Annotated in this window: 94 protein-coding genes, 1 tRNA gene and 3 pseudogenes; 45 read left to right on the forward strand and 53 right to left on the reverse strand. The window is 58.2% G+C overall.

Features of this window, described 5'->3' with window-relative positions:
• Positions 1-118 precede the first annotated feature (118 nt).
• Positions 119-322, reverse strand: a pseudogene (locus OHL14_RS06110) (DUF1738 domain-containing protein); the annotation flags it as partial.
• Between the two features lie 318 nt (positions 323-640).
• On the opposite strand from OHL14_RS06110, the gene OHL14_RS06115 reads away from it, so the two are divergent.
• A complete protein-coding gene (locus OHL14_RS06115; RefSeq protein WP_396270987.1) occupies positions 641-1,804 on the forward strand; it encodes an IS481 family transposase in 1,164 nt (387 codons plus the stop codon).
• Between the two features lie 80 nt (positions 1,805-1,884).
• Here the strand turns inward: OHL14_RS06115 and OHL14_RS06120 are convergent, their stop codons facing one another.
• On the reverse strand, positions 1,885-2,133 hold the full coding sequence (locus OHL14_RS06120; protein WP_263378448.1) for a helix-turn-helix domain-containing protein: 249 nt from the start codon (positions 2,131-2,133) through the stop codon (positions 1,885-1,887).
• A gap of 176 nt (positions 2,134-2,309) precedes the next feature.
• Between OHL14_RS06120 and OHL14_RS06125 the strand changes: the two genes are divergently transcribed.
• Together OHL14_RS06125 and OHL14_RS06130 are read left to right on the forward strand one after the other, a co-directional pair.
• The gene (locus tag OHL14_RS06125; RefSeq protein ID WP_263378449.1) at positions 2,310-2,606 is read left to right on the forward strand and encodes a hypothetical protein; all 297 of its coding nucleotides are present in this window, start codon (positions 2,310-2,312) and stop codon (positions 2,604-2,606) included.
• Between the two features lie 342 nt (positions 2,607-2,948).
• Complete coding sequence (locus tag OHL14_RS06130; RefSeq protein ID WP_263378450.1) at positions 2,949-3,419, forward strand: DUF1643 domain-containing protein; 471 nt, start codon at positions 2,949-2,951, stop codon at positions 3,417-3,419.
• Positions 3,420-3,427: 8 nt separating this feature from the next.
• Here the strand turns inward: OHL14_RS06130 and OHL14_RS06135 are convergent, their stop codons facing one another.
• Genes OHL14_RS06135 through OHL14_RS06145 form a run of 3 tightly spaced genes read right to left on the reverse strand, consistent with a single transcriptional unit; the run spans position 3,428 to position 4,743 of the window.
• Positions 3,428-3,826, reverse strand: a complete 399-nt coding sequence (locus OHL14_RS06135; protein ID WP_263378451.1) for a hypothetical protein — start codon at positions 3,824-3,826, stop codon at positions 3,428-3,430.
• Positions 3,823-4,245 (reverse strand): hypothetical protein, encoded by a 423-nt coding sequence (locus tag OHL14_RS06140; RefSeq protein ID WP_263378452.1) that lies wholly within the window; start codon positions 4,243-4,245, stop codon positions 3,823-3,825. Before OHL14_RS06140 ends, OHL14_RS06135 begins: the two co-directional genes overlap by 4 nt.
• A gap of 48 nt (positions 4,246-4,293) precedes the next feature.
• Complete coding sequence (locus OHL14_RS06145; protein ID WP_263378453.1) at positions 4,294-4,743, reverse strand: hypothetical protein; 450 nt, start codon at positions 4,741-4,743, stop codon at positions 4,294-4,296.
• Between the two features lie 858 nt (positions 4,744-5,601).
• On the opposite strand from OHL14_RS06145, the gene OHL14_RS06150 reads away from it, so the two are divergent.
• The gene (locus OHL14_RS06150; RefSeq protein ID WP_263378454.1) at positions 5,602-5,793 is read left to right on the forward strand and encodes a hypothetical protein; all 192 of its coding nucleotides are present in this window, start codon (positions 5,602-5,604) and stop codon (positions 5,791-5,793) included.
• Positions 5,794-6,133: 340 nt separating this feature from the next.
• Here the strand turns inward: OHL14_RS06150 and OHL14_RS20200 are convergent, their stop codons facing one another.
• Together OHL14_RS20200 and OHL14_RS20205 are read right to left on the reverse strand one after the other, a co-directional pair.
• Entirely contained in the window at positions 6,134-6,340 is a 207-nt protein-coding gene (locus tag OHL14_RS20200) for a DUF6362 family protein (RefSeq protein WP_396271063.1), read from the reverse strand.
• Positions 6,331-6,561: pseudogene (locus OHL14_RS20205) on the reverse strand (DUF6362 family protein); the annotation flags it as partial. The pseudogene OHL14_RS20205 and the gene OHL14_RS20200, both read right to left, overlap by 10 nt.
• A 110-nt stretch (positions 6,562-6,671) precedes the next feature.
• Here OHL14_RS20205 and OHL14_RS06160 point away from each other — a divergent pair.
• A complete protein-coding gene (locus OHL14_RS06160; RefSeq protein ID WP_263378456.1) occupies positions 6,672-9,086 on the forward strand; it encodes a hypothetical protein in 2,415 nt (804 codons plus the stop codon).
• A 50-nt stretch (positions 9,087-9,136) separates the two neighbouring features.
• A complete protein-coding gene (locus tag OHL14_RS06165) occupies positions 9,137-9,529 on the forward strand; it encodes a hypothetical protein (RefSeq protein WP_263378457.1) in 393 nt (130 codons plus the stop codon).
• Between the two features lie 458 nt (positions 9,530-9,987).
• On the opposite strand, the gene OHL14_RS06170 is transcribed toward OHL14_RS06165, so the two are convergent.
• Positions 9,988-10,341, reverse strand: a complete 354-nt coding sequence (locus tag OHL14_RS06170) for a hypothetical protein (RefSeq protein ID WP_263378458.1) — start codon at positions 10,339-10,341, stop codon at positions 9,988-9,990.
• A 281-nt stretch (positions 10,342-10,622) separates the two neighbouring features.
• Here OHL14_RS06170 and OHL14_RS06175 point away from each other — a divergent pair, with 281 nt between their 5' ends.
• Complete coding sequence (locus tag OHL14_RS06175; RefSeq protein ID WP_263378459.1) at positions 10,623-11,162, forward strand: hypothetical protein; 540 nt, start codon at positions 10,623-10,625, stop codon at positions 11,160-11,162.
• Between the two features lie 196 nt (positions 11,163-11,358).
• Here OHL14_RS06175 and OHL14_RS06180 read toward each other — a convergent pair whose 3' ends face one another.
• Positions 11,359-12,273: a hypothetical protein gene (locus OHL14_RS06180; RefSeq protein ID WP_263378460.1), complete on the reverse strand. Its 915-nt coding sequence runs from the start codon at positions 12,271-12,273 to the stop codon at positions 11,359-11,361.
• A gap of 384 nt (positions 12,274-12,657) precedes the next feature.
• Between OHL14_RS06180 and OHL14_RS20210 the strand changes: the two genes are divergently transcribed.
• A complete protein-coding gene (locus tag OHL14_RS20210) occupies positions 12,658-12,813 on the forward strand; it encodes a hypothetical protein (RefSeq protein WP_396271064.1) in 156 nt (51 codons plus the stop codon).
• 1,667 nt (positions 12,814-14,480) lie between these two features.
• Here the strand turns inward: OHL14_RS20210 and OHL14_RS06185 are convergent.
• The 4 genes from OHL14_RS06185 to OHL14_RS06200 are packed head-to-tail and all read right to left on the reverse strand — an operon-like array spanning position 14,481 to position 24,966.
• Positions 14,481-16,604 (reverse strand): hypothetical protein, encoded by a 2,124-nt coding sequence (locus OHL14_RS06185; RefSeq protein ID WP_263378461.1) that lies wholly within the window; start codon positions 16,602-16,604, stop codon positions 14,481-14,483.
• Positions 16,605-16,610: 6 nt separating this feature from the next.
• Positions 16,611-20,855 carry a helicase-related protein gene (locus tag OHL14_RS06190; RefSeq protein WP_263378462.1) on the reverse strand — a complete coding sequence of 1,415 codons (4,245 nt, stop codon included), beginning with the start codon at positions 20,853-20,855 and terminating at the stop codon, positions 16,611-16,613.
• The gene (locus OHL14_RS06195) at positions 20,852-23,470 is read right to left on the reverse strand and encodes a hypothetical protein (protein WP_263378463.1); all 2,619 of its coding nucleotides are present in this window, start codon (positions 23,468-23,470) and stop codon (positions 20,852-20,854) included. Before OHL14_RS06195 ends, OHL14_RS06190 begins: the two co-directional genes overlap by 4 nt.
• On the reverse strand, positions 23,467-24,966 hold the full coding sequence (locus tag OHL14_RS06200; protein ID WP_263378464.1) for a BREX-1 system adenine-specific DNA-methyltransferase PglX: 1,500 nt from the start codon (positions 24,964-24,966) through the stop codon (positions 23,467-23,469). Before OHL14_RS06200 ends, OHL14_RS06195 begins: the two co-directional genes overlap by 4 nt.
• 545 nt (positions 24,967-25,511) lie before the next feature.
• Between OHL14_RS06200 and OHL14_RS06205 the strand changes: the two genes are divergently transcribed.
• A complete protein-coding gene (locus OHL14_RS06205; protein ID WP_263378465.1) occupies positions 25,512-26,159 on the forward strand; it encodes a Y-family DNA polymerase in 648 nt (215 codons plus the stop codon).
• A gap of 288 nt (positions 26,160-26,447) precedes the next feature.
• Here the strand turns inward: OHL14_RS06205 and mobF are convergent, their stop codons facing one another.
• The 16 genes from mobF to OHL14_RS06285 form a co-directional block, all read right to left on the reverse strand.
• Positions 26,448-29,219 carry a MobF family relaxase gene (gene mobF / locus OHL14_RS06210; protein ID WP_263378466.1) on the reverse strand — a complete coding sequence of 924 codons (2,772 nt, stop codon included), beginning with the start codon at positions 29,217-29,219 and terminating at the stop codon, positions 26,448-26,450.
• Positions 29,220-29,228: 9 nt separating this feature from the next.
• Complete coding sequence (locus tag OHL14_RS06215) at positions 29,229-31,223, reverse strand: type IV secretion system DNA-binding domain-containing protein (RefSeq protein WP_263378467.1); 1,995 nt, start codon at positions 31,221-31,223, stop codon at positions 29,229-29,231.
• A gap of 2 nt (positions 31,224-31,225) precedes the next feature.
• Positions 31,226-31,600, reverse strand: a complete 375-nt coding sequence (locus OHL14_RS06220) for a hypothetical protein (protein WP_263378468.1) — start codon at positions 31,598-31,600, stop codon at positions 31,226-31,228.
• Between the two features lie 189 nt (positions 31,601-31,789).
• The gene (locus OHL14_RS06225) at positions 31,790-32,116 is read right to left on the reverse strand and encodes a hypothetical protein (RefSeq protein ID WP_263378469.1); all 327 of its coding nucleotides are present in this window, start codon (positions 32,114-32,116) and stop codon (positions 31,790-31,792) included.
• A 22-nt stretch (positions 32,117-32,138) separates the two neighbouring features.
• Positions 32,139-33,089 (reverse strand): RepB family DNA primase, encoded by a 951-nt coding sequence (locus OHL14_RS06230; protein WP_263378470.1) that lies wholly within the window; start codon positions 33,087-33,089, stop codon positions 32,139-32,141.
• 67 nt (positions 33,090-33,156) lie between these two features.
• Positions 33,157-33,552, reverse strand: a complete 396-nt coding sequence (locus OHL14_RS06235) for a single-stranded DNA-binding protein (protein WP_263378471.1) — start codon at positions 33,550-33,552, stop codon at positions 33,157-33,159.
• Between the two features lie 488 nt (positions 33,553-34,040).
• Positions 34,041-35,009, reverse strand: a complete 969-nt coding sequence (locus tag OHL14_RS06240) for a CpaF family protein (protein ID WP_263378472.1) — start codon at positions 35,007-35,009, stop codon at positions 34,041-34,043.
• Positions 35,006-35,803 (reverse strand): type IV secretion system protein, encoded by a 798-nt coding sequence (locus tag OHL14_RS06245; protein WP_263378473.1) that lies wholly within the window; start codon positions 35,801-35,803, stop codon positions 35,006-35,008. Before OHL14_RS06245 ends, OHL14_RS06240 begins: the two co-directional genes overlap by 4 nt.
• Positions 35,804-35,966: 163 nt before the next feature.
• Positions 35,967-36,887, reverse strand: a complete 921-nt coding sequence (locus OHL14_RS06250; RefSeq protein WP_263378474.1) for a hypothetical protein — start codon at positions 36,885-36,887, stop codon at positions 35,967-35,969.
• A 29-nt stretch (positions 36,888-36,916) separates the two neighbouring features.
• A complete protein-coding gene (locus OHL14_RS06255) occupies positions 36,917-37,705 on the reverse strand; it encodes a hypothetical protein (RefSeq protein WP_263378475.1) in 789 nt (262 codons plus the stop codon).
• 27 nt (positions 37,706-37,732) lie between these two features.
• A complete protein-coding gene (locus OHL14_RS06260; RefSeq protein ID WP_263378476.1) occupies positions 37,733-39,064 on the reverse strand; it encodes a TrbI/VirB10 family protein in 1,332 nt (443 codons plus the stop codon).
• A gap of 2 nt (positions 39,065-39,066) precedes the next feature.
• Positions 39,067-39,906, reverse strand: coding sequence for a TrbG/VirB9 family P-type conjugative transfer protein (locus OHL14_RS06265; RefSeq protein WP_396270998.1), 840 nt, complete (start codon positions 39,904-39,906; stop codon positions 39,067-39,069).
• A 34-nt stretch (positions 39,907-39,940) separates the two neighbouring features.
• The gene (locus OHL14_RS06270; protein WP_263378477.1) at positions 39,941-42,310 is read right to left on the reverse strand and encodes a VirB4 family type IV secretion system protein; all 2,370 of its coding nucleotides are present in this window, start codon (positions 42,308-42,310) and stop codon (positions 39,941-39,943) included.
• Positions 42,291-42,554, reverse strand: coding sequence for a VirB3 family type IV secretion system protein (locus OHL14_RS06275; RefSeq protein ID WP_263378478.1), 264 nt, complete (start codon positions 42,552-42,554; stop codon positions 42,291-42,293). The genes OHL14_RS06270 and OHL14_RS06275 overlap by 20 nt, the downstream gene beginning before the upstream one ends.
• Before the next feature lie 12 nt (positions 42,555-42,566).
• Positions 42,567-42,845, reverse strand: coding sequence for a hypothetical protein (locus tag OHL14_RS06280; protein WP_396271002.1), 279 nt, complete (start codon positions 42,843-42,845; stop codon positions 42,567-42,569).
• 214 nt (positions 42,846-43,059) lie between these two features.
• Complete coding sequence (locus tag OHL14_RS06285) at positions 43,060-44,028, reverse strand: LysR family transcriptional regulator (protein ID WP_396271004.1); 969 nt, start codon at positions 44,026-44,028, stop codon at positions 43,060-43,062.
• 779 nt (positions 44,029-44,807) lie between these two features.
• Between OHL14_RS06285 and OHL14_RS06290 the strand changes: the two genes are divergently transcribed.
• Entirely contained in the window at positions 44,808-46,073 is a 1,266-nt protein-coding gene (locus tag OHL14_RS06290) for a site-specific integrase (RefSeq protein WP_263378480.1), read from the forward strand.
• A gap of 29 nt (positions 46,074-46,102) precedes the next feature.
• Here the strand turns inward: OHL14_RS06290 and OHL14_RS06295 are convergent.
• The 4 genes from OHL14_RS06295 to OHL14_RS06310 all read right to left on the reverse strand — a co-directional run bounded on the left by OHL14_RS06295 (position 46,103) and on the right by OHL14_RS06310 (position 52,339).
• A tRNA-Thr gene (locus OHL14_RS06295) sits at positions 46,103-46,178 on the reverse strand.
• Positions 46,179-46,288: 110 nt separating this feature from the next.
• Positions 46,289-47,767 (reverse strand): glycoside hydrolase family 28 protein, encoded by a 1,479-nt coding sequence (locus OHL14_RS06300; RefSeq protein ID WP_263378481.1) that lies wholly within the window; start codon positions 47,765-47,767, stop codon positions 46,289-46,291.
• Positions 47,768-48,364: 597 nt separating this feature from the next.
• Positions 48,365-49,486, reverse strand: coding sequence for a DUF6599 family protein (locus tag OHL14_RS06305; protein ID WP_263378482.1), 1,122 nt, complete (start codon positions 49,484-49,486; stop codon positions 48,365-48,367).
• Between the two features lie 516 nt (positions 49,487-50,002).
• Positions 50,003-52,339, reverse strand: coding sequence for an N-acetylmuramoyl-L-alanine amidase (locus OHL14_RS06310; RefSeq protein WP_263378483.1), 2,337 nt, complete (start codon positions 52,337-52,339; stop codon positions 50,003-50,005).
• A 182-nt stretch (positions 52,340-52,521) separates the two neighbouring features.
• Between OHL14_RS06310 and OHL14_RS06315 the strand changes: the two genes are divergently transcribed.
• The 3 genes from OHL14_RS06315 (at position 52,522) to OHL14_RS06325 (ending at position 54,956) form a co-directional block, all read left to right on the forward strand.
• The gene (locus OHL14_RS06315; RefSeq protein ID WP_263378484.1) at positions 52,522-53,103 is read left to right on the forward strand and encodes a DUF4254 domain-containing protein; all 582 of its coding nucleotides are present in this window, start codon (positions 52,522-52,524) and stop codon (positions 53,101-53,103) included.
• Positions 53,104-53,246: 143 nt separating this feature from the next.
• Positions 53,247-53,855 carry a tetratricopeptide repeat protein gene (locus OHL14_RS06320; RefSeq protein ID WP_263378485.1) on the forward strand — a complete coding sequence of 203 codons (609 nt, stop codon included), beginning with the start codon at positions 53,247-53,249 and terminating at the stop codon, positions 53,853-53,855.
• Between the two features lie 81 nt (positions 53,856-53,936).
• Positions 53,937-54,956 (forward strand): gluconeogenesis factor YvcK family protein, encoded by a 1,020-nt coding sequence (locus OHL14_RS06325; protein ID WP_263378486.1) that lies wholly within the window; start codon positions 53,937-53,939, stop codon positions 54,954-54,956.
• Here the strand turns inward: OHL14_RS06325 and OHL14_RS06330 are convergent.
• Positions 54,946-56,319 (reverse strand): cytochrome P450, encoded by a 1,374-nt coding sequence (locus OHL14_RS06330; protein ID WP_263378487.1) that lies wholly within the window; start codon positions 56,317-56,319, stop codon positions 54,946-54,948. The two genes, OHL14_RS06325 and OHL14_RS06330, sit on opposite strands and share 11 nt — an antisense overlap.
• Before the next feature lie 92 nt (positions 56,320-56,411).
• Positions 56,412-57,704, reverse strand: coding sequence for a 23S rRNA (adenine(2503)-C(2))-methyltransferase RlmN (rlmN, locus tag OHL14_RS06335; RefSeq protein WP_263378488.1), 1,293 nt, complete (start codon positions 57,702-57,704; stop codon positions 56,412-56,414).
• A gap of 129 nt (positions 57,705-57,833) precedes the next feature.
• Here rlmN and OHL14_RS06340 point away from each other — a divergent pair, with 129 nt between their 5' ends.
• The 5 genes from OHL14_RS06340 (at position 57,834) to OHL14_RS06360 (ending at position 61,492) form a co-directional block, all read left to right on the forward strand.
• Complete coding sequence (locus OHL14_RS06340; protein WP_263378489.1) at positions 57,834-58,307, forward strand: ester cyclase; 474 nt, start codon at positions 57,834-57,836, stop codon at positions 58,305-58,307.
• A gap of 87 nt (positions 58,308-58,394) precedes the next feature.
• Complete coding sequence (locus tag OHL14_RS06345; RefSeq protein WP_263378490.1) at positions 58,395-58,826, forward strand: nuclear transport factor 2 family protein; 432 nt, start codon at positions 58,395-58,397, stop codon at positions 58,824-58,826.
• 12 nt (positions 58,827-58,838) lie between these two features.
• A complete protein-coding gene (locus tag OHL14_RS06350; RefSeq protein ID WP_263378491.1) occupies positions 58,839-60,158 on the forward strand; it encodes a M16 family metallopeptidase in 1,320 nt (439 codons plus the stop codon).
• Between the two features lie 54 nt (positions 60,159-60,212).
• Complete coding sequence (locus tag OHL14_RS06355) at positions 60,213-60,719, forward strand: type IV pilin protein (RefSeq protein ID WP_263378492.1); 507 nt, start codon at positions 60,213-60,215, stop codon at positions 60,717-60,719.
• A 113-nt stretch (positions 60,720-60,832) separates the two neighbouring features.
• A complete protein-coding gene (locus OHL14_RS06360) occupies positions 60,833-61,492 on the forward strand; it encodes a LolA family protein (RefSeq protein WP_263378493.1) in 660 nt (219 codons plus the stop codon).
• On the opposite strand, the gene OHL14_RS06365 is transcribed toward OHL14_RS06360, so the two are convergent.
• Positions 61,489-62,016, reverse strand: coding sequence for a pyridoxamine 5'-phosphate oxidase family protein (locus tag OHL14_RS06365; RefSeq protein ID WP_263378494.1), 528 nt, complete (start codon positions 62,014-62,016; stop codon positions 61,489-61,491). The two genes, OHL14_RS06360 and OHL14_RS06365, sit on opposite strands and share 4 nt — an antisense overlap.
• Positions 62,017-62,280: 264 nt before the next feature.
• Here OHL14_RS06365 and OHL14_RS06370 point away from each other — a divergent pair, with 264 nt between their 5' ends.
• The 4 genes from OHL14_RS06370 (at position 62,281) to OHL14_RS06385 (ending at position 70,691) form a co-directional block, all read left to right on the forward strand.
• Complete coding sequence (locus OHL14_RS06370) at positions 62,281-64,419, forward strand: beta-N-acetylhexosaminidase (RefSeq protein ID WP_263378495.1); 2,139 nt, start codon at positions 62,281-62,283, stop codon at positions 64,417-64,419.
• Positions 64,420-64,424: 5 nt separating this feature from the next.
• Complete coding sequence (gene nagA / locus OHL14_RS06375; RefSeq protein ID WP_263378496.1) at positions 64,425-65,594, forward strand: N-acetylglucosamine-6-phosphate deacetylase; 1,170 nt, start codon at positions 64,425-64,427, stop codon at positions 65,592-65,594.
• 101 nt (positions 65,595-65,695) lie between these two features.
• On the forward strand, positions 65,696-70,060 hold the full coding sequence (locus tag OHL14_RS06380) for a sodium:solute symporter family transporter (RefSeq protein ID WP_263378497.1): 4,365 nt from the start codon (positions 65,696-65,698) through the stop codon (positions 70,058-70,060).
• Positions 70,061-70,340: 280 nt separating this feature from the next.
• A complete protein-coding gene (locus OHL14_RS06385; RefSeq protein WP_263378498.1) occupies positions 70,341-70,691 on the forward strand; it encodes a hypothetical protein in 351 nt (116 codons plus the stop codon).
• 170 nt (positions 70,692-70,861) lie between these two features.
• Here the strand turns inward: OHL14_RS06385 and atpC are convergent, their stop codons facing one another.
• From atpC to hfq, 10 genes are all read right to left on the reverse strand, one after another.
• A complete protein-coding gene (atpC, locus tag OHL14_RS06390) occupies positions 70,862-71,296 on the reverse strand; it encodes an ATP synthase F1 subunit epsilon (protein WP_263378499.1) in 435 nt (144 codons plus the stop codon).
• Positions 71,297-71,363: 67 nt separating this feature from the next.
• A complete protein-coding gene (gene atpD, locus OHL14_RS06395) occupies positions 71,364-72,806 on the reverse strand; it encodes a F0F1 ATP synthase subunit beta (RefSeq protein ID WP_263378500.1) in 1,443 nt (480 codons plus the stop codon).
• 10 nt (positions 72,807-72,816) lie between these two features.
• A complete protein-coding gene (locus OHL14_RS06400; protein ID WP_263378501.1) occupies positions 72,817-73,170 on the reverse strand; it encodes a hypothetical protein in 354 nt (117 codons plus the stop codon).
• Positions 73,171-73,356: 186 nt separating this feature from the next.
• Positions 73,357-74,448 (reverse strand): F0F1 ATP synthase subunit gamma, encoded by a 1,092-nt coding sequence (locus tag OHL14_RS06405; protein ID WP_263378502.1) that lies wholly within the window; start codon positions 74,446-74,448, stop codon positions 73,357-73,359.
• Between the two features lie 6 nt (positions 74,449-74,454).
• Complete coding sequence (gene atpA / locus OHL14_RS06410; RefSeq protein ID WP_263378503.1) at positions 74,455-75,996, reverse strand: F0F1 ATP synthase subunit alpha; 1,542 nt, start codon at positions 75,994-75,996, stop codon at positions 74,455-74,457.
• A gap of 60 nt (positions 75,997-76,056) precedes the next feature.
• Positions 76,057-76,605 carry an ATP synthase F1 subunit delta gene (gene atpH, locus OHL14_RS06415; protein ID WP_263378504.1) on the reverse strand — a complete coding sequence of 183 codons (549 nt, stop codon included), beginning with the start codon at positions 76,603-76,605 and terminating at the stop codon, positions 76,057-76,059.
• Complete coding sequence (locus tag OHL14_RS06420) at positions 76,605-77,315, reverse strand: ATP synthase F0 subunit B (RefSeq protein ID WP_263378505.1); 711 nt, start codon at positions 77,313-77,315, stop codon at positions 76,605-76,607. Before OHL14_RS06420 ends, atpH begins: the two co-directional genes overlap by 1 nt.
• Positions 77,315-77,779 carry an ATP synthase F0 subunit B gene (locus OHL14_RS06425; protein WP_263378506.1) on the reverse strand — a complete coding sequence of 155 codons (465 nt, stop codon included), beginning with the start codon at positions 77,777-77,779 and terminating at the stop codon, positions 77,315-77,317. The genes OHL14_RS06420 and OHL14_RS06425 overlap by 1 nt, the downstream gene beginning before the upstream one ends.
• Positions 77,780-78,180: 401 nt before the next feature.
• A complete protein-coding gene (gene hflX / locus OHL14_RS06430) occupies positions 78,181-79,506 on the reverse strand; it encodes a GTPase HflX (RefSeq protein WP_263378686.1) in 1,326 nt (441 codons plus the stop codon).
• A 198-nt stretch (positions 79,507-79,704) separates the two neighbouring features.
• A complete protein-coding gene (gene hfq, locus OHL14_RS06435) occupies positions 79,705-80,013 on the reverse strand; it encodes an RNA chaperone Hfq (RefSeq protein WP_263378507.1) in 309 nt (102 codons plus the stop codon).
• Positions 80,014-80,226: 213 nt separating this feature from the next.
• Here hfq and OHL14_RS06440 point away from each other — a divergent pair, with 213 nt between their 5' ends.
• Positions 80,227-81,396, forward strand: a complete 1,170-nt coding sequence (locus tag OHL14_RS06440) for a DegT/DnrJ/EryC1/StrS family aminotransferase (protein ID WP_263378508.1) — start codon at positions 80,227-80,229, stop codon at positions 81,394-81,396.
• Positions 81,397-81,651: 255 nt separating this feature from the next.
• On the opposite strand, the gene OHL14_RS06445 is transcribed toward OHL14_RS06440, so the two are convergent.
• Positions 81,652-82,914: an SH3 domain-containing protein gene (locus OHL14_RS06445; protein ID WP_263378509.1), complete on the reverse strand. Its 1,263-nt coding sequence runs from the start codon at positions 82,912-82,914 to the stop codon at positions 81,652-81,654.
• A 170-nt stretch (positions 82,915-83,084) separates the two neighbouring features.
• Positions 83,085-83,813, reverse strand: a complete 729-nt coding sequence (gene rph / locus OHL14_RS06450; RefSeq protein ID WP_263378510.1) for a ribonuclease PH — start codon at positions 83,811-83,813, stop codon at positions 83,085-83,087.
• 424 nt (positions 83,814-84,237) lie between these two features.
• On the opposite strand from rph, the gene OHL14_RS06455 reads away from it, so the two are divergent.
• The 14 genes and pseudogenes from OHL14_RS06455 (at position 84,238) to OHL14_RS06520 (ending at position 100,213) form a co-directional block, all read left to right on the forward strand.
• Complete coding sequence (locus OHL14_RS06455) at positions 84,238-85,179, forward strand: sensor histidine kinase (protein ID WP_263378511.1); 942 nt, start codon at positions 84,238-84,240, stop codon at positions 85,177-85,179.
• 167 nt (positions 85,180-85,346) lie between these two features.
• Positions 85,347-86,762, forward strand: coding sequence for a sigma-54-dependent transcriptional regulator (locus OHL14_RS06460; RefSeq protein WP_263378512.1), 1,416 nt, complete (start codon positions 85,347-85,349; stop codon positions 86,760-86,762).
• A 185-nt stretch (positions 86,763-86,947) separates the two neighbouring features.
• Positions 86,948-87,430, forward strand: coding sequence for a hypothetical protein (locus tag OHL14_RS06465; RefSeq protein WP_263378513.1), 483 nt, complete (start codon positions 86,948-86,950; stop codon positions 87,428-87,430).
• A gap of 376 nt (positions 87,431-87,806) precedes the next feature.
• On the forward strand, positions 87,807-88,796 hold the full coding sequence (locus tag OHL14_RS06470) for a tagatose 1,6-diphosphate aldolase (protein ID WP_263378514.1): 990 nt from the start codon (positions 87,807-87,809) through the stop codon (positions 88,794-88,796).
• 137 nt (positions 88,797-88,933) lie between these two features.
• Entirely contained in the window at positions 88,934-90,241 is a 1,308-nt protein-coding gene (locus tag OHL14_RS06475; RefSeq protein ID WP_263378515.1) for a BamA/TamA family outer membrane protein, read from the forward strand.
• 44 nt (positions 90,242-90,285) lie between these two features.
• Positions 90,286-93,066 carry a POTRA domain-containing protein gene (locus OHL14_RS06480; protein ID WP_263378516.1) on the forward strand — a complete coding sequence of 927 codons (2,781 nt, stop codon included), beginning with the start codon at positions 90,286-90,288 and terminating at the stop codon, positions 93,064-93,066.
• Positions 93,067-93,211: 145 nt separating this feature from the next.
• A pseudogene (locus tag OHL14_RS06485) lies at positions 93,212-94,368 on the forward strand (acyltransferase family protein).
• A 77-nt stretch (positions 94,369-94,445) separates the two neighbouring features.
• Positions 94,446-94,808 carry a DUF503 domain-containing protein gene (locus OHL14_RS06490; protein ID WP_263378518.1) on the forward strand — a complete coding sequence of 121 codons (363 nt, stop codon included), beginning with the start codon at positions 94,446-94,448 and terminating at the stop codon, positions 94,806-94,808.
• Positions 94,809-94,881: 73 nt separating this feature from the next.
• Positions 94,882-95,361 carry a 30S ribosome-binding factor RbfA gene (rbfA, locus tag OHL14_RS06495; protein ID WP_263378519.1) on the forward strand — a complete coding sequence of 160 codons (480 nt, stop codon included), beginning with the start codon at positions 94,882-94,884 and terminating at the stop codon, positions 95,359-95,361.
• 116 nt (positions 95,362-95,477) lie between these two features.
• Positions 95,478-96,506: a DHH family phosphoesterase gene (locus OHL14_RS06500; protein WP_263378520.1), complete on the forward strand. Its 1,029-nt coding sequence runs from the start codon at positions 95,478-95,480 to the stop codon at positions 96,504-96,506.
• Positions 96,507-96,567: 61 nt separating this feature from the next.
• On the forward strand, positions 96,568-98,439 hold the full coding sequence (locus OHL14_RS06505) for an ArnT family glycosyltransferase (protein WP_317890397.1): 1,872 nt from the start codon (positions 96,568-96,570) through the stop codon (positions 98,437-98,439).
• Positions 98,440-98,525: 86 nt separating this feature from the next.
• Positions 98,526-99,521: a GNAT family N-acetyltransferase gene (locus OHL14_RS06510; RefSeq protein WP_263378521.1), complete on the forward strand. Its 996-nt coding sequence runs from the start codon at positions 98,526-98,528 to the stop codon at positions 99,519-99,521.
• Positions 99,522-99,563: 42 nt separating this feature from the next.
• A complete protein-coding gene (locus OHL14_RS06515; RefSeq protein WP_263378522.1) occupies positions 99,564-99,989 on the forward strand; it encodes an MGMT family protein in 426 nt (141 codons plus the stop codon).
• A complete protein-coding gene (locus tag OHL14_RS06520; protein ID WP_263378523.1) occupies positions 99,986-100,213 on the forward strand; it encodes a GNAT family N-acetyltransferase in 228 nt (75 codons plus the stop codon). Before OHL14_RS06515 ends, OHL14_RS06520 begins: the two co-directional genes overlap by 4 nt.
• Before the next feature lie 52 nt (positions 100,214-100,265).
• On the opposite strand, the gene guaB is transcribed toward OHL14_RS06520, so the two are convergent.
• Complete coding sequence (guaB, locus tag OHL14_RS06525) at positions 100,266-101,786, reverse strand: IMP dehydrogenase (RefSeq protein ID WP_263378688.1); 1,521 nt, start codon at positions 101,784-101,786, stop codon at positions 100,266-100,268.
• Between the two features lie 197 nt (positions 101,787-101,983).
• Here guaB and OHL14_RS06530 point away from each other — a divergent pair, with 197 nt between their 5' ends.
• The 4 genes from OHL14_RS06530 (at position 101,984) to OHL14_RS06545 (ending at position 107,259) form a co-directional block, all read left to right on the forward strand.
• Positions 101,984-104,422, forward strand: a complete 2,439-nt coding sequence (locus tag OHL14_RS06530; RefSeq protein ID WP_263378524.1) for a S9 family peptidase — start codon at positions 101,984-101,986, stop codon at positions 104,420-104,422.
• Positions 104,423-104,514: 92 nt separating this feature from the next.
• On the forward strand, positions 104,515-105,516 hold the full coding sequence (locus OHL14_RS06535; protein ID WP_263378525.1) for a TIGR03435 family protein: 1,002 nt from the start codon (positions 104,515-104,517) through the stop codon (positions 105,514-105,516).
• A 102-nt stretch (positions 105,517-105,618) separates the two neighbouring features.
• A complete protein-coding gene (locus OHL14_RS06540) occupies positions 105,619-106,125 on the forward strand; it encodes a phage tail protein (protein ID WP_263378527.1) in 507 nt (168 codons plus the stop codon).
• Between the two features lie 60 nt (positions 106,126-106,185).
• Positions 106,186-107,259, forward strand: a complete 1,074-nt coding sequence (locus tag OHL14_RS06545) for an SMP-30/gluconolactonase/LRE family protein (RefSeq protein ID WP_263378528.1) — start codon at positions 106,186-106,188, stop codon at positions 107,257-107,259.
• Positions 107,260-107,403: 144 nt separating this feature from the next.
• Here OHL14_RS06545 and OHL14_RS06550 read toward each other — a convergent pair whose 3' ends face one another.
• Positions 107,404-107,778, reverse strand: coding sequence for a hypothetical protein (locus OHL14_RS06550; RefSeq protein WP_263378529.1), 375 nt, complete (start codon positions 107,776-107,778; stop codon positions 107,404-107,406).
• 96 nt (positions 107,779-107,874) lie between these two features.
• On the reverse strand, positions 107,875-109,557 hold the full coding sequence (locus OHL14_RS06555; protein WP_263378530.1) for a S10 family peptidase: 1,683 nt from the start codon (positions 109,555-109,557) through the stop codon (positions 107,875-107,877).
• Positions 109,558-109,609: 52 nt separating this feature from the next.
• Here OHL14_RS06555 and OHL14_RS06560 point away from each other — a divergent pair, with 52 nt between their 5' ends.
• Genes OHL14_RS06560 through OHL14_RS06575 form a run of 4 tightly spaced genes read left to right on the forward strand, consistent with a single transcriptional unit; the run spans position 109,610 to position 113,517 of the window.
• Positions 109,610-110,488 (forward strand): hypothetical protein, encoded by an 879-nt coding sequence (locus tag OHL14_RS06560; protein WP_263378531.1) that lies wholly within the window; start codon positions 109,610-109,612, stop codon positions 110,486-110,488.
• A 36-nt stretch (positions 110,489-110,524) separates the two neighbouring features.
• A complete protein-coding gene (locus OHL14_RS06565; protein ID WP_263378532.1) occupies positions 110,525-111,790 on the forward strand; it encodes a competence/damage-inducible protein A in 1,266 nt (421 codons plus the stop codon).
• Positions 111,791-111,829: 39 nt separating this feature from the next.
• Complete coding sequence (gene plsY / locus OHL14_RS06570; protein WP_263378533.1) at positions 111,830-112,459, forward strand: glycerol-3-phosphate 1-O-acyltransferase PlsY; 630 nt, start codon at positions 111,830-111,832, stop codon at positions 112,457-112,459.
• A gap of 41 nt (positions 112,460-112,500) precedes the next feature.
• Positions 112,501-113,517 carry an NAD(P)H-dependent glycerol-3-phosphate dehydrogenase gene (locus OHL14_RS06575; protein WP_263378534.1) on the forward strand — a complete coding sequence of 339 codons (1,017 nt, stop codon included), beginning with the start codon at positions 112,501-112,503 and terminating at the stop codon, positions 113,515-113,517.
• Positions 113,518-113,578: 61 nt separating this feature from the next.
• On the opposite strand, the gene OHL14_RS06580 is transcribed toward OHL14_RS06575, so the two are convergent.
• Together OHL14_RS06580 and rho are read right to left on the reverse strand one after the other, a co-directional pair.
• Positions 113,579-113,779: a hypothetical protein gene (locus OHL14_RS06580; RefSeq protein ID WP_263378535.1), complete on the reverse strand. Its 201-nt coding sequence runs from the start codon at positions 113,777-113,779 to the stop codon at positions 113,579-113,581.
• 145 nt (positions 113,780-113,924) lie between these two features.
• Complete coding sequence (rho, locus tag OHL14_RS06585) at positions 113,925-115,175, reverse strand: transcription termination factor Rho (RefSeq protein ID WP_263378536.1); 1,251 nt, start codon at positions 115,173-115,175, stop codon at positions 113,925-113,927.
• Between the last annotated feature and the right edge of the window lie 168 nt (positions 115,176-115,343).

Consider the following 115,343-nt stretch of genomic DNA (forward strand, 5'->3'; position numbering starts at 1 on the left):
CCGTCCATAGAGCCGTCCGCCTCATCCATACTGGCCGCCGTTCTCCATCGCGCGTCACCAGCAACGCCCAAACCCCTATGTTTATTGACGCCAGCGAGGTATAGCACTATGTCACTGCTTTCTGCCGGGCGATCTCCAGCACATTCCCAAAGCTGTAGTTGTGGAAACGGCTCATAGCCGTGAGGTAGTTAGTGAAGGCATCCGACTTTCCGGCATCCAACTGCTCAATCAAGAGCTTGATGTTGGCGGTGATGAGTTCCTGTTTGGTGATGGGCTTCTTGCTGTCGATGGCGGTGACGTTGCTATTTGCGTTGCTGCTCATGGCGTCTTCTCCTTGGTGTTTGGCTTTTGCACTTCCGCGTTGAAACGCGGCATGTACATGCCGAACGCCACCTGGCGAAGGCGGGGGTAGCAAGCGTCAAGGGGAGCGGGTATCACCCACCCGCAGCAAAGCGGAGGGCGCGGCTTCATCGCGTGATTTTTGCGCAGCAAAAATTATGGGGAAACCCCTTGACGCGCGCGTGGGGCAGGGCCCTGAGCGTACTTAGCACTTCCGTTACAAATCAGACCGGAGACATGGTTTACAGCGGAGCGCGACGGTTACGAATCCTCAGCATTTGGGCACATACGACGATGTTGTATGCCCTGGAAAGAGCTTCGGATCATGGATCAACGCCTGCAGTTTTTGTCGAGTTATCAGAAGGAAGAGATGTCGGTAGCGGACCTGTGCCGCGCCTATGGGATCTCGCGCCCCACAGCCTACCGCTGGATCAACCGTTACAACGAGGCAGGGCCGGAAGGACTCGTGGATCGAAGCAGTCGGCCGCATAGTTGCTCGCACGCGACGCTCGAGCCCATTGAGAACACGATTCTTGTCCTTCGGGCGAAGCACCCTTCGTGGGGCGCTCGTAAGTTGAAGGCAAGGCTGGAAATGCTACAGCCGGACGTGGTGTGGCCTGCGGCTAGTACTTTCGGCAACATCCTGAGCCGCGCGGGCCTGACCAGTCCTCAAAAGAAGCGGAAGCGCACAACACCATGTTCAGAGCCGTTTTCTCTCGTCACCGGTCCGAATCAACTGTGGTGCATGGATTTCAAAGGGTACTTCGCCACAGGCGACGGCAAGCGTTGCGATCCGTTCACCATCACTGACGCACACAGTCGTTATTTGATTCGTTGCCAGATCGTCTCGCGCATGGATTTGAGCCAAGTCCGGGCGATCTGCGAAGCAGCGATGCGGGAGTACGGGATGCCAGCGCGAATCAGAACAGACAACGGCGCACCGTTTGCGGGTACCGGGCTGCTAGGGCTGTCGAAGCTCTCGCTCGGATGGATGAAACTCGGAATCGTCCATGAGCGTATTCAAGCAGGTCGACCGCAACAAAACGGCCGCCACGAGCGGATGCATCGCACGTTGAAAGAGGACACGACTAAACCACCCGCGGCATCCCTTCGAGCACAGCAGAGCCGCTTCGATAACTTCCGCTATGTGTTTAATCACGAGCGCCCGCATGAGGGCCTAAACAACCAGGTTCCCGCGAGTCTGTACGTCCCGAGCGCAATACGACTGCCGAGCAAGCTGCCGGAGTTCACGTACCCGAAGGGTCTGCAACTGCGACGAGTGAACAATAGCGGCGACATCAGCTGGCACAAGAAGAGAATCTTTATAAGCGAGGTATTTCGCTTCGAAGAGTTGGGAGTCGAGTTGATCACTCCAGGGTTCTATAGAGTCTTCTTTCGAGACATGGAGATAGGAGAACTGGATTCAGAAGAGCTTCGCTTCAGAGCTGCGCGAAGAGTGCTCTGAGCTGTCAGTGAGTGCATTGGCCTGTAGGCGACAACTGAGGCCCTTTGAGGGTGCACTTCTGACAAGCCGACTTCTCCTGCTTATGCTGAAGACCGCAGGATTTGGACATCTCGTCCGGGCGGCTGGCCGAAGAAGCGCTTGTATTCCCGATTGAACTGGCTTGGACTTTCGTTCCCCACTTCAAATGCCGCACTCGCGACGTCCATCTTTTCTGTAAACATCTTCTGACGCGCAGCGTGCAGGCGTAGCTGCTTCTGAAACTGGAGCGGGCTCATGGCCGTGAGGCCTCGAAAGTGATGATGGAGGGTCGATCGACCCATCCCAGTCATGGACGCGAGATCATGCACATTCAATGCTTTCGCAAAGTTGTCACGAAGCCAGGCGACTGCTTTGGCCGTCCTGTAATCCTGATCTGCGAGGGTGGCAACGGAACGCAGCCGAGCGCCCTGGGGTTCCCGCCAAGCAGGAAGCTTTGTGGGACTGGTGCTTCAAACAGAAAGATGCCGTGCTCCTAGATCTTTTGGCATTCTGCGTCTCGCGTTCCGTCGATGCGATCCAGCGCAACCATGAACGTCCTGAGAGCCAGCGCTTCGCGGAAGCCGAAAAACTGGCCAGCGCCATCGGCCTAAACATGAACGATTGGTTCAAGGCCACTGCCGAGAACTACTTCGGACGTGTCAGCAAGCCGCTGATTATGGATGCGTTGAAGCAAGCCGCCATCGAGATCACGCCAGCGATGGAGAAGGCGAAAAAGAGCGAGCTTGCCACGATTGCCGAGCGCGAAGTTGGCAAGACGAAGTGACTACCGGAACTGTCGCGGGGGCCAGCGCCATGAGTCCGATTGCCGAATCTCCAAACAAGGCAAGCCTCTTGCTGAAGAAGCGCGGCTATTGGTATAGGCCCAACGCTCAGGGTTACACGAGTCATCTTTGGGACGCGGGCTGTTCACGAAGAAAGAAGCAATGTCGCACAAGATTACTACTTACCGAGGACGGAACCGGTACGAAAACAATGTCTATGCAGTTCCGCTGAAGAAAGTCATCGGTGGAATTGAGCGAGATTTACGTTGTGCTCTCGACGAGGCCAAGGCTCTTGACGAAAAGTTGCTGATAGCGACAGGACATCCAATCAGAGACAATAAAGCATGAGCGCGACCATCTCCAAGTGCGGTAAGTACCGCTACCGGCTTGAGCGAACGATTGGACCCACCACGAAAACCTGCCTGTTCATCATGCTCAATCCCTCCACGGCCGACGCGACGCTCGACGACCTGACAATCAAGCGTTGCATGCGCTTTGCGAAAGACTGCGGATACGGCAGGATGATCGTCGGAAACCTGTTTGCTTTCCGCACCACGTACCCAACTGAACTCAAGGTTGCAGCTAAACCTGAAGGCCTCCACAACCTACGTCATCTGAAAGCTATGTGCGACGAAGCCGACATGGTGATTGCGGCATGGGGCGAGGACGGAAAACACTTCGGCCAGGACAAGAAGATACTCGCGCAGCTCAAGGAGTGGGGTGTAGAGCTGCACGCATTGAAGCTGACCAAGGACGGCCATCCGCGCCATCCTAGCCGTCTAAGCGCAGCACTTAGGCCGCAACCTTGGGCATGAAGACCGCGCTAGTCAGATGTAACGCCCAAGGTCTTTTCTATGCGCTTCAAGGATGCTTCATAAGCCGCATTCTCTTCAAATGTCATATGCACATCCAGGCGATCGCCGTACTGCCTATACATCTGAACGAACTCGGAACCAAGACGCCGTCTTGCCGCATTAGGGGTTCCGCTTTTGCTATAAAGCCGCTTGAGCGCAAGGCGCGCGAAAAGAATGAGTATAAAGAGATCCCCAATGTCGAATAATGTTGATAGAGGACGTGACGTGTGCGCCAATGACCAGTCGTCAAAGAACACGTGCCGCAGAACCTCTTGTGTGCTGACAATGGCGAAAATTATGGCGAGCTCGTGCAGCCGCCATGAGGGCTCAGAATCTTCATATTCGATTCGGTTCGTGCGTTCTTTCATACATCACTCCCGGAAAGAATGGCTTCTACTTGCTCAGTAAGCCGCAAAAAATCGGCGCCAGATCTGGGTTTAGGCGTAGTCATAATCAGAGCCGTTGCCCGTCGAATACGAGTTGTATCTTCAAGCTGCTTTTCGATAGTGTGCTGTTGCATCAGCATCAGGTTCTGAGGCTTTTTGAAGACGAGAATTGCGACCGTAACTGTGACGGCGACGATCACAACAGCCATCGAAAGGCAGAGCGTTATGACTGTCGCGTCGGAATGTTTGCCAACGAGTAGGGCTGTTCCAACGGTTCCTTCGTACACAGCGAGCGCGGCTCCGAAAAAGACCAGCGGATGGGTGAGCCGTGCCAGCCAAGAAATGTCCGAAGCCTTCTTCGCGGGTGCCTTTCCGTCGATCTGTTTGGTGTTCGGAGCCATACGGATCATTATGCAATAGCGCCATTGCTGGCGTGAACTAAAGACGGCTCACAACGGCTCGATGGCTTGACCGACGAGCGCCAATACGGTGCCGATCACGTATAAGCTCAGATAAAACCAGAAAAAATGTGTAGCAGAATGGCCAGCATCTATCAGGCCGTTCACCTCGATGCCGCTCGCGTCCTCGACAACTTTGTTGTACTGGTCCATGAACGCATTAAAGCTTGGGAGATCGCTTACGTTACTCGCAATCGACCGGAGCTTGCCGAGTGTTTCAGTGACGGACTTCTTGTCTTGAGGTGACGTGGCCATCATGCCGACGCGACCTTGGTAAAGCTGTTCCGCCGCGAGGTGCAGATAGTAGCCCGAATTCCCCCCTTGACCTTGGCTGGCGTAGTAGAGGTTTTCGTAACCGAGCGCCTTCATGTGCGTGCGGCTGCTCAGTTCGGCTGCCTGCGTGCGTTCCGTCTCCAGGGCGGATTCGTGGTTCTGATACATCTGGAAACCGAAGCCTAGCAGCACGAGAAGCGCACCCCAAAACTTTAGCCATTTAGCCTGTCTCTTGCGTGGCGGAACTAGCGGAGAGGGAGAGTGGCCTTGCGGCTGTTTGGCTGGATTCGTGTTCTTTTGCTTTCGTGTCATTCCGCGCTCTATTCCTTGTCAAGAAGGAGTTCAAGAACAGGATAATCGTGTGGGATGATGACTTGCAGCCGTTTCGCCTAGATTGAAAGACACCTGAGCCAGACACACCGTACAAGGGCATCGTTGATGCCCTTGGGATGCTTGGTTGCGTTGATTGCGCTGATCGCATCGTCGCAACTTGCAATGAGCGAGTCCTTCCTCTCGGAGCGTGGCGCACCGCAAGCAGCGTCAGCAGAAAAGCTGGCGTACTAAAAGCTGTCAGGGATTACAACGATTTCGTCGAACACCCCAAAGGCCACGTTTACAACGCGCGACCCAAGGAACGGAAGCTGGAGCTCTTCTATTTGTCCGCCCAAGCCGTGATCACTTCGCTCAAGGTTTACGAATTCGCTGATGACCGGAACGCGAACGGAGAGGTAAACGAGTGGAGACTTTGGTTAGATATTCGCCAGCAGCAACTGCATTGCTAACCAATAGTGATGAGGCGGCATTGGGATGCACAAAGGTGACTGCGCCCTCTGTGAAGCGCCATCTTCTTTACGCTTGGGTTTAGGTGTCCATCCGGCCTCCAAAACCAAAAACACGCAGAAGATCATTTCGCGAAAGCGAAGATGATCTTGCGTCTTTTTTCCTAAAGGGCTCGCTAAAGATGGCGCATCACAGAGGGCAAAACTTCGCTAGGGCTCTCGCTCATTGAACAGCGGAGAACGTCCAATGCCAGCCGAAAAGCAAACCTTCTACTGCCCCCAAGGTCACAACGTCATCGACGCGACCGAGCCGCCAGAATGTGCATCGTGCGGCAGCTATATGACGCTCGACGACACGGGTTTCTACCAAGTCGTCCAGCGCAACGAGGACGAGGGGATAGCCGAAGCCGAGCACGCCATCACCAAGCCGAAGGCCTGAACGATGGCCTACGATCTTTACGGAAAAGCTCCCACATCCCCCGAAGGCGAACAGTTCCGCCGGGCTGTAGGCAGATGGTCGCCACTTGTTGAAGTCTGCTACGAAATGGCCCCGTGGCAGACGAGACGCTGCCGGGACAGGTACGACCAAGAAGGCACCAGAGGCCTGAGCAAAAAGAACGCCATCAAGCTTGCCCTGCGTCTCAAATACCAGTTGCTCATGGGGCGCGTTAGGCCGTTCATGGACAGGTTTTCAGGAGAGGCGAGCGGCTACCGTACCGATGAGTGCGTGCATCCCCATCCCGCCTGAAATCTGTTTCGGGTGTAAAGAACAAATATGTTCACGCGCGCGAAAGCTCAATTTTCTGTAAAGGCCGACTATTCTGTAGTCCCGTCATAATAGTCATTAGGGCATTGCGGTAGTCGTTATGCAGCTTTGTCCGGCTATGGCCGAAACGCTGTTCAATGCGCTTCCAGCGAACGCGATTGGCGCGCAGCCAAACGAGCTTCCGCTCGTAATCAGGATGGGGCGCAAGATGGTGAGCCAGAGAAGCGCCTCATCCATTTCCGTGATGTGGCGGGCCGAAGGAGGCCCCATGCGCACGGTTGCGTCATTGTAGCCGTAGGATTCGTGGAATTCGTTGATGGTCGCCGGCCAGTTGCTCTTGAAACCCTGAACGGTCACCTTTGGCAAGCGGCGCAGAGTATACGCGGCTTCCTCAAGACGATCCGCAATGGAGACCATGGTGAGCTTGTCGCTTGGCTTCATCGCAACTCGCAGGAAGGGTTTACAGCTTTTACTACCGTTTTTTGGTCTTTACAAGCGCATTATGCGCCGCGGGCGCGTTGTGTCCTGTGCTCCTGTATGCTGCTGCCACGATGATCCCGCAATCATGGAAGACCTCTGCGACTCCGACCCAACGATTCCAGACGTTCGTTACGCGTCTTCGCCCGCATCGCATCGCCGTTCTGACCAATATCGCGGAGGGAGACTGGCAGCGGAGCTGCCTGCGAATCATCGAGTTCCTTAGCCAGATTTGGGGAGGCGCGCACTCCCTTATTGTTCCGACCGATGGCGAGACAATCAGCGACACGTTTTGGGAGATGCTGTCTTCGTTCGATGCCGACATCATCTTCTACTACAAGAGAACCGGCTTCGACTTCAGCATCGAGAAGCCCGAGCGGGCCGAAGAGTATATGGCGGCGCGAATACGTGACATGATTTCACAGGGTTTCGATTCTGTACGCGCCGATGAAGAAGTGCGGAGAGACTTCCCGCGATGCACCCTAGACGATGGTTTCGAAATCTCCGAGACATTGACGAAGCAGATCCACCTTCGGCTTAGCCCGCTGCACATAGAGGATTACTTCCGGATCAATTACTTCAGCGCCAATGATGCGCCCAGCTACCCGCTTACTGCGGTCGCTGATGTCATTCCCGCAATCGATAGCGGAACCGATCACGTGTTCGACGTCATAAACAATGCCCCCGACACCCTTTCCACGCCGCCGCCTCTGTGGCTGCTAGCCGAAGCCGGTATCGCGAACGCGACTTACCAGCGCGTGCTCGACGATAAAGGCGTCAAAACCGTTCCCAAGTTTCTGAACACCGATGGAGAAAGCGATCTAATCCGCTGGGGCATAAACCCGTCAGTGGCTTTCGGGCGCAATTCTCCGTTCGCTCTGTCATTGCTTGGACTGAGGAGCGTGCGGGCAACGCGATCTATGCGACACGAGGTGCCGTCCATCCTCATCGTTGGAGAAACGCTTGCGGATTTCTGTCTGTACTACGGGCTTTCACGGCTACACGGTCGCGCGGTATGGGCTCCGGATTGGTTCATGCCAAGCCCAACTGCCTACCCGCAGCGTTTGCTATCCGTAGCTCGCAAGCTCTCGGATATGGGGAGGCACGAACACAGCAAGGGCATCGCGATCATGAGCGCTTCACTCCCGCGAGCAGACCTCGAAGCGCTAGTGCAGACCCTTACCCAGCCTGTGCAGCTCTCGCAATTCAGCGTGTCGGATGCGCTTGATCCTGTAACAGTACGAGCTTTGGTCGAACACCCAACGCTTTGGTACATCGCGAAAAACACGGAGCGCATGACGACTCACATGCTCCTGAATGACCAGCTGCCAGGCACATTCGAATCGCCTGTCCCCTCGATTTTGAACGAAATAGATTCGCACAACCACCGGTGGCTCGTAGAGCTGATGTTCGACGGGCATCTTACGCCGCGGCACCCCGCGCTAGGAGGCAGTCTCGTTACCGGCCCGAATGTCGGCGAAGTACGCGCGGCAACGAACGGCGCCACCTATATGTGTCCGGGCGCGTTCGTCATGGGCTCAGACATCGAGCTGCAGATCCTCCGGCCCACCATAGCCGTTCCCGATGCCGAGCGCATCTTTCGGATCGCTCTTGCCAGCTGCGGATACGAATGCAAGGTTTCCGACAAAGGAGCTTATGCCCAGGCTACGGTCGAGAAGTTCGGCGGTCTGCGAGAACTCGCGCAGGCGTTCCGTCACGGCCATCTCTGGGCTCTCTTCCAGAAATTCCTAGATGAAAAGAAGCCGGGCGACGGCGTGCATGACGACGGTGTTTTCCTCCGAGACAAACGTCGCTACCTAAACTTCGCTTGCTTCACGAAGATTTTGGGCGATGCGGCCTTCGCGGGCAGAATTATCGACGAGTACATCGCGAAGGGCATCCTGTACCGGGGCTTTGTCCTTCATTGTAAGCGTTGTGACGACACCTCATGGTTTTCCGTCGATGAGCTGAGTCAGCAGTTCACCTGCCGCCGTTGCGGAACGGCCCAGCAATACGAGCGGTCGAGCTGGCGTCACCCAGACGAGCCTTCGTGGTTCTATAAGCTCGACGAGATCGTGTATCAAACCGTGGTGCATGACGGACACGTCCCGATACTGGCCTTGGACACGATGCGCGCCAAATCGCGCGGCAGCTTCATATTCTCCCCGGAACTAGCGATTCGCAGCTTTGGCGCAAGCGAATGGGAGTTGGAGATCGACATCGCTTGCATCGCCAACGGCAAGATGTTCATCGGCGAAGCAAAGAGCAATGCCTCTCTCAAAACAGACACGAAATCGCCAAAGAAGATCGCCAACAAATACAGACATCTTGCGGAGGTCATAAGCGCCAGCGGCGTCATCTTCAGTACGAGCCAGCTTAGTTGGGACGCTACAAGCACACAAGCGATCGACGAGCAGTTCGCACCCTACCCGTACCTCACGGTTCGGCGCCTATGCGAAGCAGACCTGTACGCGCAGCCTCCGGCATAATGTTTGCGCAGTCCTGATAGGATTCGAGCGAAGCAACGTATCGAGGAATTATGGCAAATGAACTCGCAATCACCGTCCCCGCTCTGCTTGGTCTTCTGGCCTACTTTCAGCATGACCGTCATCACGATGAAGACCATGGTCTGAAGACGGATGAGAAGCGGAAAGATGCCTTGCAGGCCATGCAGCTCGCACTCGCGACGACGATCAAGTACCAAGAAGCGCAGCCCAACGGTGTTGATCGAGAGAAAGAGAACGAGCTGGCTGATCTTTGGCGGACGGCAGCGATCAAGTCGCAAACCTACATCGGCGAAGCAACGCCTTGGAATCTTGAGAAGGCGACCTACTGGAGCAACCGGCTGAAAGAGCCTGATGAAAGCCTCCGAGAGAGGCAACTCGACATCGCATCGGTTCAGAAGCGGATTGACGACCTGATCCTTCAGTAGCAAAAAGGCATAGTTCCGCTTTCCGCGAGTCCTGCCTGCCTGTCGGCACGCACGCGGAGCTGAGGAGCTATCTCTTGACTGCCTATCGCCAGGACTGCATTTTGTTATCGAGGAGCCTTACCCCGCTGCCCCGTTGACGTCCCAACGGCAGGTCTTCTGGCATGTGTCTGTCCTGTCTATCCTGAACCCCAATAGCGGCAATTCAGGCGGTCGGAAATCCTTTGCGGGCAAAGAACCGGGCAATCTTACCCCGTGGTATGCCGCAACGGGTCTCTACGGCGAGGAACACATCGATATTGCTTTTTGATTGGGGCCACGCTACAAAGAGCGCGCCTGTTTGCAGCAGGCAATACTGTTCGGGACTGCTCCTACAGACCGAACGGTTTCTTGATAGAGCACCCCGTTGCTCCCGTCAAGGACGTAAACGTCAACGATAGGCGTGACCAGGGAGAGACCTGCTATTTCTGAATCAGGTAAGGCTTGATGGTTCGCTCGTTCTTGAACCGCCCGCTGATTCGGTAACCGTATTTTGGGATGATGTGTTCAGGCTGCAGGGCCTCGCGGGGTATCCGAGCAATCTGAACAGGCGCATCCCCGACCAAGTAAACGACGCATAGTTCATCGGCCACCAGTTGCAGGGTGTCCCGGTCAATCTCCGTCGCGTAGAGGTCGGGTATCTGGTAAAGCTTCGAACAGCCCTTCACTTCGACGCGCAGCGTGTGATCGTCTTTCTCCAGATAGAGGTCATACCCCATGTGGTTTCCACGCGCATGCGAGACATTTGTGATGATGTATCTGAGCCGTTCGTACATCTTTTCGGCTTCCGCAGGGCGCGGAGTTCGATTCGTTCTTCCATCTTTTAGCGCTCCCGCAAACAGCCTATCCGAAGCGACGCCGCGAAGCGTGCGCCCGCACGCTGACGCGAAGCGGCGGAGCGCTCACCTTCCTTGCGGTCTTATGACCACGCGCGCAAGCGCGCCTTCGGAAGCAGGTATATACTTATCAAGCAGGCACGGCTCGTCCGGTTTGCAACTTCGGCTACGGTCGAAGCAATTCCACGGCGTCTATCCATGGCGCGCAGAGGTTACACCACATGGCTTTGCACATGAATAAGGGCACGTCTGTCCCCACGACGCCTGAACCGCAAGATCCCCTCGACAACCTATCCGAAACGGCCAAAACCGTCAGTGCTGCAACTCGTAAGCTTTCCGAAGCGGTCGAGCAGCTGAACGAAGCCCTTAAGAAGCTCAACCTCGGCGTGGCTGCTTGGGTGGTGACGTGTCACGGCCCCGATATCCCCGGCATGGTCGAGGAAACCGAGGAAGTTGGCTACGCTAGGGTCAAAGGCAAATGGGGCGTCTGTCTCAGGCGAACGATCGAACACGCCGGACCCGATCCCGATGTGACCGAGTGGCACTTTTCCGAGGCACCCCGCGATATCCGCCAACGTGCTGCAGGGTCGCTGTCCAAGATCGTTCCGGCCTTGCAGAAAGAAGCTGCAAAAACAGCGTCAGAACTTGATGCGCATGCCGATGACGCCTTAAAGCTAGCACAGAACATTCTTGCGGCCGCCACCAAGTCGAAAACACCCGTCTCGCTCAATCCGGCGACGTTTCAGCGGGAGGTGAAGTGATGATTTCCATTTCACTATCGACCGCCCAAAGCATTCTTGCCTTCTCAGCGTTCTGTGTTGGAATAGGCGCTATTATCGTTGCGCTCTTTCGAATGAATATCGTTCGTGCAGCGGGCGTCTACAAGGGTGCTAGGCTTTCGCTTGAAGCGACGAATCAGGGTCGCAAGCCGAAGCGCCGCCGGCCTCCCAAGCCGCCTCAACTGCCGAAAGCGTAGGGTCTCATCGGAACGCCGTGCGTGCGTAGCGCGGCGTCAGCCTCGTCAAGCGTGTAGACGACTTCGCAAGGAAATCCCATTGCGGGTAGGTCGGCCATCATGTTGACTTTGACATCTGTGACTTTGTTCGCATCCGCTTTGCATTCTAGGAATAGCGTGCGTCCGCCCGTCCAGTGCAGCCGAGGGTCAGGATCGCCGACTTCCATGCCCATCCGCTTCAGCTTTGCGATATACGCGAAGACGTTCTTGCTGCCGCCGAGATAGGTGCCATTCAAAATGTGAAGACCCGCACGCCCGGACAGAACCTCCGGATGAAATCGACGATGCAAGTTTGCAGCGATTCCTCTGGCTTGAGGCGTTTCATCGGGAAGCGAGCATGGACGGCTCATCATCGAAGCCAGAAAAGACGAGTTGGGACGGGAGATCAAGACCCCAGCAAACCGTGCTGTCGCGAACCACGCACTTGAGCCTTTGCCCGAGGGCGTCTCAAAATTCACGCGCTTCGCCATGAAGATGACCTGAATGCCGCGCTCATGGAACAGCCTCTGTCGCTCCTTGCTATCGAACGTGGTGAGGGGCATCAACAGCGCGAATGGCTTGCCAAACTCGTAACAGCGAGCCAGAAACTTCTGCTTTACCGAGAACGGTGGGTTAGTGACGATTGCATTGAAGCGCCCGAGGTCGTAGCTCAGGAAGTCGTAGCCTTCGATGATGTCGGTACCGCTTGCTTGGAATCCGCGATCCCAGAAACCTTTCAGTAGATTGCCCTCGCCGCACGACGGCTCCCAAATTTCCCATTTCCGGTCGAGATATGGGATCAGCGGGTCGAGCGCCGACGCTGGCGTTTGGAACTTGTCAGGCGAACCAGCTCGCAGAGGCGGCTTACTCGATTTCATGGGCCGCGTGACAGTACGCGATACCGCCACATCCCGCGCCGCTCCGTTCCAGGTACACGCTCGCTCTGCATGCGGTAATACTGCGAAAGGTATTCGTCGCCATTGAAAGCACGTAGACGAGCGCTGATCGAAGCTTCGGGATCACGCGTGAGATCCGCAATCTCGCGCAGGGAGCGCTACTGCCCATCCTGCATAGCCTCGAGCACACGGCGCTGTTGCTCGCCAAGACGTTCGCAATCGAAAGCGGCATTATAGGTTTCGCCCTTCGCGTGAATGTTCGGAAGCGGAGCGCGATACCCTTCTAATGGCCATCGACGCTCTCTTTGTGCGCGAAGGAACGCATCTTGTCGCTGCTGACTACTCAGCGCAAAAGCCATTGCGACCATCAAGCTCAAGGAGACTGTCACGGCGACCATCCGGCGTCCGCGCAACCCCAAACACCACCGAAAGCTTTGGGCGCTGCTTACCGTCGTATTCGAGAACCAGACAGGCTTTGCGACGAAGGAAGACCAGAGGACAGGATTCACTAAGTACCGCTAGTTGCTGTGAGACGCCTCATAAATTTGTATCCTGTAACGAAAGCGATGGTTACGGTCAACGTGATTGCTAAAGCTTGTAGCCAATGATTGGATTCCTCCCCTCGTTCTGGAGGGAGAGGAACATGGTCACTGCGACAGGAACGAGTCCCGATGTGGAATGGACTCGAAGTGCCACCCTTCAGGCGATCCGCGAAGCGCTTGCAGCGCCATGGGACGCAATTGCAACTATGAAAGAAGTGGATTCACGCCAAATCGCCAATGCACTCAACGACAACAATCACAACGAACACTTCCTCGCGAGCACGGCCCATTGCGCTGGTCGATGTAGCTGTAAACTCTGCTTCCCGGGCGAGAAGCAGGCCATGGAAATGACAGAGTATGGAAAGCATGGAAAGCCAAGAAACCGGCTTCCCACCCTTCCCACACTCTTTGGAAATCCCTTCAGGATTCCCACATTCCCACGGCCTCGACGACTGGATGTATGTCCTCATGCCCTTCTAGTCGATCCAGTGTTACCGCAAGGGGCTTGTAACGGATGTCTCAGGTCCACAGCGTAACGCATGTCCCGGTACACTCAGCCCCTAGCGAGGCTTGGTTTCCTTATGCGTGCGCGTTAGCGCACAGGAACTGTAGGGACGGCGTTGCGGGCAGGAACGGGCCCGCTAGAGGTAGGAGCAAAGACGCAGTATGCGGCTGCGGCGCGGGAGGAGACGTCCTCCCGGCAAAAAGAAGTTTGTACTAGTAACTTTTTACGCGCATCTGAAGAGCTACGAAGCTGCAGGAGAACACATGTCTACGGCTGCAACCGCTCGGAAATAGAAATGATAGTCTCGATCAATGTGGCAACTGGCCTAACACAAGGACCGGTCAAGGTTACACCGCATTCCAACGAGATCTCGCGAGAGGCCAAGTTCATATTGGAAGAACCTATATAGGCTCGATCCCTATCCGACAGCACGACCTTTGCGTGAAACGTCTCTATCGCGAGACTCTCCTTCGTTGGTCGTGGAATCGCATAACTGAATAGCTGAGAGTTGTTGCTACTAAAGTATGCCCTTCGTCGGGAGAGAAGAGTTCTGACCCTCTCTTCGGCAGCACGAACGATCAAGACACGCTGTACTGAACTCGCTGTGGTATCGAATAGACTAGCAATCCAGTCCAACCCAGGATCATCTACGAAGGGCGAAACGACGACCAATCTCTTGGAAGCACGACTTGCAAGATCAACCAGGTTATCTTTCGTATCGTCAAGACCAGCCCATGCGAAACCCTGCCTCGGAAGGTGCTCCATCAACTTGGACGGCCGCGATGGAGGGCTGAGTGTGACATCGACTTGATTTGTGTCTTTATGAGAGTGTCGAGCGTACGCGTAACCTTCGAGAAACGCTGCCTTTTCTTCAGCCTCAACGGAACTCAATGTGAGTCGAAGACCCGAAGGCTCCTCCTTGACGATGTGGATTGAAGTGAATGCCTTTAAGATTCCTCGAAGTTGTTCTCCAAACAGATTCGCCTCTCGTGCGATGTCTTCAATGAGTTCGTGACTTTGTGTCGATGGTGACAACCTACTCCAAGCGTCCAGCAGCCTCGAAGCACCGATCGGATTGAAGGACAGAGCATCTGCGACCGCTGAATTAGGGATATTGGATCGCTGTGCGGTACGCAAAACATTCATGTCCGTTGACTCCGGAAATAGCCTTGAATGGGTGACTTTACTGTGTCCCACCCAGGTGCTGAGCCTCCGCGCAGCGTAGAACGGCATAATAAGTTATTCCCCGCCAGACAAGAAACTTCGGGCGACATGATGCAGGCTGGACAAGCCGCACCTCGTTGATCGCATAAACTCCCGCTGTCACACCGCAACTTTCTGTCCGATAAGAGCTCTTCGAGAATTGTCGTTCCGTGATTTCGCCACATGGCCGATAGATTTCCCAAGTCTGGAGTCATGCCGCGTCGGTAGACAAGGAATGAGAGATCCGCAGGGAAAATGTATTCACCGAGTGACCCTTGCTCAAGGCCAGAGTATTCAACAAGAGCCTGGGCGAAATGGTGAGCAAACGTATGTAGCAGGAGATAGATATAACTGGTGCGCGTCCTCGGGACACTCGATTCCGAGCTTCGTTCTTTGTAGTCCTCTAAGAACGGACCAAAATCTTGGTATTCGGTAAGATAGGCGCCTCCGACACGACCAGGTCCGCCTGTGAATGGTGAGGCGAGGCCGTTCGATTCAAGCCACGCCACGACCCGGGCTTCGTTCAAACGAACATAAAATGCCTCGTTTTTCTGCTCTAGGACGTAGATCGGCCTCTTGTTCCGGTCAACGGCCTCAAATGCCTTGAGGCGAACCGGCATGTCCAAGTCTTTCTCTTTGGTTACTGGCGTTGAACTGACCCTGGTGTATCCAAAGCTGAACTCACAGATGTCCAGTCCGCGGAGAAGAACCACGTCGTCTACACCCAACTGACCGAAAGCCCGTGTGACAAAGGCCGAATATTGCTGTCTTGCGGACGTATCATCTTCGTCAATGAAGCACGTTTCAGGATTCTTCACCGAGATCGCCGGCAGGGTGGGGTCGGTGCCTTCACGACTGATACTCTCACTTACCAATGAGGCGTGCTCCACTGTTAAGCGAATAGGATTGTACCGGCGGGCCCAGGACTGACTGTTAAGTACTTGGCCTATAAGGATAGGAGAATCAACCCTCTGTTTTGCGATAAGGCCGGAAGATTGAAATTGATCATTCTTCTCAGCCAAAACTTTTTCGAGTGCGGCACGCCTATGTTCTTGGAGTCCGGGGATCGTCAAGATACCAAGCAATTGTTCATATTCATCTGCTTCATTTGCACGCCCATTCGCGCGTAACTGCCGCACAATCTCATCATGCGAAAGGGCGGTCCCTGGAAAGTCAAACGCAGTCATGATCTGAGCGACCAGATCCGCGCGGCGACTGGCAGTCAAGACACCCGTGGATTCAGAACTGTTGAAGATGATGAAGGTCTCGCGTTGGGTGTAATGCACGGACGATGCACGGTAGGAGACCGGCAACATATTCCACTCACGCTTTTGATTTCCCAGTCCATCCACGTGTCCCTGCCATAGCAGTTCTAAAGTTTCGCGGTCTTCCCGGACTATCTCTTTGGCTGTAAGACACTTGGTGCACTGAAATGCCCAGTCACCAAAAAAGGATGAGCCATTCTTAAGAAGCCGGTATTCTTCGTTGTCACAGGCTTTGCATCTGGCTACCGAGTTAACACGCCGGTTGGCATCGACTAGGAACCTTGAAGGACTCAACCCAGCATAATTACCAGACCAATGAGCGAAGACGACATCGAGTTGTCGGAAACGATGTGACTTGGATGATGATTTTGGACAGTCGACTCGTTTCGTCTCGAATTTCCAACGGCGTTCCAAATCTACGACGTCCTTGAACTCTGTCACAAGTCCGCATTCTGCACAGCTAAACACCAACGGGTCCGGCATGAAGCCGATGCGTGAGGGTTCTGTCAGTACGAATCTGTCTGAATCGACACGAGGCTCCATCTTGTAATCAAGAAAGACGTCCTCTAGACACTGCTGTGGAAGTACTGGTGGTTGCTGACGGCACGAACTCGCACGTTCGAACCAGTTCGAGACGAACTCATCTAGAATCTCGAACAGTTGGCGCGGAACTGCCGGAGACTTCACTGTGTACGGAGCTGCTTTCGGGATAGAGACGCAGCATCCAAGGCCACCTTCATAAGTGAACAGCGAGCCGGGCGAATAAGACGTCGTGATTTGCGTTTTAGATCTGTTCATCGGTCTCTAATCCTCGTCGTCGTCCAATTCAGCTACTCGACCGTTCTGATTTCTCACGATTCTCAGCGCGGCTCGCAGTACTTTCTTCTCGTCATCAGTCTTTGATTTAGGACCGTATTCTCGGGACAACACGAATCTAGCAGCCTCGTCAATATCGCGAAGCGAGGTCATTGGCGGTCTAGCAAAACCTGGCATCTGCCAGTACTCGCTCAATCTCGTAGTTGTATACAAACGTCGAAACTCATCAATCAGTTGCTTAGCTTGATTCCTCATGCGGCTTTCGTAAAAGTCCGGACGTTGCGATGAGCCAATCTTTGAAAATCCTCTTCCGTGCACACCGATCGCAGACACAGCGAAGTCCATGAAGTCGTTTACCGCCCTTGGATAGTCGTTCTGAGTGAGAAGACGATTGACATCATTTACTGTCTGGAAGGTGAGGGTGCGGTCTTTATCTGTATCCTTTGCGTTTACAAACAAGTACTGCTCAACCCACCCGCATAGCCATGCCTGGAACAGGCTTGCAAGGATGCGATCATGTGCTGCTGCCGCCCATCGTGTGATTGCTGGCGGAGCAATCATCCGCTCAAGGAATCGGTGGAAGATGTCGTGAGTCTCAACTATGTAGCGGTCACGTCGGGCATGAGGAGTAGGAATCAGCAGGCAAAATCCCACGTGAGACCTACCCACGCGTGACGATGCTTGGATGAACTCTGCGATGTCCGTAGGCATACCAGCGAAGAACATTGCATTAAACTTGTCAACGTCTACGCCGTGCGAAATGGCCGAAGTAGCGACGATGCTTCTCAGTGTTGCGTCCAAGTCTGGAAAATCATCTCCAGGTTGCTGCGATCCCTGCGCCGCACGCATGATCTGCTGAATCTCTGCAACGTCTACTCCTCCGGATATCAGTTCGGTCTGCAGTTGCAGGAGAGGCCTCGCGTAAGCGGTGTGCATCTTCACTACTTCATCCCGAAACGCATCGATGACCTGGTCGCCACCCTTCTTGTTGGTGACGTATGTCAGTGAAATTCGCATGAGATCGAGAAGGGTTGCGAGGAGGTCCGTGCTGTGGTGTGCAATTTCGCGGATAGCTTCTTGCTGAAAATGCGCGAGGTTGCTTGGGCCTACGTTATCAATCAGGCGTTTTATTGCCGCGTCTCGATTCGTGCCGCTCTGGAGATCTGTCCACAACTCCGTGATGGCGAGGTGGTAAGCGGAAAGAACATTCACGGTCGTGACAGTATGCGTCCTTCCATTCGTCATCAGCGAGACGTAAAGCCGCATCCAGGGAGAAGCAAGCTCGGGCTTCATGGGACTGTTCCCACCAATACCGCGGCGTGACGCTTGCGTAGCCTCTGCCGGCCGGGAGTAAAAAGACTCATAGATAGAGGTGCCAGGATAAGGAAAGTGAGCGTGGCGTCGCTGGTAGAGCGCCCCGAACTGCTGCTGTGGAACGCTGACGGTCGCTGTGGCGGCGATGACTTTAGGAAGTCTTGGTTTGTTTTGCGCGAAAGGCTGACGAGCAACACGTGAGCCTAGAAGTTTGGATGTTCTATTGAAAAGTTCTTCCAACAGGGTCTCAAAGAGTCCTGCGAACGTGCCCAAGCTTTCTTCGAGCAAGTGTGCCTCGTCTTGAATGATCAGGGATGGAAAAGGGTCAACAAAAAGCTCAGATCCACGCGAGAACGATGGGCAAACTTCTTCGCATCCGCTCGGCGCCGCGCCGTCTCGAAGCTCTTCTCTTTTGGGGGAAACAATTCGAGGGGTTCCTTGTTCAACCCATTTGGCAAGGCCGAACATGCCCATTACTCTGTTTATCGTGCTCGGGTGTTGGCCGATGAGCGCTAGCTTGTCGATTACGCCAAGGATTACCGATGGCGCATGACGATAGATATCCGAGTCTACGATCAGGAACGGCAGCGGCTGCCAAGAAGTCGTCTTGTTCCATTGACAATCGGGATTAAAGCAGACAATTGCGATCTCTTTTGCGGTGCGGTATTTTAACCGGCGCAGTCCGGTCATCCACCCGCAGCTCGGGCAATTTGCTACCTTGTTGAAGCTCTTATTGACTTCGTCATACTCTGTTGTGGCCGATGAGTCGGAACTGTACTTCCCCAAGACGGCATCTGGCACCGGATCAAGCTTGTCGTCATCTGCTCGGTTTGGCGTGTTTCCGTTTCCGACCCAAAAACCGATTTCGAACGGTTGACCATCGAGATGTTCATGCCTTCGTATGTACTCTGCCTGGATGAGAATAGCTAATAGTCGTTGGGCCTGCTGTAGGGTGAGGAGTCGCAGGGGGTATCGCAACAGGGCGGTAACACCAAATTTCTTGCCTCTTAGGCGATCAAGAAAGAGATTGAAAATCAGGAGTCCGAAAAAAGCTTCAGATTTACCTCCACCCGTTGGGAAGTAGAGCAGCGTCGCCGTTTCTTCATCGAACTCGAGATTGAACCATTCTGAATTAGCGAACTCGGGCATGCGTGATGCAAGTGTGGGGATGTGAGCAAGGATGAAAGCCAACTGAAAGAGGCGCCAAGATTCGATACCCTTCGCTTTTCCGGCGCTCTCAAACGTTCTGTTCAGTAGCAACCACGCTCGATATGGGATAGCTTCACGACTACTAGGATTATCTTGAAATTTTGCGGCGGAGGTTTCTAGCAGCCGGATACCCAGATTGATCCTTTCGACTTCCCGCTCGTACTTCGTGAGGTCATCATGGAAACGGCGTCGCTCCCGGTCCGCACTCTCTGCGTCGTCCGTCCCTTCAGCAGGATCTAGGGTCGTCTGCTGCTCTTGAATCCACGACTGATATGCGGTGGTCAGTGCATGGAGCGAGGCCGGATCGAAGCCGCTCTGACCGAGCTCTGCAAAATTTGTGGGAAGTCCAGGGACTGCGGTGGGAACGATCCGGGGTTGGACGTATCTGGGCATCCATGTCGTGTGAAGGCTCAGAGTGTCGTGGTCAGAGTCTGTGGCGGAAGATACTCCACAGTTAACACCAATGGCGGCATAGGAGAGAAAGTTCCGGAATCTGTAGGACGGTTCGACGCGATCAAGTTTAAGCGGCCTGTGAATTCGTGTAGGTAGTGAAACAGCGATTGATACTTGATGAATGGCGTGCTCATATCGATCACTCTGCCTGCTAGGAGCGTCAGTAGCATTATTCTCAAGGAGGATTCGTACGTTCTTTCTCCCAGCATCTCTGAGGTCTGCGGCGATCTCGACGTAGAGGCGAACATCGGTGAGATTGGGGAGAATGTCACTGAGGACAACCGGAGTCTTGCGGAGGTTAATAAGAAAAAGATTCCAATCTCCTTGCGATCGAAAATTACTCGGCAAGATCTTCGCAGGCCTGTAGCCCCAGTCTGCACCATACGGTGTTGCAAGCCATTGTGAGACGGCGTGGGCGACCGTCTTCGGCAAAGCCATGGACCAGATATCAGCCGCTCTTTGAGCACTCTCATTCGATAACGTCTCGATGACGCAAGGCTCTAACGGGATGTCGATTCTCTGCCACTTTTCCGGAACGTCTACTGACTGCGCCGAGGCGTCCGTGTCGAATGTGTATGAGCCGCGATTGGCTTCTAGTCTCTCGGGGCCGTCGGCATTAGCTGAATCTTCCGATGTCGTAGGGTTTTCGGCGGACGAGAGTTGGCTGTCCTGTCCTTGTGGTGTTCGATCTGGATTTTCCGTCAAAATCTCGTTGGGTGCAACACGAACTCCCTGCAGAGCCAGTAAAGCGCGATAGATTTCTTGTTTAAGAGTCCGGAGGTTTCTGCGGTCCGACTCCTTTTTCAATTTGTCCTCATCGCGTGCTATCTGAATGCGAGCTCGCGTCTCGGTCGTTACGGCAAGTTCGACGGATTTCTTAAGATTCGGTCTAGGGTAGATGCCATTAGCTTCCGTATGCAGTTCAACCCAAGACGGCAGGGCGCGAATGTAGATTGCGAAGCGAGGAGCAATCGTTATCTTTTCGGAAGCAGTGCTTGAAATCTGGAAATCCAAGCCGTGCGTGCTCAGATGAATGTCGGATGTCTCATCCTCCCCTGAGCTCTCGAATCGGGGCAGAAGAAACCCTGAAACAAACTTCATGGAGGGCTTAGCGCCGAAGACGACTTCTCCATCAACTCCGGTGCCACTAACACGCTGCCATGTGAGGTTCAGAAGCGCGTCAGTAATACCCTCTTTGGCATCGGTAAGGCGTTTCTGGAGAGCGTCAGGCTGCTTTTGTAGGTCTGCTATTTTCATCCGATAGCCTCATTAGATATAACCGTTTCGACGTATTCTTCCGCTGTCTGTGCAACCCTCCACAAGTCAACGGCTGAGATTTGAGGTAAGCGCGACGCAACGGATTCCGGGTCGATTAAGGTTGTCATCAAGAGTTGGTGTATGAAGTTGCCACTCTTGATTCGTGCTGACCGGGTGCCGAAGACTCCGTCTTCCCATAACAAATTGGCTAAGAAGTCTGAAACATTCAACGCGCGCATGAGGAGATCATAGTGTTCTTTCTTGCCGGGGGCGTGTGGGCGCACTTGGTCCCTTGGCAGAGCGAGCAACTTTTCGACCTCTATCCAACGGCGTAGAGTCGCAAGTGACGGAAGGTCAGCATTGGGATCGAGATCGAGTATCCGGTCGCGCAAGGCGACGGCCTTATCGTTTAGATCACTTCCCGAGAGATTAGCGGCTGCCTTGGAAACCGTCTTGTGATACTCCGCAAGAAAATCTGTAGCATGAGCGGAGAGTTTCAGAATCTCCTTAACGTTTTCGACAAGCTCCGGTAGAAAAAGACAGATCTCGTCGCCTACCCGAATATTTCGCGCTGGGAGTTTGTGCCACGGATGTGAGATGTCGCCTTCGAACACCGGAATCTCCGAACCGTCGAAAACCCTGATGATAATTCCGCTGGACAGTGTGATTGCGCGAGTTTGTCCTGTTCCAGAGTTCTCATAACGATCAGTGAAATCCGACATCCCACGACGAACAGGACGGACTTCATTCCTGAGATCGTCGATATCGCTGAGATGAGTCGAAACGCCGTTCATGAGTGCCGATTCAATCGGGAGGAGAACCTGGGCAAACGGATGCGGCTTTGCGAGTTCAAGAGCAATCTTGAGCTCTCTGCAAAGCTGTTCCGCACTTGCATGATTGCTGATGATGGAAATTACGGTTACGGGTTCAGACTCTCCGAGAACTCTAAGAAGTATCCCTAGATAAGGCTCGAAGAAGATCAGGCGAGAGTATCCGTCGGGCTTGTTCCTCGGCAAAGCATCTTTCGTTGAGAATAAAGTGATGCGTTCGGGGCTCATTCTCACATCGAACAGAAAAGGGTCATTCTTGATTCGCCATAGCGCAAAGTCACGGGATAGCGCATTGGGCATGGCTATGTGCAGTCTCTCGCTTTTCGAAATGGCGCGCCGCAAACAGTTGTCGAAACGCCCCCTAGCTGGGTGTGATTTTTCAAGCGCGGCGATGATCGCATCAAAAGTCTTGGCGAACTGCTTGATCTGGTCTTGGAAGGCGCCCCCAGCTCCGTGGTCAATGGCATGCAGCAGTCGCGCCCGCGCCGCGACGTGGTCATACTTCGCTCCAATTCGTTCGAGACGTGCGCCTTCATATAGTGAATGCAGGAACTGAGACAGTGAGCGGGGCTCCCCAGGCAACGCGAGTAGTCTCCGTAAGACATTGCATGTATTTGCAACAGCATCAACGAGTTCTCCCTCTCCGGCCAGAATCAGTTGACGCCTGAGACGCAGCCCTTCCTCGATGGCTCTGAGACCATCTGTGCCAAATACCTGTGCGTCGACTTTTGGTACGAACGAAGGAAGAGGGATGGTGGGTGTTAGATCATCGCGCTGAAAGTTAAAAATGACCTTGAAATCGGACGGGGGTCTCCGAGTGCTGTAAGCCTCAGCTCGCAAGGAATCGTAGTCGTTTAGAAGTTGATAGCGGAGCTCTTGGATGACATACAGGTCGTCGCTAACGGCTAACACTGGAGGTGCATCCTCAACGTAGACGTTGATCAGATCATTCAGCAGTGTGTTTACTTGCTCCTTCCATCCGAGTTGGAGACTTCTCTTGCGCTTATCCGTCAGATCCAGCAGAAGTACATCCGGGTGTCGCTTGCCTCGACGTGGAAACAAGTCCGAATCTCGTAGTTGCTTCTCAGTCCCATTGTCAGAACCAATTCCAATCAGAAGAAAGGGCGTCGTTGCGATGTCAACTGCCTCGATACTTTGTTTGGACCGATTAATCCAGGTGTACCGTCGAAGGCGTTCGAGGAATTTCTTGTCGTAGGTCTTGCTGCCGTCGGAGGGAATAAGCGCGTGCGGAAAAAGCTCATAGAGCGTTGGGTGCTGCAGCGCCTCATCGGCTAGGATTGCGGCCTTGAGAGTCGCACTTCGCTTGTTATGTTGAAAGACAGAATGCAAGCTCTGCAGCGCTAGCACAAATCGTGACCACGGTTGACGCTCACGCACGTTGATCTTTGCCAAAGGGCCTTGAATGCTGACGCAAAGCGATTCCCGATCTACGAGCACATCTTTCAGCGGAGAAAAACTATTTCTCGTGGCTGGAAATAGAAGACTGGTGAGGCCTTCGTCGGAACATCGTGGCAGCCTTTGTAGGCAGGCATAGGCATGAAGGGTGGCAAGACTGGAGAGACGTTCGGGAGCGATGTACAGGGCGACGCTCTTACGCTCTGCGACGACGGCGTTCAATACTTCGAGCGCTTCCGAAGTATTGGTATTGATGCCGCAAGTGTTTCCTGGATCAGTATCGCGGCGCAGCGCACAAGTTTCTAACGGCTCCACAGCCGGGAGGGAGGAGTAGGAGCGCGCAGCCGTTTTGCTATCGAACGCAGTCATCGCTCTTCTCCAGCCACTGGGGAAATTGGCGGAACGGTTGCTGCTTTCATCGTGAGTGCATAAGCCGTATCTGCTGCCCGATCGTCGTCTTTACTCCCAGCGAACGCAACTTTGACCTGTGAGTGCGACGGCAGAGGCAGAACTTTCAAGGCGCTTACCGAAACGCTGACCGTACCGCTGATCCGACGAAAGCGGGAGTCAACCGCTTCGGTGTTCAAAAGACGACAGAGCACCGTGAGGCTTATCTTTTGGGCAGTATCTGGGCGGGGTAAAACAAGCAAAGTGTGATTCTCGGAGACAAAGCCCTTTCCCCCAGGAACAGACGATTGGCGCACGACCGCAGCGATAAGCCGCCTTCTTTGGCGACTGTTGCTGGTTCGCTGCATGATGATGGCATCCGTTGTAACTACGGCGGGGCTGTCCTGCCCTATTGCCGCGAAGCCAATCTTTTGCTTCTTGTCCGCATTGCCATCGACAAGAGGCTTGCAGGCTGCATTGGCTTTGATGTTGTGGGCCCAATAGAGAGGGACTTCGCTACGTCTTGCACAGCTTCCGACGCGGTAGCGGTCTTGCTCCCTATTCCAAACAAAATAACCAGTTTTGACAACGTAGCCGTAGTCCTCCAATGACTCGCAGGCAGAATCAAAGAAGGATTCTTGGTGCAAGGCATTCGGTAACGCCCAAATCCGCTCGGACGGCTCAGTAGGAACGTCAAGGTTGCCTAAAAGTTTCGCGGGTTCGCAGAGCTTAAGCAGTGAGCTGGTAGGAACGTGCGCTGGTCTCTTCGTCCCGTGTTTTCTCAGTGTGAGCACGCAAACGTCACAAAGAACATCCATGAAGAGTTCGCTGCGCTGTTCGATGGGGTCAAGGCTAATTATTGAACTTTCGCTGAGAAGGAACTTTCTAAGCGCGGAAAAATATGGCCCTCCGAGAAACGACATAGGAACGATAAGGCAGACCAGTCCTCCAGGCACAGCCCATCTGAGTGCTTGGCGCGCAAAGAGCGCGTATTGATTGACATGACCATCTGTGATGACCTCTTTGAACTCGTCCAGCAATGTGGCAGGTGCGCGAAATACTCTTCCGTATGGTGGGTTAACAATGACTGCGTCGAACACCGGTTTCGCGCGAAGCGCCAGGGTGTCTCGCTGTTTGATCGCTGGCTTAAGGCGCTTGCTCGTTCTAGCTGTCTCATTCTTGAGAACGTCTCGCAGAAGAAGTTTCGATAAGGCCGCTAAATCCGGTTCAATCTCGATACCGGCAATTGTCTTGTTGACAGCACCGACGATTTGACGAGCATTTGCGCCCGCATCCTTCTTCAGTCTAGAAATGCTAGCGGCCAATGGAACGAGAAAAGCTGCTCCACCGGAGGCCGGGTCGAGGATTCGGTGCTGCCCCAGAACGATGCCGTTATCGGTAAGCACTTTGAGGGCATGCTTAGCCAGATGCGGTGGTGTGAAATAGGCAGAAAGCTTTCTTCTCCGATCGGTAGGCATGAGGAGTGCATAAAGGCTGGCAAGCCAATAGTGGCGCTCCTCGCTGGGCAGCGTATCAAAGAATTGACCAAGGCCTCGATCATGCGAGGTTCCATTTATGAGATCTTTGCAAATCTGGAGAGGAAGGACTCCAGATTTCTTGGCGCTAGCTGCTAAGCGCCTTAGCGTCGGAACACGACTCGCTGTAGCGTCGCTCAACACCGCCTCGGTAGTGGTAACTCCAGATCGCACACAACCTCTTCCGAGCGCTGATCGCTCGCACGTGCAGACGAGCATGTTCGGAAGATGGCTGGATCCGTTCGCTCACTCTCGACTAGTTTACCGAGGCTAAAGCACCATAGGCGGTTTGCGCCAGCAAATGTGGTCGATGGTTTATACGTGCAACATTTTCAAATACATAATCTGCGACCCTTCAAGTCCTATGAGCGTCAGGGCTCAGATCCGTGGACAGTCAATGGGCGAGCCGCACCACAACATCTTGTGGTGTGGCGGGAGTAGGGCCGTGTGAATTTATGTTCGCTTTATATTCGCCTAAACTCTTCATCATGGCAGGCACCGTGAATTGGCTGATCGTGGATCTCAACTCCTACTTCGCTTCGGTGGAGCAAGAGCTGGTGCCGGAACTGCGCGGCCAGGCGATTGTCATTGTGCCAATCGAAACGGACAACGCGTGCTGCATCGCTGCCAGCTATCAGGCAAAGGCGTATGGCATCAAGACCGGCTTCAACCTCCCCGATGCCAAGATCGCGTGTCCTCATCTCTTTGTTGTACAAGCCCGCCCACGATTGTATGTCGAGTATCACCACAAGATCATTGAAGCGATTGAGCGGTGCGTCCCCGTGCAGTCGGTGATGAGTTGCGATGAGTTTGCCTGTCAGCTCATCGGCAAGGAACGCAATCTGGTGCGGGCTACGGAGATTGCATACGCCATCAAGCGAGAGATACGCACGGTAGGCACAACTCTTCGGTGCTCCATCGGACTTGCACCAAATCGGCTTCTGGCGAAGATCGCCGGAGATATGCAGAAGCCGGACGGTCTGATGATCTTCGAGCAGCGCACCCGCATACCATTCGGGCCGCCCCCGCCGTTGGAAGAGTTTGACGATCCAGCCGACAACGAGCGTGCTATCCGTGCCAGGGTACGCAGAGCCGAAGGACGTCGCGAGCAGTACCGGAAACCTAAGAGGGCGTGACCATCATGAGCCGTGTCTACATGAAATTCGAGCGTGTGTGGGCATATGGCGCGTCAGTTTCACGCCACTGGGTAGCAGCGATCGGCTACGGGATCTGACCTTTTCAGACGGTCGAAAGACTCAAGAACTCGCCGGGCGGGCGGGAGCGTTGCGGGACCTCGCGTCGAAACAAGGGCTCGAAGTTGCGTTGCGGAATGGCCTTCGCGGAATTGAGCTGAAGCTCACGCCAGAGCAGTTTGAGCGGCTAAAGACCCGGTAAAGGGTCATCATTTCTGGAAAGGCACTACGCTATAACGCAAGCCCAAGACCATTGCTTGCGACGGTCGTCTGATTCTTTTCGAGTGTAAGAATGAGCGCGGGTTTGAGGGCGCTCCCAACTTCAACAGCGGACGCTTTGCTCACATCTCGGCTAAGGGATTCGGCGAGTGTGGTCGCATTATTCGTAAAGATTTGAGCGTCGAACGAAGCCCGTGAAACCGAAACATACGCAAAACGGCTGTTGATGAGTTCTGGGTGAACTTGCGTATCCATGTTCACGAGGACCCGCTCCGATGTAAGCCCCTGAGAGCTATGGGAGGTAACGGCATACCCATGGTCGAAATGTCTCATCTCGTGTGGATCGAAGGTGATCGTTTTCTTGACGCCGTCCATGCTCACCGTGATGCGTCCGTCGTCCCCAAACCGCAGAATGGTGCCGAGATCGCGGTTCGCAACACCAAGCTCGCGATTCGGTGCGGTCAGTTGTATCCGGTCTCCGATAGCAAAATCACGTTCGATTTCTCGGTAGGCAGAGATTCCACGTAGCCGCGCAGGATCGTAGGTGGCGAGTTCGCCGTCGGGCTTCCGAACCGTTACGAGATTGTCTTTGGGAACTGTTGCCACAACCTGCGCGTAACTGCCAGCCTCGATGCCGTTCTCTCTACTCCCTCGGGTGTAATGAAGAACATCGCCGGGTTCGTACCGTGCTGCCCAAGCCCGATCCGCACCCGTCATGTCCGAGCGTGGAGTGAGCACGCGGATCGAGCGATCTTCCTTATCCAGCAATCCAACCTCCTGCAACTCACGACGAACCTCTTGATTCAAGGCTCGTCGCGAGGCGTTGTCCGGCGACACGATGATGGTGTTCTCAGGATGGGCGGCATAGGACTTCGCGATGGCCGAGATTCGTTGTTCTGCCTCGGCGATTTCGGTGACGCGCCCCTGCTGTTGCAGCATCCGAACGCCCACCTCAGTTTCGTTTTTCGAGAGATGTTCGACTGCCTTCAGAAGCTCGGGGTCTTGTTGACGAACGATGTGGTCTAGTAGAGCACTCCGCATTCCTGATTCTTGCAGCTGCTCGAACGGTTTTCCGGCATCCACGCCTTGGTGCTGCCGGACGTCGCCGATCAGAAGAACCTTGTCGTCGGTGCCGATTTTTCTCAGAAAATCGCGCATCTGCTCCGTCGAAGCGAGCGACGATTCATCGACCATATAAAGATGCTTTTGCGAAGGGTCATTCGTATTTCGAGGCCGGGCGATGAAGCCCTGTAAAGTGTCGGCGGTTATGCCTGCTTCTCTAAGCTGGTGCGCCGCGCGGGAGGTAGGCGCAAAACCCTCCACAGAGTACCCATTCTGTTCTGCGCCCTGACGTATAACGGCCAGGGTGCTGGTCTTCCCGCTACCCGCGCTTCCCTGCAAACCCTGGACTTGATCGCGGGAGGTGAGTATCTGTTCGATCGCTTTCCGCTGGGTGTCATTCAATCGCTGGTGAGCATCCGTGAGAGGAATCGCATCCTGAATCGACATGAGCTGGGGCGCTTGTCCTTGACCCTCCCGAACGGAGCGGAGAATCTCTTTCTCCGCCTGAATGGTTCCTTCCGTTGTGAAGTGCCGGCCTGTCGAATGCTTGCTCCCATTCACTTCGCGGAACTCGCCAGAGGCAACGCGGGTTTCGAAATTGGCGCGAACTTCCGGGTAGGTCATTTCACCCATGCCGCGACGCATGGCGTCTACGAAGATAGCTCGCTCGTCTAGCACTGCCTCACGCTCGAAGCCTTTGTCACGGGCGAAGGTCAGCGCTGAGCTAGCCTGCTGGGTTCGTTGTTCAAGTGAACTTTGATGGGCTTTACTTTTCCGTCTTGATTGCGCTTCCGCGACGACGGTTTCCGCCTGGTTCCCATATTCGGCGGCGATCTGGCGATGTGCCGCAACGACCTCAGCAGGTGACAGTATCTGCTTTCCATCGCGTGTGTTGTGTGCCGCAATCTGAGCGGCTTCCGGGCCTGAATAGCCGCTGCGTGCGACGGCCTCCACGATCTGCTGCCGCCGCGGGCTGGAGGCATCAAGATACTCCTGTGAATAGCCTTTTATGTCGGGCGCGCCGCTCCGCCCTGGCTCGATCTCATACCCCAGCGAACGGAGTTGATAGGTCAGATGGGATTGGTAGACGGCAGTTGCGAACTGCTGGGTTTCGAACAGACTGCGCGGTTGCAGCGCGCGCATGGTTCCATCCTCGCGCTCTGTCATATTGAAGATCACCGAATGGGTGTGAAGCTGCGGCGCGGCATATCCGTCGACCGGGCGAGCGGTGTCATGCTCAAAAGTGGCGGCAACGAATCGCCCGGTGGATTCGGGGGCATGGTTGCCGCCGATGCGGGCCTGCGTATAGTGCTCCAGTTCGCTAAGAGCGAAGGCAACGGCCCTACGGTGTGCCTCGCGAACCTCGTCATCGCCGCCCACGAGAGCTGTCAGAGAAACAGATTTCGGCGCAGAGAAGGTAGCGTCCCAACCGGCACGATGCTCGACGGGCGTAACGGTCCGCCCGTCGTCCGTCTTGTATTCATGGGCGACACGATGCTGCACGAGCTGTTCGCCGGTCGCAGGATGTTGGCCTTCGGCCAAGCGGGAAAACTCCAAGGCACCCACCCCGCCAGAGAGGCCAAACTCCTCGGCTAGCTTGCCACGCCATTCCCCTTGGATGGTGTCTCCCTGCTTCCAATAATTCTGCTCTGCGGCGGTGAACTCTTTGGCGTGATAAGTCTGAGCCTGAGTAGAAGAAAGCGGTTTAGATATCGTCAGCATGGCGTCCTCTTATCCGCGTGTGATGAGGTTCTGAACATCGTCATCGGGAGTCAACGTAAACTCCGGCTCGATCTCCTCGACCTCGGAGATTCCGTCAGAGGTTCTGGGCGAGGACGGTTCCGGCTCTTGCTTCAATTCAACCGGAACAGGATCGACACTGCCTGTCCGTTTGGGCTGGTACGGCAACTTGTCGTCGGGGCGCTCGCGAGCCTCGAATCCATTCGCCACGACGGGCATGTCGAAGTACGGAAAGGAGAAGCGCGTGACATAGTTCTGGTACTTCATGAAGGCGTGCAGGTCTGCAAGGCCGGAGATTTCAGACTCCAAGACAAGCGGTTCCACCTGACGGTCAAGTTGGAAGTTCCGTCCTGCGCGGGTGCCATCGAAGTGTGTCTCGCGCAGTCGCTCTACCTCTACTTTGCCGATGAATTCGCTCACCCACTGACCGGCCTTGGGCTCCTTCGTTGTGAGCCAAACACTGGTTGCTGGTTGGGACAGCATGACCTCCGCCATGTGGCCGTACAGGTATTCGAGCTGAGCCTTTCCTTGGAAGCCCAGCACCACAGGATTGCGGCTCTTTCGGGCTTCTGTGATGGCCGTGTGAAGCTGGGGCAACTTCTGCAGGCTCGCCAACTCGTCGATGACAAACCACACACGGCGCTGTGCCTCTTTGGGCTCGTTCAGGAGACGCAATACCAGCCAATCAATCCATAAGCTCTGAAGGGGACGAAGAGCTTCTCGCTCTGCTGGAAGAGACGTGAGAAATATCCATCCCTGCCGCTTCTCGGCCCACTCGGTGGCCGTCCACGATCCATTTCCTTCGCTCGACTTTGGCAAGAGGCGCAGGCTATCTGCGACCAGACCGAGAGACGCCAGCACACCTGCTCTTTGTTGATGTGCGCGAGAGTCAATGAGGTGGGCGTGCTCGGTTCCTTTGAGCCTGCGGTCGATCTCCTCCGGGTTTGACATCCAGTCGATCAACTCCTCCGGCGTCGGGCCGTAGGCCATGAGGAAGGCAAAAATCTTCTGCGGCGATTCGATGAAGAACTCGCCCTTTTTGTCCTGCGGTGGCTGGAATAAGGAAGCCGCAAGAGCCTTTGCTTCAGACCGGCTACGCAGTTCGTCAGCTGGCCCCCAATAGGGGCAGCGCTTGTCGAGCGGATTCAAAATGACATCGCCACGCGAAGGGTTATAGAAGCGCTTTACGAACTCACGGGCGGGGTCATACACGATGGCTGCATCGCCCCGACTTTGGACTTGGCGGAGCACCTGAAACATCAGCGCGGACTTGCCAGCGCCGGTGTCCCCGATGATCTGCATATGCTGTGCCTCGGCACGCATGGGGATGCGGAGCATAGGCGTCATATCGTTCGTCTTGAAACCGACTCCATCACCCTTCACAGTCTTGTTGAACTGCTGCGGCGTTAGCATCTCTGGGCCCTTGAGGCGGCGCCCATACTTCAACTGTTTCTGTCGCTGAACATCCTTGAAACATGCGATCGGCAATAGGACCAGGAACAGAACTCCGCCGCCAAGAACGGGGGGCTCGAAGAATGCGAAGAGCGTCATCCCTTCGAAGACGACACCCTTCAGATAAAGGCTGAACCGGGCATCCACGTAGCTCCTTGCGGGTGCCCGAAACAGGAGCGAACAGCTGCGATCGCGAGCGTCTGCGGACAGAGCGAGCGGTATGAGCTGGCCGCCCGAGTCCTCAGTCTTGCCGAGAACTACGTCATCGTTCATGGCGGGGCGCGGAGTGCTTCGCGCGCCACCCACGAAGAGCAGACGATAGGTGCTTTTGTGGCTCTTCATGACAGAGCCGAAAGCTGAGGACCGCTCGTAGGCGGATAGGCAATACCGTTGCAAGGGCGTCGCCAGATGGATGCGAACACAGACAGCGATGAAGGTCAGAAATGCGACACCAAAGGCTACTGCATATGTGAAGATCGGCATGTGGCGCGGCCAAATGACGGTCTCTTTTCGACCCCAAACAGTCTTTGCCATAATTACCTCCTCCTTTCTGCGATGAGCTTGGTAGCAAGGTCGTACTTGGTCGCCCCAATCTCATTCACCAACTTGTCGAACGCCTCGGCGGTCATTCGTTGTCCGGTTCCGAGTGAACGAAGAACGTTGACTAGGAGAAGCCGTACCCCGACGATCTCTGACAGAGCAATTAGCTCTGTATCGTTCGCTCCGCTACGGAGGCTGCGGAGAGTAAGGTCGCGAAGCCACTCCCCGGTTGTCTTGCCATCGGCAGCCGACGCGTTCTCGACCGTCCGATATTCCGTCTCCGTGAGCTTGGTGCTGAGCGTCTGATTACGACTCTCGCGACCCCGGAGCGAACCCCTTTTCACTGGCCGTTCGGTATCTAAAGTAGGCATCGTTCTTGCTCTCCATCTCCGAAAGCTCAGGGAGCTAATAGGCTCCCGGCATTCTGTTATGTTCTGGTGTTTCAGTGGGAACCCATTAGCTCCCGCAGGGAGCTAAACAGCTCCCTATCAGGGGTGGAGTGTCAATCTTCTTCCGGTGCGCAGCACCGTGACTGCTTTGGCTCTGATTCATACGGAGGCTCATACCTTCGAACCTGCCGCAACAGCACTGCTGGGTGCCACCGATGATGTCTCCGTAGCGGGCTTCTTTGCGGCTACTTCCCCTCCCTCAATCGCTGGCGCTTTGCGGATACGAAGCGTGGATGAAACCTTTCGCGCTTCGGGCGACTTCAGGAACTCCTGGAAGTCGCGGTCTTTGGTGAATACATACGCAAGCGCCTGCTCGACGACATCGTCGGCGGAAGCACGGATGAAAGAGGCATATTGATCCACCTGCGTCGCGGTGGTTTCAGTGAGTCGAATGGAAGCGCTGATCTGTCGTGTTTGTATTACTTCCAGTAATGGCATTGGGGTTCTCCTTCGGGGATGGTTATGCAATCTTTCGGCGACCCAGCATGCGCAGTGCTGTGTCGGTTATCTCTCGCGCACGCGAAGCACAAGTTCTGGCAGGTATCTCTAGCTCGCGGCGAAACTGAAGCATGGTCACGATATCCTCGCTGGGGATGCCTCCGATGACCCAGAGCTTGGCGGAAGCGACGTCGACCGTGCGCTGCGCGTAATAGAGAGGATTGGGCTTATCGGAGCGGCGGGAAGCGAGATCGCGCGTAAGCTGCATCGCCTCCGCACCGTTCTTCAATTGGCCACACACCCAGGCCCAATCGTTCTCCGATGAGCTTCCCTTCGATGGGGCCCGTCGAACCGAGATCGAGGCCGGTGTGCGTTCGGCGATAGGTTCCACCTCTGCGAGACGGAAGTCCGCAGATGTCCAGACCTTAGAACTCGGATACTGGGCGGACACAACATGCTGCGGCGTGTACTTGCAGTTCACGAAGCCAGGGATGCGCAGAACCCGGTTGCAGTCCGTGCAAGCCGGATCGCCACCAAACGCCACGGAGAGCTGTTTGAGGGTCGATTCCTGCGTCTCGAAGTCGAACCCATCGACACACCAAAGCACCTGATACTTGTTGGGCGATGTGGAGAGAACGACATTCGGCGTCGGCACCGAATCGGAATCCAGAAGCTCGCCGAGACGAGCTTCCCCATCCGCGTCGATGTCCAGATAGAGATGCCGCACGCAGGCAATGCTTTCCTTCGTCCGCTTCCGGCTTCCAGGCCGAAGCGGATTCGCACCGACATAGATGTTCATGCCATCGGCATTCTGGTGTGACAGCCACGCGAGATATCGGTAGGTAAGCACTGTCTCCAAACTGACGATCCTCTGTGTCACCTTGGTTGGCGCTTCACGCCGCTGAAGGACTGCGATCGTCTCTTGAGGGTGGAAGCTACGGGTTAGGAACTCGCGAGCGACTTCGAAGTTCATTGCGAAACCTCAACGGTGTGGAAGCCCGGCGTGAGCCGAGCTTCCGGTGAAGGGGTAAGGAAACGGCCTAGAAGGCCGCTTCCTCCTGCTGGGCAGCGTCCTGCTCTTGCTCTTCGGGCGTCGCCTTGGCGGCGCGATCCAGCTTCAGAATCGAGCCCACCCGGATCTCCCAGATGGTCCTCTCATCCGGCTGCTTCTTGCCGACCTTGGCGGGTAGGTACTTGCGGCTGCGCAACTCGCCTTCAATCCGGATATGAGCGCCCTTCTTGAGCGTGCCTGCGAACTCGCCGAGCTTGCCGAAGGCCACGCAACGGTGCCACTCGGTGTGCGAGATGTACTTACCGTCCTTCTTATAGGAGCTCTGGGTTGCGACCGAGAGTGTGGTGAGGCTGCGGTCGTTGTTGGTGCGAACCTCTGCGTCGTTGCCGAGGAAGCCGATGAGGGTGACTTTGTTCTGGTACATGGTGGTGATCTCCGTTTCGTTGATTTGCCCGTATCCTGCTCGGGTCACACCTGGCGAAGCCCAGCGAGAGGGCCCGGCTCCCAAGTGCCAAGCTCTGCATTTGCGGAGGGTCCGTCGTAGACGGAAACCGTAACCCGGAGGGCGACGCAGTCGAAGCAGAAGAGCGCCGAGCCGCAGGGCGCCGGATAGGCCCCGAAGCGTGATCCCGAGTAGAGGACGGGGAACGGGACGGCAGTCTCCCCGATGCACCACTAGCACCCATCCCTTCCTGGCGGCAAAGGTTCCACCAATCCGCAGCCTCATCGCAAACCACAACCGCTCCGTGGAAGGACGGTTTTGAGCAAGCTCCGTTGCGTCCTCGACTGATCGCGTTCAGCACGCCGGGCGTTTTCAGAGACGAGTTGGGTCGTGCAGCTGCATGAGCCGCTTGAAGGAGCATGGGATTGATCTCAGATTCGGGTTCGTTTCTAAAGCTTGATTGCTGCTACTCAGGCCGCCGGAGCCCGGTAGATATCCTCCGTCAGGAAGCTTTGGTCGGCGTGGGCGTATCCCTTCACCTTCACCAGCTCACGTACCCTGCGTCGGCCTGTTTGGTCGCGCTCGCAATAGAGCACGAAGTCGATGGCTTCCGCCGTCTCCGATCGCACGAAGGCGTGATTCAGATTGGCTCGCGCACTCAATGCAAGATCGGAGAGTCGATTGAGGGCGTCCCATGCGGACTTTGCGTGGATGGTGGAAAGTGTCCCACCATGGCCTGTATTCATCGCCTGCAGCAGGTCATAGCCACATTCATCCCGAATCTCACCCATGATGATCCGGTCCGGACGATGACGAAGAGCTGCCGCTAATAGCTCACTCGGCGTGATGGCAACCTGCCCTGGTATCTCAGCCACGGCTTCCCAGCGAACGGCATTCGGATGCGAGATCTTGAGCTCTGCCGGTTGCTCGATGATGATGAGCCGTTCGTTCTGCGGTATGTGGTCGAGCAAGCTTTTCAAAAGCGTCGTCTTCCCTGACCCGGTTCCGCCGCTGATGATGCCGTTCTTCTTCTCATTGATGAAGCCGATGACGGTATCCCTAACTTCGACCGGCAAGCTGCCCGATGCGATGAGTTCGTCTGAGCTGTACCAGCGATTGAATTTACGGATGGTGAGCGTAGGCCCGTTGATGGACGAGGGTGAGCCGACGACGGCGACGCGGGAGCCGTCGGGCAGGCGGGTATTGAGTATCGGATTCTGGCTGGTCAGGTCTTGCCCCAGCAGACGGGCGACGCGCTCAATCGCTGCCTGCAAGCGATCGTTAGAGTATGGCTGCGAGAGCTTGATTTCTTGCACGACACCACCACGGTCGGCGAAGACACCTGTCGTCCCATTGATCATCAAATCCGCAATCGAAGGATCGAGCAGAAGTTCGCGCAGTTCCTCCGGGAAGAACGGCAGGATCAGATCGTAGCTCATCGCGTCGCTCCAGCATTTAGAGTTCCCTGCGACGCATCGGCTTCACCCGGCGCGATGGGATCGACGGAGAGCCGGTTCTCATGGAACTCCGTGATCGTCAGGCCTAGGGGATTGATGGTCTCGAACTTGGGGAAGATCCTTGCCTCTTCGTTCACTTGCTTCGGATCGAGGTAGTAGGTAACGCTGACCATCCAATGTTCTGTTCGTGGTTCGTGAGAGTTGCGCGGAGAATAGAGCTTGTCGATGACCACAAGGGCGGTTCCGCGTGACAACACGGCCCCCTGCACCGTCTCCTGGGACATGGAGGTGATGGTCACATTCTTGACCTCCACATCGCTCTGCTCGATCTCACCCGAGACGACCTGCGAGACAAGGTGATTCTGATTGTCTTGGGTCATGAGTTGAGACGCCATCGCCTGTGAGAGGAAGTAATAGTTCAGCGGATACTTCTTCGCGATTACCTCGCGGCTGATGGTGTACCGGTAATTTGCCCAGTCCGTCAGGTACGTGCGGACCTCGCCTTCGCGAGGGCTATAGTTCAAATCGCTGTAAGCGATGGCTTGCGCACGCCCCATCTCGTCGATGCGGATGTAGCGATTGGCGATGGGACGATGCGCCAACGCGAAGATCAATCCCATGGATCCAAGGAGCAAGACCGTCTCTACACCGATCACGAAACGGCTCAGTCTCCGCTCGGCATAGTGCGACGCATAGACCTCGTTTCCTATCTGATCAGCGAGAAGGGATTGACGAGGCGTCAACGGCAATTCAGTTGGCAATGTGTGAGATGACATGATGGTCACGACTCCTCTCATTGAGCGCGTTGAAGACAATCGCTGCGTAGATCAAGCCAACGATGAAGCAGCCGAGAAAGACGATAAGTAGTATCAAGCGAATTGGTCGGGTAAGACCCAATCGTCTGAGGGCTAATGCATGAATGTGATATCTGAACATGGTCTACGCAGCTCCAGAGGCGATTGCTGTAGAAATCAGATTGCTGACAGCGCTCCCTACACTCCCAGCCATCCCTGCGGCTCCCCCAAAGATCGCCTGCGTCATGCTGGGAATGAAGAGCATATTGATGATGAACGCGATGAAGACCATCGTGCAGGGGATGAGATTGGCGAGCCACATCTCCATCGAGTAATTGCTGTTGAAGGTCTGCTGGATGAAGCCGTTCAGGAAGCCGGCCCACACGAAGATGAAGGCGGCAGCCACGGCACGAATCATCGCGAAGCTGATGAGCACGTCCAGGAAGTGGAAAAACTTGGCTCGGAAGGTCCTCGTCATCAGGAGCGGCACGAAAACCGGACCGAACAGAGCGGTCACACCGTACAGGATGAAGGAGCTGCAGTTGATCAGAAAGAGGATCGCGGACGCCAGCCCTAGCAGTCCCTGCACAAAGAAATAACACAGGATTTGCGTCGGTGCCATCATCGACGGCATAGCTGTCTGATCTCCCGCAGTCTTGATCAGTTGAAGCAAAGTGTTCAGGGAACTCTGATCGAACGCTGCAACCATCGCCTGCGCTATATAGGAGAAGAGATGGTTCATTCCGAAGCTCGCACCGGGGAACGGATTGACCCAGTAACTTTCCAGCAGACAGCAGATGATGAGCTGCATCAGGAACTTCACCAGATCCCCCGCCTGTACCGGGTGATGGTGCAGGCGGAAGGTCATCGAACTGGTGCTCCAGTTGACGACCATGCTGATCAGCATGAAGAGCGAGATGCAGCTCAACTCCGTCATGCCGAGCTGGGTGAGGGCACCGCCATTCTGCGTCGTGAGATTGGTGAGATTGTTGGTGAACTGGTAGAGCCAATCGACGCCGGAGCTCGCGGTAGGAAGCGACTGCGCTAGAAGCAGAATGGGATTCATCTCAGTGCCCTCTCTTTGGAAATATGGAACTACGGCAGATACGTCTGCCACGTGCTGTCTTCGTTCGCAGCACTGACATCGTTCACGGAACGCTGCTGGTAGATCAGCGCGGTCGAGTTGAGATCCTGCGCTGCCGCATTCCGCTGCTGCATATTGGCGACCGTCATCTGCGAAGCAAGACAGACTTGCATCTGTCCCTGCGATTGTGTCTCAGACAGCTTCTGCGCTTCTGCCGCGTTCAGCAGGTTCAGCTGCTGGACCTCGCTGTTGGTGGCAGAGGTCACGTCGAACTGCTGCTGCAGGAGCGCGTTGTTCGCCGTGGTATTCGTCGTCCGCGTCGCGCGGTACTGTCCCACCGCCGTGAGGCAGTCAGGAGAGATCGAATCAGACATCTCGACCATGGCAAGCTGTGAAAGCTGGGGGCTGTTCCCGACCGTCTGCCCCTGTAAGTACAGGCTCGTATTGCTGCTCACCGGGACGGTGGCTGTCTTCCAGGCGGTTGTGGAAGTCGTAGGCGAGTTCGTGTTGAGCGCCAGGGTCATGTTCACGGTCTCGCCGAACATATTGGCGACGTTTGCGTTCTTCAAAGTATTGAGCGTGGTTTGCCACTGCTGCTTCACCGAGAAGTGGACGATGTTGTTCTCGATGAGCTTGAACTGATTGAGAGCGGTGGTCGCCTGAGAGACGAGGCTGGCATAGCTGGTGGGATCGAAGACGATGTCACCTACGCCAAAGAGCGCAAAACTAGGCGTGGCGGTAAGAAGAAGCAGCGCGCCTCCCACAAGCCAAGCACAACGGGATTTGAAGTTCACCTTCATGGAACCTCCAGAAAGAACAACGGGTGATTACAGCGTGGGATCGACGCGATGTTCCGCGTAGGACGGGATGTAGATGTCGGTGCCGATGTATACGCGGGAGCGCGAGCCCTCTTTGAGCGTGATCACCGGCAGGCGGTTGAGGAAGTGGTTCAATACCTGCTCGCCTTCCTCGGCGGACTGTTCCGAGATGCCGTTCCGGATCTCCATGGAAGGGCTTAGTACGCTGCCGTTATTGCCTATCTGCGCAAGGCCTCCGAGCCCACCGACCGCAGCAGCAGCAGCAAACGCCTGCAGGTAACCGTGATCGACCTTGGTGGCGACGCCGGTCGTGCCGAGTGGATCGAGACCTACATACTTGTCGAGCTGCAACGAGAACCCATCAGGACAGATGGCGCGGTGGAAGGTGACGAACATCTTCCGCTGCTGCGCGTTCCCGACACTCTGAACAGTTCCAATCAATCGAGTCCCCTGAGGCATCAGGAGCTGTTGGTGATCGTGCGAATAATAGTCGGTCGTCAGCATGATGAGGATGGGTCCGCTGAGGCCGCCATCAATGTGGTTCGTGACGACACCCTCAAGCACCGTTCCTTCGAAGACTCGGTAGAGGCGGCCGTCGTAGGTGTCGAAGTCGTAGCCCGCCATAGGGTTCGACTTGGCTCCGTCTTTTGTTATCGTCGAGACGATCGCTGAGGTGGGTTTCTTGTCTTCAGCTGCTGGAGAGGAAGCGGATGAAACAGTTTCCCCAGACTCCTTTTCTGTCATCGCTTCATATCGTCCCAGAGCAAAAGCGGGGCTTTGCCCAGAAGGAGTCGGGACCGAAGAGGACACATTGGTATGCGCGAAGTCGATCGCCACCGTGTCACTGTTGAGAGCCTCCTGGTGGAGCTTCTCGACCTCCAACGCTTTCTGCTTGGCTTCTGCCTGCGCCTGCGAGGCACCCGAGGTTTGCTTCGGTGCATTCGGGCTTTCGCCATAGATCGCTGCCCGCTGCGCGGGCGTCATAGGAGGTGCGTTTTCCGCTTCAGGTCCAGGCACCGCCTCAGCAGTCTGCAACTGCTGCATCTCAGCAGCAATCTCCTGTTGCCGCTCTTTGTCCTCTGCATCCTTGCGAGCCTGGAGTTGCTGCTGTCTCTCAAAGCTTGAGACCTGCTGTGGGTTGGCAGATGTCGGACGCATCGAAAGAGTGCTCGCCGGGGCCTGCTTCTTCTTTCCGGACAGTAGGCTCGATACATTCGCGATCCCTATGACGGCGACGATCGCGATCAAGGCGATAACGAAGGGAGTGCTTTTCTTGACCGGACCGACAGCCTGTGGCTGCTGCGGAACGGTCGCCTCTTGCTGCTGGGTAGGCTCAAGCATGGCTACTTCCCTCCTCCGGTGCGATGGAACTCGACCTTCTTCTTGCCGATGGCGAGGTATCCGTTCTCGAGCTCCTTCGGCACCGTGTACAGGCCATTGTTGTAATCGAAGTTGATGAGTGATCCTTTGCCGTCCTTCATCTCATACAACGCCGGTGTCTCTTCGAACTGGCCTCGCAGATACGTGAATTTGTCGTCATGCCAAATCTGCTGCAGACCGAGTTCCTTACCCTTTTTAGCGTCCCAAGTGAAGTCGAAGTGCAGGCTGCCGGGATACTGGCTCCGGTACTGCTCAGCCTTGGCATCTTCGGATTTGCGCTCCGCGGCAGCGGCGGCCCTCGCGGTGACAACCTCCTGCTTCGCCTTATCGAGTTCCGCAACGGGGACAAACACCGGCATCTCGGTGAGCTTGTCCTTGGCCACCTTGTCGCCCGGCACGAGGAAGACCTTCGAATCGAAGTGCGGGTCGGCGTCACCCGAGATCTCCTGCAGCTGCAAGGTGTACTCGTTACCGTGGTCGGAGACGATGTGAAGATCGGTCGTGGCATTCGCCAGCTTGGGCTTCACGCTGATAAATCGGCTGGCGACGTGGCCGCCGTCGAAGACCCAGTCCACGGTGTCGCCGCCGAAGACGGTCGCGACCTTCTCCTCTTCGGGAAGCAGAATCAGGGTCGACTGCAGCAGACCTGCGCGGATCACTGGCGGCGTTGCCGCCTCGGTCAACGTGACGGAGCGGGGAGCGTTCGGCAATAGATGATGGGTTTGTGGCTCGGCATGGCCGACGACGGCACTGGCGAGGAGGATGAATCCATGGACGAAGGAGACGATGATGGGTGGCTTCACAGTGTGATCCTTTCAGTTCAGGTAACAGCAAACGTTAGAGAGCCTCGCCCTGGGCAAAACGCGCAATGCCCTCGGAGAGGCCATACTTCTCGATCAGCTTCGAGCGCCGCACGCGGTCCTTCGGCTTGGTGGAGAAAGCCGCGTAGCTGCGCGGATCGAGGTTGAGCGTGACAACCTTGGTCAGACCATCGCGACGCATGTACAGGCCTTCACGATCCTGCAGGCTCTCGAACAGGGCGATCTGCTGCTCGTTCATCTTGAAAAGCTCGGCATAACGTTTGCGATTGAAGGTCGCGTCTTTCAGGAAGAGGAAGGACGTGCAGGAGTTCACAATGCTGTCGGCGTTTTCACCGAGGTCGTCCGCAGACTGGCCGATCATGGTGACGCCGCCCAGGTTCTTACGGACCGTCTTGATCGATGCCAGCGCACCATCGAGCAACTGCTTGTTCTTCATCGAAGAGAAGATCTCTTCGATCAGGATGTGCTTAGGCACACCGAGATTGGCAGGGTTGTATAGAACATCGTTGACGCGTCGCAGCAGCCAGACCATCAGTGGCTCGATCAGATCGGCATACTGCTCGTTGTTCACTCCCTGAAAGTCGAAGCACTGGATCCGTGACAGCGAGAGGCTATCCTCGACATTGTCGAAGACCGCGTTGTAGATGCCCTTGCCCACCCACTTCGACAGATAACGGTCAAGCTTCTTCGGCAGGAAGAGATTCGAGAGACGCCGGTTCTCTCGGTCGAGCAGGTACATATCCTGCACGGCCTTATGAATCACATCGTCGTCTTCGGGCTCAAGCTCCGCGCCGCCATTCGCAAGCAGCAGTTTCACGAAGGAATACAAAAACTTGATGTTGCTCTCCGTAGGCTCCAGCGCAAACGGATTTACTCGTGGTCCATCCTTGCCGACTCGATCGACACGACCGCCGTAGAGCTCGACGACGCTCTCGTAGCTGCCGCCGATGTCGAAGATGCAGGTGAACCCGCCGTACTTCCGTTCGAGCGCAATGATCTGATTGCCATGCACCGATTTTCCGGTTCCCGTTGGCCCGATGATCAGCATGACGCGTACGCCATCTACATATGCATCCTGAAAGAACGGGGTCCGCGTGCGCGTCTCGAAGATGTTCAGGTACTCGGCGTTCAAGTCGTCAGACCATGGATGGCCTGTGTGCGGCGCAAACACGGAGGAGAGGCGCGCATGGTGGTCTTCCGCAAGCCACAGCGGAAAGACATTGAACTTGTTGTTGCCGGGGAACATCGCGTAGAACGCCGATAGATTCCCCAAGGTCTCTTCCGTGACCTGAGCCCGAGCATCGACGAAGATGCGGTGCACCATCGGAACAACGTCGCGAAGTTGTTCCTGACTGCGAGCTGCCAATAACAACCGCAGCGAGTATTCCCCCTGTGCCTTCTTATCGAGCGAGCGGATGACGTCGCTTAGGTCATCGACGTTGCTGCTGGCTGCCCTGGCTCCGGCTCCCGTCTCGAGCGAAGCGGTGTCACGCCCGCTCATGACACGCGCCAGCACGCCCACTTTGAAGAACGAGATGAACTTTTCCTGAGCGTCGATCTCGCCGCGCGCGGCAGCCGTCGACTTCACGCGCCAGGTAGAGCACAGAACGTTGTCGCAATCGACATTCATCAGCCCGGTGAAGAGGCAGGGCCTCGAGGCTTCGGGTGTCGTCTTGAGCGAGAACATTTGGACATGGCGTCTACCAACACGCACATGGTCGCTGCGCCACTCGACGGGATTCTTGACGATCTGGCGGTCGACGCCCGTGTCGCCACGCAGCTCATCTTCGCCTGCCCAATCCTCCAAGTTGAAGAGATAGCTAAAGAACTGGAAGACCTCGTTCTTGTCCAGAAGCTTTAGACCAATCGAGCTACCCAGATGCCCTTCGAGGAGGCTGGCGGTCTTTTCGAGCTCACTTAGTAGCTTCGAGGTCTCGAACGCATTGTCCGCCGGCTTCCTGCTGAAGGCACTTGCCTGGGATGGTTCGACCGTCAAGCACCAGTGGAGATCGATGCGGCGGAACGCGGCATTCTCCTTCAGAAAGGCGAGGCGATCAGTGACAAAGGACTCCGTTACCTCGTTGCCGTAATGCTTCTCTCGGGGAAGCTCCACTCCGGATCGAACGCGTGTGTACTGGTAAAGGCACGATCCTTCCGGTAAGCCGCGCAGAGCTCCTTCGATCGAGCGGACACGCGTTTCAAGCTCGAGGTCAGTAATCCCTTCCTCGTCGATACCGGTCAGTGTGAACAAGCATCCATAGCCGCCGCCCTTCATCGCGAAGTGGTTCGGGCCGACGAAGCGGGAGATCGGCACGATACTGCAGGCGGCTCCCGCCTTCGCAAACCACGGTACGGATTGGAGATGCTTAGTCTTTGCGCGGGTCATAGTAGCTCTTCTGTGTGAGGCTCAGGCCCCAGAGTTGAAACATCTTCGGGTGTTTGCGGACGATGAGCCAGCAGGCTCCGGCCATCGTCGGGAAGCTGATGATGGCCAGCAAGCGGAAGCCGACGAGGAACACCGTTACCGTGACGAATATGATCGCCATCCAGGCTGTGAGGTCCAGGCCAAGCTTGGCCCTTGGTCGATTCAGCGCATTATTGATTGGTAAGGGTGTTCCTCTCCGGTTCATGACCCCTCACCTCTACATCGACTGCCCGGTGAGAGAGTCAATCCAGCCAGCACCCCATCCCAGAACTCCGGCGCCGAAGAGCGCGCCAAAAAGTCCAGGAATGGCGTCCTGAAACCGTCCGCTCATCATGCGGATTCCCGCGAAAATGAGCCCGCCGAAGCAGATGACAGCGCCGGCGTATATGGCAAATGTCTTGAATGTGCCCATTAAAGTCTGGGCACCCGAGAAGTCCATCGTTCCCTGCGCGTGCGCCACGGCGGAGAAGGCCAGCATTACGAGGATGGGTCTCATAGCCCGTAGGCATGGAAGAATCTGTTTTGGCTGAAGACAAGAACGAAGCTTGTACTGGCGACTGCGAATCATTTTGGCACCTCCATCGACTGTGGTCAGCCGAGATATGCCGTGATCATGAAACGGATCTGATTCGATGTCTAATACTTCCTACGTATCGGCTGATAACTCGGAATTATCAGCCTCACCTAATCCGTTATAGATTCAGTGACTTTCAGTTCAATAGCCGAAGTTGAACGGGCTTCTCATCTTCTGGTTGAGGCTGCCGGCTCTTGTGAGATGGCGCGGTCAAAGAAGCGTTCGATAGGGCATTCTGACTCATTTTCAACAAGCCCTCCCCAAATTGCCGTTTGAACTTCCGCGCAAGAACGGGCACTGTCTTTGGATGGCGTTGCTTGTGATAGATCAAAGCGGTGTCTAAAGTCCAGTCAACACCCATGATGGGACGGGTGGTCAGTTGTCCCTCCAGGACTGTTCCTTCGCGCACCAATGCCACTCCAAAACCTTCTCGAACTAGGGCCTGCATTTCTGAAGGGTGCGAGGCTCGGGAATATTCGCGTACTTCAACACCGGCTGAACCCAGCATCTCGATCAGACGTTTGTGGGCATCCGGGTGTCTATGTGGACTGTAAAAGACACGAAGATGATCCTGCAGATCGGAGACATGTAAAGCGCTTCTGGCGGCGAGAGGACTATCCATTCTGCAGCACACCACAAGCCGCTCTCGGCGAATCACCTCAATGTGCAAGTCAGGATGTTTTAGAGGAAGTGTGATGAGCGCGACATCCACTTGCCCGGTGCAGATTTCCTCAGCGAACTGCGGCACGTCGCCGTGTGTTGGTTGAACTGGAGCCGAAGGTAGAAGTTCCTGATGCAACGAGCACAGCGCCCGGAATAAATTTGGATCTACGAGGGAGCTACAGCCACAGCGAATCGCGGTGATTTCTCCACGGGAGATAGAACGAATTGCATCAATCGCCTCGTCACGCGCTTCGAGTAAATGCTTTGCAATGACAGCGAATGCGACTCCAGTATCCGTCACCCGTATATGGTTACCGCTCGTCCTGCGAAACAAACGGACTTCTGCATTCTCCTGGAACTGCCTTGCCTGCACGGTGAGGTTAGGTTGTGTTGTGTGCAACTCGTCTGCTGCAGCACGAAGCCCCTTCTTTTCCAGAATCATGAGTAGGTAGCGGAAATGTCGAAACTCTGCCCAGTCGTACATACCACGCCCTTTCAAAACGAAGAGTTCGTTGGATGTTACGAAATGCTCCTTTCTAGATCTTGGCAATGGATGTAGGCGATAGCAATGGTTTGCAGCAAAAGTGGCCAAATTTAAGCCGAGCCGCGAATTCGTCGCTGGTCAGGCAATATCCCGGCACCCCGATAAATGAAAGTTATCAGCTGATAGATAGGAAGTATTGGACACCGGCGAGCGGACAGGAGAGCCTTCGACGAGGGCATCTCCTTTGTGCCTAGCTCGTGCACGCTCACACTCTTGAAACCCCACCGACCGGGTATGAATATCCAATCACTTCCGAAGCCAAGGAGCTCAAATGACTCGAACAGCTGCCGTCTCCGCCGTCCATCCCTCCACCGCCTTTGATCGCCCTAAGCCTCCAACCTCCGTGACATCCAACTTCGTTGCTCGAAGCACACCTGCTGATGGAGCTGCTGTTCTTCCGATATTTCGAGGAACAAACGTCGAGAAGAGGGAGAATGCGGACTTCGAGATATTAGAATCGAGTGAGTTGGCATTGCGGCTGAAGGTCAAAGAATCCTGGGTAGTCGAACAGAGCAAACGATCACGGACGGCGGACCCGATCCCGGTTTTTCGGCTAGGGAAACATCGTCGATATCGTTGGGGCTCTCCCGAGATGAATGACTGGCTGGCTCGTCGTGCTGGCGGCACAACAACACGCAAGGTCTGGTCCTGACAAATTCCCGCAAAGGAGAGTTTTGATGGCCCAGCAAGGAAGTTTGTACCAAGATCATGGATGCTGGTATGTCCGCTATTGGGAGGTCGTCCAGAAAGAAGACGGCACGACCGAGCGGAAGCACCCGGCGCATCGTTTAGCCAGCGTGAAGGAGTATCCGAAGAAGTCGGATGTCCTTCCGCTCAAGAACCAATTCATGGATCGTCTCAACAGGATCGGGTTTACACCCGGCAGCGGAGTTTCACTCGTGGATTTCGTAGAAAAGACGTTTCTGCCAGGGTGCGAGAGAAGGCTCACCGGATCGAGCACCCGGTGCTATCGGCAGACATGGACTTGTTATCTGAAGCCCTACGTAGCGGATGTCCGCATCCGGGATGTTCGCCCCGTGCATCTGCAACAGCTTCTGCATGCTGTTGAGCAAGAGCGCGGAACGAGCCTCGCACACGGAACATACAAGACCATGAAGGTCACTCTCAGCGCGATCTTCACCGAGGCCCGCAACCTCGGCTTGTATGACGGAACGAATCCAGTGACCGGCGTCAGGATACCGAAGGGTCGTAAGCACGGACGGAGACGTCTTGCTTACAGCCTCGACGAGATCCTGCAGCACCTTGAGTTGTTTTCAAAGGATCCCATCGTGGTTCCCCAGCGTCTGCCAAGAAGGCGCACGTCCAGCCAGCTTCGTCGTAAACGAATCGCTGGTGGACTTGCACCGGAGACGGAGAATCTTCATATACCGAAGATCACCGCAGCTGTCGTGCGCGCCATCATCGGCGTGACCGCGTTTGCGGGGCTTCGCAAGGGGGAGATTCGGGGACTGTGGTGGGACGATGACCGCATCGACTTGCTCGCGATCTGTCGCAGTGTTTGGAACTCGACGATCAAGAACACGAAGACCGAAGAGGACGTGGACGATCCGGGGTTGGTTCCCGTGATTCGTCCGTTGCGTCTGCTTCTCGATGCGATCAAGCCGGAGCATGCAGCAGGATTTATCTTTATCAGTTCTGTGAATGGAGCGATCGATCTTGATAACCTTGCCAGTCGCGTCGTGAAGCCGATCTTTGAAGCGAATGGCATGGAGTGGAAGGGATGGCAGGCGTACCGTCGCGGACTTGCGACCAACCTCAAGGAGCTGGGCGTCGAAGACACGACGATCCAGTGCATCCTGAGGCACGAGAACGTGAGTACGACCCAGCGCTTCTATATCAAGACTGCGCCGCGCGTGGCGCAGGAGGCGATGCGTATTTTGGAGGAGAAGATCGCATGTACAGCAGTTGTACAGCAGCGGTAGGTTAGCGGAGCGCTAAACCATTGATTTAATGGAGCCGATGAGCGGAGTCGAACCGCTGACCTACTGATTACGAATCAGTTGCTCTACCAACTGAGCTACATCGGCCTGATTCGGTCTCGAGGAGCACACGCCAACCCTTCGGTTCGCCTGTAGAACGCACTCAATGACCGCAACTTCTCCATTCTATCTGCAATCTCTCCAGATGCAAAATCCCCTCACTGCATCGGCACAAACTTGCCAGCACAAGGGTCTGCCGACGGATAGGGCGTCATCTCCGCTCCCGTCACGTGCAGCTTCTCGCCCGACAGCGGAAAGTTCACCGCGTGCGCCGTGATGTCCGCAAAGTCCAGATGTACCTGCTCCGGCTTGATCCCTCGCACGAACACCCTATCCAGCGTCACCTCCGTGCGATGCTCCTCATTCAGCCCCGCAATCAGCACATCCCCCGGCGTCTCGCTGAAGATGTTCCGCAGCGTGATCTTCTTGTAGTCAGGAATCTTATCGCCTTCGTACTTCGGATCCTCAAAAGGCTCCACCGTCTGGTTCGTGTAGTACGGCGAGATCGCAATCGGTATCGGCACATTCCGCATGCAAATGTTCTCGTACATCAGGTCATGCACCGGTCCGCCGCGCTTCACATTGCTCTTGATCCGTATCCCCGACGTCGTATGGTCTTCCGTCAGTCCATCCACCAGCAGGTAGCTCTGACCCAGCACCGTCTCCGATCCAATCGACATCCCATGCCCCGTATAGAAGTGGTTATCGATCACACTCATATGCGTCACGCCCTGCTTGATCGCGATATTGTCATCGCCGTTATCGATCCAGCTATGCGTCACCGTGATGTTCTCGCTCGTCCCCGGATCGATTCCATCTGTATTGCGCGCATCATTTGGAGTTCCCAGCAGCGCCTTATTCACCGGCGTTTGCAGATGCACACCCCACGCCGTAAATCCATTCGTCTGGTTCACACTCACATGGAAGTTCCCCGAGTTATTCAGATGAATCCCATACAGCACCAGCCCGTCCGCATGGCTCGCCACAATCAGCCGCGGCGTGTAATACAGGTCGTCCTTCGGCTGCGCCCTTCGAGCCATCTCCCACCAGCTGTAATCCTTGCCCAGGATCTTCGCGTATCCGCGCCCATCGAGCGTCCCCTCGCCCATCAGACCAACATTCTTCGCTCCATTAATGTTGATCAGCGATCGGCAACCACCCTTCCGCGCCGGAGCATTCGCCGCCAGCTGCACCGGAAAACTCGTCGGCCTCGGCATCGACGTCCCACACAATCCAGGCGCATCCGCCGCCGTCCCTGGCAGATGGATCTCCCACACCTTCGGATCGCGCGAGCCGAACACCGTCACTCCCTTATCGATCAGCAACGTCACGCCTTCCCGCATATCCAGCGGCCCGCTGAGATACGCATTGCCACCGCGCCCCGTCAGCTCCACAGCCTTCCCCGCCCCGCACGCATCCATCGCCTTCTGGATGCGCTCCGTATCCAGCTTGCCCTCATCTTCCTCACGCAGCTTCCCGCCATTCGCATCCGGCGCAGCCACCAGCTTCGCTTCCAGCTTCACGCACACCGGCGGAATCTTCGGCTCCGTCACAGTCCGCGTATCCTGCGCGCCCATCGCTCCTACGGCAGACATCAACCCACCAACCACCATCACGCAACGCCATTGAACGGACATACAGCCTCCATAAACCTGCCAGACAGGAAACACTAGCACAACGCACTAACAACTTGCTCCCCGGGTCACGACTACCGTACCCCAAGGCTTCAACCTTGGGTCTCACCGCTTCAACAGGGACAGTGGTTTAGCCCAAAGATCTACTCCCCCTCAACCGACACCACTCCTGGCTCTCGCACTCCTGGCTCTTGGCTGAACCAGCCCCTGGCCAGCTGCGCACTCTCCAGTAACCCCGAACGCCAGCGTTCTCTGCCGTTCCACTTCTCACCTAACGCTTTTCACTTGCCTCTACCCATTTCGTCCCGACTTTTCCACAAACAAAAAGGGCCGCCCGGCAACAGGGCGACCCTCTTCCTATGGGAGGCAGTTCCAACGGAGGCAAAGCCATCGGAACTCTCTGGACACAGACTATGTTCGGCTACCCACGCTGTCAAGAATGTTTTACCGAAAATATCAAGCCATGAAGTATCAACAACTTACATCAAAAATGCCGAGTTCCTTCGGTTTTTGACCAGCTTTCTTCCGAAACCTGAATCGAACCCTAGAACCCGCTCATCTAACCCCGCCAAACCACCTCAACCGTCTCGAAACAGCCACTTAGCTGCCCTCGATGGATCCATCGGCACGGAACCGCGGAGCTGCATTCTGCGGATCGAGATGCAGACTCAAAAACTCTGCCTCCGTCGCCGCATCCTTACCCCGCATCACCCGGATCAACGCCCGTCCACCACCCAGGAACAGCCCCAGCAGCACCGCCGCCAGTCCCATCACTCCGGTGAATACCAGAATGTTCGTCAGCAGGCTGTAAGTCTTCTTCACTTCTACCTGAAACACCGGCGGCATGTCCTTATCGAAGCTCAGCATCTGCTTCAAATGGATGTTCTCGATCATCCGCTGCGCTTCGTCGGCGGAAAACGTCCCCTCCGCCAGCAGCACCAGCTCACCCTCGCGGCGCACCTTGCCCTCCTTGCCAGCCGACATCTCCTTCACAGCCTTGGCATAGCTCCCCGCAATTGTCGGCGTGGGATACAGCAGGATCGTCAGCGTCTCCTTGCCCCGTTTGTCGTCATACTGCGCCGTCACGGCCTCGGCAGACTTCTCCCAGCCCAACTGCTGGGCAGGCAGCACGCCGCCCTCCGCAGCGTAACTGGACGCTCCCAGGGCGTATCGCAGGCTACCGGCGACCAGCCCTTTCTCCGGAACCAGCGTCGGCAGCAGCGCAGCCATACCTTTTGTCCCGATCGCCTTCGGCAAACCCGCAGCCAGCGGCTTCAAAGAAGCTGTATCGGTCGTCCCGTTCACCAGCACCAGCGTAGTGCCCTCGATAAACAGCACCACACCATCCCCCACAGCGTCCTGCGAGCCCAGGTCCTTCCCCGGCTTCATACCCGGCTTCGCCAGCACCGTGAACGCGCTGTAGGCCCCTGTGCGGTCGCCAAACTGGATCGCCTCGACGTGGATCTTCCTGCCGCCACTCTCGTAGTCAGCCACCGCCGACCGCTGCGGAGAACACTCCGTCAGCGCCGCCTTGTTCGCATTGGCCAGAGAAAAATCAGGCACAGCTCCCGGCCCGGCAGCCGTCTTCCAGGCACCAAAGCTCGCAGGCAGCAGTGGAGCGTCAGGCTCCGTGATCGCCACGCTCGCCTGCCCAAAGGCGCTCATCCCAGCCGCCAACATACCCACAACCACGCCACCGCAGAAGAACCGAGACAATCTCATACAGAACTCAGACTACAGGAACACCCATTTTGTTCCCGCCCCCGCCACATATCTGCAACCAGAGCAAAATTCTCCACCCAACAAAACATCCCCCGCTTTTCTTGCAACCTGACGACTGCTTCATTTCTTTGCCATCCCAAAGGGAATCTGCTTCCGCTGTTGCCCTTGCCCTTGCCCTCGCCCTTTCGTTTGTCATTCCGCAGCGAAGCGGAGGAATCTGCATTTGTCCTTGGCTCTTTCGTCTGCCTTTTCGTCGAATAGCAGCACTCCATCCGCGCCGCGCCAAAAGCTGTCAAGCGCCGAACGACGCAACCTACTCATTCAAAAGCAAATAGAGATGCATGTTTGCTTCATTCAAAACGCTATAATTAAGTAAAGGGGCAAAAAGGAATTGCCCACCCCATCCTGCGGTCTTGCAGACCTAAAGTCCTTCCCTTCAAGGCTTTACGCATCCAAGCCCGCCATAAACCCAAAAGAATCAAGACTATGCTGAAAACAAGGGGGGAGGGGGGTAGATTACCGCGCCGCCCGCTCCGTGACCCCAACCTTGCCCTTCACTGGCTGAGCATCGTGGTTGATCGCGCTCTCGTACTTCGCCACACCTTTGTAAAGGCTCTCAGCGACACGCTCGCGATACTCAGGCGTCTGCAACTGCTCCGCATCATCCGGATTCGTCACAAAACTGATCTCCGCCAAAATCGAAGGCATGTTCGCTCCAATCAGCACCACAAACGGAGCCTTCTTCACGCCGCGATCCTTCAAACCATCGTTGCCCTTCCGTAAACCGCCATACAGCGACTGATCTACATCCGCGGCCAGCTCATGGCTCTCGTCGATCTTGTCCTTCAACGCGATCTTCTTCACCAGGTCGCTCAGTTGATGCACGCTCTGCGTCGAAACCGCGTTCTCGCGGCTTGCAACATTCATCGCCTCCGGATCGCTCGTAAAGTTCAGGTAATACACCTCGACGCCGCGCGCCGAGCTGTCCTGCGAGCTGTTCGCATGCACCGAAATGAACAGATCCGCCTGCGCCTTATTCGCAATCGCCGTCCGCGTCTCCAGCGGGATAAACGTGTCGTCCGCGCGGGTATAAACGATCTCCGCGCCCAGGCGATCATGCAGCAGCTTACCCAGTCGCAGCGCCACATCGAGCACCACGTCCTTTTCCTGGATCCCGCCAGCGCCGAGCGTGCCCGAATCGTGTCCGCCGTGGCCTGCATCGATCACAATGCGCCCAATCTTCAGTCCCAGCGCGCGCATCAGCGTTGTCTCACTCGCGCCCGAACTCTCCGTAATCGGCGCAGCCGCCTCGACAGGGCCAGCCTTCACCGGTTTCGTACCATCGGTCGTAGCACCAACATTCGCCGCTGCCATCATCCGAGGGCTGCGATAGTGATCGCCCGTCTGCGCCGCAATGCCAGATGAAACAGGCAGCGATGTCGGTTTCCTCGTCGCAGCCACTCGCCCCGTCTGCTCGCTCACGGCAGCCACATCGTCACCGTTGCTTGCCAAACTTTTTGTCACCGTATTCGGCACAGGCTTCGCCGTCGTCGGTCGCGTCGGAATCACCACACGCGGCTGAGGAACAGTCGCCTTAGTCGTCGCCGTGCGCGCAGGCAGACCGAAGCTCGCGCTTCCATCTGTCACAGGCATCGGAGGCAGACTCGAAACCTCGACTCCGTTCCGCGCACCGGGAGCATTGTTCGAAACCATCGTCGGCACACTAGAAGCCGCAGGCACCCGCTCGATCGGCGCAGGATTCGCGCTCACCATCGTCGGAATAGAACTTTCTTCTACTCCCTGTTCCCTATTCCCTGCTCCCTGCTTCCCGTGGATATCAATAATCAGACGTTCCGGGTTCGGTAGCAGGAACGCCGAATACGTCCCGACCTCGTGAACGTCGAGCACCACGCGCGTGCTTCCGTTCGGAAGCTGTGCCGCTCGAATGTTATTCAGCAAACCGCCATCGGTCACAGCGAAGCTCTTACCCTGCAACTCAGCCGCCAGTTTCACATCGTGCAGATCGAAGAAGATGCGGTCCGGACCCTGTACGCGCACAGCCTGGTAGGCAACATCCTGCTCGTCGGTACCCAGATCGATGGCCACACGCGTATATGAGCCAGTCGACCAGTGACGAATTGCCGTGACAGTTGCCACGGCATTCGAAGGCGGCGGCAAAGGCCTCGTGGGCACTACAACATCTTTCACCGGCACGACGGTCGGCTGCACCATTCTCGGCGCAGCTTCGGCCTCGACAGGCCGACTCTCCGATCGATTCGCTCCGCGCTTCGGCACCACCATCACCACCGCGCTCTCGCGTGCAGCCTTCGCTGCCGAGCTCCGCGGATAATCCCGCAGCAGCACGGCCCGCACAGTCCGAGCCTCGGTCGAGTCTTCAGCATCGTTCAAAAGTTCCAGCGCCTGCCCCAGCGCGCGCGGTGAGCCGCTCGGATTTGGATACGCTTTCGCCAGAAATTCATATTGCCGCGCCGCATCGTGCAGACTCTTACGGTCCTCGAGCTCATGACCCTCTTCGGCCAGCAGCTGCGCCACTTGCTCCACGGCGCGCCCGGCATGAACCTCCGCCGGATCATCGTGATAGATCGTCCGGAACTTGTCCATCACCCGCGCAAATTCGATCTGCGTGTGCCTGCTCTTCGGCTGCGCCTCAAACAACGTTCTGGCCCGCAGGGCTTCATCCCACGCACTTACAGGAGCAGCATGCGCCCGCCGCGCCACATTGCCCGTCTCCAACCCGAACGCAGTCGCAGCGGTTCCACTCGTCACCAGCCCTAACCCCAGCGCCGCTCCCGCTACCCAACGTTCACGAACCCGACTTCTCTGACTCTGCATACGCATATCCCATCTTCAGTCTAGGTTTGTTCGATGCCCGTTTGCCCTTCAAACCTACGGCAGGTAACTCATCCGATAACCCACAGGTTCCTCTCTCGCAAAAGACTCGTTCTGGCCCTCTTGCTGTCGTCCTCTCCTCTACCCGCTCGAAATCAAATCCGCTATCCTCATTTTTAGCGCCCATGCTCGATCTTCCCCAGATCCTTCGACTCCACGACGCGGCCAACGAACACGGCCACGACGCCCTGCTGGCGCCCGCGCATCCGAACTCGCCGCTCGAAGAACTCATCCTCGCCCAGCACCAGGCCAACTTCGATCTGTGGCACGAGGAGGACAAGGCACGCGATCCTGACGTCTCAGACGCGACCATCGTCACCTTGAAACGCTCCATCGACCGCCTGAATCAGCGCCGCAACGATCTCGTGGAACAGATCGACCTCGCGCTGCTCGAAGCCGTACCGCAAAACGACCTCGCTCCGCTGCACTCGGAAACTCCCGGTCTCATCATCGACCGGCTCTCAATTTTGTCTCTCAAGCTCTTCCATACCGAAGAACAGTTGCACCGCGGCACACCCGAGCACCGCGCCGCCAACCAGCTTCGCCTCCTCCAGTTGAGCGAACAGCGCGCCGATCTGGCAGCCTGCCTTTTCCACCTTTGGGTGGAGATTGGTGCCGGACAGCGGCGGTTCAAGCTCTACCGCCAGCTGAAAATGTACAACGATCCGGCCCTCAATCCCGTCCTATACGGCAAGACACCCGCTTGAACGGAAGCCAACTCCCCTATACAGTTGACCCATCGCCACATACACTCGTATAAAACCGAGACGAGTTTATTTATCCGTTTGCTGTTCTACACTCTCCGCCAGGTCCTACAGCGCTCCACCAAGCCAAGCAACGACGAGAAAATATGGCAACGAAGTCCGCTACAAACAATACCGTGAAGACGACCATTCAGACCGCAGCCAGCGGCAAGTCCTCCCCGGCACCTAAAAAAACTCCACGCACCCTCGCCGGCGACCTACGCCCGGTCGACGACGCGACCCGCAAGTCGCTGCTGTCTCACTATGAGGCCGCGATCAAACTCGTCCATGCGAACAAGTTCGATAAGGCTCACGAAGCCTTCACGAAGTTGCTCCCTGACGCGCCGGCCGACATCGCTCCCAGCATTCGCATGTACGTCAATACCTGCGAAGCCGAGATCGCCAAAGGAGCTGCGAAGTTCTCCAACACCGAAGAGCGTTACGATTACGCCATCTCGTTGTTGAATCAAGGTCACTACGAGGACGCGCGCGAGCACTTCGAAGAGATCCTGAAGCAGAACAGGAACGCCGACTACGCCTTCTATGGCATGGCGCTGCTGGCGGCCATGACCTGCGACTCGCCGCGCTGCATTGAGCACCTCGCCGAGGCAATCCGCCTGAACTCCCAGAATCGCCTGCAGGCGCGCAATGACTCTGACTTCGAGTCCGTGGCCGACGATCCGAGCTTCACCGAGCTCCTTTATCCCGAGTCCTAGCGATCGGCTCCGCTGCAATATTCATCGCAGCGCTTCCTTCCTTCCGTGCATCCAAAGCCTGAAGAAAGGCTGAAAGAACGCATGTCTGATTCCCGCCAACTTCGCGTCGTCGCCATCGGCGGCGGGACTGGACTGTCCACCCTGTTGCGCGGACTGAAGCGCTATACCGCTTCACCCGCAGGAACGACGCCAGCCGGCGATCCGGCATGTCCCGACCTACCCTGCCTCATCCGCGACCTCTCCGCCATCGTCACCGTCACCGACGACGGTGGCTCCTCCGGTCGCCTGCGTGAAGACCTGAACATGCTGCCCCCCGGCGACGTGCGCAACTGCATGGTTGCGTTATCGGAAGACGAGCACCTCCTTAGCCGCCTCTTTCAGCATCGCTTCAAGCATGGCGACTTGAACGGTCACAGCTTCGGCAACCTTTTCCTCGCTGCGTTGACGGAGATCTCCGGCGACTTCGCGCAGGCAGTCCAGACCTCGTCGCAGATTCTCGCAACACGCGGCCGCATCTATCCGTCAACGACGGAAAATGCCACGATCTCCGCCCGCATGGACGACGGCTCACTTGTCGAGGGTGAGACCAACATCACGGCCAGCAAACAGACCATCCGCGAACTGATGCTGACTCCGCATGACGCCGCGCCGCTGCCGGAGACCCTTGATGCCATCGCCGCCGCCGACCTGATCACGCTCGGCCCCGGATCGCTGTATACCTCGCTGATTACCAACCTGCTGGTGCGGGGAATTCCCGAAGCTATCGCCGCGTCGCAGGCCACGCGCGTCTACATCTGCAACCTGATGACGCAGGCGAACGAGTCGCTCGGATTGAGCGCAGCGCAACACATCGAGAAGATCCTCGACCACGCCGGAGAACAAATCTTCGACTACGCGCTCATCAATACCGCCCCCATCGGCGGTGCCACGTTGGAGCAGTATGCTCGAGAAGGCCAGACGCCTATCACCGCTGACCTTGAACGTATCCGCAAGCTGGGCATCGAGCCTATCACTGGCAACTTTCTGCACGAGGGCGACGTGCTGCGCCACAACTATGACCGCGTAGCAGAGACGGTGCTGAATCTGGCTCTCAAGCGTTAGCTCCGTACGCTGTACTGCTTTCCATGGTCGGGATGTGACGAACTTCTGCGCACCGAACTCGCACCTTCACTCCAACAGGCCGGTTCGTGAAGACGGCATTCCTCTCCATCACAATCCCAGCGAGACTTTGCTGCTCGACATCGAACCGCCGAAAGAATGCGACTAGAAGCAAGATCGCCTCCACGCGCGCCAAGGCGTGCCCCGGACAGCGCTGCGGACCGAATCCAAAGGGAAGGTAGTGCTGCGTCTGCTCCAGGGTCAAGGGCCGCAGAAAGCGCTCTGGCCTGAACGCTCGTGGATCGCCCCAGATGCTCCTGCGCATATGTCCGAGCAGCGGCAGATAGCGGATAGCTGTCCCCTTCAGCACGTGCACGGGGCATCGCGAAGACGGTTGTCTGCCCTCAAGCTGGTACTCGGTTTCCGTCTCACGCAACATCGTAGGCACGACGGTGTGCCGCCGCAGGGCCTCGCGAAATACGGCATGAATATACGGATATTGCTCTGTCAGCGCGCCTGCGCCGCTCGGACCTCTGGCCTCGTCCACCACTCGCTCGCGTATCTCAGGACTGCCTGCAATCTCTGCGATCGCTGTCGTCAACGCAGAGGCAGTCGTTTCGATACCGGCAACGAACAGCATGAAGTACTCCGAAGCTATCCGGCAAAGCGCCTCCTTTTGTCCCAGAGCGGCGTACCGCGCGCTCATCTGTTCAAACAGCGCGGAACGCCGACCCGACAGTTCCATCTCCGCCACGCGTTCGTCCAGCCACGCAAACATCTCGCGCGTCGCGCTACGCTGACTACGGTGCAGAAAGATCGGCTGTCGCGCTCCTAATCGCATCGCTCCAAAGAGATACGCCGTCTGCCGGTTCATCCGCGCCGAAATCGTGGCAGGGCGCACCTCGGTCGCCGCGGTCAGAGTTCTTTCGACCCACTCGGCCTCGGCTAACGGCAGCGTCTCACCGAACATCAGGTGACCGAGCGCACTGGTAGCTACGGCCCGCATCAACGGCTCAATCTCCACCGCGAGCACACCCTCGCCTACCCGCCGCGCCACCCGCTCGAACGCCACCTTAGCTACGTCCAGGATGACTTCCGCATATTCACCCTCAACAAGCCGCGGTTGCAACGCGAGATCAACCACTGCGCGCGTGCGGCGCCATTCCTCACCGTCGGCCACGATCATCACCTTATGCCGCATCGCCACGCTAAGAAAACGCACCAGCGGTCGATACCGCACCGGCTGATAGCGCGCAAATAGTCGCTTGAGAAAGTCGAGGGAGTGAACGTCGAGTTCGTTTCCGCCGACTCCGACCTTCAACGTAAACTCGCCGAGCCGTCCGAGTCCTGTAGATTTGCTCTCCATGAGCGCTACTACAGCACAATCGCTGGCCCGATGTATTTAAAATCGCCTCAATCCCAGCTCAATTTCACAAAAGAGCGACCGATTGATCCGGTCTACGCGGTGATTGCCACAAGTTTGGGCTGTTCGTCCGCCACAGTGCGCTTCAGCTGGCCGCATGCCGCGTAGATGTCCCGGCCACGCGGTCTGCGGATGTAGGTCGCAATTCCGCCCTGGATCAGCATCTTCTGGAAGACGGCAACGTCCTCCGCGGTCGGCTGATGGTAGTCGATCCCCGGACCAGGGTTCCAGACGATCAGGTTGACCTTGGCGCGCAGCCCCGCAAGCAGAGCGAGCACCTCGCGAGCGTGCGCCGGCTGGTCATTCACGCCGCCGAGCAGAACATACTCAAATGTCACCCACTCACGCGTGCGCAGCGGAATCTTCAATACTGCATCGAGCAGCTGGGCGATGTTCCACTTGCGCGTGATGGGCATGATCTGCTCGCGCACCCCGTCGTTCGAAGCGTTCAGCGAGAGCGCGAGCTTCGGCCGCAGCGCCTCCTGCGCGAAGCGCTCGATGCCCGGCAGAATCCCGCTGGTCGACACCGTCATACGTGACTCGGGGATGCCGATGCCTTCGACAAGCCGCCGCACGCTGTCCATGAAGTTGTCGTAGTTCAGGAACGGCTCGCCCATCCCCATGAAGACGAGGTTGATGCGGTCCTTGCCGATCTGGATCTTGTGGCGGTTGAGCACCGCCGCGACCTGCCCGGCGATCTCGCCTGCCGTGAGATTGCGCTTGATGCCCAGCTTTGCCGTCAGGCAGAACTGGCAGTTGACCGCGCAACCTACCTGGCTCGAAATGCAGATCGTCGCGCGCCGAAACCCCGTCGCCGCCAGCGTGCCGAAGTTAGCGCGGTCGCGACCCTCGCCGCGCCGAGACCAATAACCACCATCGCTACTCGTGCCATCCACGGTCTTTCCATTGTCGCCCTGAGCAGAGCGAAGGACCTGCTTCACCGTTCCGGCGACAGCTTCCTCCGCCGTCTCGATCTCGCCCTTTTCTTCTTCCGCCGCCTCGGACCCATCGCCGCGCTCACCGCCATCGCCATCCGGCATCCAGACAGTCTCGACGGTCTCACCATCGGCCATGCGCATCAAATAACGCTCGGTGCCATCGACGGAGACTGCCGTCTGCACCATCTCAGGCAGGCCAATCGTCCATCCATCAGCCTTCAGCTCGTCGCGCAGCGCCGCCGAGAGCGTAGTCATCTCGTCGATCGTAGCCACGCGCTGTTTGTAGAGGGCTTCGAAAACCTGGCGCGCACGATACGGCTTCTGCCCAAAGCCCTCCATCAACTCGGTCAGTTCATTGAGGCTATTCCCGAAGAGTGCACGCGATTCCATCTATTCAGCATATCTTGTCCTCGAAACTGCTTCATCCTTTGAAAACGGTGTCTCCCTGCTGAAAGTGCTTTCGCAACCACTCGACCCAGTCGAGCCTGCTCCCTGCATCACAACCTGTAAGGAGTTCTTATGAGCCAGGCAGCAAACATTGCGACACAGAAGAAGATGGGCGAGATCATCAACAGCCACCACTTTGAGCAGTTGCATGAGGTATTCGCCCCGAACGTGAAGGACCACGACCCGGCCGACGATCAGGGTCCCGGACCTGAAGGCTTCATGCATTGGTTTACCCAGTTCCACTCTGCCTTTCCTGACTTCAAGATCGCCATCGAACATATGGTTGCAGACGAGGACAACGTAGCCTTCGCCTACACCATCACCGGCACGCAGGATGGCCCATTCAACGACATTCCCGCGACTGGAAAGAAAATCAAAGTTCGCGGTATGCAGATCTCCAAGTTCAATTCCGATGCAAAAATCTCCGAGCGTTGGGGTGCTTCGCACGAGGTCGGGATTTTGCAACAGATCGGTGCCATGAAGAAGGTGCCACACCTAGACGAACCACCTGTACTCACCGCACCGGCTTCATCAAATAAAATTTAGTGGCTGGATGAATAACGGCCTCCGTCGGTTCGTGCCGACGGAGGCCTTCGTCATTTCTGCAAACCGAAACACCTCCTACAATTGGCTATGGCTCGACCCCCAGCATTTCCCTCCACCGACCCCGCACTCAAGTCAATCCTCGCCGAACTGAGCGCTCAGGAGCCGATCTTTCACCGCCCGTCCTTCGCCTCTACAATCGATGACTTCGACCGCATGATGGCGTCGGATTATTGGGAAGTCGGTGCCTCGGGCCGCCGCTGCAACCGCGCTTTCATCCTGCAGATGCTCGCCGACAACCCGCCCATCGACGCCGAAACCGCCCGCTGGCGAGCCTCCGGCTTTGCGGTGCGCCAGCTCGGCGCTGATACCTATTTGCTTACCTATTCTCTCCGCCAGGCTGACCGCCTCACCCGCCGGTCGACGCTATGGGAGAAGACTCCCGCAGGCTGGACGATTCTCTATCACCAGGGGACCGTAGTTTCGGCGAATGAGGATGATGTCTCCCCGCCCAAGGCATGAAACAATAGGAAGATGTCCGTAACCCTGGCGGAAAACGCCACCACTACTACGACCTCCCACCTCCGCGACATCCGCACCACCACCCTGCCGAACGGCCTGCTCGTTCTCACGGAGCGCATGAGCCACCTGCGCTCCGTCTCCATGGGCGTCTGGATCAACTCCGGCTCCCGCGACGAAGCTCCCGAGGTCAACGGCATCTCGCACTTCATCGAACACATGGTGTTCAAGGGCACGACCACGCGCTCGGCCCAGCAGTTCGCCCGGGAGGTCGACGCCATCGGCGGCAACCTCGACGCCTTCACCGGCAAAGAGACCATCTGCTTCAACATCAAGGTCCTCGACGAAAACGTTCCCGCCGCGCTCGAGCTGCTGACTGACCTTGTCCTGCATCCCACCTTCGCTCCCGATGACATTGCCAAGGAGCAGGGTGTCATCCTCGAAGAGATCAAGATGGACGAGGACAACCCCGACTACCTCGTACACGAGCTCTTCACCCAGAACTTCTGGCCGAACGACGCCCTCGGTCGCCCCATCCTCGGCACTGCGAAGACCGTCAGCAGCTTCAACCAGGCGATCGTGCTCGAAGAGTACGCCCGCCGCTTTACACCCGCAAACATGGTCTTCTCCGCCGCCGGAAACCTCGATCACGACGCCTTCGTGGAGCAGGTAGCCGCGGCGTTCACCTCGCTGTCCGCAACCAGCGCTAACAAGCTTGAACGCTCCGCCGCTCCGACTGCGCAGCCGCACCTCACTCTCAAGAACAAGAAGTCGTTGGAACAGGTACAGTTCTGCCTGGCTGTCCCGGCCCTGCCCGTCGCTGATTCCGACCGCTACACCGCCTATCTGCTCAACAGCATCCTCGGCGGCGGCATGAGCTCCCGCCTGTTCCAGGCCATCCGCGAAGAGCGCGGTCTGGCCTACAGCATCTACTCGGAACTCAATCCCTTTCGCGACACCGGCACGCTGGCCGTCTATGCGGGCTGCTCGGCGGAGAACACAAAGCAGGTGCTCGCGCTGACGCTGGCCGAGTTCGCGCGCATGAAGCAGGAGCCCGTGTCCACCGAGGAACTGGACCGCGCCCGCAACCAGATCAAGGGCAACATGGTGCTGGGCCTCGAAAGCTCGTCCAGCCGCATGTCGTCACTGGCCCGCCAGCAGATGTACTGGGGTAAGTTCTTTTCCCTCGACGAGATCACCGCCGAGATCGACCGCGTCACGGTAGAAGACCTTCAGCGCCTTGCGAACGACCTGCTCAAGGCCGATCAGCTCACCCTGACTCTGCTTGGCAACCTCGGTCCGCTAAAACTGACCCGCGACGACCTAACCTGCTAGACCCACGAACCGTCTATACTCTGTATCGGCACAGCATTCCTCCAGAGGCACCCTATGAACACCCAGAAACCTACTCGCAACGAATCCGGCTTTACCCTCGTCGAACTGCTGATCGTTATGTCGGTCATCCTGATCCTGATGGTGCTGGCAATTCCGAAGATGCAGTCGGTCATCCGCAAGGCAAACGAAACCTCGGCGATCAGCTCGCTCCGCATGTTGAACCAGATGGAAGGCCAGTACGCCTCCGAGTATCCTCAGCATGGCTTTGCCTGCACTCTGCCTGCGCTCGGCGGCAAGGTAGGCGCGGCGCCGCCCTCGGCAGAGTCAGCCCAGCTCATCAACGACGATCTTGCTGCTGGCTCCAAGTCTGGCTACACCTTCTCGATCACTGGCTGCGCCAAAACGACGATCAACAACGTCGACCAGTACAACAGCTATCAGATCAATGCAGTTCCCAACTCTGTCGGACACTCCGGCGACCGTGGTTTCTGCACCGATGAAAACGCCCAGATCCATTACGATCCCAAGGGCGGCACCAACTGCACCGAGCTGCTCCAGTAAGAGAGACGCCGACACCCCCGCTTCTCCCAGGAAGCACACACAGACAAAGGCCGCCCTCATCGGCGGCCTTTGTCATCCCACAGTCGCATCAAACCGTCCGGAACTGCCCCGTCATGAAAATTCTGCTCGCTCTTGCCCTCGCCACCTCTGCCCTCCCCTCACTCGGCCAGCAAACCACTGCTGCCTCCCTCGCAAAAAAGGTCGACGACCACTACAACCACCTTCAATCTCTGGAGGCCCATTACGCCGAGCGCTACCAGGGCATGGGGCTTGACCGCACCGAAACCGGCACCTTGACGCTGCGCAAGCCGGGCCGCATGCGCTGGGCTTACGACGCGCCAGCCGGCAAGGTCTTCCTGCTCAATGGCAAAGACGCCATCGCGTACACCCCGGGAGACGCGCAGGCAACGCGCTTCCCTGAAAAACAGCTCGACGATCTACGCTCCCCGCTTCGCTTCCTGCTCGGCCACACGGAACTCGCCAAGGAGCTCGATCAACTCTCGCTCACTCCTGTCAGCGATAACTCGCAGCCGGGCGGCCCACTCTACACCTTGTCCGGCACCCCCAAAGGCATGACACAAAGACTGAAGACTCTGTCCCTCACAGTCGATGCCACTGGACAGATTCGCTCCATGCGCATCGAAGAGATCGACGGCGCACAGACCACCTTCACCTTCACCGCGATCCACGAAAACATCCCCACCACCGACGCCGAGTTCAACTTCTCTGCTCCTCGCGGCGTCGGTATTGTGGATGGAACAAACCCGCTCTAAACGGTGATGTGACCTGCCTCACCGACCGGCACCTTGCCACCCGTCGCCGCTGCTGCGGCATACTTCACGAGCATCACGATCTTTCCGCTTGTCGCCTCCCAGTAGTCACCTTCGACGACGTCGACCTTTACCACAGCAATATCCGGGTCGTCTTCCCCCTTCGGGAACCATGCCTTGTAAAGCGGATTCCACAGCTCCTTGATCTTCGTGCGATCGCTCGAGATGTTCGCCCGGCCCTTCAGCGCGAGATACTCGGAATCCTTAGGTTCGGCGAAGGTCAGCGTCACATGCTGGTCCGCTTCTACTTCTTCGATTTTCTCTGAACTCTTTTTCGTCAGAAACCACAGCGTTCCATCGAACGGCGTGTCCTGCACGGCCATGGGCCGCGAACTCATTGACCCGTCCTTCGCCACCGTCGTCATCATGGCAATATGAATATCGCCAATCATTTCGCCGATCTTCTTCGTGCCTTCGGCTCCTGACAGCTCTTTGTATTCACTATCGTGATCGTTTTTCTCGCTCATAATCAAACCTCCGGGCGGTAGGATGCTCGGCGCCATGGCCTGGTAGTCCTCAAGGTGGTCCCTCGGAGCAATCCATTTTCATCGGGCAATTCCCGGCGTGCGAAGAGATCGACGGAGTAGCCGATGTACTCTTGGCTCATAAATGCCCACAAAAGGACATCGCGACAGGACTCAAGAACTTCAACGTTCTTAAAATGAGTACTTCCCCCTCAAACGGTCAAAGTGTACCGTAGGAAGATGCGCTCTGCAGACACACTTGCGTCCTTGCTTCTGGCAGCGGTCCTTGTCGCTCCAGCGATTGCCCAGACCCCGTTGCATCTGATCCCCATGCCCCGCGAAGTCAAGGCAGGCGCAGGGATTTCACTTACCCGCGGCATCAGGATCGAGTGCGCGACCCCTTGTGATCCCGAAGACGCCTTTGCCGTAGCCGACCTTAAGTCCATCCTCGGCGCACGCCGCGTCCTCGTCACCGACGCAGCAGCAGCACCGCATATCTTCGTTACGCGCCTCGGCACCAGCATCGGCAAACAGATCTACCGCGAGGCCTCCGGCACCAGCGCCACCGCCTTCCCCACAGAAATGCACGCCGAAGGCTACGCCATCTCGCCCGACCCTAACGGCGGGCAGGATGCAGGGATCGCGCTCACTGCCGAAACCTCCGCAGGCATCTTCTACGCGCTGCAGACCGCCGCTCAGCTCATCGAAGGCGACGGCACCGCCGCCACTCTGCGCATAGCCACCATCCGCGACTGGCCTGCCATGAAGACACGCGGCCTCCACGACGATCTATCCCGCGGGCCCATCGACACACTCGACTTCCAGAAAAAGCTCGTCCGCACTCTCGCGGCCTACAAAGACAACCTCTACTCTCCCTACTTCGAAACGACCCAGCAGTACGCCTCTAACCCGCTCGCCGGCACACCCGGCTACAGCCTCTCCGCCGACGATGCCCGGCAACTCGTCGCCTATGCCCGCCAGTACCATGTCACCGTCGTCCCCGAGCAGGAGGCCTTCGGACATCTTCGCCACATGCTCTTGTGGGAGCAGTACTCCGACTTGGCTGAAACTCCTCACGGCGCTGTCCTCTCCCCCGGCCAGCCCGGCTCCATTCCACTTATTCGTAGCATGTTCACAGACCTTGCCGCGCTCTATCCGTCGCCCTATCTGCACATCGGTGGCGACGAAACCACCGATCTCGGCATCGGTCGCACCAAGCCCGACGTAGACGCTCGCGGTCTCGCCACCGTCTACCTGGATTTCCTGCAGCAGATCGTCACCTCGCTGCAGCCGCTGCACCGCAAAATCCTATTCTGGGGCGATGTCGCCCAGGATGCGCCCTCACAGCTGAAGGCGATGCCCGCATCCTTCAAGAACCAGACCATCGCCATAGCCTGGGGCTACTCTCCCGATCCCAAGGGTGGTTTCCCAAAGATCATCCGTCCCTACACCGATGCCGGTATTGAGGCGTGGGTCGCGCCCTCCATCAACAACTACCGCCAGGTATGGCCCAACCAGCAGTACGCGCTCGACGACATTCAGCAGTTCACCCGCGACGGCCAGCATCTCGGCGCTACCGGCCAGCTCAACACCCTCTGGGATGACGACGGCGAGTCTCTCGCCAACATGAACTGGTATGGCATTCTCTTCGGCTGCGCTGCCGCCTGGCAGTCCGGCGAATCCTCCATCGCCCAGTTCCAGCGGAGCTATGGCCCCGTCTTCCACGGCGACAGCACCGGCCTCATCGATCAGGCACAAAACGAGCTCACTGCTGCCATGTCGCTGCTCGAAGCGAACAAGGTCGTCTCCCACACCGAAGGCACCGACACACTCTTTTGGATCGATCCCTGGAGCAAGGATGGTCAGGTCTTCGCAGCGAAGATGCGGCCCATCAACTCCCAGCTCCGCCTGCACGCAGAGCACGCCATCAACCTTGTCGCGCAGGCCCGCAATACCAACCCTGGACTTCGCGAACCCGAAGCCCTCGACGCCATGGACTTCGGTGCGCGTCGCATCGACTTCCTCGCCCTCCACTTCCAACTCGCCGACGAGATGGCCACCACCTACGCCCACGCCCAGACCACCGCCGCCGGAGATTGGAAGAAGGCCCACCCCGGCGTCTCCGCTCAGCTCTCGGACATCAACGGCGTCAACGGCCGCCTCGAAGACCTGACATATGGGTACTCCCAACTTCGCGATATGTACGAACAGCAGTGGCTGCGTACCTATCGCCCTGCCAACCTGCGTCCCATCCTGGAGCGCTTCGACTTCACCACGGCTCTCTGGCTCTCCCGCATCGATAAGGTGCGGTCCGCCCAGCGCCAGTGGACCGACATTCACTCCCTGCCCAGCGCCGCCGATCTCGGCATCCCCGCTGCCTCCATCCCTTCTACACCTGTGAACTAGACGAAATGATAGCGACAACGATTACAGCACGACGCCTCATCACCACCTCCGGCCCCCTCGACTTTCCTATCATCAAGATCGACTCCGACGGCACCGTCCTCGAAATCGGGACCGACCCAACCTCCCTCGCAAGCGAGCAGGACACGCTCACCGCCGCCTTCCTCGATGTGCACACCCACGGCGCGGTCGGCCACGATGTCATGCACATCACGCCCGCACAGCTAAGCGAGATGCAGCGCTTCCTCGCCCACCACGGCGTCGCAAACTATCTGCCTACCACCGTCACCGCGTCGATCGACAACACGCTGCACGCGCTCGATGCGCTCGCCAACGCCATCGAATCCCCCACGAACACCGGCGAAGCCAAGCCCATCGGCATCCACCTCGAAGGCCCGTTCCTCTCCCACGCCAAGCGAGGCGTGCATCCCCCCAAGGACCTGCTCGCCCCAAGCATCGAACTCTTCGACCGCTTCCAGGCAGCCGCGCGCGGACACATCCTGCTGATGACGATCGCCCCTGAACTTGTCGGCGATACCGACACCGCCGTCGAGCTGATTCGCCACGCCGCCGCGCAGAACGTAAAGCTCTCGCTCGGCCACACCAACGCCACCGCCGCCGAGGCACGCGCAGGCATTGCAGCCGGAGCCACCAGCGCAACCCACCTCTTCAACGCCATGCGTGCGCTCGATCACCGCGAGCCCGGCGTCGTAGGCACATTGCTCGATTCGCCCGACACCTTCGCCGAACTCATCTGCGACGGCATTCACGTCGCGCCGGAGTTGGTCCGCCTGTGGCTCAAGGTGAAGGGCGCCGATCGCGGCATCCTCGTTACCGATGGCATGTCCGCCACTGGCATGCCCGACGGCCAGTACATGCTCGGCGACTTCGACGTCACCGTCGCCGACGGTCGCGCCTTGCTCACCGAAGACTTGAAGGCTGGCAAGGACACTCTCGCAGGCTCGCTGCTCACGCTCGATCTCGCCGTCGCCAACATCCAGCGTTTGGCGCACGCTGATCTTGCAGTCGCAACCGGCCTCGCTTCGCATAACCCGGCAACGATGCTCGGCAAACCCGCGCTATCGCAGATCGCCGTCGGGTTGCCACTGAACTGCAACCGCTTCGACGCCAGCAACCGCCTGACACAGACCATCGTTCGCGGCCACATCGTCAGCTAGTCACGCACTTTTGTCATTCCGCAGCGCAGCGGAGGAATCTGCATTTAGGGATCACCTCCGCTACCTGCCGCGAAGTCCGCCCGCCAAGTATCATGGCGCTAATGGCCACGCACCTCCACACCGTCGACCTAGTCATCGTCGCGCTCTACCTCATCGGCATCACTATTTTTGGCCTTCGCTTCGCCAAACGCGGCGGCAAGAAAGCCGACAAGTCCCTCAAGTCCTACTTCCTCGCTGACAACACCATCCCCTGGTGGGCCATCGCGCTCTCCATCGTCTCGGCCGAGACCTCGACCCTCACCATCATCTCCATCCCCGGCGTCGCCTTTGCCGGAGACTTCGGCTTTCTGCAGGTCGTCCTCGGCTACATGCTCGGCCGCATCGTCGTGGCCGCACTCTTTCTGCCGCGCTACTTCGCAGGCGAGATGCTGACCGCCTACCAGCTCATCGACCAGCGCTTCGGCCACACGCTTCACAAAGTCACCGCTGGGTTGTTCCTCCTCACCCGCGCCGCTGCTGAAGGCGTCCGCGTCTTCGCCGTCTCCATCGTCGTCGGCATCGCCATCGGCACTGGCGATATCCTCTCCATCGGCATCATCTCTGCACTCACGCTGCTCTACACCTTCGAAGGCGGCATGGCAGCGGTCATCTGGACAGACGTCGTACAGATGGGGATCTATATCTTCGGCACACTCGTCGCCGTCTGGTCGCTCGGCCATCACATCCCCGGCGGCTGGTCGACCATCCACCAAGTCGCGGGAGCCGCAGGCAAGTTCCACCTGTTCAACTTCGCGCTCAACCTCACCACCACCTACACCTTCTGGGCCGGAGTGCTCGGCGGCACCTTCCTCACCATGGCCTCGCACGGCACCGACCAGCTGATGGTGCAACGTATGCTGGCCGCGCGCAACCTGCGCGAGTCGCGCCTCGCCCTTCTCAGCTCCGGCGTGGTCATCTTCATCCAGTTCGCTCTCTTCCTTCTCATCGGCGCAGGCCTCTATGTCTTCTACGGCCTGCACCCCGAACACTTCGCGAGCTCCGACCGCATCTTCCCCACCTTCATCGTCCACGAACTTCCCCTCGGCATCGCTGGCCTTCTCGTAGCGGCCATCCTCGCAGCGGCGATGAGCAACCTCTCCGCCGCGCTGAACTCGCTCTCCTCCACGACCGTTGTCGACTTCTACATGTCGCTCCGCCCCAACGCTGACGACCGCGAACGCTCAATCATTAGCCGCAGCTCGACAGTGCTCTGGGCGATCGTCCTCTTCGCCATCGCCATCTACTCGCTCTCCGTCGGCGGCAAGGGCCACGTCGTAGAGATCGGCCTCAGCATCGCCAGCGTCGCCTACGGCTGTCTCCTCGGCGTCTTCCTGCTTGGGACGCTGACCAAGTTCGCCACCGAAATCGGCACAGCCATTGGCATGGTCTGCGGCTTCGCGCTCAATCTGTGGCTATGGCAAGGCACCTTTCCCTTGCACCTCGGCTCACTCATCATCCCCCACATCGCCTTCACCTGGTACGTCCTCATCGGAGCTCTCGTGACCTTCGCCATCGGCAGTCTCTTCAGCCTCATCTTCCGCAAGCAGTCCGCCCGCAAATCCGCTACCGCGCTTCTCGCCCTCGCCATAACGACCGTCATTCTGAGCGGAGCGTCGCGCCCTTGCGACGCGCAGTCGAAGAACCCCGAAGGTCTCCACCCCACCCAGATCGCTCAAACCCTCTCAGCCACCAATCACACGCCCTCTGATCCTTGGACCCTGGCCCCTGAACCCTCGCACCCCGCCTACGACTTCTCACCAATCTCCGCCCTCCTCAACGACGCCATCACCAACCACCACCTCCCGGGAGCCGTCGTAGTCGTAGGCCACAACGGCCAGGTCGTCTTCCATCAGGCCTACGGCAGCCGCAAGCTCGCGGGCGAGCCCGGACTCGACGGTCAGCCCAGCCCTGCTGAGCCTATGACCGAGGACACCATCTTCGACATGGCCTCGCTCACCAAGGACCTCGCCACCGCAACCGGAGTGATGCAGCTCTACGAGCAGGGCAAGATCGCCAGCTTCGACGACCCCGTCGAAAAGTATCTCCCGGGCTTTAACACCACCCACGACGCCAGGCGCGCCAAGGTCACGCTGCGCATGCTGCTCACCCACACCTCTGGCGAAGCCCCAGACGTGAGCCTCAAAGACCCGTGGGGCCTCGCCGCGCCCGACAAGGCCGAAGGCATCCACCGCGCCCTCACCACGCCGTTGAAGGACGCGCCCGGCTCCATCTTCGTTTACTCCGACATCAACTTCATCCTCCTCGGCGACCTCATCGAAACCCTCAGCGGCCAGACCGAAGACATCTACGCCTCCGAACATATCTTCAAGCCGCTCGGCATGACCGACACACGCTACCTGCCACTCGCCAAAGCATGCGGCCCGCACAAGATCATCGGTGCGGCCATCGCCTGGGCACCCGCGACTCCAGGCCGCATCGGCATGGTCTGCCTTCCTGGCACATGGTCGACCTCGCTGCTGCCACGCATCGCTCCCACCACCCACGACGATGAGTCGAAGTCAGACCCCGCCGCCAACCCGCACTTCGACATGCTCACGCGCGGCACCGTCCACGATCCCACCACCCGGCGCATGGGAGGCGTCGCCGGCCACGCTGGCGTCTTCTCCACAGCACACGACATCTCGCTCTACGCCTCAGCTCTGCTCGAAAAGCTCGTTCACAACACCGGCCCATTCCCTCTGCAGCAGTCCACATTGCAACTGATGACACAGCCTGAGCAGCCCGGTCATGACCTTCAACAGCTATACAACGCCAACAAGGCGCAAGCAGCTGCGATCACCGCAGGAGACAAGCCAGCCGAACCCGGCCTCGCCCCGCACTACCCCGCCATTAGGGGCCAAGACCTGCGCGGCTATGGCTGGGACATCGATACGGCTTTCTCAAAACCACGTGGCATGATCTTCCCCATCGGCAGCTTCGGCCACACCGGCTATACCGGCACCACCCTTTGGATGGACCCCTACTCCGACAGCTACGTCGTCCTGCTCACGAACGCCGTCCACCCTCGCGGCAACACTCCCATCTCCAACCTACGCGGGCAGGTAGCGACTGCGGCAGCTAGTGCCCTCGGACTCTCCTTCGGTACACAAGAGCCCGTCATCCTGAGCGAAGCGCGGAGCGCGCAGTCGAAGGACCTCGAGAAGGCCGCGCCAGCCACGGTAGCCCATACCATCTCCACCACGGACCCCGTCGCCTGTAGTCAGCCCAACACCTTCTGCGACCCTACAAAAATCCCCAACGTAAGAACCGGCATTGACGTCCTAGAATCCACCCACTTCGCAGCCCTCGCCAGCTTCCACCACATCGGCCTCCTCACCAACCAGACCGGCATCGACAGCAACGGCAAGCGCACCATCGACGTACTTGTCACTTCTCACTTGCCACTTGTCACTCTCTTCACCCCCGAGCACGGCATCACCGGCGCGATGGACAAGGATGGCATCACTTCCACCACCGATCCTGCTACCGGCCTACCCGCCATCTCGCTCTACGGTGCCAAGCCCGCCGACCGCCACCCCACGCACGATCAACTCAAAGACCTCGACGCCGTCGTCATCGACCTGCAGGACGCAGGCGTCCACTTCTGGACCTACGAGGCCGCCACCGGCTACTTCATCGAAGCTGCCGCACTCGAAAAATCGCAGTACCATCACGACCTGCACATCATCCTCCTCGACCGCCCCAACCTCGTCGGCGGCCTTGCCACACGAGGCCCTGTCTCTGACCCCGGCTCCGAGAGCTACACCGACTACATGCCGATGCCGTCTCGCCACGGACTCACCATGGGCGAACTGATGCAGTACGCCAACGCCACGAAACACCTCGATGCCAGCCTCACCGTCATCCCAATGCAGCACTGGCAGCGAGCTCAATACTTCGATGACACAGGTCTGCCGTGGATCAACCCCAGCCCAAATCTGCGCTCGCCCCAAGCAGCCATCGTCTACCCCTGCCTCGGCCTCATTGAAACCACCAATATCTCAGTCGGTCGCGGCACAGCTACCCCCTTCCTGCAGTTCGGTGCCCCGTGGATGAAGGCCACCGACGTCGCCGCCGCTCTCACCGCGCGCCACATCCCCGGCATCGCCTTCGAGCCCATCACCATCCCCGTCGCCGAGGACGCCAATCACTACCCCTTCCACGGTCAGACCATCGACGCGGTGCACCTCAACGTCACCGACGCCGCCACACTCGACACTCCCGAACTCGCCATGGAGATCCTCACTGTCCTCCACAAGCTCTACCCCACGCAGTTTCAGCTTCAGAAGGCCAGACACTTCATCGACAATCAGGCCACCTTCGACGCCCTCATGCGTGGCGACGATCCGCGCGCCATCGCCACCAGCTGGCAGCCCTCGCTCGACGCCTTTCGCGCCGCTACCAGACCCTATCTCCTCTACGAGTAACGAATAAGTAAATACCTCCGTCATCCGTACGTGACTTTCGTTTGCCAGTTTTTCCCACTGAATCGGTACGAATCAGGCTCCCTCTCATACTTTCTTAAGATCACCCCTTCGAGGTATCGGATGTTTACACACTCTGGGCTATGATTGTCTCCAACGGCCCCACTAAGTGCTTTAAGCGATGGTGGTCCCAGCTTGCTTCGAACACTGCTCCACTTGCTTTACCGAACACTTCTCTCTGCGGAACTGCTACACGATTTGTATTCTTGGAGGTTGACCCGAAATGCGCGCTATCCACACTGCTGCTTTATTCCTCGCTCTCACTACCGCTGCTTTGCCTGCCCTTGCGCAGCAGCAGACAACCGCTGATCCCGCCGCTGCCTCGGTCGACTACGTCGCCCTGCGCGAGGGTCTCTCGAACCAGAACAAGGCACTCGCAGGCGACGTCGTCGCGCAGCGTGCCATCGTCAAGCGCAACCAGGAGCTCCTCAAGGAAGCTCAAAAGCTGGATGCTGCCAACAAGAAGCTCATCGCTGAAAAGCAGAAGCTGACCGAAGAGAACGCCAACCTGGAGAAGCAGCGCGCAGCCCTCGCCGCCTCGCAGAGCGACACCGCTACCGCGACCTCCAAGTAGCTTCGTACCACTTTTACCCGGTATAACGCCAGGTTGATCTCCATCTAGGCCTGCCCATCCTCATCGGGATGCGCAGGCCCTTATCTGTTGCACGTCGTTTCGCTACAAGCGCGCTGTAAGTAAAAAGGCCCCGCCATAGCGGGGCCTTTCTCGTTTCCAATAGTCCGGTGTTAGTGCTTAGCACCCTGCGCCGAAGCGATCTTCTCTTCCGCAACGCGGGCGACCGTATTCGCTTCGTCGTACTTCACCTGCTCATCGCCGGCCTGGTTCCAGAGATCCTGCGAGTGCTTCAGCTCAGCCTCAGCCTCGGCCAGATCGATCTCATCCGGGTGCAGTGCTGTCTCAGCGAGGATCGTCACACGCTCCGGCAGCACCTCAACGAAGCCCCACGCCACGAAGAACACCTGGTCGTTCGAACTTCCCCCGTGCAGGCGAACTTCGCCAGCACCCAGCTCTGAGAGCAGCGGCGCAGCGCCGTACAGTGCTTCCAGATACCCCGACATCGAGGGCAGTTCCACAGCCTCGGCCGTTGCATCCAGCAACACCCGGTCCGGCGTCACCAGCCGTACCTGCAGAAGTCCCGAATTGTTTGTATTTTCCGCCATACTTAGCCTCTAGCTCTTAGCTCCTGGCCACTAGCTAAAAGCTAGGAGCCAGAAGCCAGTGGCCGATTTACGCGCTTGCCTTCATCTTCTCAGCAGCAGCGAGAACGTCCTCGATGCCACCCTTCAGGTAGAACGCCTGCTCAGGAATCGAATCGTGCTTGCCTTCGATGATCTCCTTGAAGCTGCGCACCGTATCTGCGACTTTGACGTACGCTCCGGGAATACCGGTGAAGATCTCGGCCACGTGGAACGGCTGCGACAGGAAGCGCTGCACCTTACGCGCACGCGACACTGTCAGCTTGTCCTCATCCGAAAGCTCGTCGATACCGAGGATCGCGATGATGTCCTGCAGGTCCTTGTAGCGCTGAAGAATCTTCTTCACGCCCTGCGCCACGTCATAGTGCTCCTGGCCGACAACGCGAGCGGAAAGCACACGCGAGGTCGAGGTGAGCGGATCGACGGCCGGGTAGATACCCAGCTCCGACAGCGGACGCGACAGAAGCATCGTCGCATCGAGGTGGGCAAACGTCGTCGCCGGAGCGGGATCGGTAATATCGTCGGCGGGCACGTACACAGCCTGCACGGACGTAATCGAGCCCTTCTTGGTCGATGTAATTCGCTCCTGCAACTCACCCATTTCCGTCGCGAGATTCGGTTGATAACCCACGGCCGAAGGCATACGGCCCAGCAGCGTGGAGACCTCGGAACCGGCCTGCGTGAAGCGGAAGATGTTGTCGATGAAGAGCAGCGTGTCCGCACCTTCTTCGTCGCGGAAGTGCTCAGCGACGGTCAGACCGGTCAGCGCCACGCGCAGACGCGCTCCCGGCGGCTCGGTCATCTGCCCGTAAATCAGGGCCGCTTTGCTCTTGTTGTAGTCGTGGATGTCGATGACACCCGACTCCTGGAACTCGTGCCATAGATCGTTACCCTCACGGGTACGCTCTCCTACGCCGGCGAACACCGAGAAGCCGCCGTGTTGGCTGGCCACGTTGTTGATCAACTCCTGAATCACGACGGTCTTGCCGACACCGGCGCCGCCGAACAGGCCGATCTTGCCGCCCTTCAAGAAGGGCAGGATCAGGTCGACGACCTTGATGCCCGTCTCGAACATCTCTTCGCTCGTCGATTGCTCGTCGAAGGCGGGGGCCTGGCGGTGAATGGGCATGTACTTCTTGGCGTTGACCGGGCCGAGTTCGTCGACCGGCTCACCGAGCACGTTCAGCACGCGACCCAGCGTCTCACGTCCAACCGGCACCAGAATGCCGTTGCCCGTGTCGATTGCCTTCATGCCGCGAACCATGCCTTCGGTCGCCACCATGGCGATGCAACGCACGCGGCCTTCGCCGATGTGCTGCTGTACCTCGACGATCACGTCGAGCGGCGTGGGCACATCGAAGCCTTCGCTTGTGATGCGCAGCGCCTGGAAGATAGGAGGCATCTTCGCCTCTTCAAACTGTACGTCGACGGCCGGGCCGCTGACGCTGATCACTTTGCCAATGTTTTCTGCCATCTGTAACTCTCTATTCCTCAAGTCGATCCACTACGTGAAACATATTTCCAAACACAAGCTCTTTAGTTGGTGCCAGACAAAAACTCTTGCAGCCATCACGGTCGGATATATACCAACGCTTAATGATGTATGCCAAAGTTCCCACTTCATCTACCACTGCCTTTTTCACACTGCCTGACTGGGTAATAAGACCTATGAAAACTGCCATAAGGCTAATCAAAAGATACATCGTACCCATCAATGCAGTGAGACCAACTAGTACAACAACTACAAGCACCGAAAGCCATTTACCTTGGGACCAAGAGACAAGACTGGAGTTGAGTTCCATCTCAAGATAAGCTGCATATCCAATCGATTCGCTCAACCCTCCTGGTATCACTGACGGCTTCGTTGAAACCCTTCTTAGCAAGATCGCCTCTATCAGAACCGCGTCCCGACAGCACTGACCTAAATACTGTTGCACTTGCAAAAATTAGAAGCGACCTGGGAGTAGATGAGTATTGTTGAGCCAGCAAAGACCTCAACCGCAACTCTCCAAACTGTTCCCATATCAAAGCGCCGCTGCTCCACTTACGATTTCGATAATCTCTTTGGTAATCGCTGCCTGGCGCAGCCGGTTCATGGTGAGCGAGAGCTTGTCGATCAACTCGCCTGCATTCTTGCTCGCTGCATCGGTGGCCGTCATACGTGCTGCGTGCTCTGCCGCAATCGACTCCAGAAGCGCGTGGAAGATCTGCGTGGTCACATAGCGCGGCATTAGATGGCGGAACAAACGCTCCGGCGACTGATCGAAGATATAGTCCACGTCGGCAGTGCCAAACTTCTTGGCCTCTTGCTCATACGCTGTCTCTTCGGGCTCGTTGACCGAGATGCCGGAGGACTGCGCAGCCTTCGCTGCCGCTTCCTTCTGCTCTTCGGTCATCTCCTCTGAGGCCGTAATCTCATGCGCTCCCAGCTTGCGGATCGGCAGAAGCTTCTCCACCACCACGCGCTGCGAGATCACTGACTTGAACTCGTTGTAGACGATATAAACCGAATCGATCTCGGCATGCTCATAGCGAGAAACAATCGTCGCTCCGAGCGCGGTCACCTCATCGAAACCGGCTTTGATCAGCAGCGTCGGGTTCTCGGCTGCCACCTCGATCGCCTCCGCGCGGTGGCGGATGTTCTCGATGTGCTTGGAGAGGCCGTTGTCGTACTCCTCTTCCTTGTGCTCATAGACCGCAGCCGGAAAGCGGCGCTTATAAAGTCCAATCGCCTTCTTGCCGATCGGCTCAAGATCGATGTTCTGACCCAGCGCGCGGCGCTCGTCGATGAACTTCTGTGCAGCCTTGCCAATGTTGGAGTTGAAGCCGCCCGCGAAGCCCTTGTCACCGGCGATCACTAGGACGAGAACATTTTTCTCCTCGCGCTCCACCAGCAGCGGATGCATCACATCGCCACCATCGGCGCCGTAGAGATCGGTGCGGCGCACCAGCGACTCCAGCACGTTCGTGAGCATCTGCGCGTACGGTCGCGCCTGCATCGCACGCTCCTGCGCGCGGCGCAGCTTGGCCGCCGAGACCATCTTCATGGCCTTGGTGATCTGGCGCGTGTTCTTCACGCTCCTGATACGACGACGTAAATCGAGTACGTTTGCCATGCTAGCTTAGGCCTTTGCTCCTGCCGCTTCCTTGCGGGCTGCCAGGAAGTCCTGCTTGTACGCGTTGATGGCATCCTTCAGGCGTGCCTTGATATCGTCGTCGAGCGCCTTCTTGCTCTCGATATCGCCCATCACCTGCGATGCGGAGTTCTGCATGTAGTCGTAGAAGCCAGCCTCGAAGGTATTGATGTCCTTGACCTCGACGTCGTCGAGCAGGCCGTTCGTACCAGCAAAGATGATCGCTACCTGCTGTACCCACGTGAGCGGCTTGAACTGGGGCTGCTTCAGCAGCTCGGTCAGGCGCGCACCACGGTTCAGCTGGTTCTGCGTGACCTTATCGAGATCCGAACCGAACTGCGCAAACGCAGCCAGCTCGCGATACTGAGCAAGATCAAGCTTAAGCGTCGAACCGACCTGCTTCGTGGCCTTGATCGCAGCCGCGAAGCCTACACGCGATACCGACAGACCGACGTTCACAGCCGGACGAACGCCGGAGTTGAACAGATCGGTTTCGAAGAAGATCTGACCGTCGGTGATCGAGATCACGTTGGTCGGAATGTACGCCGAAACGTCGCCAGCCTGCGTCTCGATGATCGGCAGAGCGGTCAGCGATCCGCCGCCGTTCTCCTTCGACATCTTCGACGAGCGCTCGAGCAGACGCGAGTGGAGATAGAACACGTCGCCGGGGTATGCCTCACGGCCTGGCGGACGGCGCAGCAGCAGCGAGATCTCGCGGTACGAAGCAGCGTGCTTCGAAAGATCGTCATAGATGATCAACGCATGCTTGCCGTTGTCGCGGAAGTACTCGCCCATCGCGGTCGCCGCGAACGGTGCCAGGTACTGCATCGGAGCAGGCTCGGAAGCCGTTGCAGCCACGATGATCGTGTAAGCCATCGCGCCTAACTCTTCGAGCGTCTGCACCACGCCGGCAACCGACGAGCGCTTCTGACCGATCGCGCAGTAAATGCAGATCAGGTCGTTCTTCGCCGAGTTGATGATCGTGTCCAGAGCGACGGCGGTCTTACCCGTCTGGCGATCGCCAATGAGCAGCTCACGCTGTCCACGGCCAATCGGAATCATCGTGTCGATGGCCTTGATACCCGTCGCCATCGGCTCGGTCACCGACTGACGCGCAATCACGCCCGGAGCGAGGCGCTCAACGGGAAGCGAGTGCGGCGTGTTGATCGGCCCCTTGTCGTCGATGGGCTGGCCGAGTGCGTTCACCACGCGACCGATCAGCGCCTCGCCAACGGGAACGGACATGATCTTGCCCGTACGCTTGACCTGGTCGCCTTCCTTCAGCTCGCTGTAGTCGCCAAGGATAACCGCGCCGACCTGGTCCTCGTCGAGGTTCATCGCGAGTCCGGAGATGCCGTGCGGGAAGTCGATCAACTCGCCTGCCATGACCTTGTCGAGTCCGTGGATACGCGCGATACCGTCACCCAGGGTGACGATGGTGCCTACTTCATCGACCTGCACGCGCTGATCGTAGTTCTCAATCTGCTGGCGGAGCAGCTCGGTGATCTCATTTGCCTGAATCTTTGCCATGCTCTCTCTTTCCTTCGAATCCTTATGTCTTGTACTGCATGCCGCAACTGGCGGCCAAACCTAAACTGTGACAGCTAACAGGCGCTGCTTCATCTGCTGCAGCTGTCCTCGAACCGAACCGTCATACACCGTGGAACCGATCGTCACGATCGCGCCACCGAGCAGCTCGGCGTTCTGCGTGTAACTCGCGCTGACCTTGCGACCATTCACCAGCTTAGCGATCTGCGCTTCGAGTGTAGCGCGGCTGTCGGCTGCGAGCTCATGGGCCGACACCACTTCCACATCCGCGACGTTCGCTTCTTCGTCCGACAGAGCCGCATACGTAGCGATGATCTCTCCAAACGATTCCAGCCGCTGATGATGCGCCAGCACGGCGATGAAGTTCCGGACAGCCTGGCTCAGGCCAAGCTTTTCCTTCAGCCCGTCCAGAACCTTCAACTTCTGCGGCTCAGGGATCGACGGGTTCTCGAGAACCTCGCGCAGCTCAGCGCTGCTCTCCATCGTAGCGAGGAAGTCCGCCAGCTGCTGCTCGGTCGCCTTTGTATCAAGTTTCTGGCTGGCGACAACTTCGGCCAGCGCATGTGCGTAACGATAGTCGATGGCTGCCATTAGTTGTCACCCTTCCCAAGGGTCTGCAGACGCTCCGCAAAGCCTTCCACCAGGTAGCGGTCAGCCTCAGGCGTCACCACCAGCTTGCGAGCCGCCTGGTCCACAGCCAGCTCCGCAGCGTACTTCTGCAGCTCGCGACGCGCACTGATCGTCGCGCTCGCAATCTCCAGCTCAGCCGACGAAAGGATGCGCTTCTTCTCATCCTCAATCGCAGCCTTCAAACGCTCTTCTTCGCGAGCGCCGTCAGCCTCAGCCTGCGACCGCATGCCGGCGATCTGCTCGTCGAGCTTCGACAGCCGCTCTTCCACCGACGACAGCCGCGTCTTCGCTTCTTGCGTCGCCGCGCGCGCATCCACAATCTGCTTCTGGATGCCTTCGCTGCGGCTGCGGAAGGTCTTCGGCAAATTCTTGTAAAGCATGAACAACACGCCCGCCAGCAGGATGAACAGGTTCGACAACGTAAACGTCGTCGCTGCCCGATCCGACTTCATGCCAAGAAACGAGCCCAGCTTGGTGACCATCGGAGAGTGGCGGTACTCGTCATCCTCTGCGACCTCCTGCGCTGGAGTTCCCGCCTGCGCAGGCGTTGCGGTCTGCGCAGCAGCGGGCTTGGCAGCCCCCTGCGCATGAGTCACAGGAGCATGAAAGCCGAAACTCAAAGTTAGCAGAGCGATCGACAACAGCGACGAAGGAATCAATTTACGTGCCATTACTTCGTCACCTCTCCGAGGTTCATCTGCTTCGGCATCAGCGCCCGCAGAATCTGCTGGCTGAGCTCCACCGAGGCATCCTCGACCTGCTTGCGAGCGCCAACCGCGCTCTCTTCGATCTCGGTGCGCGCCACGCGAACCATCTCCTGCGCCTGCGCACGAGCCGCCTGAACGACGCGCTCGCGCTCCGCCTGCAGCTGCTTCGAACTCAGCTCACGAGCCTTCGCCAGTTCAGCACGCGCCTCGCGCAGCTTCTGCTCGTACGCCGCCGTGCGCGCCTCTGCTTCAGCGATTGCGCTGCGGGCCTGGTCGACCGCGCCTGAAGTGCGCTTGCGGCGTTCCGCCAGCGTGCGCTCCAAAGGTCCACGAACGATCACGCTGTACAGCACAACCAGAAGGATAAAAAGTATGGCTGTCGGCACAGCGCCGAGCACAAGACTGCCAAGTTGATTCAGTATTTCCATGAAGTTTTTGAGTAGTTCCGGGAGGGCAGCGAAGATGCCACACCAACCGCCAGAGGAGCAATGTCAGTCTACCGTTGTAGACCACCTCTAAGACTGCTTAGCGCAGAACACTTTCAAGCCTTTGATACTTCTTATTTCTAACAAAGTAAGGCCTTGCGAGTCAAAGAGGAACGCGGAAAACATGGCGTTTTCAACCGCTAATCGTGCGCTCGCTGGTTTCCAGACGGAAACACTTCTCAATCGGTCCGAAACGGCTCTCCGCACGCTCCGATTTACTGATTTTTCTTGCTGCACCTGCCGCCTGCGGGCGTACACTTTTTCTACCACCCGCGACCCGTTCCGGGTCATGCAGGCCGCGTGTAGCAGGGACAGCAACTCCGCTCCCTCACAGGCGGCCTGTACTATTTCATCCGGCCCTGAATCTCGGCAGACTCGGCTTCCTCCGCCTGCACTCTGTTCTTGCGTGGCTCACGCACTACATACTTCCGATACCGCTCCAGCAGCGACTTCGGCCCGATCGCCGTCAGCGTCACCAGGTTCCCCTCGAACCGCTGATTCTGAATCGTCGCTCCGCGCTCCAGAGACGCCAGCACGCGTCCCTCCGACTGCGGTATCCGAAACTCCATCGTCTCCAGCGGATCGGCCGTCAGCATCGCGTCGATCGCCAGCAGCAGCTCCTCGCGCCCGTACCCGGTCAGCCCCGATACCGGAAGATTCCCCGGAGCAATCGGCGTCCCCTCCGGCAGCAGGTCCACCTTGTTCAGCACCTGAAGCGTCGGCTTTTCACCCACTTCAAGTTCCTTCAGCACCGCTTCCACCTGCGATCGCTGCGCATCGAGCGTCGGACTCGCGGCATCGCGCACATGCACCAGCAGCTCCGCCCGCTCCACCTCTTCCAGCGTCGCGCGGAAGCTCGTCACCAGGGCGTGCGGCAGGTTCCTCAAAAATCCCACCGTATCCGATAACAGCACCTTGCGCCGCGAAGGCAGCGTCAGCTGCCGCAGCTTCGGATCGAGCGTCGCAAACATGCGTTCCGAAGCCAGCACCTCAGCCCCCGTCAACGTATTGAACAGGGTCGACTTCCCTGCGTTCGTATACCCCACCAACGCCACCGTCGGCACAGGTACAGCCTCGCGCCGACCGCGCTGCTGGCGGCGAATCCGCCGCACCGCCTCCAGCTGCTGCTTGATGCGGTCCAGCCGTCCGCGAATCTTTCGCTTGTCTACCTCAAGCTGCGTCTCGCCCGGTCCACGCGTTCCAATGCCGCCGCCCGTCTGCGACATGCTCTTGCCCTTGCCGCCGATCCTCGGTAGCGCGTACTCAAGCTGCGCCAGCTCCACCTGCAACATGCCTTCGCGGGTCCGCGCATGGCGGGCAAAGATGTCCAGGATCAACTGTGTTCGGTCAATGACCGTGCAAGGTAGGCGCTCTTCCACGTTGCGCGCCTGCGAAGGCGTCAGATCGTGGTCGAACAGCACGAGACTCGCGCCCGTTGAAGCCACCGTGGCCACGATCTCATCCAGTTTGCCGCCGCCCACCAGCGTGGCCGCATCCGGTCGGCCTCGGCGCTGAATCAGCACCGCCGCAATAATTGCTCCCGCCGAGCGCGCAAGCTCCTGAAACTCCGCCAGGGAGGCATCGAAGTCGATGTCCTGCGACGCCGCATCCACAGGCGCAGCCTCGCCGTCACTCTGCGCCAGAATGGAAGCAGCCTGACGCGCCTGCATCGCTACCGGCGAGGGCTTGAAACGGTCCGAAGTGAAGTCCACCGCAACCAGCACTGCCAGCTCGCGCACGGACTGCTGTCGCGCGCGCAAAAGCGCAAGTTCGCGCAACTCCCTCTCTCGCTGCGATGTGTCATGCCGCGAGGAGGGCTTGCGTGGGTTGTATCCGTCGTTGCTGATGTGTACCTGCCCAGAGCGCGTTTAGCGAGCTCCGGCTCCAGTGGCAGCCAGTGCAGGCTCAGCCGCAGCGGCAGGACGTGCCTCGCTGCGCGCGTCCGAGCTGCGCGTGTCATACCCCATCGGGCGGCCGCTTACTACCGTAGAAATGGCGTGTTTAAAGATCAACTGCTCCTGAGCGTTGTTCTCAAGTAATACCGAATACTTATCGAAAGAGCGAATCTTGCCCGTGAGCTTGACGCCACTGACAAGGTAAATGGTGATGGGACTCTTATCCTTGCGGACCGTATTCAGAAACGTATCCTGAATGTTCTGTGCCGGCTTTGCATCCATTGGGCCGATCTCCTTGAGAATGAAACCACACAAACAAACCCCGAGCGAAGCACCATCACTACGCGCAGATTCGGGGCCTTGAAGCAAATCACATGGTGACACGTTTACCCTAACGTTATCGCCTATCGAAATACAAGACATATTGCGAGAAAACCGATAGACCGAGGTAACGTGACAACGGGTGGGAACGCCCGGTTTTGGAACGGGAAGAGGATGAATCAGATGGTAGTTGCAGGTGAAAAAGCTACGTTGCAGTCAGTTCCGATGCTCGACTTCGGACGTGAGTACGCAGAGGTCCGCGAAGAAGTCCTCGCTGCCATCGAGGCGGTCTGCGCAGGTCAACGCTTCATCCTTGGCCCCGAGGTCGCCCGCTTCGAACAGGCCGCCGCAGACGCCTGTGGCGTTGCTCACGCCGTCGGCTGCGCGAGTGGTACCGACGCCCTTTGGCTCGCCCTCGCGGCCCTTGAGATCGGCCCGGGACATGCCGTCGTCACCACCCCTTTCAGCTTCTTCGCCACCGTCAGCAGCATCCTGCGCGCAGGTGCAACGCCGCTGCTGGCGGACATCGATGAGGCGACGTTCAACCTCGATCCAGCGCAGGTGAAAGCTGTCTCATCCACACGCAAGGTCACCGCCGTCATGCCGGTCCACCTCTACGGCCAGTGCGCCGACATGGATGCGCTTCGCTCCCTCGCCTCCACAACCGGACTCAGGATCGTCGAGGATGCAGCACAGGCCTTTGGGGCTACCTGGAACGGCGTCCGCGCCGGAGCTCTTGGGGATGTGGCCGCGTTCAGTTTTTATCCGACGAAAAACCTTAGCGCCTACGGCGACGCTGGTATGACGACGACCGCCGACGATGCGCTCGCCGAACGGATGACGATGCTGCGCGCACACGGCATGCGCAAGCGCTACTTCCACGACGAGGTCGGCTGGAACTCCCGCCTCGATACCCTGCAGGCAGCCGTGCTTGAGGTCAAGCTCCGCCGCGTCGACGCCGGCAACGCCAGGCGTCGCGAGATCGCTGCAAAGTATGACGATCTGTTCCGCGCTGCTGGAATTGTGGGCAGCTCGACAGCCGATGGAATTGTGTTGCCGTTTACCGATCCACGCGCCGGGCATGTGTTCCACCAGTACGTGATCCGAACGCCCAAGCGGGATGCGCTGAAGGACTTCCTCACCAACCAGAAGATCGGCTCGGAGATCTACTATCCGCTCCCTCTGCACCTGCAGGAGAGCCTTAAGTCCCTCGGCTACAAGCTCGGTGACTTCCCTGTCTCGGAAAAGGCCGCAAACGAGGTGCTCGCGCTGCCCATCTTCCCAGAACTTCGGGAGGATGAACAGGAAACGGTCGTCGCAGCCATCCGCCGCTTCTACCGCTGATCCGGTGGCCGTCGCGACGGAGGCACTTCAAAATCCTGTCAAGCCCCTAAACCCCCAACCGCTTCATTCCAAAGCAAATAGAGATGCATATTTCCCCTGCGCCACTTGATAAAATAGAAGTAGAGGCAAAGAAATGTAACGCCTTCGTGGGGCGGAACGCGGCAGCGTTAGGTCTTCGGCTCAGCTGCCTCAAAAGCCAGATCTAACGCACATCAAATGAAGACTTTGGCACCTAAGTATGGGGGACGGGGGTGACTACCCTTTTCGCTTCTTTCGTCCCTTGCCCGACTTATCCTTCGGCGGTTCCGGCACAGGATGAGCCTCAACTGGCGGCTGCGTCCCCGGCTGAATCATCCGGCGGCAGATGTTGCCTTCGAGACGATAGGTCTTGTCGATCAGCTTCGTCGGTTTAATCAGACCTGTCGTCGGATCAGGCTCTGGAATGGGAGCATCGGCTGAAAGCACCCGATAGGTGAAGCTGGGCAGCATCATCTGCGCCAGCACGCCGGTTCCGTAAGGATCCTTCATGCTGCCGATCTTCGCGGGCAGGTAGCCGATAATGTTGTGCTCGCGGAAGGCAGTCTCGTAGCGATGCTTCTTGACGTTCCAGATGAAGACGCGCACCTGATCGAAGTCATACGGCAAGCCAGCCTTGTAGGGAGACAGGAAGGCGATGTACTCCGTCATCCGAGTCACGGTCTGTCCGTTGTTGAGGACACCCGAATCGGGATCATCCACGGTGGCGAGGACGTAGGAGCCAACGATACGCTGGCCTTCCGCATAGCGTGCCAACACATCAGGCGCTTGAACGTCGACCATGCGGGAGAGAATCCAGCCGGTCTGACCTTTGCTGTCGCGAGCCAGCCACCAGTCTTCCATGACAGGTGGCGGAACCTCGACGGCAGGCATCGGATAGGCCGAGCCGGCTTCGGCTGACGACGTGGTGACTGACTTCTGAGGTGTCGGCGTGGCGGGCTTGGATGTCGGCGCTGGCTGCGAAGGTGAGGCCGGCTGGATCTTCGCAGCGGTGGCTGGCCGGGCCGCAGAGGTAGGCGTTCCACCCTTGGCTACGGTCGCGCGCTCGAGCAGAGACATGGTATCGCCTTCGGCGAGGCGGTAAAAGCGGGCGGTCTCGCGGCCGGGGGCGGCGTGGAGATAGACCTCGTCGCGGGCAGTGCCGGTGGAGATGACGGGATCCTTTTCGTGGTCGGTGCGCAGAGCGTCGAACTCGTCAGCGGTCTTCTGGTCGGCGGTCAGCTTCTCTTCGACCCAGCCCACCTCACCGCGCGGGGTACGAACCTTGACGGCCCGGCGGGTTCGATCGAGCAGGACGAGCTTTTCGCCGTTGGTAGCCGTGCCGGTGCGGTTGGAGACCGCAGCGACGCGGTCGCGCAGAAAAACTTGACGCGCGGTAACGTACACATACTGATCAGCGACCTTCTGGCGGAAGTAATTGCAGCCGGAGAGGGCGAGCGGAGCAAGCGTGAGCGCGGCGAGCTTGCGGAGAGTGCGGTGCATAAGGATGCCTTCGGAGGCCTGCTGGCTAAGGTCTAGTTTAGCGGCTGCGAGGGTTAAAACCTCCCTTGATTTGATCCCTATGGAGTGGCTTAGGAGACACCTGCACCCCACTCATCCGCATGGGAGCAGCGTATGAAGGGGCGCCGATGGACCGCGGGGTCGGACTGAAATCAGGCGCCGATGACAGCTTTCTGAGCGGCGAGGAGAGACTGGATGCCGACTTCCGCAGCGTCGAGCATCTGGTTGAGCTGAGAGCGGGAGTAGCTGCCCTTTTCTGCCGTCGCCTGGGTCTCGATCAAGCCACCGTCAGCGGTCATGACAACGTTCATATCAACCTCAGCGCGCGAGTCTTCGGAATAGTCGAGGTCGAGGAGGACCTGACCATCGACGATGCCGACGCTGGTAGCAGCGACAAGCTGCTTCAAGGGGTTCTCCTTGAGGGTCCCCGCCTCTACCAGCCGCCCCAGAGCGATGGCGAGGGCGGCACAGGCTCCAGTGATGGCTGCGGTCCGGGTGCCGCCGTCGGCCTGAAGGACGTCGCAGTCGAGGATGACAGTGCGCTCGCCAAGAAGCTTCATATCGACGACGCCGCGAAGGCTGCGACCGATGAGCCGCTGTATCTCGTGCGTGCGGCCGCCGATCTTTCCCTTTTCAGCCTCACGAGGGGAACGGGTAAGGGTAGCGCGCGGCAGCATGCCATACTCAGCAGTCACCCAGCCGCGGCCGGAGTTGCGCATCCAGCCGGGGACGCCATTTTCGATGGTGGCGTTGCAGAGGACGCGAGTGTGGCCGACCTCGATGAGAACGGATCCCTCAGCGGTGGCTACAAATCCGGGCGTCAGCTTGAGCGGTCGGGGCTCGACAGGGCTCCGATCGCCGTTACGAAATACTTTTTCCATAATTCTTCAGTCCTTTTTGCACAGCTTTCGCACACCTCATAAAAAGCGTATCCGTTGGCCGTGACGTGCATACTTATCATAACGTTCCAACTTTGGTGGAAGCTTATGCCCAATATGAACAGTCCCGTATTGAACTTTCCCGAAACGTTACCTTTATCGAGTGATTATTCGCTAAGTTGGAGCAAAATGGGACAGGTAACGCCCTAGGCGCTTCTTCCGCTTACTTGACCTATGTTATTTTTCGGTTAGTCGCCTTTCTCTATTGTTAGGGAATATGGAGCCTTTCTCCCGTGCCACGGATGCGGAGCTTAGAAAAGGTAAAGATACGCAGTTACCTCGAAGCTCCCGATTTGGAACACCAAAACAGATCCGTTATGGATCAGTTGCAGATCTATCGGTTGTTGCAAAAAAACTGGAGAACACCATGCAGGCACACCAGAGTTCCTCCGCCGCACGGACTTCGTTTGAAGCGCCCCTCACAACGTCCACCTCAACGGCCGCTGTAGCAGAGCCTCTTTCGTCTTTCGAAGCACACTCCTCTCTTGTTCAAAGCGTCGACCTAGCGCACGGCGCGAGTTTGGCCCACGGTGCCGGTCTGGCGCATGATGCCGGCAATCTGTTTGGCGCGCTCGGGCTGTATTGCGATCTCCTCGCATCGCCAGGCGTACTCCGTCCAGAACATCAGCACTACATCACAGAGTTGCGACAGTTAGCGACACGAAGCAGCGCGCTGATTCAGCGTCTGCTGAGCAGCTCGAATTGCGAACAGATGTTAAAGGTGCAGCCTGTGGAGGACATGCTGGCTAGCGCGTTTTCGTCTCCGACGCCACTCAAAGCGACCCCTGAGGCTCCCAATGCGGCAGCGATCCTGCGCGAGGCTGAACCACTGCTTTCGGCCATTGCCGGGAGCTCGGTGACAGTGACATGCAAGGCGCCCCGCGCGTTGCCCACCCCGCTGATCCAACGCGAGTCGCTGGAACGGATTCTGGTGAATCTGGTGCGCAATGCATCGCAGGCAATCGAGCTTTCGGCGACCAAGCGCCACGGAAATATTCGGATTACGCTGGCGACGATTGCTGGTCAGATGCGGCTGACAGTGGAGGACAACGGGCCGGGCATGCCGGTGACAACCGCAGCCTCATTCATCTCTCCAACGCCGCTGCCCCCGGGCGCGACGCGCGGGCTGGGGCATCGCATTGTGCATGAACTGGTGACCGCGAGCGGCGGCACGCTCACGTTACGCGTACGACCAGGCCGCGGAACGACGATCAACATTCTCTGGCCGGTACCTTCGACCCAAACACCAGTGCAGCCGGCACCCGCGAACAACAGCGGCAGCAGGCGCCTTGGAGCAGCTACATGTTAGATCGCAAGTCTTCTTCTCTCTCTGTTACAGACAAGTCACCGATTTCAATAGCGACAGCGAAAGCACGAGCGATGGGCGGGCCGGCTCTTGTGCCCGCGGGCAAGCCAGGGCCGATACGCACCATGTCGAGCCCGAGCACGAACTCCCAGGAAAGCAGGCTTCCGCAGATGCACCTGCTCATCGTGGACGACGATGCTCCGGTGCGCCACGCGTGTGCGGAGATCGCCACGTCGCTTGGTTTTGTGGTGCTGATAGCGGACTCGGTGCCTTCGGCGCGAGCTGTGCTGGAGCGCAGCCCGATCGACCTGATCCTGCTGGATTTGAAACTGCCGGGGGGCGGCGGCCTGACATTGCTGGAGGAGGTGCGTTCGAAGGCACCCGACACAGTGGTGGTGGTGATGACGGCGTTCGCTACGGTGAACTCGGCCGTGGAGGCGATGCGAATCGGCGCGGGCGACTACCTGACCAAGCCGTTTTCTCTGGAAGAGCTATCAACGGTACTGGAGCGCGCGGCGCACCGCCGGGCCTTCGATGCGGAGTCTCGCTCGCTGCGAGAGCGGTTACGCAGCGGGCGCGGGATGGGCAATCTGATCGGCAGCTCGCCGGCGATGGAGAAGCTGTACCGCATTCTTTCGAAGGTCGCGAGCACGACGCATCCGGTGCTGTTGGTGGGCGAGCCGGGGACTGGCAAGGAGCTGGTCGCGCGCACGATCCACGGCAACGGACCCAGCGCAGACAAGCCGTTTATAACGGTCGATTGCGCGTCCGTGGTGCCTTCGCAGATCGAGGCAGAGCTGTTCGGTTATGTAAAGGGCGCGCTGCCGACAGCGACCCGGAACAAGACCGGCCTCCTGGCAGCAGCCGAGGGTGGAACGGTGTTTCTGGATGAGATTGCAGACCTGCCGCTGGAGTTGCAGACGCGTCTGCTACGTGCTCTGCAGGATCGCGAGGTACGGCCGATTGGCGGTACTTCGAGCTCTCCGATCAATGTGCGGATTCTGGCCGCGACGAATCGCGATCTGAGCGGCATGGTGGAGACCGGGCGCTTTCGTAAGGATCTGTACTTCCGGTTGAATGTGGTGAATCTGCTGATCCCGCCGCTGCGGGATCGCAAGCCGGACATCCCGCTGCTGGCGGCGCATGTGCTGGACCGAATTCGCCGCGATAATGGTCTGGCTTACACTTTTGCCGACGACGCGCTGCACCTGCTGATGGAGTACGACTGGCCGGGCAACATTCGGGAGTTGGAGCACGCGATCGAGCGTGCTTGCGCGCTTTCTAGCGGGCCGGTGCTGCACCTTGGCGACTTTCCGACACAACTGCAGGACCATCGCAACCATCAGCATCGCGCGCATGAGGAGGTCAGCGAGGCGCCAGTACCGGCCGCACGGATCGGATCGCCGCATACGCCGACCGAACCACATGTGGTGCTTTCGATTGCGGAGCTGGAGAAGCAGGCCATCATCAACACAATTCGCGAGCTGAAGGGCGACAAGCTGATGGCGGCGCGACTACTCGGGATCGGCAAAACGACGCTGTATCGCAAGCTGAAGGAATACGGCTTAAGCGACGAGATGCTGTAGCTGATCGCAAGTTGTACTATCGCGGCTGCAAGTTTAGGCACAACAACTGCGTAAGTGATTTTCATCCACCGGGCCTTGAACGTAGGACTAAACCCCAGCGATTTGTATTGAAGCCAAGAGTTAACGATTCGGTTACACCCTTGTTCGACTGCACGATCTGCCTGAGTTCCACGGAGAGACACGTTATGACGATTATTCTGCTGATTGCTGCGGAGGCGACAGCTGTGCCCGTGGCTGCCGCGCTGCGTGAGCAACTATCGGTTGAGGTACAGACTGTTCCCAACCGGCGGTCGGCGGTGGCCAATTTACGCCGCCACGACTACTCACTGATTGTCATGGAAGAGAGCCTGAGCAACCTGGACCCGGAGGCTGCAGACCAACTGTATAAAGCGGCGGCGGGTGCTCTGCTGCTGGAGGTAAACTTCGGCCTGTCGAATACGCAGCGCATTGTGCGGCAGGTAAGGGCGGCGCTGACGCGGCGGGCCCTTGATCGCGCTCAGGCACGTTCGGCGGCAGCGGTGGCGCTGACCAACGAACTGAATTCGGCACTGGCGGGACTGTTGCTGGAGTCGCAGCTCGCGCTGCGCGAGGCAACACCGGCGCAACGGCCGAAGTTGTTGCATGTGGTGGAACTGGCGGCGGATTTGCGGGATCGGCTGAGGGCATAAGGACAGAGATTCAGGAATAGAGCGTGCGTGTCGCCTCGTACCTCGGAGACGCGCAGCAGGGTGTGTACGCCCGCACTGCTCAGGTTGCTGCGACAAATACGGGGCTTCTCCACTCGGAATCACGAAGAAACGGAGAGGCTTCGGTCGCAATAACCGACAACAGGGGTGTGACCGTAAAGCGAGTCCCTCGCTACTCTCATGATGCTCTGGGCGTGATGACAAGGGTGGGGAGTGGGAGTGAAGCGCACCGACGCTTTGGATTCACTGCTCCCTGTTCTGTCCTGCTTCCCTCTGCCCTGCTCCCTGCGCCCTATTTAGTACAATCAGCAGCGAAGGCTGTTCTCACCGTGGCCGAAACATATTCGAAGGGGAAACAATGAAGCTAACACCAGGAAAGCTCGCTGGCCTGAAGGCCGTGTCCGACGCGCGCAATGTGATCGCAGCAGCTGCAATGGACCAGCGTGGTTCACTGCAGAAGTCCCTCGCCAAGGAGCGCGGAGCGGAGGCCACCGGCAAGGACCTTGAGATCTTCAAGAGCCTGGTGACGGATGTTTTGACGCAGCACGCTTCGGCGATTCTGCTGGACCCGGAGTTCGGTCTTCCTGCCTCGCATGAGCGCCATGGCAAGGGCCTTCTGCTGGCGTATGAGAAGACTGGCTACGATGCGAATACCCCCGGACGCCTGCCCGACCTGCTGGATGTGTGGAGCGTGCGCCGCTTGAAGGAAGCAGGTGCGGACTGCCTGAAGATTCTGCTCTACTACACCCCGCTTGAGAAGCCAGAGATCAACGAGATCAAGCACGCCTGGATCGAGCGGATTGGCGATGAGTGCCGCTCGCTCGACATTCCGTTCTTCCTGGAGTTTGTCGGGTACGACGAGAACGGAGCGGATGAAAAGTCCGTGGCTTATGCAAAGAAGAAGCCTTCGGTCGTAGCGGGCGCGATGAAAGAGTTTTCAATGGACCGTTACGGCGTGGATGTGCTGAAGGTCGAGGTGCCGATCGTGATGGAGTTTGTCGAAGGCACGAAGGCGTTCAAGGGCGAGGCGGCGTACACCCGCGAGGAAGCGCTCGGGCTGTTCCGCTCGGTGGGCGAGTCAACAGAGAAGCCCTTCATCTACCTTTCAGCGGGCGTGTCCAACCCGGTGTTCATCGAGACGCTGGAGCTGGCGGGCGAATCCGGTGTAGCCTTCAACGGCGTGCTGTGCGGCAGAGCAACGTGGAAGGACGGCATCCCGATTTATGCAAAGCAGGGCGAGGCTGCCTTCCGTGAGTGGCTGGAGACGGTGGGCGTCGAGAACATTGAGAACGTGAACAAGGCCCTGCAGGCGGCGACGCCGTGGACGAGCAAGGTGCAGAGCGCATAAAACGTAAGTTCCAAACACCATCAAGCCCCGCTCGCGATTCCTTCGCAGGCGGGGCTTTTTACTGAAACGGGAAACGTTACCCTGATTAGCGACTTCGGTCTGCTGGCGTTGGGTCGTCCATCGTTTAACCTCAGCCCATGGCAGTACCCCGGGCCCCCTTTGTGTTGATTCTGTTGCTGAGTTGGCTGCATGCGAATGCGCAAAAGCTGACGTTTGCGGCTGCGGAGCCCTACACAGAACAGCAGCTAGAGAGAGCGATGGGGGTGCGGGACGGAGAGCAGCTGAACGATGCTGCGGTGCGCGCCGCCTCGGCGCAGTTGAGCGAGACGGGGCTGTTCGACCTGGTGGCCGCAACGGCGGTGAACGATGGCAGCGAGATTCGATATACGCTGAAAACGGTGCCCGAGAACCGCCTGCTGACTCCCAGCTTTGCTAATTTTGTTTGGTTCACACCGGAAGAAATAGATCGCGAGCTGCGGGCGCGGGTGCCGCTTTATCGCGGTCTGGTGCCAGCGAGTGGAACGTTGGCCGATGGGGTGCAGGCGGTATTAGAGCAGATGCTAAGCGAACGTGGCGTGACGGCCACGGTGAGGCACACAGTAATCGAGCCAACGACGGCGCATCCGCTGCGCGTGATGAGCTTCCGCATTTATCAGCCGGAGGTGCTGCTAACGATACCTCGACTGAGCGGTATCGAGGAGTTGCAGCAGGGGCAGCAGAGTGCGGTGACCGATGCACTGGCTCGGCTGGCAGGAAGGCCCTATGTTGAGGGGGCGAGCGGGGTGACATTGCAGGAGTCTTTGCTAGGGCCGGTGCGCGATTTGGGGTACGTGGCGGCGAGGGTCGAGAACCTGCAGCGGACGGTGCGACCTTCGGCGATGGGGTATGAGGTGACGGTGACGGGCAGGCTGGTGCCGGGGGCGATATACACGCTGGGAGAGCTGATGTGGGCACCGACCCCGGCATACTCAGTGGCGGACTTTCAGTACGATCTGGACCAGCATCCGAAGGAGACGCTGCGGCCCGGAGCGGTGGCGAGCCAGCGGGCACTGGTGTACACCGAACTGCAGGTCGCGAATGTATACCATCTGCTGGGGTACATGGATGCCTACCTCGGCGTGATCGAGGAACGCGACGACGGGGCGCACACGGTCACGTATAAGCTGCGGGTTGTGCCGGGCGAACAATACCGTGTACGCCAGATACGCCTGAACGGCGCCCCGAGCGCAGTGGTGCTGGACTACAACACGAGCTGGACCATGCGGCAGGGCGATCTATACAACCCACTATATCTAGACAACTGGGTGAAGATGCACACGGAGCGGCATCAGTTCGACGGATACAGCATCCGGTACTTTGCGGCGACCGATGTTGACGCGCACCGGGTGGACCTGACGGTTACCTTCGTTTCTAAAACGCAGCCACAGGGAGGCTCTACCCCTTAATTGCCATTGCAAACGGAGAGAGTAGACCGTACCCTTGGCAAATCATGAGCTTCAACGTTCGACTGAAATCTGCCTTCGGCCCTGCGTGCCTCTTCGCGGCCCTGCTAGCCTTGCCGCGATTTGCGGGTTCCCAGAGTGCGACCCAGGTGCATCCGATTACGGGTCTGCCACTGCCTCCAGAGGATGGGCGACCGGCGACGCGGCTGGTGCCTGCGGCGATTCCTGGAACGACGAAGGCAACGGTGAAGTCTGCGCCAGCGGCGAAGCCCGTCGTGAAGACGGCGGCAACGCACACGTCAGAGAAGAAGTCGAAAAAGACAAAGCACGGACACCCGGTTAAGGCTGCGCCAGCTCCTGCAGTGGAGACGGCGGCAGCACCGCCTGCTCCGGCGGTGGCAGAGGAACCTGAGGCGGCAACTGTGTCCGCACCCAGACAGCAGGCGCATAAGTCGGCATCGCACAAAGGACATCACGGCAAGCACGACGCCGCCAATAAGGCGAAGCATGAGCCAGCCAAGCCAAAGCATCACGCGGTGAAGGCCGCGCAAGACGTTGCGAAGACGGAGCCACAGGTTGCCGCCGCGCCGATCGACAATACGGTACATCCGATCCGGCTGCCGTTGCCGCCGGACGAAGAGCCGGAGACGGTCGCAGTGGCTCCCAAGCCTGCGGTGACACCGAAGGTGGAGACGCCAAAACCAGCCGTCGAGGCGAAGCATGATGCGGTGAAGCCAGTTCCGGTGATGAAGCCAGCGGAGGTGAAACCCGCTCCTGCGACAGTGGCGAAGGTCGAGGCTCCGAAGGCTTCAGAGCCGAAGCACGAGGTACCGTCGACCGTGGCGCCGAAGATTGCTATGAAAGCGCCGGAGGCGGTGACGGAGCCCAAGCATGAGGTAAGAAAGCCCGAGGCTGTGCCTGCCCCTGCCACAGTGGCGAAGGTGGAGGCTCCAAAGGCTTCAGAGCCGAAGCACGAGGTACCGGCGACCGTAGCGACTGCGCCGAAGATTGCTGCGAAAGAGCCGGAAGCCGTGACGGAGCCCAAGCATGAGTTGCCAGCTCCCGTGACGGCGTCCGTTCCTGTGACGAAGGCCGTTGCCCCGACGGTCGTGAAGCCCGAAGCAGAAGTACCGAAACCCTCTGCTGTTATTGAGAATAAGCCTACGAGTCGGCCGCCGGTGACATCGGTTGAGGTGCCGACGGCGAAGGCTACAGCTCCGAGCGTGGTTGCGCCCAAGAGTGTGGTGGTCCCGAGCTCGGTGGTTCCCGACGAGATGTTGTCGAAACCTGTCCCGGCTGCACCAGCAACGACACCGAAACCTGCAAAGCCGTTACCGACGCTGAAACCGCGGACGACGGGTTCAGCCACAGTCGTGACGCCGCCTGCGGGAACTCCATCTGCGGCTGCGGCGGCCGCCGCAACCGGAACGGTAAGTTCTTCCGTGGTCGCGGCTCCCCCCATCCTTGCGCCACACGCTGTCGTTGCTGCGCCGCCAGTGATCGCACCGTCGCGAGCGGGTGCATCCGTGGTGGCCCCGCCAAAAGCGGTAGTGCCGAGTGCTGCGCCCGCACCGGCGGCGGCGATACCAGATGCATCTGCGCCACCACCTCCGCCTCCAGGTACGCTGGGACACATTATTTTTCAGGGCGCGGCGCCGTTCACCGACGCGGAACTAGCTCCTCTGACCGGGCTCACGATTGGGGCTAAGCCAACGAACGAGAGCCTGCAGATCGCCAGCAGCCGCCTGATCGAGACAGGGTTGTTCTCGAACGTGAAGGCGTCGTACGAGACGCCGAATGATATCGGCACGGCCACGTTTACGTTGGAGGCGTTGCCTGCCAGCCAGCTTGCACGTGTAAGTTTTGCGAACTTTGTATGGATGACACCGGCGGAGATCGAAGATACGTTGAGACTGCTGCCGCTGTATCGTGGCGTAGTGCCGATGGGCGGAAACCTGCGCATGGCGGAGTCGATCCAGGCGACACTGGAGGGAGCGCTCTCCGCGCGCGGCGTGCAGGCGACATTGACACATGAACTGATACCGCCGTCACCGCAGCATCCGTATACGGCACTGGAGTTCCGTGTATTGTCGCCGAACGTGGTGCTCGGCAGCGCATCGTTGTTCGACATTCCGCCAGCGCTGGTGAACCGCACGCTGAAGGCACAGGCCGACGCGGTGAAAGTGTCTTACAACGAGGGCATCGCGGGGACCACACTTTCGGACATCCTGCTGGCACCGGCGCGCAACGCCGGGTACATCGGCGCAAGGCTGTGGCACATCGAGCGCAAGCGGCATCCGCTGGGTAAGAACATCGTTTCGGTGGACTACGTGGCGCGCATGGATGCCGGGCCGATCTATACCGTACGGGCGCTGAGCTGGGAGCCCACATCTGTTCTGAGCAAGTCCGAGTTCGATCGGCTTGCTCCCCTGCATGTGGGCCAGACGCCGACGTCGGATGCGGTGGCCGCGACTCAGCAGGTGATTACCGATGCGTACTATGCGCAGGGATACATGGAGGCAAACATCAGCGCGAAGCAGGAGCTGGACACCAAGACTGGCGCGGCGTACTACACGTACAGCGCGGTGGCGGGGCCACAGTATCGCGTTCACCATGTGGAAGTGCGGGGTCTGAACGACGACGCTAAACGCGATTTCGATGCAGCTTGGACGATGAAGCCTGGCGACGTCTACAACGAGGGCTACCTTCTGAATTTCCTCAATGCGCATCAGAACATCACGTCGCTGAAAGGGTACACGTTTACGTACGACCGTTCGACAGCGCCAGATACGCATCAGGTGGATCTGACGCTGACGTTCAAGAAATAGAGAGGAACTGAGGGGCGATGCTTGCGTCAGACAAAAAACGGGGCTCTTCATTTCGCTGATCAAGGCAAGCGATCGCAGTTTGGCGTTAGGGTGACTCAGGACGCCAATGGTTGTGCCATGGTGGCATCGGCTAACATGGCTGAAGATGCCAGCTTCTCCTGCTCGATTGATCGATAAGCCAGCGCATATACCTGCGCTGGATGGGCTGCGGGGGGTCGCGGCACTCTCTGTTGTTGCGTATCACCTGCTCGTAGCTGGTTGGTCGTCGTCCACTACCCTTCACCTCATTCAGAAATTTGTCACGGCAGGTTGGGTCGGCGTGGATCTGTTCTTTGTGCTTTCCGGCTTTTTGATCACTGGCATTCTGGTGCGTTCTCTGGAGGACTCACCCGCGCAGCGTCCTTCGCAGTTCTTTAAAGCCTTTTACAGCCGCCGCGCGCTTCGCATCTTCCCTCTTTACTACGCAGTGCTGCTCTTCGCCATCGCCTTCCCGTATCTGCTTGACTTGCGCTGGAATGGTTTGCAGTGTTGTACCTTGCGGACCTGCAGAACAACATCGTCTTCGCGCATCGATCGACGCGGCTCAACCCAATCGGACATTTGTGGACGCTTGGCCTTGAGGAACAGTTCTACCTTCTGTGGCCACTGCTGGTCTATCGTTGCCGCAACCGTCGTCGCCTTCTCGTGGGCGCACTGCTGGCGTGCGGGGCAACACTCGCTCTGCGCATCTTGCTCTGGTCGCATGGTGTGGGACAGCCCATTATCTCCAACAGCACGCCGTGTCGACTCGATGGCCTGCTCCTTGGTTCATCCCTTGCGCTTGCGCTGAACGGCGGGCTGCTTGCGCAGGCGCGGGCCAGGCTGGTTCAGCTCGCCCTGCCGCTCTGCCTTGGAGCGCTGGCGACGATCCTGCTCATCGGCGTTGCCCGCAACACCTGGGCCTATGAAGACCCGGCCGTTTACACTGTGGGCTATACCCTGCTCGACATCTTCTTCGCCATGCTGATTCTGGTGTCGCTCCAACCTCATACCCGGCTGGGAAGCGTGCTCTCGTTGCCCGCCTTACGCGGCGTAGGACGCTATAGCTATGGCCTTTACGTGTACCACTTACCGATCGCGTACTGGCTTACGGCGCCACTGAGGAAGATCTTCGATGCGCACCACACCAAGCTCTTCGGCGTGTTGATATCCGCTGTCGTGGTGACGACAACTTCCCTGCTGGTGGCGGTTTGCAGCTATCACCTTTTCGAGAAGCGGTTTCTGGGCTGGAAACGGCTGTTCCCATACGCTGCAAGTACGTGAGAGCTCGCGCAGGGTAACAAGAGCGGTGTTTTGGGGATGGGAACTTTCGATGAACCGGGTGCGTCTAAATTGTAAGGATGCCCATAGGAAGCCTTACACTCGAGCTCGGAATCGGGCATGCGCAGTCGCTCAAAGACCGCCGTCAGGTGGTGCGGTCTCTGAAGGAGAGGTTGCGCCATGGGTTCAATGTGTCGGTCGCGGAGCTGGACGACGCGGTGGTGTGGAACCGGGCGACGCTGGGCGTGGTGGCGATCTCGAACTCGGCGGGATACTTGGCCGGGCAGCTGCGCGAGGTCGAAGAGGCCGTGCGCCGGCTGGGGACGGGGCTAGGATGCGAGCTGCTGGACAGTTTCCTGGAGAGCGACGTTCTGTTGGAGATGCCTGCAGATCATGAAGAAAATGACACTGCAGATCCGCTAGATACCAGTGCTACCGGCTGACAACGCGAAATAAGTCGGCGTACGAAGACCTCGCAAGGCAAGCGTGCGGTGATAACCTGAACTGTCGATACTTATGCCAGAACAAAGAGCCAGAACCTACCACCGCGGTCGCGTAGCCAGCACCTTCACCGAAGAGATCACTGCCATGCTTGAAGGCGAGCTCTCCGATCCACGCATCGCTCCGTGCCATGTCACCGAAGTGATCCTAGCCCCCGGCGGGAAGAGTTGCCGTGTGCTGATTGCTGTGACGGGATCAGAAAAAGAAGAAAAGGAGACCCTCGAGGGGCTGATGACGGCGCGCGCGTACATTCGCAGCGAGATTCGATCTCGGATGGGGGTACGTCATGTGCCTGAGCTAACGTTTGCCATCGATCGATCCGAAAAGGTAAATGCGCGCATGGATGAGCTTTTCGGGCGGATGGAGAAGCGCAAGGAGAAAATGGAGAGGCGCGCCACGGCGAAAGATGCGGCCGCGAAAGAAACTGCGGTGCAGGAGATCGCTGTAGACGGAGCTCGCTTGGAAGACACGGAGGCGAAAGATCTCTCCAACTAAATGATGCTTTACCGAAAAATCAAAGAAATCTCGAGTTTTCCACCATCCAGTTATGGCATTTGATACGTAATAAAGCGGGCGGCGTTGCGTAGATGTCCTTTTTGAAGCCTATGACCATGACGAACGAACAGTCGATAACGACACTGCTGGGTTTGATACGGGAGCGCCACAGTTTCGTGGTGACCTCGCACGCGAGACCGGACGGAGACGCGATCGGCTCTGCACTCGGGATGATGCATCTTCTGGAGGCTATGGGTAAGGAGGTCGTGGTCGCGTTTGCGGACCCGATTCCTGAGCCGTTTGATTGCCTTGAGGGTGTCAATCGCATCCTACCGGCACTGCCAGGAAAAGTGCCGGACGCGGCGATCATTCTGGAATGCGACTCGGTGCACAGGACTGGCTTCGCACAGATACCGGCTCGGTTCACGATCAACATCGACCACCATCTAAGCGGTCGTGACTATGCGGATTTCAACTGGATTGATGCGAAGGCCTGCGCCGTAGGAGCACTGGTATACGATGTTGCGCTTGCGGCCGGCGTGCCGATTTCAGCGGCGATGGCGGATTGCCTCTATACCGCCGTGCTTACGGATACAGGCTCATTCAACTATCCGGGCACGAATGCCGCCACCTTCGCCCTGGCTGAGCATCTGGTGCAGTGCGGCACGAATGCGAACCGCATTGCGCAAGCGATGTACTTTTCAAACCCGGTCAGCAAGGTGCGGCTGCTGGGCATGGCCCTCAGCAAGATGGTGATACAGGGTGAAGTGTGCTGGAGCGTTATCTCGCAGGAAGATATGCGGGTTGCGGGGGCGTCCGTGGAGGACTGCGAGGGCGTGGTCAATCACTTGATCGGCATGGCAGGCATCGAGGCGGCGATCCTGTTGCGGCAGCAGCCGGACCTGAACGAGTACCGGCTAAGCCTGCGCAGCAAGGGCATCGGCAAGGTGGATGTGTCGGCGGTAGCGGAGCATTTTGGCGGCGGGGGCCATCGCAATGCCAGCGGCTGCACGCAGTTTGGCACAGCGGCAGACATTACGGAACGGGTGATCCAAGAGGTGGACCATCAACTGAAGCCAGGCAATGGGCCCGCGACGACGACGCCTGCGAGCTCTCACGAAACGTCCTCAAGTCTGTTAGCCTAAGGAACGTTTGTAGGCGACTGGCATTTCCTGCCAGACAGGCTGCGAACCCACACGCTGACTCTTGACGGACACTCCCCAATCCGTAACGCTACCGGCTGCCGACGCCACCGGGTCTAGCTTCACAGGCTCCCGCTCCCCCGCATCCGATGAGGTCGGTCGACCTTCGGGGCCGATGGGTCGGCTGCGCGGCTTTCTGAAAGAGCATTTGGGTGCGGACCTCGGCGAACTTGCCGTGCTGCTGATCTTCAGCGGCTACTTTCTTTTTTATGGTCTTATGCCTTACTTCGGCGGCGATCAGCTGGGACTGGTGGGCGCAGATGAGCCGAGATATGCGCAGATCGCCCGTGAGATGCTGGCAGCGCATACGGACGAATGTAGGGTACTGAACGCCGGCATTATGCCGCACAGCGTACGGCCGGCCGATCTGAAGGCGTCCTACTCCTGCCTCATCAGCGGCACGATTACGCCGATTCTGTATGGCACTCCGTGGCTGGAAAAGCCGGCGCTGTATTACTGGCGCACGATGAGCTTTTACAAGGAGCTCGGCGTCTCCGACTGGTCCGCGCGAATTCCTTCCGCGACCGGCGCTCTTGCGCTGATTATTTTGGCGTTCCTACACTTGCGACGATTCCGACCCGGCGGGCATCTGGACGCCGCTCTCATCATGGTGAGTTGCGTGGCGATCGTGGCCTTTGCGCGAGGGGCTTCCACGGACATGCAGCTCGCCGCGCCGTTCTGCATTGGCATGCTTGGCTGGTACGCCTGGTACGAAACTGGCAAAAAGTTCTGGCTGTTCGATCTCTACTTCTTCAACGCGGCCGCAACACTCGCCAAAGGTCCAGTCGCCCCCTTCATGGCGCTTGCCATCATCTGCCTGTTTCTAGGACTTCGTCGTGAGTGGTCAGCCCTACGTCGAACGATCTGGATTCCCGGCGTCATTCTTTACCTGGCGATGGCTCTGCCCTGGTACATCGCGGTACAGCGCCGCAATCCCACGTTCTTCCGTGAGTTCATCATCGAGCACAACATCGAGCGCTTCGGTTCTGACCTCTATCACCATCATCAGCCCGCTTATTACTACCTTGTCGTTCTGATACTGGGCCTCATGCCATGGACGGTACTCTCCATCCGGGCTCTGATCGATGGTTTCGCCATCTCGATTGCTGAATGGAAAACCCGCTTCAAGCCGCAACGCTATGTCGGCCACATTCGCGCAGGCGATGCCTTCCCCGAGTTCCTGGTCCTGTGGGCGCTTTTTCCTGTCGTCTGGTTCTCGTTTTCCGGCTCTAAGCTTCCCGGCTACATCCTGCCCGCGATCCCGCCGATCTGCATTCTGACCGGCGACTACCTCTTTCGCATTCGGCGCGTCGGCATCCCGATCTGGCTGCGCAATTCGCACGCCGCGGCCACAGGGCTGGTAACGTTCGTGCTACTGCTGTGCCCGCAATACATGGTGTATCAGCGCATCGTGCCTGCGCCGATCGAGTTCGTAAAGGCTACCATCGGCGGTTTCCTCGCAGCGCTGCTGGTCATCTTTGTGGTGAAGCGCAGTGGGGTGAGCCACATCCGAACGGCCACTTTGATCCCGCTGGCTCTGCTGCTGTACTTCCTATTGGGGCGCAATGGGCATCTGTTGGACTTGAACTACTCTGCACGACCGTTGGCCCGGCAGATTGCGCAGGCAGTGCCTGACAGCACACCCGTCGCGCAGTTCGATGTGCGACGCGACATCGTCTACGGGCTTGCCTTCTATCGCAACCGCGAAGTGTTGAACTACAACGTGAGCGGTGTGCCCACCGAGGCCCACATTCTCGTGATCCCAACGCAGCATACCGGCGACCTCGAACACCTGCTCCCCGGACGCCTGTACCAACAGCTATTCCTCTACGAGACGCAAGGACTGTCCGTCTATAAGGTCTATCCCCTCAAATAGACGCGTCGTTCTATCTCACCCCACACAGCACCCCAGGCAGGTCAGCACGTACCGACCGATCCGGAATGCAACAATGCAGAGACGGGATGTCTACGACGCCTAAACTCGAGATTCTCGACCTGCGCCACTTCTCTGCGGCGCAGTTAGGACCTTTGCTGCGCGATGAGGCGGCGCGCTGGCAGCAGCGGCTGCACTGGAACTACGACCAGGCCACGACCATCGTGCTCGATTACCTAGATGGACGTATTCTCCCCGGCTTCGTGGCCGTGGACGCCGATGGCGGGCGTATTTGCGGCTATGCTTTCTGTGTCTTCGAAGGCGCAAAGGCTGTTATCGGCGACATCTATGCCTTCGGTGAGACCGACACGACCAGCAATCCCGTCGGCGAAACCCTGCTGCGCCACATGCTGGAGATGTTACAGGCCACGCCTGGAGTCGACCGGATCGAGTCGCAGCTTCTGATGTATCCTTCCGGGTCGCTGGCAACACCCTTCGAGACGTTCGGCTTTCATTGCCACCCGCGGCTATTTATGTCACGCGACATAGTAGCCATGGAGTCGACGGGGCAGCGGCCGACAGAGGTGTTTCAACATCACGGGTTAACGTTGCAGACCTGGCACCCGATCTTCTACGACGCGGCAGCGGGGCTTATCCATCGGTGCTACGCGGGTCACATGGATTCGACCATCAACGACCAGTACCAGACCTACTATGGAGCCCAACGGTTCCTCCACAATATCATCCGATTTCCTGGCTGCGGGCTGTTCGATGCGGAGAACTCGTTTGTGCTTCGCGATAGCCGCTCGAACGAGATGAAAGCGATTCTGCTCAGCTCGCGCATCCGTTCGGATGTCGCGCATATCACGCAGTTGTGCGTCGCTCCAGCGTTGCGCGGACAAGGCATCGGTCGTGCCTTGCTACAGCATTGCAGCGATACGGGAGCGGCGCGCGGCCTTACCAGCTTGTCCCTCACCGTGACGGAAGCCAATACCGGGGCGCAGAAGCTTTATCGTAACAACGGCTTCGTACCAAAGCATCGTTTCGACGCGATGGTATGGGACAAGTCATTCGGCGCACACTAAGATCGCAAATGCACGTTTCCACAAGGTGAGGCCAGTGGGGAGATGAGAGTGACTCGATATGGCCGTGCGACATCCAGCAATGATTTCGCTCTCAATCAGCTGTCAGCGCAGCGTGTAAAGCGCCATATTCTGCGCGAGGGTGCCAGACCGGAGGAGCAGCGCGATCACGCCTTTCGCCGCATGATCCTGGCCATCCCCGCAGGCAGCGTCAGCACCTACGGAAAGGTCGCGGCAGCGGCTGGGTATCCGCAGTATCACCGTGCCGTGGCACGATTGCTGCGCACGGATCCCCCGGATAGCGTGCCCTGGCACCGCGTCCTCGGCGCAGGCGGAGAGATCAAGCTTCCCGGCGAAGCAGCGCGCGAGCAGCGAGCTCGGCTCAAACTGGAAGGCGTTCGCTTCAAAGGAGATCGCGTGGACATGGACCATCACGAGCACCTCTTCAACACGTGGGAGATCTCCGAGTGAACCGAATCGAACTGGAGCGTGATGATCACACCGGTGTGCTGGACTACACGCTTGACGTCGCGGGGACGCTCTCCATCTGGCATGTCGAGGTACCCGACGCGCTCCGCGGCCAGGGCTTCGGCGGCGAGCTCGTCGAGAAGGCAAGGCAGCTGGCAAACGAGCATCAACTAAAGCTGAACCCTATCTGCACATTCGCGAAACACTACCTCGACCGGCATCAATAGCGAAGCCGCAGTTTTAGGCTGCGGCTTCGCTGGATAAGCTATCTGCGAACGACTACTCAACGTGATAGTTCGGAGCCTCACGGGTGATCACCACATCGTGCACATGGCTCTCGCGCAGGCCAGCACCGGAGATGCGGATGAAGCGAGCCTTCTCCTGCAGCTCTTCGATCGTTGCGCAACCGAGGTAGCCCATGCCGGATTTGAGGCCGCCAACAAGTTGGTAGATCATGGCCTCCAGCGGTCCGCGATGCGGCACGCGGCCCTCGATACCTTCAGGCACGAACTTAGCGAGGCGGTTGCCGCTGTTGGCTTCACGCGACACCACTGAGGTGCGCGATCCGTCGCCGTTCAGATCATCCTTGCCTTGGAAGTAGCGCTCACCCGAGCCTTGCGCCATCGCGCTCAGCGAGCCCATGCCGCGGTAAGCCTTGAAGCTGCGTCCCTGATAGAGGATTGTCTCTCCTGGGCTCTCATCGACACCGGCAAAGAGTGAGCCCATCATGCAGACGCTTGCGCCCGCAGCCATCGCCTTCGTAATGTCGCCGGAGTACTTGATGCCACCGTCCGCAATGATCGAAACACCACTTCCCTTGGCAGCGCGGTACGCCTCGGCAATCGCTGTGATCTGCGGCATACCTGCTCCGGTGACCATGCGCGTGGTGCAGATCGAACCGGGTCCAATGCCTACCTTCACCGCATCGGCACCTGACTCGATCAGCGCCTTCGTACCCTCGTAGGTCGCTACGTTGCCAGCGAAGAGGTCCACATCGGGGAACGCCTTCTTCACCTCACGAACGGCTTCAAGCACGCGCTCGGAATGGCCGTGAGCGGAATCAATGGCGAGGGCATCTACGCGGAACTTCACCAGCTCGGCTGCGCGCTCGAGATAATCGCCTGTGGCACCGATCGCTCCTGCCACTCGCAGGCGTCCCTGTGCATCCTTGCTCGCATTCGGATACTTCAACTTCTTCTGGATGTCCTTGACGGTGATGAGACCCTTCAACTCATAGGCATCGTTCACCACAAGCAATTTCTCGACGCGGTGCTCGTGCAGGATCTCTTCGGCCTGCTCCAACGTGGTGCCGACGGGGACCGTGATGAGATTCTTCTTGGTCATCACATCGGCGATAGGAATGTCTGTACGCGAGACGAAACGCAGATCGCGATTGGTCAGAATGCCGACCAGCTTGCCCTTGGTCGTTACCGGCACACCGCTGATCTTGAAGCGACGCATCACATCGAGTGCGTCAGAGATGGGACGCTCAGGCTCGATGGTGACCGGGTCAACGATCATGCCGCTCTCGGAGCGCTTTACCTTGTCGATCTCGCCTGCCTGCTGCTCGATGGTGAGATTGCGATGCACCACACCCAGTCCGCCCTGCTGGGCAATGGCAATCGCGAGCCGCGATTCGGTTACAGTGTCCATGGCAGCGGACATGAGCGGGGTCGCCAGGGTGATGCGTTTGGTCAGCTGAATCTGGGTGCTTACCTGGGTCGGCACAACTTCGGAATAGGCCGGTACCAGCAGTACGTCATCGAACGTTAAGGCTTCGGGAATATGGCTCTCGATCATAATCATCTATTGTTGCACCATCCCGGCTTAAATTGGATAAACGGGACTCCCCCGCATCCGCCTATCGGCCAGATCAGTGTCCGTTTGAAACTCCGTCGACCCTGTTATCGTTTACTCCTCAGCACCCATACAGCAAACCAGCGAGGCACATCCGCATGAACCCCAGACAGTCTCTGGCAGCAGCATCGTCTTTCGTCATGGTCACAGCGCTTTTCTTTGCAACATCTGGGCTGGCCCAGAACGCGATCGGCTATCAGAAACCGCCCGCTGCTATCGAGCAGCTGTTAGACGCCCCACCAACTCCTTCGGCCTCCGTTTCGCCCAATGGGGCAACATTGCTGATTGCAGAGCCGCAGAGCTTCCCCACGATCGCTGAAGTCGCCCAACCGCGCTACCGGCTCGCTGGCATTCGTTTCAATCCGCGCAACTCCGGTCCCAGCGTCACGGCCGACAGCATCAGCCTGCGCCTGCAGGCCACCTCACCCGGCTCGCCCAAAGCTATTACCGGTCTACCGCTGAACCTCCGTGCGTCCGATGCCTCCTGGTCTCCTGATTCGAAGCACATCGCCTTCGTACAGCGGGCTCCTACAGAGCTGCAGCTGTGGGTGATCGACGTGGCCGCGGCGCACGCTCATCGCGTCGGCCTGGTGAAGCTGAACGCCGTGCTCGGGCGGCCCTGCGTGTGGTTGCCAAACTCCTCCGGCCTCGTCTGCAAAACGATCTCTTCTACCCGCGGATCCGCACCGAAGACCAGCGATGTACCCACCGGCCCTCACATCTCGGAGAATCTCGGCAAGGTGACGCCCGCGCCGACATACGAGGACATGCTCTCGACCCCGGACGACGAGAATATCTTTGAATACTACGCGAGCTCGGAGCTAGCCGAAGTCCCCCTGATCGGCCCCGTCCATGCCCTGCCGGTCAAGGGGCTCATTGCGAGTCTCAGCCTGTCTCCTAACGGCCACTACGCTCTCGCCGGCATCCACCATCGCCCGTTCAGCTATACCGTGCCGTATGAACGCTTCCCGCTGAAGACAGAAATCTTGCCCCTCAAGAGCGGTGGGGCCAAAGTTCTCCACGACGCGCCGGTTATCGACAACCTCCCTATCTCCCGCGATGCTGTCGAACCCGGGCCCCGCGACTACCAGTGGCGCTCCGATGTGCCTGCAACACTCGTGTGGGTCGAGGCTGCAAACGATGGCCTGCCTACTCCCAAGGCACCTGTCGCAGACTACGTAAAAGCCCTGCCCGCGCCTTTCACCGGCGAGCCAACGACCATCCTTGAAGCTCCCTTGCGCCTCGCTCGCGGCTTTGGTGCCGGTCGCAGCATCTCCTGGGGGAATGACCACCTCGCCGTCGCCACCGTCTCGCGCTTCTCCGACCGCAAGTCGATGATCCTCGCCTTCGATCCCTCCACCCCAGGCAAGATCACGACGCTCTACCAAGGCTCTTCGCAGGACCGCTACCGCAACCCGGGGCGTCCTCTTACCGTTACGAATGAGAACGGACATCCGGTTCTGAAGCTCACGCCAGACGGCAGCGCGCTCTACTTCGTCTCCGAAGGCGCCAGTCCGACCGGCGACAAGCCGTTCCTCGCAACGATGCCTCTGGCGGGCGGCAAGGAGACCATTCTTTTCCGATCCGCCGATCCCTACTACATCCAGCCGATCGACCTGCTGCCAGGCGACAGGCTCCTTGTCCGACGAGAATCGCAGATAGAGTCGCCGAATTACTTCATCGCTTCGCTGGCTGCTCCCAGCGAGCCTCTAACTCAGATCACCAGTTTCCCGTCACCCTATGCGGGCATCAATATGCCTTCGCACCAACTGCTACATTACAAACGCGCGGACGGACTGGAGCTCACGGCTACGCTTTGGCTTCCCTACGGCTATGACAAGTCGCAGGGCCCGTTGCCCACGCTCATGGAGGCCTATCCCGCCGAGTTCAAGACCCGAGCTGCCGCTGCACAGGTAGCTGGCTCGACGAATCGATTCCCCACCTTCGGCTGGGGCGGGTCGCCCGTCTACTTCACGCAGATCGGCTATGCCGTGCTTGAGAACGCGGCGATTCCTATCATCGGCGAGGGCGATAAGCAGCCCAACGATACCTACGTTGAGCAACTCGTTGACGGCGCGAAGGCAGGCGTTGAAGCTGGAGTCGCTACCGGCACTGTCGACCGCAGCCGCGTCGCAGTCATGGGCCATAGCTACGGTGCCTTCATGACCGCCAACCTGCTTGCACACACCGACATCTTCCGGGCAGGCATCGCCCGTTCAGGCGCTTACAACCGCACGCTTACTCCCTACGGCTTCCAGAACGAGGAGCGTACCTATTGGCAGGCGACCGAGGTCTACCACGACATGTCGCCCTTCAGTTTCGCCGACAAGATCAAGACACCGATCCTGCTCATCCACGGCGAGGCCGACGACAACACCGGCACCTTCCCCATCCAAAGCGAGCGTTTTTACGCTGCGCTGAAAGGACAGGGAGCGACGGTACGCCTCGTCTTCCTGCCGTTGGAACCTCACCATTACGGGGCGCACGAGAGCCTGCAGCACATGCTTTGGGAGATGGGCCGATGGCTCGACACCTACGTGAAGCCGCAAGCACTACCCACCAACAAGCCGGGCGAGTAGTACTGCCGTGTGGCTGGCGGCCGATCCGTTCGGGGTCGGCCACACGTCCTCGACCAAGGAACTACTTCCTGTCGCGCGGTGTCTAATCACCTATGAAGCGCCTGCTGCTTTCCTTCGCCTGCATGTCCGCCATCTTGGCATCCCCCTCCGCTCCGGCGCAAGGCACTCCTCAATCAGCCCCGATCGCCTTCGACGTGGCTTCGGTCCGCCCCAGCAAGCCCGGTGCTCCACAGAACAACAACGTCCCTCTGGACGCTGGTAACGTCTACGGTGCGGTGAATCCAGACGACGCCCGCAGTGCTGCCGGAGGCCTCTTCATCGCCACGCACCAGGCTCTCTGGCGTTACATCTCGTTTGCCTACAAGCTCTCCGGCACCCAGGAACTTGCGCTGCGGTTCAACATGTTCTCCGGCGCGCCCAAGTCTGGAGCGCCTCTCTGGGTAACGGGCAGCTTCACCGGCGGATCTGACTACTTCGACATCACGGCCCGCGCTCCGGCCGATACCTCCGTCGACCAGATGCGGCTCATGATGCAAGCCCTGCTTGCGGACCGCTTTCACCTGGTAATCCATTACACCTCCGCCGATGCCCCGGTTTCTGCTCTTGTCCTCGTGAAAACCGGTGCCACGGGCCCCCATCTCCAACCACATCCTGCCGCCGATGCCTGCAAGCTTCCCAGATCCGAGAAGCTTGACCCGACTGCGGACGCGACCCCTCACAAGGCAGCTTTTACCTCCTCCGTGGGAGCGCTTCCTCCGCTCTGCGGTTTGATCGCCCATGTACCGTCTGCGGATCCCGGACAGCATTATGGAGGCCGCGCTGTGCCCCTTGCCCTGCTCGCCACCTCCCTGCCCACGATGACGGGGCTTGCTGCTATGCCTCGTCCCGTGGTCGATGAGACTGGCCTCTCAGGGCTCTACGACTTCACCCTGAGCTGGGTGCATGACTCCACACCGGATGACTCTTCGGTTGCTGACAACGTCTCAAACTTCCGTGACGCGCTGAAAAAGCAGCTGGGCGTCACGTTGAAATCCGATCACGCACCGATCGACTTCCTGATCGTCGACCACGTCGAAAAGCCATCAGAGAATTAGAGCGACACGCCTTTACTGTCTGAAGAAGGTGCTCGCGTAGGGACCAGTAATTTCCGGAAAAAATACTGGCGACGCCGAAGCGTAGCGTGTACGCTTTCCGCCATGTCCGAATTCCCTGTCAATCCGCAGCGCTTCGACCTGTACAAAAACTTCAAGTTTCGCGTGAAATGGGATGGCAAGTACGTCGCAGCCATCTGTCGCGTCACAGGACTCAATCGCACCACGGAGGTCATAGAACACCGAGAAGGTGGCGACCCCAGCACCAGTCGTAAGTCGCCAGGCCGCTCCAACTTCGATGCCATCACGCTCGAGCGCGGGCTGACACAGGACACTGCTTTTGAAGACTGGGCGAACCTCGTCTGGAAGTTTGGCGCCGGGCTCGGCTCAGAGTCCTCACTGAATGAGTTCCGCAAGGACATCGTCATCGAACTGTACAACGAGGCCGGTCAGCTAGTCCACGCGTATCACGTCTACCGCTGCTGGCCTTCGTCATACGAGGCGCTGCCGAGCCTCGATGCAAACGGTCCTTCCGTGGCCATCGAAAGCTTAACGCTGCAGAACGAGGGTTGGGTACGCGATACGTCTGTTACCGAGCCACCCCAAACCTGAACCCGTTCGGGTTGAGGCGCAGACGTTGCATCCCTTCGCCGCTACGCATACGCTAAACCTATGCCGTTGAACCTTCCGAACCTGCTACATCCTGTCGCCGACATTCCGCATCTCGACCGCCTTACGCCGCCCTCGGCTATTCCGGGCGGCAGCTTTGAGGTTACAGGGTCATCGCTGGTGAAGGATGGTGTGCTGCCTGAAGCCTTCTTTGGAGAGACACCTGCGTCGCTCGATCTCGCGCGACCCACACGTGCGCGCATCCGCGTGCCAGCCGGGGCTATCTCCTCCGATCTTTTTCTGCGTTATAGATCGCACGGCGACGAGGTCTCGTCCAACATTCTGCACGCCAACATCGGCGTACCCATGGCGGAGGAGTTGCACCTGACCTCGAACCCCGTGGTCGATGCAGAAGGAAATCTTTTTGCCATGGTCTCCGGCCCACGCGGCGAGACCGTACCTGTCTCCATCTATCGCATCGCGCGTGACCTGCAGATCACACCCTTCGTGCGCGGCCTGATGAACGTTTCGGCACTGGCGTTTAACGCCGCGGGGACGCTGTTTGCAAGCTCTCGTTCAGAGGGGACCATCTACCGCGTCACCCCCGATGGCAGCGTGACCACCTTCGCTGAGGGCATGGGTATTGCCACCGGGATCGCCTTCGACGCCAACCACAATTTATATGTCGGCGACCGCTCGGGGACGATCTTCAAACTCTCTCCTGCGGGCGAAATCTTCGTTTTCGCTACGCTGGAACCCTCCGTCGCCTTTTATCACCTGTGCTTCGCGCCGGACGGCAATCTACTTGTAACGGCACCCACAACTAGCTCCAACCAGCCTATTTACTCCATCGATCCCGACGGCAATACAAAGGTGTACTTCAGTGGGTTGGGGCGTCCGCAGGGCATGGCCTTCGATGTCGACGGCAACCTCTATGTGGCGGCTTCGCTACGAGGGGATAGGGGCATCGTTCGCATCTGGAAGTCGCAGACGACTGGCGAGATGCAGGCGGAGTTGATGGTCGCCGGCAACGACCTCGTTGGCCTCTGCTTCCTGGACGATGGTTGTGTCGCTTTAGCCGGGCATACAACGCTTTTTCATGCCGACCTGGGTATCGAAGGCAAGACGCTCATCTAGGAATAAGACGCTACCTTGTTTGACTCTGCAGCTATGAGAGCGGCCACAACTAGGTAGCGGCTTACGACCCTGCTGTGAAACAAAGTCGCATAGCGTCAACACCTCAAACCATGGCAGAGCAGCTTGACGACACTCGCCATCGCTCTAGTTCATCTTATTTCTTTGAATCTTCTCTGCTTCGATATAGTTCAGGCGTACCTGTATCTCCCACACTGCGCGCTGCGCTTTATAAACCCAGTCCTCCGGCTCACCGTCTGGAGGAAAGAGCTGCACACCCAGTTTGTTATCGACCAGATCATCCAGCATCGTGCGGATAGAAAAGACTTCCTGCTTACGCGTCTTACGCTGCATTGAACGGACCACGTAAAAGATGACACCGTGGATTACGGAAACCGCCACTGCGCAGATGGCTGCGGCCTTCCATGGAGAGAGATTATGGAAGAGTGCGAAGATAGACGCGACTACTAATAAGCCCGCCGCCGTAAGGACCAGCTCAATGTATCGCAGAAAACCTTGCATATACTTCAGTATAAGTCTCACAGACAGGAGAGAGCCCGAGGTTGTCTGACTCAGGCCCTCTTCGGCGTTTCATTTTGGGCATGTAGGCCTTTGCGTTTACTTTCCGCTCTCCGTGCTCTTGATGAAGGCTGCGACATCTGCGTGAAACTGCTTCAGGATGTCCTCCCGTACGTAGATCATGTGGCCCGCCTCGTAATAGTGGTAGCTGATGTTCGACTGCAGCGACTTCGGCATAGGCAGGTGATGCATCTCGTAGATGCCCTCGAAGTATGGCGTCGCGAGATCGTAGTAACCACCGGCGAGCATCACCTTCATCTTCGGGTTCATCTTCATGCGGTAGGCGAGGTCTGGCATAACGTTCGCGCCCGTCTCCACCCCGCCCGGAAAACTGCCACCACCACCGAAGCCGCGACCCGGCGGCGTGTGCGTCATGTTCCAATTAAAGTCGTTGCCACCCTGCCGACCACTCAGTAGATACGTCGCCTGCGACCCATATTTCAGATCCTTGTGCAGGTATTCATTGATCGCCGTATTCCAGGCCGAGGTGATTGCATCGCTTTGCGGATCGTAACCAATCGACGAAGCCAGCGGATCCATGTCTGGGCCTTGATAGCGGGTGTCGAGACGCCCCACCGACATATCCTCATCGACCTTCAACTCCTTAGAGAATTCGCCACCGGTTACCCGCAGGTCGGCTTTTAGCAGGTAGGCGACCGGAAGCCCGGTATATCCGTGCAGCTTCTCAGCCACAGCTTGCTTCTGAGCGTCAGGCAGTTCGCTGCCCTGCAACAGAGCCGTCATGTACTCACCCAGAGCGAACTTTTCCACCTCTGCCAGGAACGGCTTTAGCGCACCGGGCTGCGTCGGCAGCTTGTGATAGAACCAGGCGGTTGCCGCATACGTCGGCAAAGCCAGCGCATAGGCCTGATCGACCCCGGGGTTCGCGGTGGGTCCATCCACGCTGTTGTCGAAGCTGAGAATCTGCGAAAGCAAAATAACTCCGTTGAGATCGACGCTGCGCAGGTCGGCAGCGAGCACAGCCGACCGCGGCGTGCCGTAGCTCTCACCGAAGATATATTTTGGCGAATTCCAACGATCGTACTTGGAGAGGAAGCGGCGAATGAAGCGCTCGAAGGCATGCCCATCCCCGTCGACACCATAGAAAGCCTCAGCCTTGCCCTTACCGAAGGTGCGACTCAGACCAGTGCCGGGTGCATCAATGAACACCACATCGCTGACATCCAGCAAGGAGTATTCGTTCGACACAATGGTGTACGGCGCGCCTTCCTGGTGCTGCGTGTCGGGGGTCACAATCCGCTTCGGCCCAAAGGTGCCAAGGTGCAGCCACATCGTGGGCGAGCCTGGGCCGCCGTTGTAGATAAAGGTGAGAGGACGATGTTCGGCGGCTGCGTCCTTCTTAAAATAGGCCACGTAGAACATGCGTGCCGTCGGCGGCGCATCTTCCGCCTTCTCGGCCAGCTTCACTCCCGACTCCGGCAGCGGTTTGCCATCGAAGCCAATGGTCGCATCCTGCGGATCGCTGCCGCCAACCGTGAGCGTCCCTGCAACCGCCTTGTACGCAATTGCCTGCCCGCCCACTGCTACGCTGCCTTCCGTGATCGAATCCGGCGCGGCGTCGCCGGCCTTTGCAGCCATCGGCGGACGGACGCCGCCACCCTCGGGCTTCTCTTCCGGCTTATCCTGGGCCGACGCACTTAGGCCCATCCCTAAAGACAACACCAGCAACGCAGAGACACGACGACCGACAGCACTTCGCATAGGGCTTCATCCTCAAAATACTCAAGAATTGAACATCAAAAATTGTGGCGCGATGGCCTCAGTATACTCACAGGTCACGGCCTTCATTCACCTCCCGGTAAACTATGCAGGGAGCTGCATTATCGCCAACGCCGCCATCTTTCGCGAACCAACAGCAGCCGAAGCCGAGCTCGACCGGCTCCGTGCGCATCTCGCAGCACTGCGCTTAACGCTTACGGCGCGCGAACTCGCTCTCGGAGACCTTCGCGATCAGCTCGCCAGCTTCGAAGGCCGCTATCTCCGCCAGGTCGGCACACTCTATCGGCAGCTGGACGAGTGGGAGGAAAAGCTCGCTGAACTCCACGTCAAACACTACCCTGCCCCGCCCGCGCCCTATTTCCCCGAACCCGGCTCTCTTGAACCCACCAGCTCAGCCCCAGTCCTCGACCTGAAAGCCCTCTTCCGCGAATTAGCCAAGCGAATCCACCCTGATTTCGCCATTGACGCGCACGACGCCTATCGGCGCACGCGTCTAATGGCCCAGGCGAACGACGCGTACCTCCGCGAAGACGCTGCTGTGCTGCAGCGCATGCTGAACGGATTCGACCCCATCACTGGTCACACATCGGCAGAAGCGATCGAAGCCGAACTCGCCCGAACTGCCGAGTTGATCCAGCAAGTCCGGCACGACATAGCCACAGCCGAGTCTGACCTTGAAGCCGCTGCGCGCTCGGACTCAGCCCTGCTGCAACAGCGCTGCATCGACGCTGCACTGCAAGGCCGCGACCTCCTCGCCGAGATGGCCGCTCGGGTCCATGGTCAGATCGGCATCACCATGGCCCGTTATGAACGCGACCTCGACCGCATCAATCGACCGACCAGCGAGGTGCAGATGGAGTCATTACTCTCCGCCGCAACACCTACCTACCGACGCTTTGGTAAACAGAAATGATCGTCACACCACTTCACCCGCTATCATCGAAACTGCATGATCGCTGAAATCATCGCCATCGGCTCCGAGATGCTTACCCCGCATCGTCAGGACACTAACTCGCTCTACCTCACCGCAGGCCTCAATGACCTCGGCGTCTCCGTCGCGTTCAAGACCATCGTCGGCGACAATCGCCGTCACCTCGTCTCCGCCATCCGCCTTGCTTTGTTGCGCGTGGACATCGTTCTTCTATCCGGCGGTCTCGGGCCCACCGAAGACGATCTCACCCGCGAATGCCTGGCAGAGGTACTGCAGGTCCAGCTACACCGTGATCCCAGCGTTGTGAACAAGCTTCGTGAGCGCTTCGCCGCCCGCCGCATTCCGCTGCCGCCCAACAACCTCAAGCAGGCCGACGTGCTCGAAGGCGCACACCTGCTGCCCAATGCCAATGGCAGCGCGCCAGGCCAGTACATCGACACCGTCTTCGCGACACCGGACGGCCCCTTCCGCAAAATCATCATTCTTCTGCCCGGGCCACCCAAAGAGCTCAAGCCCCTCTTCGATACAGAGTGCCGGCCTCGTCTCTCGGCCGCGCTGCCTGCGTTCCACCTCGCGCGGCGGATGCTCCGTATGGCGCTCATCCCAGAGTCCACCGTCGATGCTCGCTGCGCACCCATCTATACGCAGTTCACCGACGTGGAAACCACGATCCTCGCCGGGCACGCCGAGATTCAGCTGCACTTCGTCTGCTCCAAGCCCTCGCTCGAAGCAGCAAACGCCCGCGTCGATGCTCTCGCCGACCTTATCGCGCACGAGATGGGCGATGACATCTTCTCAGCCGAAGGCGAGTCTCTGGAAGAGGTCGTGATGTTGATGCTTGGCCTGCGCAATCAGACGCTTGCCATCGCAGAGAGCTGCACCGGTGGCTGGCTCGGCGAACGTCTTACCGCCATCCCCAACAGTTCGCGCGTCTTCCTTGGCGGGGCCATCACCTACTCCGATGTCAGCAAGACGACCTTCGCTAACGTGGACGCTGCCCTTATCGCGCACTACGGCGCTATCAGCGATCCTGTAGCCCGCGCGATGGCCGAAGGCATCCGGCAGCGTACAGGCGCAACTCTCGGGCTCAGTATCACCGGCATCGCTGGCCCGTCGGTTCCCGGAGGAGCGGACGCGGGCAAACCGGTAGGCCTCGTCTACATCGGTCTTGCCGATGGAGAAGACACGCAGGTCCGTCAGTTCCAGATCAACGGGGACCGTGAGCGCATTCGACTATGGTCCACACAGCACGCGCTGGAGATGCTTCGTCGCAGCCTGCAATAACCGTCCAGCACAGACTTGCTACACTTCCACTGGAACTTTATGCCGCACACTCTTCTCACCCTCGCTCTCGCCTATCTCCTTGGCTCCATTCCTTTTGGCTACATCCTGGTACGCGTCTTCTTACACCAGGACATCCGCGCCACAGGCTCGGGCAACATCGGCGCCACCAACGTCGCCCGTTCTGGCAAAAAGGGCCTCGCGATCCTCACGCTCGCCCTCGACGCGCTCAAGGGCTACACCGCCGTGTATTTGGCGCTGCTCGTCTCTCGCCACTATGAATCCGGCATCTCCGTCACGATGAGCACCCTCGCAGCAATGGCCGCTGTCGTCTGTGTGTTGGCGAACATCTTCCCCGTCTGGCTCCGTTTCAAAGGCGGCAAAGGCATCGCTACCGCCCTTGGAGTCTTTCTTGCGCTGGTACCTCTGGTGGCTCTCTGCGCGCTGGGACTCTTCATTCTTACGGTGGCAGTTTCCCGGTACGTCTCGCTGGGCTCGATCCTCGCTGCCGCTTCGATCCCGGTCTTCACAGTCCTCCTGATCCCATCGCGCTGCCCGGCGCTGCTGCCATGTGTCAGCATCATCTCGATCGTGTGCATCTGGCGGCACAGCGCAAATCTCTCCCGTCTCGTCCAGGGTACCGAAAGCCGTCTCGGCAGCAAGAAATCGTAATCAACCCCAACCTTCATCCGTCAGAAAATCAGGTCTTCACCATGAGTCGAATTGCAGTTATCGGAGCCGGTTCCTGGGGCACCGCCCTCGCCATCTCTCTCGCCCGCCGTGGCGGTCACCAGCTGACCCTCTGGGCGCACTCACCCGATCACGCCGAAGAGATCGCCAGCTCTGGCTTCAACCTCCGGTATCTCCCCAACTTCGCTCTCTCCTCCGACATCCGCGTCACCAACTCACTGGCAGACGCTATCGAAGACGTTGAGATCATCCTGTGCGTCACACCTTCGCAGGCCCTTCGCGCTACCTTGCAGCACATACTGCCTTACTTGCGACCCGACCAGATCCTGCTGTCCGCTAGCAAAGGTGTTGAAGAAAACACATACCTTCGTATGTCGGAGATCATGGCCGAACTCTCATCCCCGCTGGCAGGCAACAACCGCCCGAACCCCATCGGTACCTTGGGCGGCCCGTCCTTCGCGCAGGAGGTCGCCCATGGGCTCCCGACAGCAATTACGATCGCTACCTTCGATCCGGCCGTAGGCGAGCGATTACAGCAGGATTTTTCATCGGAGTCTTTGCGCGTCTATCGCAACGATGATGTGATCGGCACTGAGTTGGGTGGTGCGCTGAAGAATGTCATCGCTCTTGCCGCAGGTGTCTGTACGGGTCTGGAGCTTGGAAACAACGCTGCGGCGGCTCTCATCACGCGCGGCATCGTCGAGATGACTCGCCTCGCTGTTGCATGCGGCGGCCATAGCGAGACAATGTCCGGTCTCTCGGGCATCGGAGACCTCGTGCTGACCTGCACCGGAGGCCTATCTCGAAACCGCGCGGTCGGCATTGAGCTAGGCAAAGGCAAGAAGCTTCCCGAGATCCTCGCGGCGCTTAATGGCAAAGTGGCTGAAGGCGTTCGGACTACGACAGCCGCCCTCGGCTTGGCGGCTCGTCACGGCGTCGAGATGCCAATCACCGAGCAGATGGCCGCTATACTGCATGAGAATAAGGCTCCCCAAGAAGCCATTCGTGATCTGATGACGCGCCCCGGCCGCACTGAGTGATCTGCTGGTTACAAAGAAAAGGCCACCGCTGATGCGGTGACCTTTTTAAAAACGATGAGCTCTACGGCTGCGCAGACTGCGTGGGCTGATTTGGCGACGAGGTGCTCGGTTTGCCCTGCTCTGCCGGATGTGGTCGAGCGATAGCGAAAAAAACTATCGCCAGTATGATGACTACCGCCATACCACCCAGCAGGCTGAATACGGTTGCGTTTGGGTAGTTTCGGAGCCAACGGTCTCCACTCTTTTCATCGGTCTGAATCATCTCGCCTCCTTCAATCTTGCACCAGCAACACTCGTTGAGATGCAGAGCCCTCCCCTGCGGTATCCCCGCTGCGCTGACTTAGCTTCTGTAAAACGTAAAAACGCCCCACTCTTTCGAGAGGGGCGCTTACAGCAGTTCTTCCGAACTACAAGGAGTTCATGTTGTGCAGGAACTCTTGGTTGTTGCGGGTTTTGCCCAGCTTATCGGCTAGAAGCTCCATCGCTTCCACCGGAGACAGCGGGTTCAGAACCTTGCGCAAAATCCAGGTACGCTGCAGATCATCCTTCGGAATCAGCAGCTCTTCCTTACGCGTACCGCTGCGCTGGATATCAATGGCCGGGAAGACGCGCTTGTCAACGAGCTTCCGATCAAGGATAACTTCCATATTGCCCGTACCCTTGAACTCTTCGAAGATGACCTCATCCATGCGGGAGCCGGTATCGACAAGCGCCGACGCGATGATGGTGAGCGAGCCGCCTTCTTCAATGTTGCGGGCTGCGCCGAAAAATCGCTTCGGACGCTGCAGCGCATTCGAATCCACACCGCCCGAAAGTACTTTGCCCGAGGGAGGAACAATTGTGTTGTAGGCGCGAGCGAGGCGAGTGATGGAGTCGAGCAAGATCACGACATCGCGCTTATGCTCAACGAGGCGCTTGGCCTTTTCGATGACCATCTCAGCGACCTGTACGTGACGTGCTGCGGGCTCGTCAAAGGTCGAAGAGATAACCTCGCCCTTCACCGAACGCTGCATGTCGGTCACTTCTTCCGGACGCTCGTCGATCAGCAGAACGATGAGGACTACCTCAGGATGATTTGCGGTGATGCTATTCGCGATCGACTGCATCAGGACAGTCTTACCGGTACGCGGAGGAGCGACAATCAGGCCACGCTGGCCTTTCCCAATAGGACAAAGCAGATCCATCACACGACCGGCGATCTGCTCGCGGACCGTCTCCATCTTGATCTGCTCATCTGGGTATAGCGGCGTCAGGTTGTCGAACAGAATCTTGTTGCGGGTCTCTTCAGGGGACTCGAAGTTTATCGCCTCTATCTTGACGAGCGCGAAGTACTTCTCGCCTTCGTGCGGCGAACGCACGTTGCCGGAGATCGTGTCGCCGGTCTTGAGGTCGAACTTGCGGATCTGCGAGGGGGAAACATAGATGTCATCCGGGCCGGGAAGATAGTTGTAGTCCGGCGAACGCAGGAAGCCGTAGCCATCGGGCAGGATTTCGAGAACACCCTCAGCGAAGATGTGGCCTTCTTTTTCAGACTGAGCCTGAAGAATCTTGAAGATGAGGTCCTGCTTGCGCAGAGCGCTTGTGCCTGGAATTTCCAGCGCGCGAGCAAGCTTGCCGAGCTCCGCGATGCTCTTTTCCTTGAGCTCTGAGATGGTCATGAGTACTTGTGTTGTTTCCATTGGGGGTCTTCTTATGTTTTGAGATGGGAGTAAGCGTATTTACGGAAGGGATGGAGAGTGAGACACTCTGCCGATGAGAAAGGATGGCTGAAGCAGATTCCGGCGGGAATTATCAAGGTCCACAAAGATAGACAAATCGCGAGGAAG

This window comes from Granulicella paludicola (assembly GCF_025685545.1).
Lineage (GTDB): Bacteria > Acidobacteriota > Terriglobia > Terriglobales > Acidobacteriaceae > Granulicella > Granulicella paludicola.

Bases quoted from the DNA above. Each gene is read 5' to 3' on its own strand.
- OHL14_RS06115 (WP_396270987.1), top strand. From the start codon at position 641: ATGCCCTGGAAAGAGCTTCGGATCATGGATCAACGCCTGCAGTTTTTG.
- OHL14_RS06120 (WP_263378448.1), bottom strand. From the start codon at position 2,133: ATGACTGGGATGGGTCGATCGACCCTCCATCATCACTTTCGAGGCCTC.
- OHL14_RS06130 (WP_263378450.1), top strand. From the start codon at position 2,949: ATGAGCGCGACCATCTCCAAGTGCGGTAAGTACCGCTACCGGCTTGAG.
- OHL14_RS06135 (WP_263378451.1), bottom strand. From the start codon at position 3,826: ATGAAAGAACGCACGAACCGAATCGAATATGAAGATTCTGAGCCCTCA.
- OHL14_RS06140 (WP_263378452.1), bottom strand. From the start codon at position 4,245: ATGGCTCCGAACACCAAACAGATCGACGGAAAGGCACCCGCGAAGAAG.
- OHL14_RS06145 (WP_263378453.1), bottom strand. From the start codon at position 4,743: ATGTATCAGAACCACGAATCCGCCCTGGAGACGGAACGCACGCAGGCA.
- OHL14_RS06150 (WP_263378454.1), top strand. From the start codon at position 5,602: ATGCCAGCCGAAAAGCAAACCTTCTACTGCCCCCAAGGTCACAACGTC.
- OHL14_RS06160 (WP_263378456.1), top strand. From the start codon at position 6,672: ATGATCCCGCAATCATGGAAGACCTCTGCGACTCCGACCCAACGATTC.
- OHL14_RS06165 (WP_263378457.1), top strand. From the start codon at position 9,137: ATGGCAAATGAACTCGCAATCACCGTCCCCGCTCTGCTTGGTCTTCTG.
- OHL14_RS06170 (WP_263378458.1), bottom strand. From the start codon at position 10,341: ATGTACGAACGGCTCAGATACATCATCACAAATGTCTCGCATGCGCGT.
- OHL14_RS06175 (WP_263378459.1), top strand. From the start codon at position 10,623: ATGGCTTTGCACATGAATAAGGGCACGTCTGTCCCCACGACGCCTGAA.
- OHL14_RS06180 (WP_263378460.1), bottom strand. From the start codon at position 12,273: ATGAAATCGAGTAAGCCGCCTCTGCGAGCTGGTTCGCCTGACAAGTTC.
- OHL14_RS06185 (WP_263378461.1), bottom strand. From the start codon at position 16,604: ATGAACAGATCTAAAACGCAAATCACGACGTCTTATTCGCCCGGCTCG.
- OHL14_RS06190 (WP_263378462.1), bottom strand. From the start codon at position 20,855: ATGAAAATAGCAGACCTACAAAAGCAGCCTGACGCTCTCCAGAAACGC.
- OHL14_RS06195 (WP_263378463.1), bottom strand. From the start codon at position 23,470: ATGACTGCGTTCGATAGCAAAACGGCTGCGCGCTCCTACTCCTCCCTC.
- OHL14_RS06200 (WP_263378464.1), bottom strand. From the start codon at position 24,966: ATGCCTACCGATCGGAGAAGAAAGCTTTCTGCCTATTTCACACCACCG.
- OHL14_RS06205 (WP_263378465.1), top strand. From the start codon at position 25,512: ATGGCAGGCACCGTGAATTGGCTGATCGTGGATCTCAACTCCTACTTC.
- mobF (WP_263378466.1), bottom strand. From the start codon at position 29,219: ATGCTGACGATATCTAAACCGCTTTCTTCTACTCAGGCTCAGACTTAT.
- OHL14_RS06215 (WP_263378467.1), bottom strand. From the start codon at position 31,223: ATGGCAAAGACTGTTTGGGGTCGAAAAGAGACCGTCATTTGGCCGCGC.
- OHL14_RS06220 (WP_263378468.1), bottom strand. From the start codon at position 31,600: ATGCCTACTTTAGATACCGAACGGCCAGTGAAAAGGGGTTCGCTCCGG.
- OHL14_RS06225 (WP_263378469.1), bottom strand. From the start codon at position 32,116: ATGCCATTACTGGAAGTAATACAAACACGACAGATCAGCGCTTCCATT.
- OHL14_RS06230 (WP_263378470.1), bottom strand. From the start codon at position 33,089: ATGAACTTCGAAGTCGCTCGCGAGTTCCTAACCCGTAGCTTCCACCCT.
- OHL14_RS06235 (WP_263378471.1), bottom strand. From the start codon at position 33,552: ATGTACCAGAACAAAGTCACCCTCATCGGCTTCCTCGGCAACGACGCA.
- OHL14_RS06240 (WP_263378472.1), bottom strand. From the start codon at position 35,009: ATGAGCTACGATCTGATCCTGCCGTTCTTCCCGGAGGAACTGCGCGAA.
- OHL14_RS06245 (WP_263378473.1), bottom strand. From the start codon at position 35,803: ATGTCATCTCACACATTGCCAACTGAATTGCCGTTGACGCCTCGTCAA.
- OHL14_RS06250 (WP_263378474.1), bottom strand. From the start codon at position 36,887: ATGAATCCCATTCTGCTTCTAGCGCAGTCGCTTCCTACCGCGAGCTCC.
- OHL14_RS06255 (WP_263378475.1), bottom strand. From the start codon at position 37,705: ATGAAGGTGAACTTCAAATCCCGTTGTGCTTGGCTTGTGGGAGGCGCG.
- OHL14_RS06260 (WP_263378476.1), bottom strand. From the start codon at position 39,064: ATGCTTGAGCCTACCCAGCAGCAAGAGGCGACCGTTCCGCAGCAGCCA.
- OHL14_RS06270 (WP_263378477.1), bottom strand. From the start codon at position 42,310: ATGACCCGCGCAAAGACTAAGCATCTCCAATCCGTACCGTGGTTTGCG.
- OHL14_RS06275 (WP_263378478.1), bottom strand. From the start codon at position 42,554: ATGAACCGGAGAGGAACACCCTTACCAATCAATAATGCGCTGAATCGA.
- OHL14_RS06280 (WP_396271002.1), bottom strand. From the start codon at position 42,845: ATGAGACCCATCCTCGTAATGCTGGCCTTCTCCGCCGTGGCGCACGCG.
- OHL14_RS06285 (WP_396271004.1), bottom strand. From the start codon at position 44,028: ATGATTCTGGAAAAGAAGGGGCTTCGTGCTGCAGCAGACGAGTTGCAC.
- OHL14_RS06290 (WP_263378480.1), top strand. From the start codon at position 44,808: ATGGCCCAGCAAGGAAGTTTGTACCAAGATCATGGATGCTGGTATGTC.
- OHL14_RS06300 (WP_263378481.1), bottom strand. From the start codon at position 47,767: ATGTCCGTTCAATGGCGTTGCGTGATGGTGGTTGGTGGGTTGATGTCT.
- OHL14_RS06305 (WP_263378482.1), bottom strand. From the start codon at position 49,486: ATGAGATTGTCTCGGTTCTTCTGCGGTGGCGTGGTTGTGGGTATGTTG.
- OHL14_RS06310 (WP_263378483.1), bottom strand. From the start codon at position 52,339: ATGCAGAGTCAGAGAAGTCGGGTTCGTGAACGTTGGGTAGCGGGAGCG.
- OHL14_RS06315 (WP_263378484.1), top strand. From the start codon at position 52,522: ATGCTCGATCTTCCCCAGATCCTTCGACTCCACGACGCGGCCAACGAA.
- OHL14_RS06320 (WP_263378485.1), top strand. From the start codon at position 53,247: ATGGCAACGAAGTCCGCTACAAACAATACCGTGAAGACGACCATTCAG.
- OHL14_RS06325 (WP_263378486.1), top strand. From the start codon at position 53,937: ATGTCTGATTCCCGCCAACTTCGCGTCGTCGCCATCGGCGGCGGGACT.
- OHL14_RS06330 (WP_263378487.1), bottom strand. From the start codon at position 56,319: ATGGAGAGCAAATCTACAGGACTCGGACGGCTCGGCGAGTTTACGTTG.
- rlmN (WP_263378488.1), bottom strand. From the start codon at position 57,704: ATGGAATCGCGTGCACTCTTCGGGAATAGCCTCAATGAACTGACCGAG.
- OHL14_RS06340 (WP_263378489.1), top strand. From the start codon at position 57,834: ATGAGCCAGGCAGCAAACATTGCGACACAGAAGAAGATGGGCGAGATC.
- OHL14_RS06345 (WP_263378490.1), top strand. From the start codon at position 58,395: ATGGCTCGACCCCCAGCATTTCCCTCCACCGACCCCGCACTCAAGTCA.
- OHL14_RS06350 (WP_263378491.1), top strand. From the start codon at position 58,839: ATGTCCGTAACCCTGGCGGAAAACGCCACCACTACTACGACCTCCCAC.
- OHL14_RS06355 (WP_263378492.1), top strand. From the start codon at position 60,213: ATGAACACCCAGAAACCTACTCGCAACGAATCCGGCTTTACCCTCGTC.
- OHL14_RS06360 (WP_263378493.1), top strand. From the start codon at position 60,833: ATGAAAATTCTGCTCGCTCTTGCCCTCGCCACCTCTGCCCTCCCCTCA.
- OHL14_RS06365 (WP_263378494.1), bottom strand. From the start codon at position 62,016: ATGAGCGAGAAAAACGATCACGATAGTGAATACAAAGAGCTGTCAGGA.
- nagA (WP_263378496.1), top strand. From the start codon at position 64,425: ATGATAGCGACAACGATTACAGCACGACGCCTCATCACCACCTCCGGC.
- OHL14_RS06380 (WP_263378497.1), top strand. From the start codon at position 65,696: ATGGCCACGCACCTCCACACCGTCGACCTAGTCATCGTCGCGCTCTAC.
- OHL14_RS06385 (WP_263378498.1), top strand. From the start codon at position 70,341: ATGCGCGCTATCCACACTGCTGCTTTATTCCTCGCTCTCACTACCGCT.
- atpC (WP_263378499.1), bottom strand. From the start codon at position 71,296: ATGGCGGAAAATACAAACAATTCGGGACTTCTGCAGGTACGGCTGGTG.
- atpD (WP_263378500.1), bottom strand. From the start codon at position 72,806: ATGGCAGAAAACATTGGCAAAGTGATCAGCGTCAGCGGCCCGGCCGTC.
- OHL14_RS06405 (WP_263378502.1), bottom strand. From the start codon at position 74,448: ATGGCAAACGTACTCGATTTACGTCGTCGTATCAGGAGCGTGAAGAAC.
- atpA (WP_263378503.1), bottom strand. From the start codon at position 75,996: ATGGCAAAGATTCAGGCAAATGAGATCACCGAGCTGCTCCGCCAGCAG.
- atpH (WP_263378504.1), bottom strand. From the start codon at position 76,605: ATGGCAGCCATCGACTATCGTTACGCACATGCGCTGGCCGAAGTTGTC.
- OHL14_RS06420 (WP_263378505.1), bottom strand. From the start codon at position 77,315: ATGGCACGTAAATTGATTCCTTCGTCGCTGTTGTCGATCGCTCTGCTA.
- OHL14_RS06425 (WP_263378506.1), bottom strand. From the start codon at position 77,779: ATGGAAATACTGAATCAACTTGGCAGTCTTGTGCTCGGCGCTGTGCCG.
- hflX (WP_263378686.1), bottom strand. From the start codon at position 79,506: ATGCAGGCGCGTCAGGCTGCTTCCATTCTGGCGCAGAGTGACGGCGAG.
- hfq (WP_263378507.1), bottom strand. From the start codon at position 80,013: ATGGATGCAAAGCCGGCACAGAACATTCAGGATACGTTTCTGAATACG.
- OHL14_RS06440 (WP_263378508.1), top strand. From the start codon at position 80,227: ATGAATCAGATGGTAGTTGCAGGTGAAAAAGCTACGTTGCAGTCAGTT.
- OHL14_RS06445 (WP_263378509.1), bottom strand. From the start codon at position 82,914: ATGCACCGCACTCTCCGCAAGCTCGCCGCGCTCACGCTTGCTCCGCTC.
- rph (WP_263378510.1), bottom strand. From the start codon at position 83,813: ATGGAAAAAGTATTTCGTAACGGCGATCGGAGCCCTGTCGAGCCCCGA.
- OHL14_RS06455 (WP_263378511.1), top strand. From the start codon at position 84,238: ATGCAGGCACACCAGAGTTCCTCCGCCGCACGGACTTCGTTTGAAGCG.
- OHL14_RS06460 (WP_263378512.1), top strand. From the start codon at position 85,347: ATGCACCTGCTCATCGTGGACGACGATGCTCCGGTGCGCCACGCGTGT.
- OHL14_RS06465 (WP_263378513.1), top strand. From the start codon at position 86,948: ATGACGATTATTCTGCTGATTGCTGCGGAGGCGACAGCTGTGCCCGTG.
- OHL14_RS06470 (WP_263378514.1), top strand. From the start codon at position 87,807: ATGAAGCTAACACCAGGAAAGCTCGCTGGCCTGAAGGCCGTGTCCGAC.
- OHL14_RS06475 (WP_263378515.1), top strand. From the start codon at position 88,934: ATGGCAGTACCCCGGGCCCCCTTTGTGTTGATTCTGTTGCTGAGTTGG.
- OHL14_RS06480 (WP_263378516.1), top strand. From the start codon at position 90,286: ATGAGCTTCAACGTTCGACTGAAATCTGCCTTCGGCCCTGCGTGCCTC.
- OHL14_RS06490 (WP_263378518.1), top strand. From the start codon at position 94,446: ATGCCCATAGGAAGCCTTACACTCGAGCTCGGAATCGGGCATGCGCAG.
- rbfA (WP_263378519.1), top strand. From the start codon at position 94,882: ATGCCAGAACAAAGAGCCAGAACCTACCACCGCGGTCGCGTAGCCAGC.
- OHL14_RS06500 (WP_263378520.1), top strand. From the start codon at position 95,478: ATGACGAACGAACAGTCGATAACGACACTGCTGGGTTTGATACGGGAG.
- OHL14_RS06510 (WP_263378521.1), top strand. From the start codon at position 98,526: ATGTCTACGACGCCTAAACTCGAGATTCTCGACCTGCGCCACTTCTCT.
- OHL14_RS06515 (WP_263378522.1), top strand. From the start codon at position 99,564: ATGAGAGTGACTCGATATGGCCGTGCGACATCCAGCAATGATTTCGCT.
- guaB (WP_263378688.1), bottom strand. From the start codon at position 101,786: ATGATCGAGAGCCATATTCCCGAAGCCTTAACGTTCGATGACGTACTG.
- OHL14_RS06530 (WP_263378524.1), top strand. From the start codon at position 101,984: ATGGTCACAGCGCTTTTCTTTGCAACATCTGGGCTGGCCCAGAACGCG.
- OHL14_RS06535 (WP_263378525.1), top strand. From the start codon at position 104,515: ATGAAGCGCCTGCTGCTTTCCTTCGCCTGCATGTCCGCCATCTTGGCA.
- OHL14_RS06540 (WP_263378527.1), top strand. From the start codon at position 105,619: ATGTCCGAATTCCCTGTCAATCCGCAGCGCTTCGACCTGTACAAAAAC.
- OHL14_RS06545 (WP_263378528.1), top strand. From the start codon at position 106,186: ATGCCGTTGAACCTTCCGAACCTGCTACATCCTGTCGCCGACATTCCG.
- OHL14_RS06550 (WP_263378529.1), bottom strand. From the start codon at position 107,778: ATGCAAGGTTTTCTGCGATACATTGAGCTGGTCCTTACGGCGGCGGGC.
- OHL14_RS06555 (WP_263378530.1), bottom strand. From the start codon at position 109,557: ATGCGAAGTGCTGTCGGTCGTCGTGTCTCTGCGTTGCTGGTGTTGTCT.
- OHL14_RS06560 (WP_263378531.1), top strand. From the start codon at position 109,610: ATGGCCTCAGTATACTCACAGGTCACGGCCTTCATTCACCTCCCGGTA.
- OHL14_RS06565 (WP_263378532.1), top strand. From the start codon at position 110,525: ATGATCGCTGAAATCATCGCCATCGGCTCCGAGATGCTTACCCCGCAT.
- plsY (WP_263378533.1), top strand. From the start codon at position 111,830: ATGCCGCACACTCTTCTCACCCTCGCTCTCGCCTATCTCCTTGGCTCC.
- OHL14_RS06575 (WP_263378534.1), top strand. From the start codon at position 112,501: ATGAGTCGAATTGCAGTTATCGGAGCCGGTTCCTGGGGCACCGCCCTC.
- OHL14_RS06580 (WP_263378535.1), bottom strand. From the start codon at position 113,779: ATGATTCAGACCGATGAAAAGAGTGGAGACCGTTGGCTCCGAAACTAC.
- rho (WP_263378536.1), bottom strand. From the start codon at position 115,175: ATGACCATCTCAGAGCTCAAGGAAAAGAGCATCGCGGAGCTCGGCAAG.